The sequence below is a fragment of the Actinomycetospora corticicola genome, assembly GCF_013409505.1.
GTDB lineage: Bacteria > Actinomycetota > Actinomycetes > Mycobacteriales > Pseudonocardiaceae > Actinomycetospora > Actinomycetospora corticicola.
The window spans coordinates 5,044,809-5,156,043 of record NZ_JACCBN010000001.1; the positions used below are offsets into that span (position 1 = coordinate 5,044,809).

The 111,235-nt window shown below is 74.8% G+C and carries 111 protein-coding genes and 1 pseudogene (2 of these 112 only partly in view); 60 read left to right on the plus strand and 52 right to left on the minus strand.

Annotated elements, in window-relative coordinates:
• From BJ983_RS24510 to BJ983_RS24555, 10 genes are all read left to right on the plus strand, one after another.
• Positions 1 to 265, plus strand: the end of a protein-coding gene (locus BJ983_RS24510; RefSeq protein WP_179796196.1) for a helix-turn-helix domain-containing protein. Its footprint begins 734 nt before the window's first position; the window shows 265 of its 999 coding nt (coding positions 735-999); its start codon lies beyond the left edge, outside the window; its stop codon occupies positions 263 to 265.
• Between the two features lie 132 nt (positions 266 to 397).
• Positions 398 to 1,987, plus strand: a complete 1,590-nt coding sequence (locus BJ983_RS24515) for an AMP-binding protein (protein WP_179796197.1) — start codon at positions 398 to 400, stop codon at positions 1,985 to 1,987.
• 2 nt (positions 1,988 to 1,989) lie between these two features.
• A complete protein-coding gene (locus tag BJ983_RS24520) occupies positions 1,990 to 4,281 on the plus strand; it encodes a glycerol-3-phosphate 1-O-acyltransferase (RefSeq protein WP_179796198.1) in 2,292 nt (763 codons plus the stop codon).
• Entirely contained in the window at positions 4,278 to 5,684 is a 1,407-nt protein-coding gene (locus tag BJ983_RS24525; protein WP_179796199.1) for a 1-acylglycerol-3-phosphate O-acyltransferase, read from the plus strand. The genes BJ983_RS24520 and BJ983_RS24525 overlap by 4 nt, the downstream gene beginning before the upstream one ends.
• Complete coding sequence (locus tag BJ983_RS24530) at positions 5,681 to 7,105, plus strand: wax ester/triacylglycerol synthase family O-acyltransferase (protein ID WP_179796200.1); 1,425 nt, start codon at positions 5,681 to 5,683, stop codon at positions 7,103 to 7,105. The genes BJ983_RS24525 and BJ983_RS24530 overlap by 4 nt, the downstream gene beginning before the upstream one ends.
• Positions 7,106 to 7,303: 198 nt before the next feature.
• Positions 7,304 to 7,705, plus strand: coding sequence for an SCP2 sterol-binding domain-containing protein (locus tag BJ983_RS24535; RefSeq protein WP_179796201.1), 402 nt, complete (start codon positions 7,304 to 7,306; stop codon positions 7,703 to 7,705).
• A 43-nt stretch (positions 7,706 to 7,748) separates the two neighbouring features.
• Positions 7,749 to 8,804 carry an alcohol dehydrogenase catalytic domain-containing protein gene (locus tag BJ983_RS24540; protein WP_179796202.1) on the plus strand — a complete coding sequence of 352 codons (1,056 nt, stop codon included), beginning with the start codon at positions 7,749 to 7,751 and terminating at the stop codon, positions 8,802 to 8,804.
• A complete protein-coding gene (locus BJ983_RS24545) occupies positions 8,801 to 10,318 on the plus strand; it encodes an aldehyde dehydrogenase family protein (protein ID WP_179796203.1) in 1,518 nt (505 codons plus the stop codon). Before BJ983_RS24540 ends, BJ983_RS24545 begins: the two co-directional genes overlap by 4 nt.
• Before the next feature lie 11 nt (positions 10,319 to 10,329).
• Positions 10,330 to 11,691 carry a cytochrome P450 gene (locus tag BJ983_RS24550; protein WP_179796204.1) on the plus strand — a complete coding sequence of 454 codons (1,362 nt, stop codon included), beginning with the start codon at positions 10,330 to 10,332 and terminating at the stop codon, positions 11,689 to 11,691.
• Positions 11,688 to 11,882: a ferredoxin gene (locus BJ983_RS24555; RefSeq protein ID WP_179796205.1), complete on the plus strand. Its 195-nt coding sequence runs from the start codon at positions 11,688 to 11,690 to the stop codon at positions 11,880 to 11,882. Before BJ983_RS24550 ends, BJ983_RS24555 begins: the two co-directional genes overlap by 4 nt.
• Positions 11,883 to 11,964: 82 nt before the next feature.
• Here the strand turns inward: BJ983_RS24555 and BJ983_RS24560 are convergent, their stop codons facing one another.
• Complete coding sequence (locus BJ983_RS24560) at positions 11,965 to 13,182, minus strand: LuxR C-terminal-related transcriptional regulator (protein ID WP_179796206.1); 1,218 nt, start codon at positions 13,180 to 13,182, stop codon at positions 11,965 to 11,967.
• Between the two features lie 77 nt (positions 13,183 to 13,259).
• Here BJ983_RS24560 and BJ983_RS24565 point away from each other — a divergent pair, with 77 nt between their 5' ends.
• Positions 13,260 to 13,817 (plus strand): GNAT family N-acetyltransferase, encoded by a 558-nt coding sequence (locus tag BJ983_RS24565; protein ID WP_179796207.1) that lies wholly within the window; start codon positions 13,260 to 13,262, stop codon positions 13,815 to 13,817.
• A complete protein-coding gene (locus BJ983_RS24570; RefSeq protein WP_179796208.1) occupies positions 13,802 to 14,827 on the plus strand; it encodes an LLM class F420-dependent oxidoreductase in 1,026 nt (341 codons plus the stop codon). The genes BJ983_RS24565 and BJ983_RS24570 overlap by 16 nt, the downstream gene beginning before the upstream one ends.
• Before the next feature lie 17 nt (positions 14,828 to 14,844).
• Here the strand turns inward: BJ983_RS24570 and BJ983_RS31170 are convergent, their stop codons facing one another.
• From BJ983_RS31170 to BJ983_RS24590, 5 genes and pseudogenes are all read right to left on the minus strand, one after another.
• Positions 14,845 to 15,762 carry an FAD-dependent oxidoreductase gene (locus BJ983_RS31170; RefSeq protein WP_281376297.1) on the minus strand — a complete coding sequence of 306 codons (918 nt, stop codon included), beginning with the start codon at positions 15,760 to 15,762 and terminating at the stop codon, positions 14,845 to 14,847.
• 152 nt (positions 15,763 to 15,914) lie between these two features.
• Positions 15,915 to 16,145, minus strand: a pseudogene (locus BJ983_RS31855) (FAD-dependent oxidoreductase); the annotation flags it as partial.
• Between the two features lie 74 nt (positions 16,146 to 16,219).
• Complete coding sequence (locus tag BJ983_RS24580) at positions 16,220 to 16,477, minus strand: hypothetical protein (RefSeq protein ID WP_179796210.1); 258 nt, start codon at positions 16,475 to 16,477, stop codon at positions 16,220 to 16,222.
• Positions 16,477 to 16,719 carry a DUF397 domain-containing protein gene (locus tag BJ983_RS24585; RefSeq protein WP_179796211.1) on the minus strand — a complete coding sequence of 81 codons (243 nt, stop codon included), beginning with the start codon at positions 16,717 to 16,719 and terminating at the stop codon, positions 16,477 to 16,479. The genes BJ983_RS24580 and BJ983_RS24585 overlap by 1 nt, the downstream gene beginning before the upstream one ends.
• 94 nt (positions 16,720 to 16,813) lie before the next feature.
• Positions 16,814 to 17,707 carry a Scr1 family TA system antitoxin-like transcriptional regulator gene (locus BJ983_RS24590; RefSeq protein ID WP_179796212.1) on the minus strand — a complete coding sequence of 298 codons (894 nt, stop codon included), beginning with the start codon at positions 17,705 to 17,707 and terminating at the stop codon, positions 16,814 to 16,816.
• 122 nt (positions 17,708 to 17,829) lie between these two features.
• Here BJ983_RS24590 and BJ983_RS24595 point away from each other — a divergent pair, with 122 nt between their 5' ends.
• Positions 17,830 to 19,224 carry an MFS transporter gene (locus tag BJ983_RS24595; protein ID WP_179796213.1) on the plus strand — a complete coding sequence of 465 codons (1,395 nt, stop codon included), beginning with the start codon at positions 17,830 to 17,832 and terminating at the stop codon, positions 19,222 to 19,224.
• On the opposite strand, the gene BJ983_RS24600 is transcribed toward BJ983_RS24595, so the two are convergent.
• Complete coding sequence (locus BJ983_RS24600; RefSeq protein ID WP_179796214.1) at positions 19,221 to 19,652, minus strand: phosphatase domain-containing protein; 432 nt, start codon at positions 19,650 to 19,652, stop codon at positions 19,221 to 19,223. The two genes, BJ983_RS24595 and BJ983_RS24600, sit on opposite strands and share 4 nt — an antisense overlap.
• Positions 19,653 to 19,715: 63 nt before the next feature.
• Between BJ983_RS24600 and BJ983_RS24605 the strand changes: the two genes are divergently transcribed.
• Positions 19,716 to 20,516: an N-acetylmuramoyl-L-alanine amidase gene (locus tag BJ983_RS24605; RefSeq protein ID WP_179796215.1), complete on the plus strand. Its 801-nt coding sequence runs from the start codon at positions 19,716 to 19,718 to the stop codon at positions 20,514 to 20,516.
• 18 nt (positions 20,517 to 20,534) lie between these two features.
• Here the strand turns inward: BJ983_RS24605 and BJ983_RS24610 are convergent, their stop codons facing one another.
• The 3 genes from BJ983_RS24610 to BJ983_RS24620 all read right to left on the minus strand — a co-directional run bounded on the left by BJ983_RS24610 (position 20,535) and on the right by BJ983_RS24620 (position 22,323).
• Positions 20,535 to 21,251, minus strand: coding sequence for an HAD-IA family hydrolase (locus BJ983_RS24610; protein WP_179796216.1), 717 nt, complete (start codon positions 21,249 to 21,251; stop codon positions 20,535 to 20,537).
• Between the two features lie 53 nt (positions 21,252 to 21,304).
• Positions 21,305 to 22,033, minus strand: coding sequence for a serine/threonine protein phosphatase (locus BJ983_RS24615; RefSeq protein WP_179796217.1), 729 nt, complete (start codon positions 22,031 to 22,033; stop codon positions 21,305 to 21,307).
• Positions 22,034 to 22,110: 77 nt separating this feature from the next.
• Positions 22,111 to 22,323 (minus strand): hypothetical protein, encoded by a 213-nt coding sequence (locus BJ983_RS24620; protein ID WP_179796218.1) that lies wholly within the window; start codon positions 22,321 to 22,323, stop codon positions 22,111 to 22,113.
• Positions 22,324 to 22,436: 113 nt separating this feature from the next.
• Between BJ983_RS24620 and BJ983_RS24625 the strand changes: the two genes are divergently transcribed.
• The gene (locus BJ983_RS24625; protein ID WP_179796219.1) at positions 22,437 to 22,970 is read left to right on the plus strand and encodes an Hsp20/alpha crystallin family protein; all 534 of its coding nucleotides are present in this window, start codon (positions 22,437 to 22,439) and stop codon (positions 22,968 to 22,970) included.
• Between the two features lie 416 nt (positions 22,971 to 23,386).
• A complete protein-coding gene (locus BJ983_RS24630) occupies positions 23,387 to 23,881 on the plus strand; it encodes a DUF4333 domain-containing protein (protein WP_179796220.1) in 495 nt (164 codons plus the stop codon).
• 3 nt (positions 23,882 to 23,884) lie between these two features.
• On the opposite strand, the gene BJ983_RS24635 is transcribed toward BJ983_RS24630, so the two are convergent.
• Positions 23,885 to 24,508 (minus strand): L-threonylcarbamoyladenylate synthase, encoded by a 624-nt coding sequence (locus BJ983_RS24635; RefSeq protein WP_179796221.1) that lies wholly within the window; start codon positions 24,506 to 24,508, stop codon positions 23,885 to 23,887.
• A 71-nt stretch (positions 24,509 to 24,579) separates the two neighbouring features.
• On the opposite strand from BJ983_RS24635, the gene BJ983_RS24640 reads away from it, so the two are divergent.
• The gene (locus tag BJ983_RS24640) at positions 24,580 to 25,104 is read left to right on the plus strand and encodes a hypothetical protein (RefSeq protein ID WP_179796222.1); all 525 of its coding nucleotides are present in this window, start codon (positions 24,580 to 24,582) and stop codon (positions 25,102 to 25,104) included.
• Between the two features lie 96 nt (positions 25,105 to 25,200).
• Positions 25,201 to 26,241: a magnesium and cobalt transport protein CorA gene (locus BJ983_RS24645; protein WP_179796223.1), complete on the plus strand. Its 1,041-nt coding sequence runs from the start codon at positions 25,201 to 25,203 to the stop codon at positions 26,239 to 26,241.
• Positions 26,242 to 26,248: 7 nt separating this feature from the next.
• Here BJ983_RS24645 and BJ983_RS24650 read toward each other — a convergent pair whose 3' ends face one another.
• Positions 26,249 to 27,529 (minus strand): aminotransferase family protein, encoded by a 1,281-nt coding sequence (locus tag BJ983_RS24650; RefSeq protein ID WP_179796224.1) that lies wholly within the window; start codon positions 27,527 to 27,529, stop codon positions 26,249 to 26,251.
• A 58-nt stretch (positions 27,530 to 27,587) separates the two neighbouring features.
• On the opposite strand from BJ983_RS24650, the gene BJ983_RS31860 reads away from it, so the two are divergent.
• Positions 27,588 to 28,055 carry a GNAT family N-acetyltransferase gene (locus BJ983_RS31860; protein WP_179796225.1) on the plus strand — a complete coding sequence of 156 codons (468 nt, stop codon included), beginning with the start codon at positions 27,588 to 27,590 and terminating at the stop codon, positions 28,053 to 28,055.
• 123 nt (positions 28,056 to 28,178) lie between these two features.
• On the plus strand, positions 28,179 to 29,309 hold the full coding sequence (locus tag BJ983_RS24660; protein ID WP_179796226.1) for a flippase-like domain-containing protein: 1,131 nt from the start codon (positions 28,179 to 28,181) through the stop codon (positions 29,307 to 29,309).
• Between the two features lie 21 nt (positions 29,310 to 29,330).
• Here the strand turns inward: BJ983_RS24660 and BJ983_RS30290 are convergent, their stop codons facing one another.
• Positions 29,331 to 31,361 carry an Hsp70 family protein gene (locus BJ983_RS30290; RefSeq protein WP_218890457.1) on the minus strand — a complete coding sequence of 677 codons (2,031 nt, stop codon included), beginning with the start codon at positions 31,359 to 31,361 and terminating at the stop codon, positions 29,331 to 29,333.
• Positions 31,362 to 31,635: 274 nt separating this feature from the next.
• Here BJ983_RS30290 and BJ983_RS24670 point away from each other — a divergent pair, with 274 nt between their 5' ends.
• The 6 genes from BJ983_RS24670 to BJ983_RS24695 all read left to right on the plus strand — a co-directional run bounded on the left by BJ983_RS24670 (position 31,636) and on the right by BJ983_RS24695 (position 39,125).
• Positions 31,636 to 33,366 (plus strand): hypothetical protein, encoded by a 1,731-nt coding sequence (locus BJ983_RS24670; protein WP_179796227.1) that lies wholly within the window; start codon positions 31,636 to 31,638, stop codon positions 33,364 to 33,366.
• Between the two features lie 92 nt (positions 33,367 to 33,458).
• Positions 33,459 to 34,166, plus strand: coding sequence for a hypothetical protein (locus BJ983_RS24675; RefSeq protein ID WP_179796228.1), 708 nt, complete (start codon positions 33,459 to 33,461; stop codon positions 34,164 to 34,166).
• Positions 34,167 to 34,212: 46 nt separating this feature from the next.
• Entirely contained in the window at positions 34,213 to 34,746 is a 534-nt protein-coding gene (locus BJ983_RS31180) for a hypothetical protein (RefSeq protein ID WP_179796229.1), read from the plus strand.
• Positions 34,747 to 34,774: 28 nt separating this feature from the next.
• On the plus strand, positions 34,775 to 36,586 hold the full coding sequence (locus BJ983_RS24685) for a dynamin family protein (RefSeq protein WP_179796230.1): 1,812 nt from the start codon (positions 34,775 to 34,777) through the stop codon (positions 36,584 to 36,586).
• Positions 36,579 to 38,111, plus strand: a complete 1,533-nt coding sequence (locus BJ983_RS24690) for a dynamin family protein (protein ID WP_179796231.1) — start codon at positions 36,579 to 36,581, stop codon at positions 38,109 to 38,111. Before BJ983_RS24685 ends, BJ983_RS24690 begins: the two co-directional genes overlap by 8 nt.
• Positions 38,112 to 38,333: 222 nt before the next feature.
• On the plus strand, positions 38,334 to 39,125 hold the full coding sequence (locus BJ983_RS24695) for an endonuclease V (RefSeq protein WP_179796232.1): 792 nt from the start codon (positions 38,334 to 38,336) through the stop codon (positions 39,123 to 39,125).
• 48 nt (positions 39,126 to 39,173) lie between these two features.
• Here the strand turns inward: BJ983_RS24695 and BJ983_RS24700 are convergent, their stop codons facing one another.
• The 3 genes from BJ983_RS24700 to BJ983_RS24710 form a co-directional block, all read right to left on the minus strand.
• Complete coding sequence (locus BJ983_RS24700; RefSeq protein ID WP_179796233.1) at positions 39,174 to 39,908, minus strand: metallophosphoesterase; 735 nt, start codon at positions 39,906 to 39,908, stop codon at positions 39,174 to 39,176.
• Between the two features lie 33 nt (positions 39,909 to 39,941).
• Positions 39,942 to 42,290, minus strand: coding sequence for a DUF222 domain-containing protein (locus BJ983_RS31865; RefSeq protein WP_179796234.1), 2,349 nt, complete (start codon positions 42,288 to 42,290; stop codon positions 39,942 to 39,944).
• A 101-nt stretch (positions 42,291 to 42,391) separates the two neighbouring features.
• Positions 42,392 to 45,004 carry a helix-turn-helix transcriptional regulator gene (locus tag BJ983_RS24710; RefSeq protein ID WP_179796235.1) on the minus strand — a complete coding sequence of 871 codons (2,613 nt, stop codon included), beginning with the start codon at positions 45,002 to 45,004 and terminating at the stop codon, positions 42,392 to 42,394.
• 268 nt (positions 45,005 to 45,272) lie between these two features.
• Between BJ983_RS24710 and BJ983_RS24715 the strand changes: the two genes are divergently transcribed.
• From BJ983_RS24715 to BJ983_RS24725, 3 genes are read left to right on the plus strand one after another with little or no spacing between them, the layout of a single operon-like run.
• Entirely contained in the window at positions 45,273 to 46,124 is an 852-nt protein-coding gene (locus BJ983_RS24715) for a (Fe-S)-binding protein (protein WP_179796236.1), read from the plus strand.
• Positions 46,121 to 47,635, plus strand: a complete 1,515-nt coding sequence (locus BJ983_RS24720) for a LutB/LldF family L-lactate oxidation iron-sulfur protein (protein ID WP_179796237.1) — start codon at positions 46,121 to 46,123, stop codon at positions 47,633 to 47,635. Before BJ983_RS24715 ends, BJ983_RS24720 begins: the two co-directional genes overlap by 4 nt.
• On the plus strand, positions 47,632 to 48,267 hold the full coding sequence (locus BJ983_RS24725; protein ID WP_179791920.1) for an LUD domain-containing protein: 636 nt from the start codon (positions 47,632 to 47,634) through the stop codon (positions 48,265 to 48,267). The genes BJ983_RS24720 and BJ983_RS24725 overlap by 4 nt, the downstream gene beginning before the upstream one ends.
• Here BJ983_RS24725 and BJ983_RS24730 read toward each other — a convergent pair.
• From BJ983_RS24730 to BJ983_RS24745, 4 genes are all read right to left on the minus strand, one after another.
• Positions 48,264 to 49,298, minus strand: a complete 1,035-nt coding sequence (locus BJ983_RS24730; RefSeq protein WP_179796238.1) for an LLM class flavin-dependent oxidoreductase — start codon at positions 49,296 to 49,298, stop codon at positions 48,264 to 48,266. The genes BJ983_RS24725 and BJ983_RS24730 overlap by 4 nt on opposite strands.
• A complete protein-coding gene (locus tag BJ983_RS24735; RefSeq protein ID WP_179796239.1) occupies positions 49,295 to 49,810 on the minus strand; it encodes an SRPBCC family protein in 516 nt (171 codons plus the stop codon). The genes BJ983_RS24730 and BJ983_RS24735 overlap by 4 nt, the downstream gene beginning before the upstream one ends.
• Before the next feature lie 34 nt (positions 49,811 to 49,844).
• Positions 49,845 to 50,819, minus strand: coding sequence for a phosphotriesterase family protein (locus BJ983_RS24740; RefSeq protein ID WP_179796240.1), 975 nt, complete (start codon positions 50,817 to 50,819; stop codon positions 49,845 to 49,847).
• An 87-nt stretch (positions 50,820 to 50,906) separates the two neighbouring features.
• Complete coding sequence (locus tag BJ983_RS24745; RefSeq protein ID WP_179796241.1) at positions 50,907 to 51,833, minus strand: helix-turn-helix domain-containing protein; 927 nt, start codon at positions 51,831 to 51,833, stop codon at positions 50,907 to 50,909.
• A 376-nt stretch (positions 51,834 to 52,209) separates the two neighbouring features.
• Between BJ983_RS24745 and BJ983_RS24750 the strand changes: the two genes are divergently transcribed.
• Positions 52,210 to 52,962: a Clp protease N-terminal domain-containing protein gene (locus BJ983_RS24750; RefSeq protein WP_179796242.1), complete on the plus strand. Its 753-nt coding sequence runs from the start codon at positions 52,210 to 52,212 to the stop codon at positions 52,960 to 52,962.
• Between the two features lie 7 nt (positions 52,963 to 52,969).
• On the opposite strand, the gene BJ983_RS24755 is transcribed toward BJ983_RS24750, so the two are convergent.
• Both BJ983_RS24755 and BJ983_RS24760 read right to left on the minus strand, forming a co-directional pair.
• On the minus strand, positions 52,970 to 53,170 hold the full coding sequence (locus BJ983_RS24755) for a hypothetical protein (RefSeq protein WP_179796243.1): 201 nt from the start codon (positions 53,168 to 53,170) through the stop codon (positions 52,970 to 52,972).
• 77 nt (positions 53,171 to 53,247) lie between these two features.
• Entirely contained in the window at positions 53,248 to 53,724 is a 477-nt protein-coding gene (locus tag BJ983_RS24760; RefSeq protein WP_179796244.1) for an Lrp/AsnC family transcriptional regulator, read from the minus strand.
• 209 nt (positions 53,725 to 53,933) lie between these two features.
• Between BJ983_RS24760 and BJ983_RS24765 the strand changes: the two genes are divergently transcribed.
• Positions 53,934 to 57,455 (plus strand): indolepyruvate ferredoxin oxidoreductase family protein, encoded by a 3,522-nt coding sequence (locus BJ983_RS24765; RefSeq protein ID WP_179796245.1) that lies wholly within the window; start codon positions 53,934 to 53,936, stop codon positions 57,453 to 57,455.
• On the opposite strand, the gene BJ983_RS24770 is transcribed toward BJ983_RS24765, so the two are convergent.
• The 6 genes from BJ983_RS24770 to BJ983_RS24795 all read right to left on the minus strand — a co-directional run bounded on the left by BJ983_RS24770 (position 57,428) and on the right by BJ983_RS24795 (position 62,020).
• Positions 57,428 to 58,750 (minus strand): carboxylesterase family protein, encoded by a 1,323-nt coding sequence (locus BJ983_RS24770; RefSeq protein ID WP_179796246.1) that lies wholly within the window; start codon positions 58,748 to 58,750, stop codon positions 57,428 to 57,430. The genes BJ983_RS24765 and BJ983_RS24770 overlap by 28 nt on opposite strands.
• A complete protein-coding gene (locus BJ983_RS32545; protein WP_179796247.1) occupies positions 58,747 to 59,460 on the minus strand; it encodes a hypothetical protein in 714 nt (237 codons plus the stop codon). The genes BJ983_RS24770 and BJ983_RS32545 overlap by 4 nt, the downstream gene beginning before the upstream one ends.
• The gene (locus tag BJ983_RS24780) at positions 59,457 to 59,951 is read right to left on the minus strand and encodes an inorganic diphosphatase (protein ID WP_179796248.1); all 495 of its coding nucleotides are present in this window, start codon (positions 59,949 to 59,951) and stop codon (positions 59,457 to 59,459) included. The genes BJ983_RS32545 and BJ983_RS24780 overlap by 4 nt, the downstream gene beginning before the upstream one ends.
• Positions 59,952 to 60,026: 75 nt before the next feature.
• The gene (locus BJ983_RS24785) at positions 60,027 to 60,899 is read right to left on the minus strand and encodes a patatin-like phospholipase family protein (protein ID WP_179796249.1); all 873 of its coding nucleotides are present in this window, start codon (positions 60,897 to 60,899) and stop codon (positions 60,027 to 60,029) included.
• A gap of 13 nt (positions 60,900 to 60,912) precedes the next feature.
• Positions 60,913 to 61,473 (minus strand): YceI family protein, encoded by a 561-nt coding sequence (locus tag BJ983_RS24790; protein ID WP_179796250.1) that lies wholly within the window; start codon positions 61,471 to 61,473, stop codon positions 60,913 to 60,915.
• A gap of 109 nt (positions 61,474 to 61,582) precedes the next feature.
• On the minus strand, positions 61,583 to 62,020 hold the full coding sequence (locus BJ983_RS24795) for an LLM class flavin-dependent oxidoreductase (RefSeq protein WP_179796251.1): 438 nt from the start codon (positions 62,018 to 62,020) through the stop codon (positions 61,583 to 61,585).
• Positions 62,021 to 62,212: 192 nt separating this feature from the next.
• On the opposite strand from BJ983_RS24795, the gene BJ983_RS24800 reads away from it, so the two are divergent.
• From BJ983_RS24800 to BJ983_RS24810, 3 genes are all read left to right on the plus strand, one after another.
• A complete protein-coding gene (locus BJ983_RS24800) occupies positions 62,213 to 62,713 on the plus strand; it encodes a GNAT family N-acetyltransferase (RefSeq protein WP_343054340.1) in 501 nt (166 codons plus the stop codon).
• A complete protein-coding gene (locus BJ983_RS24805; protein WP_343054341.1) occupies positions 62,671 to 63,423 on the plus strand; it encodes a hypothetical protein in 753 nt (250 codons plus the stop codon). Before BJ983_RS24800 ends, BJ983_RS24805 begins: the two co-directional genes overlap by 43 nt.
• A gap of 152 nt (positions 63,424 to 63,575) precedes the next feature.
• Entirely contained in the window at positions 63,576 to 63,938 is a 363-nt protein-coding gene (locus BJ983_RS24810; protein ID WP_179796252.1) for a hypothetical protein, read from the plus strand.
• Between the two features lie 241 nt (positions 63,939 to 64,179).
• On the opposite strand, the gene BJ983_RS24815 is transcribed toward BJ983_RS24810, so the two are convergent.
• Genes BJ983_RS24815 through BJ983_RS24825 form a run of 3 tightly spaced genes read right to left on the minus strand, consistent with a single transcriptional unit; the run spans position 64,180 to position 66,097 of the window.
• Positions 64,180 to 64,722, minus strand: coding sequence for an SMI1/KNR4 family protein (locus tag BJ983_RS24815; protein WP_179796253.1), 543 nt, complete (start codon positions 64,720 to 64,722; stop codon positions 64,180 to 64,182).
• Positions 64,719 to 65,030 (minus strand): protealysin inhibitor emfourin, encoded by a 312-nt coding sequence (locus tag BJ983_RS24820; RefSeq protein WP_179796254.1) that lies wholly within the window; start codon positions 65,028 to 65,030, stop codon positions 64,719 to 64,721. Before BJ983_RS24820 ends, BJ983_RS24815 begins: the two co-directional genes overlap by 4 nt.
• A complete protein-coding gene (locus tag BJ983_RS24825) occupies positions 65,027 to 66,097 on the minus strand; it encodes a M4 family metallopeptidase (RefSeq protein WP_179796255.1) in 1,071 nt (356 codons plus the stop codon). Before BJ983_RS24825 ends, BJ983_RS24820 begins: the two co-directional genes overlap by 4 nt.
• A gap of 118 nt (positions 66,098 to 66,215) precedes the next feature.
• On the opposite strand from BJ983_RS24825, the gene BJ983_RS24830 reads away from it, so the two are divergent.
• From BJ983_RS24830 to BJ983_RS24860, 7 genes are all read left to right on the plus strand, one after another.
• On the plus strand, positions 66,216 to 66,965 hold the full coding sequence (locus BJ983_RS24830; protein ID WP_179796256.1) for a MerR family transcriptional regulator: 750 nt from the start codon (positions 66,216 to 66,218) through the stop codon (positions 66,963 to 66,965).
• A 129-nt stretch (positions 66,966 to 67,094) separates the two neighbouring features.
• Positions 67,095 to 68,207, plus strand: a complete 1,113-nt coding sequence (locus BJ983_RS24835; protein ID WP_179796257.1) for a 2Fe-2S iron-sulfur cluster-binding protein — start codon at positions 67,095 to 67,097, stop codon at positions 68,205 to 68,207.
• A 42-nt stretch (positions 68,208 to 68,249) separates the two neighbouring features.
• Positions 68,250 to 69,479 (plus strand): fatty acid desaturase, encoded by a 1,230-nt coding sequence (locus BJ983_RS24840; protein WP_179796258.1) that lies wholly within the window; start codon positions 68,250 to 68,252, stop codon positions 69,477 to 69,479.
• The gene (locus tag BJ983_RS24845) at positions 69,476 to 71,086 is read left to right on the plus strand and encodes an adenylate/guanylate cyclase domain-containing protein (protein WP_343054342.1); all 1,611 of its coding nucleotides are present in this window, start codon (positions 69,476 to 69,478) and stop codon (positions 71,084 to 71,086) included. Before BJ983_RS24840 ends, BJ983_RS24845 begins: the two co-directional genes overlap by 4 nt.
• Before the next feature lie 65 nt (positions 71,087 to 71,151).
• Entirely contained in the window at positions 71,152 to 72,762 is a 1,611-nt protein-coding gene (locus tag BJ983_RS24850; protein WP_179796259.1) for an adenylate/guanylate cyclase domain-containing protein, read from the plus strand.
• A gap of 11 nt (positions 72,763 to 72,773) precedes the next feature.
• Positions 72,774 to 74,513: an NAD-binding protein gene (locus BJ983_RS32550; RefSeq protein WP_179796260.1), complete on the plus strand. Its 1,740-nt coding sequence runs from the start codon at positions 72,774 to 72,776 to the stop codon at positions 74,511 to 74,513.
• Positions 74,514 to 74,517: 4 nt separating this feature from the next.
• The gene (locus tag BJ983_RS24860) at positions 74,518 to 74,820 is read left to right on the plus strand and encodes a Dabb family protein (protein ID WP_179796261.1); all 303 of its coding nucleotides are present in this window, start codon (positions 74,518 to 74,520) and stop codon (positions 74,818 to 74,820) included.
• 70 nt (positions 74,821 to 74,890) lie between these two features.
• Here the strand turns inward: BJ983_RS24860 and BJ983_RS24865 are convergent, their stop codons facing one another.
• On the minus strand, positions 74,891 to 75,865 hold the full coding sequence (locus BJ983_RS24865; RefSeq protein WP_179796262.1) for an aldo/keto reductase: 975 nt from the start codon (positions 75,863 to 75,865) through the stop codon (positions 74,891 to 74,893).
• A gap of 93 nt (positions 75,866 to 75,958) precedes the next feature.
• Between BJ983_RS24865 and BJ983_RS32555 the strand changes: the two genes are divergently transcribed.
• The gene (locus BJ983_RS32555) at positions 75,959 to 77,146 is read left to right on the plus strand and encodes a nucleotide disphospho-sugar-binding domain-containing protein (protein WP_179796263.1); all 1,188 of its coding nucleotides are present in this window, start codon (positions 75,959 to 75,961) and stop codon (positions 77,144 to 77,146) included.
• Here the strand turns inward: BJ983_RS32555 and BJ983_RS24875 are convergent.
• Complete coding sequence (locus tag BJ983_RS24875; RefSeq protein WP_179796264.1) at positions 77,131 to 77,559, minus strand: CBS domain-containing protein; 429 nt, start codon at positions 77,557 to 77,559, stop codon at positions 77,131 to 77,133. The genes BJ983_RS32555 and BJ983_RS24875 overlap by 16 nt on opposite strands.
• Positions 77,560 to 77,716: 157 nt before the next feature.
• Here BJ983_RS24875 and BJ983_RS24880 point away from each other — a divergent pair, with 157 nt between their 5' ends.
• On the plus strand, positions 77,717 to 78,604 hold the full coding sequence (locus tag BJ983_RS24880) for a hydroxymethylglutaryl-CoA lyase (protein WP_179796265.1): 888 nt from the start codon (positions 77,717 to 77,719) through the stop codon (positions 78,602 to 78,604).
• A gap of 30 nt (positions 78,605 to 78,634) precedes the next feature.
• The gene (locus BJ983_RS24885) at positions 78,635 to 79,309 is read left to right on the plus strand and encodes a class I SAM-dependent DNA methyltransferase (RefSeq protein ID WP_179796266.1); all 675 of its coding nucleotides are present in this window, start codon (positions 78,635 to 78,637) and stop codon (positions 79,307 to 79,309) included.
• A 79-nt stretch (positions 79,310 to 79,388) separates the two neighbouring features.
• On the opposite strand, the gene BJ983_RS24890 is transcribed toward BJ983_RS24885, so the two are convergent.
• From BJ983_RS24890 to BJ983_RS24930, 9 genes are all read right to left on the minus strand, one after another.
• A complete protein-coding gene (locus BJ983_RS24890) occupies positions 79,389 to 80,027 on the minus strand; it encodes a CoA transferase subunit B (RefSeq protein WP_179796267.1) in 639 nt (212 codons plus the stop codon).
• Positions 80,024 to 80,827, minus strand: coding sequence for a CoA transferase subunit A (locus BJ983_RS24895; protein WP_218890460.1), 804 nt, complete (start codon positions 80,825 to 80,827; stop codon positions 80,024 to 80,026). Before BJ983_RS24895 ends, BJ983_RS24890 begins: the two co-directional genes overlap by 4 nt.
• Positions 80,824 to 81,588, minus strand: coding sequence for a 3-oxoadipate enol-lactonase (gene pcaD / locus BJ983_RS24900; RefSeq protein WP_343054343.1), 765 nt, complete (start codon positions 81,586 to 81,588; stop codon positions 80,824 to 80,826). Before pcaD ends, BJ983_RS24895 begins: the two co-directional genes overlap by 4 nt.
• A gap of 67 nt (positions 81,589 to 81,655) precedes the next feature.
• Complete coding sequence (gene catC, locus BJ983_RS24905) at positions 81,656 to 81,937, minus strand: muconolactone Delta-isomerase (RefSeq protein WP_179796269.1); 282 nt, start codon at positions 81,935 to 81,937, stop codon at positions 81,656 to 81,658.
• 75 nt (positions 81,938 to 82,012) lie between these two features.
• Positions 82,013 to 83,113 (minus strand): mandelate racemase/muconate lactonizing enzyme family protein, encoded by a 1,101-nt coding sequence (locus BJ983_RS24910; RefSeq protein WP_179796270.1) that lies wholly within the window; start codon positions 83,111 to 83,113, stop codon positions 82,013 to 82,015.
• On the minus strand, positions 83,110 to 84,000 hold the full coding sequence (locus BJ983_RS24915) for a LysR family transcriptional regulator (protein ID WP_179796271.1): 891 nt from the start codon (positions 83,998 to 84,000) through the stop codon (positions 83,110 to 83,112). Before BJ983_RS24915 ends, BJ983_RS24910 begins: the two co-directional genes overlap by 4 nt.
• Before the next feature lie 8 nt (positions 84,001 to 84,008).
• Positions 84,009 to 84,875, minus strand: a complete 867-nt coding sequence (locus tag BJ983_RS24920) for a dioxygenase family protein (RefSeq protein WP_179796272.1) — start codon at positions 84,873 to 84,875, stop codon at positions 84,009 to 84,011.
• Positions 84,872 to 86,101: an FAD-dependent monooxygenase gene (locus BJ983_RS24925; protein WP_179796273.1), complete on the minus strand. Its 1,230-nt coding sequence runs from the start codon at positions 86,099 to 86,101 to the stop codon at positions 84,872 to 84,874. Before BJ983_RS24925 ends, BJ983_RS24920 begins: the two co-directional genes overlap by 4 nt.
• Positions 86,098 to 86,820 (minus strand): alpha/beta fold hydrolase, encoded by a 723-nt coding sequence (locus BJ983_RS24930; protein WP_179796274.1) that lies wholly within the window; start codon positions 86,818 to 86,820, stop codon positions 86,098 to 86,100. The genes BJ983_RS24925 and BJ983_RS24930 overlap by 4 nt, the downstream gene beginning before the upstream one ends.
• Before the next feature lie 180 nt (positions 86,821 to 87,000).
• Between BJ983_RS24930 and BJ983_RS24935 the strand changes: the two genes are divergently transcribed.
• Positions 87,001 to 88,128 carry a cobalamin-independent methionine synthase II family protein gene (locus BJ983_RS24935; protein WP_179796275.1) on the plus strand — a complete coding sequence of 376 codons (1,128 nt, stop codon included), beginning with the start codon at positions 87,001 to 87,003 and terminating at the stop codon, positions 88,126 to 88,128.
• Here BJ983_RS24935 and BJ983_RS24940 read toward each other — a convergent pair.
• Entirely contained in the window at positions 88,103 to 88,684 is a 582-nt protein-coding gene (locus tag BJ983_RS24940) for a TetR/AcrR family transcriptional regulator (RefSeq protein WP_179796276.1), read from the minus strand. The two genes, BJ983_RS24935 and BJ983_RS24940, sit on opposite strands and share 26 nt — an antisense overlap.
• A gap of 94 nt (positions 88,685 to 88,778) precedes the next feature.
• Here BJ983_RS24940 and BJ983_RS24945 point away from each other — a divergent pair, with 94 nt between their 5' ends.
• The gene (locus BJ983_RS24945) at positions 88,779 to 89,264 is read left to right on the plus strand and encodes a flavin reductase family protein (protein WP_179796277.1); all 486 of its coding nucleotides are present in this window, start codon (positions 88,779 to 88,781) and stop codon (positions 89,262 to 89,264) included.
• 52 nt (positions 89,265 to 89,316) lie between these two features.
• Positions 89,317 to 89,787 carry a VOC family protein gene (locus BJ983_RS24950; RefSeq protein ID WP_179796278.1) on the plus strand — a complete coding sequence of 157 codons (471 nt, stop codon included), beginning with the start codon at positions 89,317 to 89,319 and terminating at the stop codon, positions 89,785 to 89,787.
• Here the strand turns inward: BJ983_RS24950 and BJ983_RS24955 are convergent.
• Positions 89,720 to 90,079 carry a DUF3253 domain-containing protein gene (locus BJ983_RS24955; protein WP_179796279.1) on the minus strand — a complete coding sequence of 120 codons (360 nt, stop codon included), beginning with the start codon at positions 90,077 to 90,079 and terminating at the stop codon, positions 89,720 to 89,722. The genes BJ983_RS24950 and BJ983_RS24955 overlap by 68 nt on opposite strands.
• Positions 90,080 to 90,157: 78 nt before the next feature.
• Here BJ983_RS24955 and BJ983_RS24960 point away from each other — a divergent pair, with 78 nt between their 5' ends.
• On the plus strand, positions 90,158 to 90,991 hold the full coding sequence (locus BJ983_RS24960) for a PhzF family phenazine biosynthesis isomerase (protein WP_179796280.1): 834 nt from the start codon (positions 90,158 to 90,160) through the stop codon (positions 90,989 to 90,991).
• A gap of 55 nt (positions 90,992 to 91,046) precedes the next feature.
• Here BJ983_RS24960 and BJ983_RS24965 read toward each other — a convergent pair whose 3' ends face one another.
• Positions 91,047 to 91,565, minus strand: coding sequence for a GNAT family N-acetyltransferase (locus BJ983_RS24965; RefSeq protein WP_179796281.1), 519 nt, complete (start codon positions 91,563 to 91,565; stop codon positions 91,047 to 91,049).
• A gap of 17 nt (positions 91,566 to 91,582) precedes the next feature.
• Between BJ983_RS24965 and BJ983_RS24970 the strand changes: the two genes are divergently transcribed.
• The 3 genes from BJ983_RS24970 to BJ983_RS24980 are packed head-to-tail and all read left to right on the plus strand — an operon-like array spanning position 91,583 to position 93,590.
• Positions 91,583 to 92,029, plus strand: a complete 447-nt coding sequence (locus BJ983_RS24970) for a GNAT family acetyltransferase (RefSeq protein ID WP_179796282.1) — start codon at positions 91,583 to 91,585, stop codon at positions 92,027 to 92,029.
• A 5-nt stretch (positions 92,030 to 92,034) separates the two neighbouring features.
• On the plus strand, positions 92,035 to 93,153 hold the full coding sequence (locus BJ983_RS24975; RefSeq protein WP_179796283.1) for an alpha/beta hydrolase fold domain-containing protein: 1,119 nt from the start codon (positions 92,035 to 92,037) through the stop codon (positions 93,151 to 93,153).
• Between the two features lie 2 nt (positions 93,154 to 93,155).
• Positions 93,156 to 93,590 (plus strand): SRPBCC family protein, encoded by a 435-nt coding sequence (locus tag BJ983_RS24980; RefSeq protein WP_179796284.1) that lies wholly within the window; start codon positions 93,156 to 93,158, stop codon positions 93,588 to 93,590.
• Between the two features lie 5 nt (positions 93,591 to 93,595).
• On the opposite strand, the gene BJ983_RS24985 is transcribed toward BJ983_RS24980, so the two are convergent.
• The 3 genes from BJ983_RS24985 to BJ983_RS24995 form a co-directional block, all read right to left on the minus strand.
• The gene (locus BJ983_RS24985) at positions 93,596 to 94,594 is read right to left on the minus strand and encodes an aldo/keto reductase (RefSeq protein WP_179796285.1); all 999 of its coding nucleotides are present in this window, start codon (positions 94,592 to 94,594) and stop codon (positions 93,596 to 93,598) included.
• A gap of 78 nt (positions 94,595 to 94,672) precedes the next feature.
• Positions 94,673 to 95,080, minus strand: coding sequence for a transglycosylase family protein (locus BJ983_RS31880; protein WP_179796286.1), 408 nt, complete (start codon positions 95,078 to 95,080; stop codon positions 94,673 to 94,675).
• A gap of 201 nt (positions 95,081 to 95,281) precedes the next feature.
• Complete coding sequence (locus BJ983_RS24995; protein WP_179796287.1) at positions 95,282 to 96,220, minus strand: SAM-dependent methyltransferase; 939 nt, start codon at positions 96,218 to 96,220, stop codon at positions 95,282 to 95,284.
• 316 nt (positions 96,221 to 96,536) lie between these two features.
• Here BJ983_RS24995 and BJ983_RS25000 point away from each other — a divergent pair, with 316 nt between their 5' ends.
• Genes BJ983_RS25000 through BJ983_RS25015 form a run of 4 tightly spaced genes read left to right on the plus strand, consistent with a single transcriptional unit; the run spans position 96,537 to position 100,114 of the window.
• A complete protein-coding gene (locus BJ983_RS25000; RefSeq protein WP_179796288.1) occupies positions 96,537 to 97,742 on the plus strand; it encodes a glycosyltransferase in 1,206 nt (401 codons plus the stop codon).
• Positions 97,739 to 98,569, plus strand: coding sequence for a GNAT family N-acetyltransferase (locus tag BJ983_RS25005; protein ID WP_179796289.1), 831 nt, complete (start codon positions 97,739 to 97,741; stop codon positions 98,567 to 98,569). Before BJ983_RS25000 ends, BJ983_RS25005 begins: the two co-directional genes overlap by 4 nt.
• Complete coding sequence (locus BJ983_RS25010; protein ID WP_179796290.1) at positions 98,566 to 99,477, plus strand: lysophospholipid acyltransferase family protein; 912 nt, start codon at positions 98,566 to 98,568, stop codon at positions 99,475 to 99,477. Before BJ983_RS25005 ends, BJ983_RS25010 begins: the two co-directional genes overlap by 4 nt.
• The gene (locus BJ983_RS25015; RefSeq protein WP_179796291.1) at positions 99,467 to 100,114 is read left to right on the plus strand and encodes a methyltransferase domain-containing protein; all 648 of its coding nucleotides are present in this window, start codon (positions 99,467 to 99,469) and stop codon (positions 100,112 to 100,114) included. The genes BJ983_RS25010 and BJ983_RS25015 overlap by 11 nt, the downstream gene beginning before the upstream one ends.
• A gap of 63 nt (positions 100,115 to 100,177) precedes the next feature.
• Here BJ983_RS25015 and BJ983_RS25020 read toward each other — a convergent pair whose 3' ends face one another.
• Entirely contained in the window at positions 100,178 to 101,137 is a 960-nt protein-coding gene (locus BJ983_RS25020) for a DUF4190 domain-containing protein (RefSeq protein WP_179796292.1), read from the minus strand.
• 334 nt (positions 101,138 to 101,471) lie between these two features.
• Between BJ983_RS25020 and mihF the strand changes: the two genes are divergently transcribed.
• Positions 101,472 to 101,783: an integration host factor, actinobacterial type gene (gene mihF / locus BJ983_RS25025; RefSeq protein WP_026204617.1), complete on the plus strand. Its 312-nt coding sequence runs from the start codon at positions 101,472 to 101,474 to the stop codon at positions 101,781 to 101,783.
• A 79-nt stretch (positions 101,784 to 101,862) separates the two neighbouring features.
• On the opposite strand, the gene BJ983_RS25030 is transcribed toward mihF, so the two are convergent.
• Positions 101,863 to 103,062, minus strand: a complete 1,200-nt coding sequence (locus tag BJ983_RS25030; RefSeq protein WP_179796293.1) for a heparin lyase I family protein — start codon at positions 103,060 to 103,062, stop codon at positions 101,863 to 101,865.
• A gap of 450 nt (positions 103,063 to 103,512) precedes the next feature.
• Here BJ983_RS25030 and BJ983_RS25035 point away from each other — a divergent pair, with 450 nt between their 5' ends.
• The 4 genes from BJ983_RS25035 to BJ983_RS25050 all read left to right on the plus strand — a co-directional run bounded on the left by BJ983_RS25035 (position 103,513) and on the right by BJ983_RS25050 (position 109,643).
• Positions 103,513 to 104,232 carry a pyridoxamine 5'-phosphate oxidase family protein gene (locus BJ983_RS25035; protein WP_179796294.1) on the plus strand — a complete coding sequence of 240 codons (720 nt, stop codon included), beginning with the start codon at positions 103,513 to 103,515 and terminating at the stop codon, positions 104,230 to 104,232.
• A gap of 4 nt (positions 104,233 to 104,236) precedes the next feature.
• On the plus strand, positions 104,237 to 105,298 hold the full coding sequence (locus tag BJ983_RS25040; RefSeq protein ID WP_179796295.1) for an MBL fold metallo-hydrolase: 1,062 nt from the start codon (positions 104,237 to 104,239) through the stop codon (positions 105,296 to 105,298).
• 116 nt (positions 105,299 to 105,414) lie between these two features.
• Positions 105,415 to 107,868, plus strand: coding sequence for a UvrD-helicase domain-containing protein (locus BJ983_RS25045; protein ID WP_179798231.1), 2,454 nt, complete (start codon positions 105,415 to 105,417; stop codon positions 107,866 to 107,868).
• A gap of 203 nt (positions 107,869 to 108,071) precedes the next feature.
• Positions 108,072 to 109,643 (plus strand): protein kinase domain-containing protein, encoded by a 1,572-nt coding sequence (locus BJ983_RS25050; protein ID WP_179796296.1) that lies wholly within the window; start codon positions 108,072 to 108,074, stop codon positions 109,641 to 109,643.
• Here BJ983_RS25050 and eccB read toward each other — a convergent pair whose 3' ends face one another.
• Together eccB and BJ983_RS25060 are read right to left on the minus strand one after the other, a co-directional pair.
• Entirely contained in the window at positions 109,644 to 111,059 is a 1,416-nt protein-coding gene (gene eccB, locus BJ983_RS25055; protein WP_179796297.1) for a type VII secretion protein EccB, read from the minus strand.
• 105 nt (positions 111,060 to 111,164) lie between these two features.
• Positions 111,165 to 111,235, minus strand: the 3' end of a protein-coding gene (locus tag BJ983_RS25060) for a hotdog fold domain-containing protein (RefSeq protein WP_179796298.1). 400 nt of this gene lie beyond the right edge of the window; only the last 71 of its 471 coding nucleotides appear in the window; the start codon falls outside the window, past its right edge; it ends in the stop codon at positions 111,165 to 111,167.

Below are 111,235 nucleotides of genomic sequence, written 5' to 3' on the forward strand. Positions count from 1 at the left end.
CCGCGCCCACTTCCTCTCGGTCCGCGCCCTGCACCGGGTGTTCGCCGACAGCGACCTCTCCGTCGCGGCGCTGGTCCGCCTGCGCCGGCTCCAGCACGCCCGGCGCCGACTGCTCGACCCGCGCGACGCGGCCCTCAGCCTCACCGAGATCGCGCACGCGTGCGGCTTCGCCGACCTGGCGTCGTTCAGCCGTCGGTTCAAGCAGGAGTTCCACGAGGCGCCCGCCGCCTACCGTCGGCGCGGTGGGTTCACCATGCGGGGCTGAGCCGGGCGGTCCGGGGGAGGGGTAGCCCCGAAGAGGCAGGAACTCCCCGCCCGCGGCTGATGTGATCGACTGTGGCGTGGGTAACCATCCGGGGCGACCAACGACGGCCGACACTGCAGCGAGGACCCACCCGTGTACCCCGGAACGTTCGCGAGGACCAGCCCCGACAAGCCCGCCGTCGTCATGGCGGACACCGGGAAGTCGCTCACCTACGCCGAGCTCGAGGACCGCTCGATCCGCCTCGCCCACGTGCTGCGCGAGGCCGGCCTGCGGCCCGGCGGCCACGTCGCGCTCATCGCGACGAACAGCCCCGAGGTCTTCGTCGTCTACTGGGCCGCCGTGCGCTCCGGGCTCTACATCACCGCGGTGAACCACCACCTCTCCGTCGACGAGGCCGCCTACATCGTCGACGACTGCGGGGCGACCGCCCTGATCGTCTCCGCGGACCGGGCGGAGCTGGCCGCATCCGTCGTCGGGAGGACCCCGCAGGTCGCGGAGCGCCTGGCCTACGGCGGTGCCGTGGAGGGCTTCGAGGACTACGAGGCCGCGCTCGCGGCCGCGTCCGGCGAGGAGCCGGCCGACCAGCCGGCGGGCGTGGACATGCTCTACTCCAGCGGCACCACCGGCCGCCCCAAGGGCATCCAGCCCGCACGGCCCACCCGCGAGGTGCACGAGCCCGGCGAACCGTTCGTCTCGATCTTCGGCCCGCTGTTCGGCTTCGACGAGAGCGTCGTCTACTACTCGCCCGCGCCGACCTACCACGCCGCACCGCTGCGCTTCGGCGGGATGGTGCTCGCCACCGGCGGCACGCTGGTGATGACGCAGGGCTTCGAGGCGGAGCAGGCGCTGCGCGTCATCGCCGAGCACGGCGTCACGCACTCGCAGTGGGTCCCGACCATGTTCGTCCGGATGCTCAAGCTCGACGAGGCGGTCCGCGCGGGCTACGACTGCTCGACGGTCAGGGTCGCGATCCACGCCGCGGCGCCGTGCCCGGTCGACGTGAAGCAGTCGATGATGGACTGGTGGGGCCCGGTGCTCTGGGAGTACTTCTCCTCCACCGAGGCCAACGGGATCACGCTCATCTCGCCGCAACAGTGGCTCGACCACCCCGGCTCGGTCGGCCAGTCCGAGCTCGGCACCATCCGGATCTGCGACACCGAGGACCCGGACGCGCCGGAGCTGCCCGCCGGGCAGGTCGGCACGATCTTCTTCGAGCGCCCGCAGCGGCCCTTCGAGTACCACCACGACCCGGAGAAGACCCGCGAGGCGACGCACCCGCACCACGGGACGTGGACGACGACGGGCGACGTCGGCTACGTCGACGACGAGGGCTTCCTCTACCTGACCGACCGCAAGGCGTTCATGATCATCTCGGGCGGGGTCAACATCTACCCGCAGGAGATCGAGAACTGCCTGACGATGCACCCGGCGGTCTTCGACGTCGCGGTCATCGGCATCCCCGACCGGGAGATGGGCGAGCAGGTCAAGGCCGTGGTGCAGCTCGCGGCCGGGCACGAGGGCTCCGACGCGCTCGCGACGGAGCTGATCGAGCACGTGAAGGCGTCCATCGCCCGCTACAAGGCGCCGCGGTCGGTCGACTTCGTCGACGACCTGCCCCGCACGGCCACCGGCAAGTTGGTCAAGGGCGAACTCCGCAAGCAGTACCTCGAGGCAGGCGGAGACGAAGCGAAGCGGAGCTCGACCATGAAGGCAGGGGTGTAGCGATGGCCGTGGGCGTCCGGGAGGAAGTCCCGACGACGGGGAACGCCGGAGAGGTGATCGTGCTCGGCGCGGCACGCACCGCGCCGGAACGCGAGCTGATCGGCGAGTGGGCCGCGCAGCACCACCCGGGCGCCCCGGTCTGCCTGACCCCGCAGGACCTCGAGCGCGCGCTGGCCGACGCCACCCCGACGGCGGAGGTGGTGCCGATCCGCGTGACGTGGCTGCCGCCCACCCGCGCCGCGGAGTGGGCCGACGGCAGCGGCGCCCCGCCGAAGCGGCCGAAGGCGGTCGACCTGCTCGCCCTGATCGGTCATCGTCGGCCGCCCGCCTTCTGGCAGCGCCGGCTTGCGCGCAACGCCCCGGACCGGGTGCAGGTGGTCGAGGGGGAGCCGGCGACCGTCGCGGACCTCACCCGCCGGCACGCCGACCAGGCCGCCGAGGAGCCGCTGGAGGACTACGTCCACCGGGCGGGCGTGCTGTCCTGCGAGCGGGCCGAGCGCGCCGTGATCGGCGATCACTACACGGTGCCCCGGCTCGTGGTGGAGCAGATCGTGGCGTCCACCGCGGTGCGGGAGAAGGTGCGGGAGCTCGCCGAGAAGGAGGGCCGGGCCTTCGGCGAGGTGCTCGACGCGATGCGGGCCCGCCTCGCCGACCTCGCCGCCGTGCAGAACCCGCTCTCGATCGACGCCTTCCGGACCGCGCTCTCGCCCATGCACACGTCGGCGTGGCAGGTCGAGGTGGACGCCGAGACCGTGGAGCCGCTCCGCGCCCTCAACCGCACGGCGCCGCTGGTCTTCCTGCCCACGCACCGCTCCTACGCCGACCCGCTCGTGCTCGGCGAGGTGCTGCGCGACCACGACCTGCCGCGCAACACCGTGCTCGGCGGCAACAACATGTCGTTCTGGCCGATCGGCCCGCTCGGCAAGCGCGCGGGCGTCGTGTTCATCCGTCGCTCGAGCGGCGACGACAAGGTCTACCGGCTCGCGCTGCGCGAGTACATCGCCCACCTCGTGACGAAGCGGTTCAACCTCGAGTGGTACATCGAGGGCGGCCGGTCGCGGACGGGGAAGCTGCGGCGCCCCAGCATGGGTCTGCTCTCCTACCTCGTCGGCGCGCTCGACGACGGCCGCGTCCCGGACGTGCAGCTCGTCCCGACCTCGCTGGTCTACGACCGGCTCTACGAGCTCGACGCGATGGCCGCCGAGCAGGGCGGGGCGGACAAGTCGGCGGAGGGCCTCGGCTGGATGGCCCGCTACATCCGGGGCCAGGCCCGCAACGACGGCAACGCCCGCGTCCGGTTCGGGGAGCCGTTCTCGCTCGCCGAGGCGCTCGCGGAGGCCGGGGACGGCCCCAACCGGCTGGACAAGGTCGCGTTCGCGATCTGCGACGGCATCAACCGCGCGACCCCGGCCACGCCCACCGCCCTGGTCACGTTCGCGCTGCTCGGGACGGGTGGGCGCGCGCTCACCCACGAGCAGATCCGGGTGTCCACCGAGCCGCTGCTCGACCACCTCGACGCGCTCGGCCGCCCCGGCCCGCGCGAGGGTCTGCACGACGGCGGGCTCTCCCGCACCCTCGACCGGCTGGTCACGGGGGAGGTGGTCGAGCGCTACGACGGCGGGGACGAGCCGGTCTGGTCGATCCGCGAGGGCCGCCACCGGGTCGCAGCGTTCTACCGCAACGGCGCGATCCACCACTTCGTCGACCGGGCGATCGTCGAGATGGCCCTGTTGGCCGCCTCGCGGGCGCCCGCCGGGACCGACCCGGTCGAGGCCGCGTGGACCGACGCGCTCGCGCTGCGCGACCTGCTCAAGTTCGAGTTCTTCTTCCCGTCCAAGCGCCGGTTCTCCGACGCGATCAGCGCCGAGACCGACCTGATCGACGTCCGGTGGCGCGAACGGGTCGCGGAGGGCGACGGGGCCGCCGACCTGCTGGCCGACGCCCGATTCCTCGTCGCCCCCCGCACGTTGCGTTCCTTCGTCGACGCCCAGTGGGTGGTGGCCACGAAGCTCGCGGCCCTGGACCCCGCCCGGGAGGTCGACCGCAAGGCGTTCACCGCCGAGTGCCTCGGGCTGGGCCGCCAGATGCTGCGTCAGGGCCGGGTGGCCCGGCCCGACTCCGTCTCGACGGAGCTGTACGCCTCCGCGCTGGATCTGGCCGGCAACCGGGGCCTGCTGGAGGACTCGAGCCGGGAGGACCGCGCGGCCTTCCTCGCCGAGATCGACGAGGTGCGGGGCCGGCTCGTGGAGCTCGCCCGGCTCGAGGAACGACGGACCGAGGAGCTGCTGGCATGACCGCCGTCGTCAGGGCCGAGAGCTCCCTGGCCGCCCGCATCGACGCCGCCCCGCCCGGCGAGACGGTCACGGCGTTCGTCGCCGTCGACGGCGGCCTGCTCGCGGGCAGCCCGCTGGCCCCGTTCGCGACGCCGGACTCGCTCTGGGGCCGCTTCGTGGCCGACGTGGTGGCCGGCGTGGCCGGACCCGCCGTCGTGACCCCGGACGACGTCGTCCGCGTGGTCCGCGCGCGCCGCGGCCGGACCGTGGACGAGGTCGCCGACGAGTGCGCCGCCACCTTCCGCGGCACCACCGCCTCGTGGCTGCACCCCGAGGTGTGGCGGCTGGCCGTCCGGCACGCGGGATGGGGGCACCGCGTGGTGCTGGTGTCGGCGGCGACCCCGCTCGACGTGGCTCCGCTGGCCGAGGCGCTGGGCGCGGACGACGTGGTGGCGACGCGGCTCTCGTACGGCGGGCCCGACGGCGACGTCGTCGCGGGGCTCGGCTCCCCGGTCTGCACCGGGCCGGACGCCGCCGCGGCCGTCGTCGGCTGGGCCGACGACCACGACGTCGACCTCGGGCAGGCGTTCGTCTACGCCCCGGCCGACGACCGGGCGCTGCTCGACCTGGCCGCGCACCCCGTCGTCGTCGGGGGGCCCGACGGCGTGCACCCGGCCCTCCCGGTCGCCCCGCGCGGCGCGGTGCCGCCGGTCGAGGCGATCGGCGGCACCGTCGGCTTCTACGGCGGCTTCCTCTCGGCGACCCTGGCGGCGATGGGCTCCGGCGCCCTGCGGCTCTCCCGCCACCACGCGATCAACCTCGCGGGGTCGCTCGGCTCCGAGCTCGCCCTCGGGATCGCGGGGGTCGACGTGGAGGTCTCCGGCGCCGAGCACCTGTGGTCGCACCGCCCCGCGGTGTTCGTGTTCAACCACCAGAGCGCCCTGGACCCGATCGTCACCATGACGATGCTGCGGCACGACTTCACCGGCGTCGCCAAGGCGGAGGCGCGGTCCATGCCCCTGTTCGGGCAGCTGTTCGTGCTCGCCGACGTCGCGTTCGTCGAGCGCGGCAACACCCGCCAGGCCAAGGAGGCGCTGGAACCCGCCGTCGAGAAGATCCGCCGGGGGATGTCGCTGCTGATGGCGCCGGAGGGCACGCGGTCGCCCACCCCGCGGCCCGGGCGCTTCAAGAAGGGCGCCTTCCACATCGCGATGCAGGCCGGCGTGCCGATGGTGCCGATCGTCCTGGAGAACGCGGGCGAGCTGATGTGGCGCCACGACGCGACCGTCCGGCCGGGCACCGTGCGCGCGACCGTCCTGCCCCCGATCGACACCGCCGCCTGGAGCGTCGACACTCTCGACGACCACGTGGCGCACGTGCGGGGCCTGTTCCTGGAGACGCTCGGGTTGAGGGAGAAGCAGTGACCGAGGCGGGGTTGTCCTGGGCGGACTCCGACGAGATGTCGGCGTTCGAGACGATGATGTGGCGGGCGGAGGCCGACCCGGCGCTGCGCTCCACGATGGTGGCGGTCGCGGACCTCGACGCCACGCCGGACTGGGCACGCCTCGTCGCCGCGCACGACTGGGCGACGCGCATGGTGCCGCGGTTCCGCAAGCGCGTCGTGGAGCCGCCGCTCGGTCTCGGGGCGCCCGTCTGGTCGCCCGACCCGGACTTCGACCTGGACCGGCACGTCCGCCGCGTGTCGGTGCCCTCGGGGCAGGGGTGGGACGGCGTCCTCGCCATCGCCGAGCACCTCGCGCTGACCCCGTTCGACCGGGAGCGCCCGCCGTGGGAGGCGGTGCTCGTGGAGGGCCTGCCCGACGGCCGGGCCGCCTACCTGCTCAAGATGCACCACGCGACCACCGACGGGCTCGGTGGCGTGCAGCTGTTCAACGGACTGCTCAACCGCTCCCGCGAGACCGACCCCGGCAAGCCCCAGCCGGAGCCGCCGGTGGAGAACGGGCCCGGCCCGTGGGCCGCGCTCGGGCGCCAGGTGCGCCACGACGCGGAGTCGCTCGCGTCCGTCCCGGTCCACATGGTGCGGGCGGCCGGTGCCGCGCTGCGCGACCCGATCGCCAAGGCCCGCGAGGCGGTGGCCTTCGGGCTCTCCGCGATCCGGGTGATCGGCGACCCGGGCGCCACCCCGTCGCCGCTGCTCGCGACCCGCGGCCCGGACTGGCGGTTCGTCTCGATGGAGCTGCCCTTCGCCCCGTTCCGGGCGGCCGCGAAGGCGGGCGGGGGCACGATCAACGACGCCTACATCGCCGCCCTGCTCGGGGCGTTCCGGCTCTACCACGAGGCGCTCGGCAGCCCGACCGACACGATCCGGATGTCCATCCCGGTCTCGCTGCGCGGCGAGGGCGACGGGGCGGGCGGGAACAGGATCGCGTCCCTGCGGCTGGCCGGCCACCTCTCCGAGAAGGACCCGGCGGCCCGCATGGCGACCATCGCGGCCGACGTCGCCGCGGGGCGCGCCGAGCCCGCCGCCGACGACATCGGGCTGGTCTCCCCACTGCTCGCCCGGTTGCCCGGCAGCGTCATGGCCGCCGTCGCCGGCGGGGTGACGAAGGGCAACGACCTGCAGGCCTCCAACGTGCCCGGCATCCGCGAGGAGGTGTTCCTGGCCGGCGCGAAGGTCGAGCGGATGTTCCCCTACGCCCCGCGGCCGGGCTGCGCCGCCATGATCACGATGCTCACCCACGGCGACACCTGCTGCCTCGGGGCGAACATCGACCCCGCGGCCATCACCGACCGCGAGCTGTTCGGCCGCTGCCTCGTCGAGGGCTTCGTCGAGGTGCTCTCCCTCGGCCCGGACAACGCCCCGACGCCGGTGCTGCGCGGCTGATCCTCCCGCAGCTCCAGGCCGGGAAACCCCTCGGATCGAAGGGGGGAGCCGCCTCCCTCCCGGGGGAGGTTCGAGTGCCCTCTCGCCCCGTGACCATGAGTGACACGACGCACCGCACGGCGAGGGTGCGGACCGCGACCCCGAGCGCGGTCCGCCCGCCGGGTGCGCCCCTCACCCCACGATGCGAGGAGTGCCCGCATGGCTTTCTTCAACGACTCCGCCGAGGTCGACAAGTACATCGGTGGCGTCTTCCGCGCCGCCAACGACCACCCCGAGTCCGGCCCGAAGCTGCGGTCGTCGGGCATCTTCCTCAAGGTCTTCTACACCGACCCCGCCACCGAGATGAACATCGTGATGCACGAGCCCACGATGGAGGTGTCGCTCGGCTCCACCGACGAGAAGCCCGACATCACGCTGATGATGAAGGCCGACACCGGCGACAAGTTCTGGCGCGGCGAGTACAACCTCGCCGTCGGCCTGGCCAAGGGCGAGGTCAAGGCCAAGGGCCCGGTCAACAAGATCCTCAAGCTCGTCCCCCTCACCAAGCCGCTCTTCCCGATGTACCGGGAGCTCGTGGCCGAGAAGGACGCCTCGGCCTGACGCCGGGCGATCCCAGAGACGACGAGGAGGAGGACCCCCCGACATGGCGACCATGCGCGCCGTCCTGCTGCGCAAGGCCCACGACGTCCGCGTCGACGAGGTCGAGCGCCCCACCGTCACCGACCCCGGTGACGTGCTGCTCAAGGTCGAGAAGACCGCGATCTGCGGCACCGACCTGCACCCCTACGAGGGCCGGCTGGAGCTCGAGGAGGACGTCGTCCTCGGCCACGAGTTCCTCGGCACCGTCGTCGAGGTCGGCGCCGCGGTGACGCAGTTCGAGGAGGGGGACCGCGCGGTCGCCTCCTGCGTCGTCAGCTGCGGCGCCTGCTACAACTGCCGCCGGTCCCGGCCCGGCCAGTGCCTCGGCACCCGCATCTTCGGGCTCGGCATCGTCTTCGGGTCGCTCTCCGGCGGCCAGGCCGAGTACGTGGTCGTGCCGAACGCCGACCTCACGATGCGCAGGATCGACGACCAGGGCCGGGGCAACGACGAGGACAAGCTCTTCGTCGGCGACATCATGGCGACCGGCTACGAGGCCGTCCGCAAGGTGATGCGCCCCGGCGACACCGTCGCGATCGTCGGCGCCGGCCCGGTCGGCCTGTGCGCCGCGATGGCCGCGAACGTCCTCGGCGCCGGCCAGGTGGCCGTGGTCGACAAGGTGGCGGCCCGCCTCAAGGAGGCCGAGGCGATCGGCGCGATCGGCGTGAACGCCTCCGAGGTCGACCCGGCCGAGGCCGTGCAGGACATCACCGAGTGGCGCGGGGCCGACGTCGTCATCGACGCGGTCGGGCACCCGTCGGCGCTGCTCTCGGCGTGCTCCCTGGTCGCCTCCGGCGGCGCGATCTCCATCCCCGGCGTCTACACCGAGGACTCGATCGAGCTGCCGTTCGGCGAGCTGTACCTCAAGGGCGTCACGATCCACCAGGGCGTCGCGAACATCATCAACTACATGGACGAGACCCTCGCGCTGATCGCCGCGGGGAAGCTCGACCCGAGCCGGTTCGTCTCGCACCGCATGCCGATGAGCGAGGCGGCCGAGGCCTACCGGATGTTCGAGGCCCGCGAGGCCACCAAGATCGTCCTGGACCCGACCTCATGACGACGACCGAGCTCAAGCACTTCCCGCTGGTCATCGGCGGCGAGAAGGTCGACACCGAGACCGCGCTGGACATCGTCGACCCGTCGACCGGCGAGGTCGTCGCCACGGCGGCCTGCGGCACAGCTGAGCACATCGACCGGGCCGTCGAGGCGGCGCAGCGGGCCTTCGAGGCCGGCGACTGGTCGCGCGCCACGCCGGCCCACCGCGCCGACGTCCTGCGCCGCATGTCCACCATCCTCGGCGAGCGCCTCGACGAGATCGTCGAGCTCGAGCTGATGGGCAACGGGGCCACGGTCCGCCAGGCCACCGGCTTCCACGTCGGCTACTGCGCGCCGCACCTGGAGTACTTCGCCGACCTCGCGGCCCGCTACGAGTTCGAGCGACCCGGTCCGCGCGCGGCGTTCCCGACGCTCGGGCAGAGCTCGGTGCGCCGCGAGCCGATCGGCGTCGTCGGCGCCATCGCGCCGTGGAACTTCCCGCTGCTGCTGTCGCTGTGGAAGTGGGCGCCCGCGCTCGCCGTCGGGAACTCGGTGGTGCTCAAGCCGGACGAGAAGACCCCGCTCTCGGCGCTCGCCCTGGCCGAGATCGGCCTCGAGGCGGGCCTGCCGCCCGGCGTCTTCAACGTCGTCCCGGGCATCGGGGCCGACGCGGGCTCGCGGCTGGCGTCGCACCCCGGCGTCGGGAAGATCGGGTTCACCGGGTCGACCGCGATCGGCCGCGAGGTCATGCGGCTCGCCTCCGGCACCGTCAAGGCGGTCACGCTCGAGCTCGGTGGCAAGTCGCCGGCGGTCGTCCTCGACGACGCCGACCTGGAGACCACGGTCGACGGCGTGCTCTACGGCTGCATGCTCTACTCCGGCCAGGTCTGCGAGTCGATGACCCGCCTGCTGGTCCCGCGCGAGCGCGAGCAGGAGTTCGTCGACCGGCTGGTGGAGCGCGCCTCGACCATCCAGCTCGGCGACACCCGCGACTGGGAGACCGACATGGGTCCCCTGGTCAGCGCCAGGCAGCAGCAGCGCGTGCTCGAGTACATCGAGAGCGGCAAGGCGGAGGGCGCCACCGTGGCGCTCGGCGGCGGCGTCCCCGAGGGCGAGCGCTTCACGCGCGGCTTCTGGGTCGAGCCGACCATCTTCACCGGCGTCCGCAACGACATGCGGATCGCCCAGGAGGAGATCTTCGGCCCGGTGCTGTCGGTGATCGCCTACGACGACGAGGACGACGCGGTCGCGATCGCCAACGACACCGAGTACGGCCTCGCCGCCTCGGTGTGGAGCGCCGACAACTCGCGGGCGCTCGAGATCGCGGACCGCATCCAGGCCGGCTCGGTCTGGATCAACGACGCGCACCAGATCAACTGCGCGGTCCCGTTCGGCGGCTACAAGCAGAGTGGCACCGGACGCGAGCTGGGCCCGGACGCGCTCGACGCGTTCACCGAGGTCAAGGGCATCCACCTCGACCTCTCGGGCAGCCGGGACGCCCGGCCGTACGACGTCCTGCTGAGCCACGCCGACTAGAGGGGGAAGCCATGACCACCACCGAGACCGACGCCCCCGCCGAGTGGGACGCGTTCTTCGACGACGACGAGACCGAGGACGGCGTCGAGTTCATCCCCGCCTCCGGCGAGGGCAAGCCGCCGCACTCGGAGATCGACATCTCGTCCAAGGAGTTCTGGGCGCAGACCTCCGAGGAGCGGGACAAGCGGTTCTCCCAGCTCCGGGAGACCGACCCGGTGTCGTGGCAGCGCCCCGTCGAGGACGCCGTCACCCCCGACCCCGACGACCCGGGCTACTGGGCGCTGGTCAAGCACGCCGACATCGTGAAGGTCAGCCGGGACAACGAGACCTTCATCAGCGGCCAGGGCGTGCTGTTCGACATGCTGCCGGAGATCTTCCTGCAGATGACGCAGTCCTTCCTCGCGATGGACAACCCGAAGCACGACAAGCTGCGCAAGCTCGTCGCCTCGGCGTTCACCCCGAAGCAGGTCCGCCGCCTCGAGGCCCAGATCCAGCTCGCGGCCAAGGAGATCGTCGACTCGTTCGCGTCCGACCCCTCGGGCGAGATCGACTTCCCGGAGCGGTGCGGGGAAAGACTCCCCGAGCGGATCTTCTGCGACATGTTCGGCATCCCGGAGGACATGCGCAAGCGCACCGTCCGCGCCGCGGGTGACATCGTCGCCTGGGCCGACCCGGAGTACCTCGCCGGCCGTCCGGCGGACGAGGTGCAGGTCGAGGCCGCGGCCGCGCTGCACGAGATCGCCGAGGAGCTGATCAACGCCCGCAAGGAGAACCCCACCGAGGACCTGTTCTCCGCGCTGATGAACGCCGAGATCGACGGCGAGAAGCTCGACGACTTCGACATCGGCGCGTTCTTCGTGCTGATGTCGGTGGCCGGCACGGACACCACGAAGCACACCTCGGCGTTCACGGTCCGCGCCTTCACCCACTTCCGCGACCAGCAGGAGTGGCTGATGGAGGACTTCGACGGCCGCATCGACGGTGCGATCGAGGAGTTCGTCCGCTACGCGTCGCCGGTGATGACCTTCCGTCGCACCGCGGTGGTCGAGACCGAGCTCGGCGGCAAGACGATCGTGCCGGGCGACAAGGTCGTCATGTTCTACCCGTCCGGGAACCAGGACACCGAGGTGTTCACCGACCCTGACCGGTTCGACCTCTCCCGGTCGCCGAACCCGCATGTGGGCTTCGGGGGCGGCGGGGTGCACTTCTGCCTCGGCAACCAGCTCGCGAAGTCGGCGCTGCGGGAGCTGTTCCGCCAGCTCCTCACCCGGCTCCCCGACTTCGAGGCGGGCGAGCCGGAGCTGCTGGGCACGAACTTCATGCGCGGCGTCAAGCGCATGCCGTTCCGGTTCACCCCGGAGACGCAGGCATGAGGATCGTCGTGGACCACGACAAGTGCAGCGGTCTCGGGCTCTGCGAGGCCGAGGCCCCGGACCTGTTCGAGGTCCAGGACGACGGGTCGCTCGTCGTGCTGGACGACTCGCCGGGGTCGGAGCAGATCGAGATCGCGCGCGCCGCGTGCGAGGCCTGCCCGACGGAGGCCCTGACGCTCGTCGAGAGCTGACACCGCCCCGTCCCGAGCGAAGGGCCCCCTCGATCGACACGACCGAGGGGGCCCTTCGCTCCGTACCGGGCGGGGGAACCGCTCAGGAGGCGGCGCCCCCACCCTGCATCTGCCACCACAGCGACACGGCCTCGGCCCGGTTCGCGGCCCCGAGCTTGCGCAGGATGTGCTTGACGTGCGACTTGACCGTGCCCTCGGAGATCACGAGGCGCCGCGCCGTGCGGGCGTTGGTGTCGCCGGCGGCCATGTGCCGCAGGACCTCGAGCTCCCGGCGCGTGAGTTCGGCGCGGGCGACGGGGACGGTGCCCTGCTGCCGTCGGCCGAAGCCCGGGCCCTCGGTGCCGGTGGGAGCGGCCGGGCGCGGGGGCGTCGGCCCGGAGCCGGGCAGCCCGAAGGCACCCGTGAAGCTCCCGAGGCCCGGCGCCCCGAGCCGGCTCGCGATCTCGTCGAGACCCGCGCGCACCGACCCGACCTGATCGAGCACGAGGGTCCGGGCGAGCGCCTGCCCGAGGCCCTCGGCGAAGGTGGCGAGCACCTGGCGGTCGGTCTCGTCGAGGTCGCGCTGCTGGTAGTAGCAGTCGCCGTGCAGGAAGCCGACGACCTCGCCGCCGGCGATGATCGGGCTCGCGGCGTAGCTGGAGGACAGCGACGCGTCGGCGATGGGCTTGTTGATGCTCTCCCGCTGCTGGACGTTCTCGACGACGAGCGACACCCGGCGGCGCAGGATCTCGCTCTCCGGCAGGGCGGCGGTGAGCGGGAGCGGGTTGCCGCGTCCGATCTCGAGGATCTGGCCTGCCCACGTCGGATCGCGCTCGATCGCGACGTGCTCGGGGATCCACACCGAGTCCTCGACGCGGGAGACGATGGCCCGGTCGAAGCCGAGGGCGCACACCACCGACGGGACCTTCGTGACGAGCGCCGCGGTGGACTGGATGTCCGCGAGCGAGGCGAGACCCTCGCGGACGCGGTGGAAGAGCATGTTGCGGTTCTCGATGTCGCGCCGGAGCAGCGCGTCGTCCACCGTCTTGATGCGTCGCAGCAGGTCGACCGCCTCCGGCGTGACCCCCGCGTCGGTGGTCATCGCGGCGAGCGTGCGGTCCCATGCCGACTCGAGGGCCCGCCGGGCTCCGCAGTGGTCCCGCACGCGGTCCGCGGTGACGGAGGGAGCGCCGCCCGTCAGGGACGCCGCCGCTGCCACGAGATCCAGGACGTCGTCGCGGTCGGTGGGTCGCAGCGATCCGACGCGTTCGTCGTCCGCCACCACCCCGGGGGACGTGCGACCGGCCGTCGCGAGTGTCATGAGCGCCTCCTCGTTGAGCGCAGGCATAACTCGTGTAACGCCGAACACACCATAGCGATACTCCGAACGAGAGACGAATGGCCTCCAACAGCACCTTTCCCGACGGTGGCCGCGAGACGTCGACCGTCCGCGACCTGCGCGGGGAGGATCTCGCGGCCCTCCTCCCGCACTCCCCGACCGCGCGCATCCGGTTCCTCGTGGAGGCCGCCGACGCCCTGGCGCGGGCGGGCGACGGCGACGTCGTGGCCGTCGGGCAGGGCGGGCAGGTGTGCGCGGCCGCCGCGGCCGGGTACCGGACGCCGTTCGGCGACGCGACGGTGGTGCTGACCTCCGGCCGTGACGCCGTGGTCGACCTGCGGCGGTTGCTCGCCACGCTGGAGCTCCGCTCGATCGCCCGCCGGTGCCTCGGGCTGGTCGGCGCGGTGGACGCCCCGGACCTGCCGGGGCGTCGGCTGCTCGAGTCGCTCGGCTACGAGATCAGCGGCGCGGGGGTCGTGGCGTGGACCGAGGAGACCCGGGTCGGCCTGCCCGCGCACCACGTGGACGTCTGGCGGCTGCGCAAGACGATCTCCGGTCCGGGGGGCACCCTGCCCCCGGGGACACCCGACGAGGAGGACACATGCAGCTCGGACTGACGCTGGGGTACTGGGGTGCCGGCCCGCCGCCGGGCCTGGTGGAGCAGGTGCGCGCCGCCGAGGACCTCGGCTTCGACTCGATCTGGACCGCCGAGGCCTACGGCTCGGACGCCTTCACCCCGCTGGCGTGGCTCGGCGCGAGCACCTCGCGCGTGCGCCTGGGCACCTCCATCGTCCAGATGTCGGCGCGGACCCCGGCCGCGACCGCGATGGCCGCGATGACCCTGGACCACCTCTCCGACGGGCGGGTGGCGCTCGGCGTCGGGGCGTCCGGCCCGCAGGTCGTCGAGGGCTGGTACGGCGCGCCCTACCCGAAGCCGCTCGCGCGGACCCGGGAGTACGTGCGCATCCTGCGGGACGCCATCGCCCGCGAGAAGCTCCGCAGCGACGGCGAGCACTACCCCCTGCCGTACCCCGGCGGGACGGGCCTCGGCAAGCCGCTGCGTTCGACGTTGCACCCGCGCCGGACCGACCTGCCGATCCTCGTCGCGGCCGAGGGGCCGAAGAACGTCGCGCTCGCCGCCGAGATCGGCGACGGGTGGATCCCGCTCTTCTACTCCCCGTACGACGACGGGCACTACCGCGCGTCCCTCGAGGAGGGCTTCGCCCGCCGGGAGGGCGGCCGCCCCGAGGGCTACGAGGTCGTCTGCATGGTGCAGGTGGAGATCGACGACGACGTCGAGGCCGCCGCCGACCGCGTCCGGGACCACCTCGCGCTCTACATCGGCGGCATGGGCTCCAAGGAGGTGAACTTCCACTACCGGGTCTTCGCGCGGATGGGGTTCGACGACGAGTGCGCCGCGATCCAGGAGCACTACCTGGCGGGGCGCAAGGCGGACGCGGCGCGGACCGTGCCCACCGCCCTCGTCGAGAAGGTGGCGCTGGTCGGGCCTCGGGAGAAGATCGCCGAGGAGCTGACGGCGTGGCAGGACTCCCTGGTCACCACCATGGTGATCGGTGGGGACCGCACGACCCTGGAGACGATGGCCGACCTCGTCGGGACCCGCTGACCTCGCTTCCGGGACGCTCAGGCGCGCAGCGCCGCCCCCGTCCTGGCGGCGGCCTGCTCGCCGCTGCGGATGGCGCCCTCGACCCACGGGGCCGCCATGTGGTCCCCGGCGAGGTCGATCCGCCCGTGGGGCAGGTGGGCGCGGGCCTGCTCCAGTCGCAGGACGGACCCGGGCCGGAAGGTCGGCGTGTAGGGGTGGTGGCGCATGACCACCCGCTCGGTCACCTGTCCCACCACCTCCGGGTGGAGCTTCTCGACGTCGGTCTGCAGCCGGTCGGCCAGCTCGTCGTCGGACAGGTTCGCCGCCTGCGCCGCGCGGGCGGCGGTCACGAGCAGCAGTCCGCCCTCGTCGGCCCAGGCGTTCGCGACGTAGACACCGCCCAGCGTCGAACCCCCGACCTCGGGCGTGGTGACGACCTCCATGCCCACCGGCCGGCCCTCGGCCCGCAGCTCCAGCGGCGTGCGGGTGCGCAGGTACACGTAGTCGATCCGCGAGTGGTCCATCGACGCTAGGTGGGACCGGACGGGGAGCGGCGCCTCGGCCCAGAGTGCGGCGGCCCGGTCGGCGGGGCACGCCAGCACGGCGGCCCGGGCCGTCACCGGCAGCCCGGTCGACACCTCCACCGTGACCCCGTCGGCGCGCGGGTGGACCGCGGTGACCTCGACGTGGTGGCGGACCGGGGTGTCGCCGGCGACCGCGCCGACGAAGCGCCCGATCCCGCCCCGGACCTCCCGCAGCTCGCCGGTGAAGACGTGCAGCTGCAGGGCGAACATCGCCGCGGTCAGCTCTGCGGATCGCTCGCCCCAGAGGAACTCGTGCGGACCGGCGGTGAGGTAGTCGGCGCCGGCCGGGGTGAGCCCGGCGGCGGCGGACCGGCCGTCGAAGCGGCGCATCGAGACCAGGTCGCCGAGGTCGCGGGGACGGGCGAGCAGCATGGGGCCGCGACCCGGAGCAGCGCGGCCTTGTCCCGCCAGCCCAGCAACCGTGTCACCACCGGACCCGTCGGCGAGCCCAGGTCGACGTGCCGCCAGGTGCCGTCCCGCCGCACGCCGGCCCGGAATCCGGTGTCGGTTGCCCGTGCGGCGTCGCCGAGACCGAGCTCGCCGAGCATCCGCACCATGGAGGTGTAACCGGCGGTGTGGAAGATGCCGCCGTGCTCGAGCAGCAGGCCGGGCCGGTGCTCGGTCCGGATGCGGCCACCGACGTGGCCGTCGGCCTCGAGGACGACCGCGTCCAGACCGCGGCCACGGAGCTCCCGCGCGGCGGTGAGACCCGCGATCCCCGCTCCGACGACGACGACGTCCACCTCGGGCATCATGCGACGAGACGGTAGGAGGACCGCCGTCCGGCGCCACCTGCCGTCGGGAAGAGGACGTCCCCCCGAAGGAGGGGTCAGGCCGCGCGCAGTCCGCGCAACCGCGCGAGCAGGGACGGGCGGCGCTCCGCGTCCGTCTCCCCGGTCGCGTCGGCGCACTCGCCGCAGCGCGCGGCGGGCGGGCTCGCGAGGGAGGACGCCCAGACGGTCCGGGCGCAGGCGGCGCGGTGGGCCCCGGTGACCGGGTCGTGCTCCAGGACCGCGTGGTCGCGTCCGTCCAGGGCGCAGGTCAGCCAGTGCGCGCGATCGGCACCGTGATCGACGGGGGCGGCCATCACGCGTCCTCGAGCAGATCGTCGAACCGGCCGGCGCGGACGTCGGAGAGGAAGGCCCCGAGGTCGGCCCGGGTGACGAGCAGGGCCGCGTCGTCGGGGAAACGCGAGTTGCGGAGGGCGACGTGCCCGACCGGCCCGACCGCGTCGGTCACGGCGGCGAGCTCCACGCAGTTCCCCTGCTTGCCGCTGTACCGACTGCGGCGCCACGCTGCGCCCACGAGGTGCGAGGCCGTGGTGTGCATCGGTGGTCCGTCCGCCGTCGGTGCTTGAATCCGACACGACGGTAACACCGACCCGGGTCATCTGCATGTGCAGAAGCACGTAGCGCCTGCGACGTCAGCCCCGCTCGCGCAGCTTCGCCAGCAGGCTCCGGCTCTCGTCCGGGCTCAGCGCGTCGATCGTCAGCTCGTCCATCTGGCGCGAGTACTCCTCGACCTCCGCGCGGCGGTCGAGGTACAGCGCGCCGGTGAGGCCCTCGATGTAGGTGATGTCCGGGACGTCGGGCTCGGCGAAGCGCAGCATCGTGAACGCCGTCTCGCTGCCGTAGCCCGACAGCTCCGAGGGCAGGACCTGCAGCGTGATGTTCGGTCGGCGGGACAGCTCGGCGAGGTGGTCGAGCTGCGCGGCCAGCACCGCGTGCCCGCCGATCGGGCGGTGCAGCACCGCCTCCTCGACCACGGCCCACAGCCGCGGGGCCCCCGGGCGCTCGAGGACGCGCTGGCGCTTCATGCGGACCTCGACCCGCTCGTGCTCGGTGGGCGTCGCCTGCTCCGGGTGACCGCGGGTGACGATCGCGAGCGCGTACTCCGGCGTCTGCAGCAGCCCGGGCACGAAGAGGAGCTCGTAGGTCTGGATGCGGACCGCGGCCGACTCGAGCCCCACGTACTCGGAGAACCAGTCCGGCACCGCCTCGCCGGGGCGCTGCCACCAGCCGGGCTCGTTGGCCTGCGTCGCGAGCTCGAGCAACCGGGCGCGCCGTTCGGTGGCGCCCTCGCCGTAGAGCGTCAGCAGGTCGTCGACGTCCCGGTGCTTGAAGCCGACCTTGCCCGACTCCATCCGGCTGATCTTCGACTCGCTGCCGCGGATGTGGTAGCCCGCCGCGCCGCGGGTCACCGACGCCTCCTCGCGCAGCCGCTTGAGCTGGGCGCCGACGATGATCCGGCGCGCCGTGGGGCCGGGGTCGTCCGGTCCGTCGAAGCCGTCCGGGCCCTCGTGAGCGTTCTCGGCCACGCCGGCGTCCTCCGGGATCGGTGACTGGTCCGAAGGTCGGAGACTACAGGGCGGGAGCCTGTTTCCCGACGTGTCGCGGCCGGTCGGTCGGAGCATCCTCGTCCCGTGCGGGGACGGCGATCATGACGGCGGGATGGGCCTCGATGCTCGCGCCCGGGCGGCGCGGGGCCGTCGGGGTGCTCTGCGGCGGGGTCCTGCTCTTCGCGGTGGACACCTACGTCACGGCGAGCCTGTTGCCCTCCGCGGTCGCCGAGATCGGCGGGGAGCGCTTCTACTCGTGGGTGGTCACGGTCTACCTGCTGCCCGCCGTGGTGACCTCGGCGCTCACCGGCCGGGCCCTGGCGACCTGGTCGGCGCGGCGGGCCTACCTGCTCGCCCTGCTCGCGTTCGGCGTGGGCACCGCCATCGACGCGGTGGCGCCGTCGATGGCGGTCCTGCTCCTCGGGCGGGCCGTGCAGGGCACCGGCGGCGGGCTGCTGGCGGGGCTCGCCTACGCGCTCATCCGTACGGCGCTGCCCCGGGAGTTGTGGACCCGCGGCAGCGCGGCGATCTCCGCGATGTGGGGCGTCGGCCTGCTGGTCGGGCCGGTCCTCGGCGGGGTGTTCGCCGAGGCCGGCCTGTGGCGGGGGGCGTTCGTGACGATGGTCGTGGTCACCGTGGTGGTGGCCCTCGGCGTCCCGGCCGGGCTCCGACGCGCCGCGGCGCGGCCCCCGTCCGTACGGACCCCGTTCCCCCTGCTCTCGGTGCTGCTGGTCGGCGCGGCGGCGGCCGTGCTGTCGGTCTCCGGGCTCGCGGTCTCGGGCTCGGGGGCGGACACGCGTGGCCTCGTGGTCGCGGGCGGCGGGATCGTCGTCGCCCTCGCGCTGCTCGTCGCCCTGGTGGCGCACGAACGCCGGCCCGGGGCCGCGCGGGTGCTGCCCCTGGCCACGTTCACCCGGGGCGGCCCGCTCGCGGCCGTGTACGTGACCGCTGCCGTGCTCATCGGGGTGTCCGCCGTCGAGGCCTTCGTGCCGCTGTTCGGCCAGCGCCTGGGCGGGCTCTCGCCGGTGTGGGCCGGCTTCCTCGGCGTGGCCCTCGCCTGCGGCTGGGTGGTGGGGGAGATGACGAGCGCGTCGGTCGGCCGGGGACGGCTCGCCGTCGGGATCGGACCGGTGCTCGGGGTGGCGGGCTTCGCGCTGCTCACCCTCACCCAGTCCACCGGCGCGGTGCCCCTCTGGGCGTTCGGGCTGGTCCTGGCCGGGCTCGGCGTCGGGGTGGCGTGGCCGCACCTCGCGGCCGGGGCGATGGCGGGCGGCACGGCCGCGGACGGCACCGAGGACGACGGCGAGGGCGATCGCGCGTCGGCCGCGATCACGATGATCCAGATGCTCGCGGTGGCCCTCGGGGCCGCGTTCGCGGGCGTGGGGGTGGCCCTCGGACGCGACACCGCCGCCTCCGCGACGCTGCTCTACGGCGGGATGGGGATCGTCGCCGTGCTCGGGACGGTGACCGCGCTGCGCGCCCGCGAGGCGGCCTAGAAGTCGCCGTCGGCCACCTGGAGCACGGTCAGCCCGAGCCCGCGCCACATCCCGACGACGCGGTCGCGGTCGTCGAGGACCAGGCGCACCGTGTAGCGGCCCGCGACGTCCCTCTCGTAGAGCTCGCGCTTCACGACGTCGTCGGGACGCGTGTCGCCGACCGCGCGCAGCGACAGCTCCGGCCACTCCCGGCCGCCCAGCACGTGCGCGTGCAGCCACCACTCGGTGGGCACCCGCGCCGCCTCGGTGCGCCCGGACAGGAACACGACGTGCGGGGTGGAGCGGCGCAGGTCGTCGAGCACGCGGATCACCGGGAGGTTGGGACGGTCCTCGCCCGCCCGCAGCTCACCCTGCGGGCCGGGGAAGGGGGAGCGGTCCGCGCGCAGGGCCAGCGTGCCGTCGACGTCGCAGAGCAGGACCTCCTCCATGCGTGCGAATTCTGGCGCCGCGCTGCCGGGCCCGACGCACCCGGTGCGGCACCATCGGGCGCCGTGTCGCGCGCGCTTCTGGTCACCGCCCTGGTCGTCGTCCTGGCCTCGTGCGCGGCACCCGCGGCGCCCGCCGCCCCGGCTCCGCCTCCCACACCCGCCGCACCCGCCGCACCTCCTGCGCCGACCGCCACGACCCCCGCTCCGCGTCCCGGCGCCTTCGTCGTCCCGGCCGGCGCGACGATCGTCATCGACCCCGGACACAACGGGGGGAACGCCCGCGCCGCCGCCACGATCGCGCGCCCGGTGCCGGACGGGCGCGGCGGGGAGAAGCCGTGCAACACCACTGGCGCGTCGACGGCGGACGGCTACCCGGAGCACGCCTTCACCTGGGCGGTCTCCCAGCGGCTGGCCGAGCTGTTGCGCGCCCGCGGCTACCGCGTGGTGCTGACGCGGCCGGACGACGTCGGCGTCGGCCCCTGCGTCGACGACCGCGGGCGGGCGGGGGAGCGGGCCGGGGCGGCCGCCGTGTTCTCGGTGCACGCCGACGGCGCGCCGGCCGCCGGACACGGGTTCCACGTCCTCTACTCCGCGCCGCCGCTGAACCCGGCGCAACGCGGTCCGGCCCGCGCGCTCGCCGACGCCACGGTCGGGAGCCTGCGCGGTGCGGGCCTCACGCCGGCCACCTACATCGGGCGCGGCGGCCTCGACGCCCGCGACGACATCGCCGGGCTGAACCTCGCGACCGTCCCGACCGTGCTCGTCGAGTGCGCCAACCTGGGCAATCCCGCGGACGCCGCCCTCGCGCGGTCGCCCGAGGGGCAGCAGCGGTTCGCCGCGGCCCTGGCGTCGTCCGTCGGGTGAGCCGTCACGCCGGCAGCGTCATCCCAGCAGCGACAGCACGGCCCCGAGCCCGCGTTCACCGAGGCGGAACTCGCTCGGCAGCAGGAAGGCCCGGCACCCCGCCGCCACCGCCCCGCCGTCGCGGGCGGGGTTGTCGCCGACCATGAGCGTCGCCCGGGGGTCGACCCCGAGCGCGGTGCAGGCCGTGGTGAACATCGCGGGCTCCGGCTTCTCGACGCCGAGCTCGCAGGAGAGCACCCAGGTCCCGACGAGGTGCTCGACGCCGGCCGCGCGGGCGTGCACCCGGATGTCCCACCCGATGTCGGAGACCACGCCGACCCGCACCCCGCGGTCGGCCAGGGCCTGCAGGACCTCGGCGCTGTCGGGGTAGGGCACCCAGGCCTCGGGCGCCCGCAGCAGGTCGATCGCCGTGTCCTCGATCCCGCGGAGCGCTCCGACCTGCGCGAACCACATCCGCATGGCCGCGCGGTGGGCGTCGTCCGAGAGGTCGCGACCCCGCTGCGCGGCGGCGACGCCGGGTCGGGCGGCGGCCGTGGCGAGGTCGTCCAGCGTGGCCGCGCAAGGGATCTCGCGGGTCGCCGCGAGACCCACCGACCGCAACCAGGCGGGGGTGTCGATCATGTGGAAGAGCGTGTTGGAGAAGTCGAACAGCACGGCCTCGACCGGGGGCACCGGGTCGCGGCGCTGGGCGTCCGTGGGCTCGTAGGCGGCGGTCAGGTCGAACAGGGCACGCACGGCGCCCAGTGTGGGTCAGACGGGAGACGGAGCGCAGCGGAGCTCGACCCGGATCAGCGCGCGGTGGCGACCACGAGCGCGGTGGCGTTGTCCCGGGTCCCGGCGGCCCCTGCCGCGTCGACCACGGCCCGGGCCAGGTCGGGTGCGGGCACCCGGGCGCAGGTGGCCGCCAGGACGTCCGGGTCCAGGGCGCGGTGGACGCCGTCGGTGGCGAGGAGGAGAGCGGTCGGCTCCGCGATCGCGGCCAGCCCGACCTCGACGGCCCCGCGCACGGTGCGCACGCTCGTCGTCAGGACGTGGTCGAGGTGGTCGGCGACGGCGATGCCGGACGCGCGCATCTCGGCCCCGACGGTGTGCTCGCGGGTGAGCGCCTGCGGACCCCCGGGCCCGAGTGCGTACGCGCGGACGTCGCCGACCCAGGCGACGGTCCAGGTCGCCTCGGCGAGCCGGACGTCGGGGCCCAGGGCGACGGTGAGGGCCGCGTCGCCGGGGAGGCCCGCCCCGAGGAGCACGTCACGGGCGGCGAGCACGGCGAGGTCGGCCCGGCCGTCGAGGACGGCCGTCCGCACGGCGTGGTCGACCGCGATCCGTGCGGCGCGCGCCGCGGCCGGCGAGTCCCCGACCCCGTCGGCGACGGCGACGGCGTGGCGGTGTCCGCGTCCGGTGAAGCCGGCCGCCGCGTCCGCCTGGTGCCGGCGGGGACCGCGGGCGTCGGCCGCCCACCACGACAGCGCCGCCGCCGCACGCCGCCCCGTCCCCGCGCCCGCCGTCGTCACCGTCATGTCGGCCTCCTCGTCGTCCCCCGCCACCGTCCGCGCGGAGTCTGTGGGCCGGCTGAGGGTCCGGTGAGGGGCGGTGATCAGCCGCCGAGGCTGCGCCGGATCTCCTCGAGCTTCGCCCGGGCGGCCTCCGCGCGCTCGGCCTCCTGCCGGTCGAGGTCGTGCGCCTCCGGCGTCGCGGCGTCCAGCTCGCCGGCGCCGTCGGCCGTCGCCGCGCGCTGCTCGATCCGGTCGCGCACGAAGTCGAAGGTCGGGACGCCGTCGGCGGTGTAGTCGGGTCCGGGCTCGCTCATGGTCCCAGGCTCCCAGAATCCGGTCGGAGCGGGAATTGAGTCGGGTCGGCTCAGGTTGTAGGAGTCAGCAGCCCGCAAGGTCGGGCTCCCTTCCGAGTCCGAGGAGGACCACCATGAGTTCTGCACTGACCTTCCGGTACCCGCGCTTCGTCGGGCCGTTCGCGCCCTTCCGCGTGGCCGACGCGCTCGTCCGCAGCAGCGTCCGCACCGCCCGTCCGGCCGAGTCGGCCTGGTTCGTCCCGGCCGCCGACGTGGTCCGCGACGGCGACGACGCCGTCGTCCGCGTCGAGCTGCCCGGGGTGGACGTCGCCGCCGATGTCCGCGTCGAGGTCGTCGACCACCGACTCGTCGTCGCCGGTGAGCGTCGCGAGGAGCACGAGGGCGAGGGGTTCCGCGAGTCGCGGCGCGGCTCGTTCCGTCGCATCTTCGGCCTCCCGCGCCACGTGGACGCCGACGCCGTGAGCGCGTCGTACGACGCCGGGGTGCTCTCCGTCCGGATCGCGGGTGCGCACGTCGCCCCGCAGCCGGTCACCCCGGAGGCGCGCCGCATCGACATCGCCGGCGTGACGCCGTCCGCCACCGCGGACGGCACGACCGAGGGCGCGACCGACGGCGCGACCGAGGCTTCCGGCACCGCCGAGGCCTGATCCCCGTCCGACCCGGACCGACGCCCCGCCGGGCCCCCGCCCGGCGGGGCGTCGTCGTGTCCGGGCCCGCCGTGACCGGTGCCCGGTGTCGGGGGAGGTCGCTACCATCCGCTGGACCTCGCCACGTCCGTGATCGCCGGGAGACACCGATGCCTCCGCAGCCCCCGCCGCCCGGCCGTCCCGGTCCCGGGTGGCAGCAGGGCCGGTCCGGGCAGCAGGGTCAGTACGGGCAGCCGGGACCGTACGGGCAGCCGGGGCCCTACCCGGGCGGGCACGGGGCGCCGCCCCCGCCGCCGCGCCCGCCGACCGGCCCGTTCCCGGCCCGACCCGGAGGGCCGGGCGGAGCCGGGGGTCCCGCCGCGCCACCCCCGCGTCCGCCGGTGCAGTCCGTCTACGGTCCGGGCGGTCCGAACCGGATGGCCACCCCGCCGCCCTCCCGGGCCTCCCGGCTGGCCGTGGTGGCGCTGGTGCTCGCGGTGCTGGTGGCTCCGGTCGGTCTCGTCCTCGGGGTCGTCGCGCGCCGGCGCATCGCGGCCTCGGCCCGGCCGACCTTCGACACGGTGTTCGAGGAACCGCGCGAGCGGCTCACCGGGCGGGGGAAGGCCACCGCCGCGGTCGTCCTCGGCGTGGTGCTCACCCTGCTGCAGATCGCCCTCGTGGTCGCCCTGACCGTCGGCATCCCCACCAGCTGGCTGCCGTCCACCGACGTCACGGCCGCCGAGGTCCAGACCCAGATCGAGCAGGCCACCCGATTGCCTGCGGGCAGCGTCCGGTGCCCCGGGGCGCTCCCGGCCACGGTCGGCGCGACGATCATCTGCACCGGCACGCAGAACGGTCAGCCGCTGAACCTCAAGGCCACCGTCAGCAGCGTGCAGGGCCGCGACGTCCGCTTCGAGGTCACCCGCGGCTGAGCCTCACCACCGCCAGACGCGCTCCTCGCCCGCGCCCTGCCGGACGATCTCCGGCTCCGGCCCCGACAGGTCGACCACCGTCGTCGGCTCCTTGCCCTGGTCGCCGGAGTCGAGCACGGCGTCGACCTGGTGCTCCAGCCGCTCGGCGATCTCCCAGCCCTCGGTGGGCGGCTCGGACTCGCCGGGGAGGAGCAGCGTGCTCGACAGGAGCGGCTCGCCGAGCTCGTCGAGCAGGTCGCGGGTCACGGCGTTGTCCGGGATGCGCACCCCCACCGTGCGCTTCTTCGGGTGGGCCAGCCGCCGGGGGACCTCGCGCGAGGCGGGCAGGATGAAGGTGAACGGGCCCGGGGTCGCGGCCTTCACCGCCCGGAAGATCGGGTTGGAGACCTCGACGAACTGTCCGAGCTGGGCGAAGTCGCGGCACACCAGGGTGAAGTGGTGGCGGTCGTCGAGGTGCCGGATCGAGCGGATCCGGTCGACCGCGTCGCGGGCGTCGACCCGACAGCCCAGGGCGAACCCGGAGTCGGTCGGGTAGACGATCAACCCGCCGTCGCGGAGCAGCGCCACGACCTGCGCGATGGTCCGCCGCTGCGGATTCTGCGGGTGCACGTCGTAGAACCTGGCCACCTCCCGCAGCGTAGGCCCCGACGGAAGGACGTGTGGCCGTGCCCGGAACGGGATACGTTCGTGATGCCACCGTGACCCGGGAGCAGGAGATCACCACCATGGGAGCCCACGCGGCCCGCACGAGCGAGACGGGGCCGACCGCCACCACCACCGGCACCGCCGCGCGCCTCGCGACGACGACACTGGCGGTCGCCGTCACCGGGATCATCGGCAGCGGGACCGCGCTCGCCCACGACGACGGCGCCGGTCAGCACGGCGGACACGGTCACCACGCGACCTCGGCGACCTCCGGGGACCCGGCCGACGAGGCGCGGGCGGAGGCGCAGCGGACGGTGCGGGACACGCTGGCCGATCTCGGGCTCCCCTTCTCCGGGACGCCCGACGCCGACTCCTCCGACGACGAGGACTCCTCGTCCGACGACCACGACTCCCCGGGTCCGCAGGACTCCTGGTCGGACGCCCGGGCGGACGACGTCGCCACCGCGGCGCACCCGTCGTCGGGACCTCCGCAGCCGAGCGTCCAGCCGATCGCGGCGTCGTCCGGGACCTCGCAGCTCCCCCCGGTCGGGCAGACGCGCACCGTCCCCATCCGCTGAGCACCGTCCGGCGGCGTCCGATCGTTCGTGAGCCGGACGAACGATTTCCCGACGGCGGGGTCGTAGCGCGACCTGCCGTCGGGTACCTGCTCCCGCATGAGCGTCGTCGACAACGCGGTCTACCGGGCCGGCCGCCGGGAGGTCGAGCCGGACACCCTCGACGGCACGCTGAGCGTGCTGCGGGACGAGGAGTCCAGCGACGGGCGGTCGTCGGCGGACTTCGCGTGGATCGGGCTGCTGCGTCCCGACGACGAGGAGATCGCGGACATCGCGCGCGACTTCGCGCTCCCCGAGCTCGCCGTCGAGGACGCGGTGCACGCCCACCAGCGGCCCAAGATCGAGCGCTACGACGACGTCGAGTTCGTCGTGCTGCGTCCCGCCTGGTACGTCGACGCCGAGGAGGACGTCCAGGTCGGCGAGGTCCACCTCTTCCTCGGATCGGACTTCGTCGTCGCCCTGCGACACGCCGAGACCCCGGACCTCGCCGACGTCCGGCGGCGCCTCGAGGACGACCCCGGCCTGCTCCGGCTCGGCCCCCGGGCGGTGCTGTACGGCATCCTCGACCGGATCGTCGACGACTACCGGCCCGTGGTGCACGAGCTGCGCCGGGACATCGACCAGATCGAGACCGAGGTGTTCGGCGGCGACCCCGACGTCTCGCGGCGCATCTACCACCTCTCCCGCGAGGTGATCGAGTTCCAGCGGGCGACGGACCCGCTGCGCGCCATGCTGCGCACCCTGCTGGACGAGACCGCGGAGGACGAGGGCGCGGTGCAGCTCCACCGCGGGCTGCGCGACGTGGCCGACCACGTCGAGTCCTGCGTGGAGGCGGCCGACGGCTTCCGGCAGCTGCTCGAACGGCTGCTCACGGTGAACGCCTCGCTCGTCGGGCAGCGCCAGAACGAGGAGATGCGGCGGCTCTCCGAGACCAGCCTCGCGCAGGGCGACGAGGTGAAGAAGATCTCCAGCTGGGCGGCGATCATCTTCACCCCGTCGGTCATCGCCGGCGTCTACGGCATGAACTTCGACGAGATGCCGGAGCTGCACTGGGCCTTCGGCTACCCCTTCGCCGTAGGGCTGATGATCGTCGCCGCCGTCACGCTGTACCTGATCTTCAAGAGCCGCAACTGGCTGTGACCGCCCCTCAGGCCCCGGGCGCGCTCGGCACCGGCTGCTCGGCCGGCAGCGCGTCGAGCCCGGCCCGGATGCCCTCGCCGAGCAGCCGGATCTCCTCGTCGGTGACGATCAACGGCGGCGACACGGCCACGCCCTTCCCGAGCCCGCGCACCAGCAGGCCGGCCGCCCGCGCCCCGGCGAGGACCTTGTTGGGCGCGTCGGGCACGGAGGCGAGCACCTCGGGGGTCAGCTCGACCGCGGCCAGCAACCCGAACCCGGAGCGCACCTCGGCGACGTAGGGGTGGTCGACCAGCGGGGCCAGCGAGGCCTCCAGCGCCGTCTCCAGCTCCTGCCCCTTCGGGATCAGGTCCTCCCGCTCGTACACGTCGAGCGTGGCGAGCCCGGCGGCGCAGCAGGTGGGGTGCCCGGAGTACGTCGGCCCGTGGCGCAGCGTGCGCTCGCCCGGGGTCGTCCACCACGGGGCGGCGACGTCCGCGGAGACGAGCACGCCGCCGAGCGGCAGGTAGCCCGCCGTCACGCCCTTGGCGAAGGTGACCAGGTCGGGCTGCACGCCGAACCGCTCGATCCCGAACCAGGTGCCCAGGCGGCCGAACCCGCAGATGACGCTGTCGATCACGAGCAGCACGCCGTGGCGGCGGCAGAGCTCGGCGACGCCCTCGACGTAGCCCGGCGGCGGGATGTGCACGCCGCCCGCGCCCGTGACCGGCTCCATGACGAACGCGGCGATCCGCTCCGGCCCGACGTCGGCGAAGACCTTCTCGACCCCCTCGAGGTCCTGCGGGGCCACGGTGTTCTCGCCCGCGAGGACGCCCCAGCCCTCCCGGTTCGCGGGGATCCCGACGATCGACGTCCCGTAGCCGTGGGTGCCGTGGTAGCCCGTCTCGCGGGACACGACGTGCACCCGCTGGTGCTCGCCACGGGCCTGCCAGTAGGACCGGGCGATCTTCACGGCGGTGTCGATCGCGTCCGCGCCGCCCGAGCCGAGGAACACCTTCGAGTCCGGCCCGGTGGGTGCGAGGGCCGCGAGCCGGTCGGCGAGCTCCAGGGCGGGACGGTTCGCGATGTCGGCGAAGCACGAGTAGGCCTCGAGCCGGCTCATCTGGCGCATCGCCGCATCGACGATCTCCTGCCGGCCGTGGCCGACGTTCGCGTACCAGAGGCTCGCGCACCCGTCGAGGTACGCGCGCCCCGCCTCGTCGTACACCCACGCCCCCTCGGCGCGGTCGACGACGAACTCGTGCTCGCGCACGGCGGCCATGTCGGAGAAGGGGTGCCACAGGGATCCCATGGCCCCGATTCTCGTGACGGGCGCAACCCCCGGGCCGTCCCGTCCTACGGTGACGCGCGTGGACGTCCGGCCGGTCACCGTCGAGGAGGCGGTGACCCTCGCCTTCGAGCCCGAGGCCTTCGGTGAGCGGTTCGGGCTGGCCCTCGTCGCGGGCTGGGACGAACCCGGGACGCTCGAGCCGACGGTCGAGGCGCTGGAGGGCGGTGTCGACCCCCGGTGGCTGACGCACCTGCTCGTGGACGCCGGCGAGGTCGTCGGGATGGGTGGTTTCACGGGACCGCCGTGCGACGGCGAGGTGGAGGTCGGCTACCACGTCGCGCCCGACCGCCGGGGTCGCGGGCTCGCGACGGCGGCGGTGCGGACCTGGGTGGACCGCGCGCGGACGGCCGGTCTCACCCGGGTCCTCGCCCGCACCGCGCCCGGGCCGAACGCGTCGACGACCGTGCTCACGAGATGCGGATTCGTGCGGGACCGGGGGCGGGAGGAGGAGGCCGCGACGTGGTGGTGGGTGCGCCCGTTGCCGTGAGACGCACGCCCCACGGGACACGCCGGTCGGGGGGTGTGGCGGTGCCGCCGAACGGCTAATCCGATCGGCGATGCTGAACACCCCGCGTCCACCGGAAGCGGCCGATGGAGGACAGTGGAGGGCGTGACGGTGACGACGGGCGAGGTGATCGGTCGGGTCCGGCGCGTCGCGTCCGCCCGCAGCACCCGCGTCGTCCTGGGCGCCCTCGTGGTCACCGGCCTCGTCGTCGGCTGCGTCCTCATCTGGCCGACCATCGAGGCGGCCGCCTCGGCCCTCGCCGACGCCGACCCGATGTGGGTCACGCTGGCCGTCGCGTGCGAGGCGGGTTCGATCCTCGCCTTCTCCCTGCTGCACCACCGTCTGCTGCGCGCCGCGGCCGTGCGGGTCCGGTTCCGCGCGGTGGTGATGGTGACCCTCGCGGCGAACGCCCTGCACCTGACGGTGCCGGGCGGCGCGGCGCTGTCGACCGCCTACACCTTCCGCAAGCGCCGGGCCTGGGGGGCGACGGGTCCCGTCACCACCTGGACGATGGTCGCCGGCGGCGTCGCGGCGAGCCTCGCGCTGGCCGGGATCGCGGTCGGGTCGGCGCTCGTGGTGAACGGCCGCGCGACCACGCTCGGTCCCCAGCTCCTCCAGCTCGCCGGGGTGATCGCGCTCGGCGCGCTCATCGTCGTGGTGAGCCGGCGCCCCGGCCTCATCACCGCCGCCGCCTCGGCCGGTCTCCGGCTGGTCAACCGCGTCCGCCGGCGGCCGCGCGAGACCGGCGTGCCCGAGCTCGTCGCGCAGATCGAGAGCCTCGCGCTCATCGAGCTCGACGGCCGCGGCCGGGTCGTCGTCGGCCTCTCCGCCCTGTCGAACTGGCTGCTCGACATCTCCTGCCTCGCTGCCTGCTGCGTCGCGGTCGGCGCCAACGGGATGACGATCTCGCTCGTGCTGGTCGCCTACGCCGCCGCCACCGCGGCCTCCAGCCTCGCGTTCCTGCCGGGTGGGCTCGGCCTCGTCGACGGCGCGCTGCTCGCGGCCCTCGTCGCCGGCGGGGTCCCCTCGCACCCCGCGCTCGCGGCGGTCCTGCTCTACCGGCTGGTCAGCTTCGTCGGGGTCGCCGCCGCCGGGTGGGGCGCGTGGCTGTGGGTGCAGACCCGCGGGACCGTCGACGAGCGCCCGCTGGACGACCGGGTCAGCGCCGACGGCGAGGTGCACACGTTGCCGTTCCCGTCGGTGCGGGCCCGCGACGACGTGGTGGGCCCCCGCTAGTCCGGCGTCAGTTCGTCGGCGTCAGCTCGTCGGGGTCGGCTTCGGCTCCGGGGGCGTGTCCTCGGCCTCGCTCGTGGTGGGCCACGTGCTCGTCGTCCCGGAGCCGTGGTGCCCGGAGGACCCGCGCGACCCGCCGGAGGACCCGCCGCCGGAGCCGTTGGACGACCCGCCGCTGCCGCTACTGCTGCCGGACGAGCCTCCGCGCGACCCGCCGCCCGCGGCGCTGCCGGAGCCCGCGCCGACACCGGCCTGCGCGTCGACCGGGGCGACCGCCACCTGGGGCGCCGGAGGCGGCGGGGCGGGGACGGCCGAGGTCGGGGGGACCACCGTCGCCGAGACGGACGCGCTGCGCGCGTAGACCACCCCACCGGTGGTGAGCGCGGCGACCACCACCACCGCGGCGGCGGCCGTCACCAGCAGTCGGGTCCGCGACCGCGGCTCCGGTGCGGGCGGCTGCTCCTCGTCCGGACGGGCGCCCGGGGCGGCGACGGGAGGTCGGGGCGGGACGCGTCCACCCGCCGTCAGGGTGGTGCGATCGTCCGCCGGGGACGGCGGGACGCGTCCACCCGCCGTCAGGGTGGTGCGATCGTCCGCCGGGGACCGGAAGGCTCCCGACGCCGGACCGAGGCCGCGTTCCGGGGAGAGGAAGTAGCCCGAGCCCGGACCGGTCCGCAGGACGTCCGGCGCCGCGGGGAACCGGCCCGAGCCCGGACCGGTGGCGCGGCCGCGCACGGTCGTCGCGGGCGGGAAGCGCGACGGGGTGCCCGTCGTCGGGACGGGGCCGGCCGGGGGGCCGGAGCGCACCGGGCGGGCCGGCGCGGCCGCGGCGGCGGAGCGGAGGTCGAGCAGACCCGAGGACGGGCCGGTCCCCGTCCCGCCGGTCGCGAGCTTGGACGTGGCCGCCGCGGCTACCGCGGCGTTCGCCCCGCTCGCCCCGGCGGACGCGCGTCGCGCGGGGGCGGTCTGTCGCGGGGCGATCGCGAGGACCGCGCCGACCGCGATCGAGGTCTTCGGGTCGGCGTCCACCGCGACCGGGCGACCGAGTTCCTCCGAGACCATCTGCGCCACGAGGGGGATGCGGGACGAACCGCCGACCAGCAGGACGGCCTGCAGGTCGTCCGGCGACAGACCGGCGGAGGCGATCGTCCGGGCCAGGGCGGCGACGGTGTGGTCGAGCGAGGACCGGATCATCGCCTCGAACTCGTGCCGGGTCAGCCGGACGTTCTCCCGGATCGAGGGCAGCATGACCGGGATCGTGACCTCGGTGTCCGCGGACAGCGCCTCCTTCGCCTCGACGCACTCCAGGCGCAGGCGCCGCAGGGCGGAGAGCACGTCCGGGTCCTCGGGGTCGATCTCGTCGAACGCGGCGCCGATCCCGGCGCGCACGTGGTCGACGACGCGGTCGTCGAAGTCGACACCCCCGAGGGTCTCGATGCCCTCGGGACGCCCCGGCAGCTCGAAGCCCCGGGCGGTCCGGCGCACCACGGCCGCGTCGAAGGTGCCGCCGCCGAGGTCGTAGACCCCGACCACGGCGTCGGTGCCGGTCTGCTCCTTCGCCGCATACGCGACGGCCGCGGCCTGGGGTTCGGGCAGGAACGTCGTCCCGGGGACGCCGGCGTCCTGCAGCGCCGTGGCGAGCAGCCGCCGCTTGTGGTCCCCCCAGCTGGCGGGGTGGGTCAGCGCGATCGCCTCGGCGGGGCCGCCCTCGCGCTCGGCGACCCGGTCGACGACCCACCGCGCGAGGCGGGCGGCGAGCGCCTGCGCGGAGTGGACCTCGTCGCCCACGACGAGGGGCACGTCGTCCCCGATGCGCCGCTTGAACTGGCGGACGACCCGGTCGGGCTCGGTGTGGGCGCGCCGCTCCGCGGCCTCGCCGACCAGCAGCTCGCCCGTCGCGGCCAGGTGGAGCACGGACGGCACCGACGCCGTCCGGGTGCCCAGCGCGACGATCTCGGGCTCCGACCACTCCGCGCCCGACCGTCGGGACACGGCCGCCGCGGTGTACGTCGTGCCGAGGTCGATGCCCAGGCGGTAGGGGCGCGGCGAGGTCATGGTCCGCAGTATCGCGGCCGGACGTGACCATGTCGGCCGTCGTCGGCGGGACTAGGGCAAATCCCCTCCGCCGTTCGGGTGAGTATCCCCTGTCACCCCGCACGGTCGGTCACGACACTCCCCGACGTGCTCCCCCGGAGCCGTCGGTCTCGCCCCGATGGCCCCGGCCCCGCGGGTTCCTAGCGTTCCCGGTCATCCGCTGCTCCGGGCCCTGCCCCGGCACGACGGTCCGACGCCCGGCGAGCGCATCGCCCCGAGACCCCAGGAGTGTCCGATGTCCACCGAGTCCCTCCCGACGGAGACCTCCGCCGACCCGGCCGGGTCCGGCGCCCCCGACACGTCCACCGACGCGCCCTCGTCGTCCGGGGCCGCCGACACCGGCAGCGCGCCGGGCAGCACCTCGGGCAGCACCTCGGGCAGCACCTCGGGCAGCACTGACCCGACCGCGACGCTCGACGCGCCGGACACGCCGGACGGTTCGGCCGGCACTCCCACCCCCACGGAGGCGGGTGCCGTCGTCGACGACCTCCGGGAGGCCCTGCCGCCGGAGGCGACCGCGGAGCAGTCGGCGCACTTCGACTCGATGATGGAGTACCTCGGGGGGCTCTCCCCGGAGGACCAGGCGCTCGCCCTCGCCGACCGGCAGGCGCTCTTCGCGCGGTTCGGGATCGACGTGAGCTCCAGCGCGACCTTCTCGCTCGTGATCGAGCGGTCGCAGTGCTACCAGCGCGAGTCGCACCACTGGTCCGGTGGCCATCACGGCGGTGACCACTGGTCCGGCGGGTACTCGTCGGGTGGGTGGTCCGGTGACCACGGCGGGGGCTACGGCGGGGGCGAGCACTGGGGCGGTGGCTGGTCGGGCGGTGACCACTGGGACGGTCACGGGAGCCACGACGACCGCTGGGAGCACGAGAACTGCGACCGGATCTTCGCCCACCACTGCAACGAGACGTTCCGGGAGACCGTCCTGGTGCGGATCGAGATCCACGTCGACATCGACGGCCACGTGGTCGTGGGACGTCCGATCCCGATCGACGACTGGCCGCACCACCCGGACCCCGTCGGCACGCACGTCCCGCCGATCACGGAGACCGGGACGGAGGCCGGCGATCCGGCCGGCCACACGCCGACGGCCCCCGGCCAGCCCGGGACCACCACCACGCCGCCGACCACGGGGCAGACCGGCCAGCCGGGACAGCCGGCCCCGACCGGCTCGACGACCCCGTCGCCCGTGGTCGTCCCGGTCGACGCGAGCGCCCCCCTCGACCCGCTGGGCGGTCAGTCCGGCAGCACCCCACCTTCCACGGGCGACCCCACGGGCGGGGAGCACTCCGGTTCCCCGTCGTCCTCCACCGCGTCCACCTCGTCGACCCCGGTGGACCCCGCGCAGCCGGGCGACCCCGACCACCCCGCCGGGTCGACGACCACGCCCACCGACCCGTCGCAGCCGGGCGGTCCGGACGACCCCACGGGGTCGACGACGACGCCCACCGACCCGACCCACCCGGGTGGTCCCGACGGGACGACCGACCCGACGACGCCTCCGGTCGACCCGACACACCCGACGGGCACGGACCCCGGCCTGGACGACCTGCCCGCGGGCACCTCCTCGACCCCGCCGGCCGGAGGCGCGACGAGCACCCCGCCGACCTCCGGGGAGAACGGTCACCCGGGCGACCCGGACTTCGGATCTCCGGCGCCGACCACCCCGCCGGCGGGGGGCTCCGCGGAGGACCTCGACTTCGGCGCCCCCGCGCCGCGGACGACGACGGAGAACGGGTCGCACGGCGACGCGTCCACGCCGGAGCACACCCCGCAGGAGCCGACGCACGACAGCCCCTCCGACCTGGACCAGGAGCCCGTGCACGTCGGCGCCGAGGAGGTCGACCACGGCTCGTCGAGCAGCTCCCACTCCGGTGACTCCGGCTCCGACCACCACAGCGACCACGGTGGTGACCACGGTGGCGGCGACCACGGCGGGGGCGGCGACCACGCCTTCGGCTGAGGGCGCCCGCCGACGACTCCCGGTCCGCCACCCGTGGCGGGCCGGGCGTCGTGTCCCGTCCGACCCGAGGGCACGAGGAGGTGAGCCACGCCGTGAGCGACCTGGCCGACGAATCGCCGAGCCTGCTCGAGTGGGCGACCCGGCTCGCCGTCGACCCCCAGCTCCGGGCCCGGCTCGCCGCCGACCCGCGGGGCCTGCTCGACGAGCAGGGCTTCGCGCGCGTGCCACCCGCGGATCTCCACCACGCCCTGCCGCTCGTGACCGACTCGGTGGCCGCCCGGCTGGGCCGCGACGTCGACGGTGACCTGGTCGAGGGGGTCGACGCCCAACGGGCGGGCGAGCACCCGGTGGACGCGCTGGCCCGCCAGTTCGTGCACGTGTCGGAGGCGGTCCTCGCCGGACCGGTCGAGGAGCCGCACGACCTGGACGATCCCGGCGTCCCAGCAGCGACCGCCGGCCACGACCCGACGCACGCGGACCCGTCCCTCGACCCGACCGCGCTCCTCGACGACCTCCCGGGCCTGCACCACCCCGGGTTTCCCGACGTCGGGTCCGGCGCTGCCGCGCTCCTCCCCGACGAGCCCCGCGCGCCCGGTGACGGAGCCGGCTCCGGGCCCGCCGTCGCGACCGCCCCCGCGTCCGTGGAGGAGGTCGTCCTGCACACGGTGCCCGACCTCCCACCGGACGTCCCGGCGGACGTGGACCCACCCCCGACCGACCACCCGGACCACTCCGATCACCCGGATCACCCGGACCACCCGGACCACCCGGTCCCCGGGCACGACCTGCTCGACCTCTGACCACCTCCGACCACTCCCGACCTCCCCGAACGACCGGAGCGCACCGATGACCACCGCCGAACCCGGAAGCCCGCGCGACCCGTCGTGGACCGACCCGTCGTCGTGGTCGGCGGCCGTGGGAGCGGCGGGGTCTGCGATCCGGGAGGACGTGGACGCCCTGCTCGACCGCCTCGCGGGTCCGCGCGAGGTCACGGCGCAGTGGGTCGACGCCCCGGCCGCACCAGCCGACCACGACCTCGACGACGTGGCCGTGCCGACGCCGCCGAGCCCCATCGACGACGGGGAGCCCGACTTCGGTCGGGGGGCGACCGGCGACGCGGCGCCCGTCCCGGTCGATGTCCCGGGCCGCAGCTCCGGGGGCGGCGGATCGGGTGACGACGGCCGACCGGACGAGCGCGGCGCGACGAACGACAGCGACGACGACGCCGGTGACTCCGGCCATGACGGCGACGGCTCGTGGCCGCACGGGACGCAGGAGGACCGGCACGACGACGACGGGTCGGGTCACGACGGCGGTCACGACACCGCTCACGAGCACGATCCCGGTTCCGAGCACGACCTCGGCGACCACGCCGGCTGACCCGAGCCCCGTCCGGAAGGAGCACCCCGTGGCGTCGACGCCGGCCCTGGATCTGATCGACCTCGCGAAGAAGGCGACCACCGCCTATCACCGTCCCGACCTCACCGAACGCCTCGACGCGACGCGACGGCGGGTGGCCGACCCGGACGTGCGGGTGCTCGTCGTCGGGGAGTTCAAGCAGGGGAAGAGCGCCCTGGTCAACGCCCTGGTGTCCGCCGACATCTGCCCGGTGGACGACGACATCGCGACGGCGGTGACCACGGCGGTCCGCTACACCGACGGGAACCCGTCGGTGACGGTCGTCCGGGAGTCGGCCGGTCCGTCCGGCGAGGTCCGCGCCGAGCGCACCGACGTCCCCTTCACCGATCTCCAGCGCTACGTCTCCGAGGCGGGCAACCCCGGCAACCGGGAGCACGTGAGCCACGTCGAGGTGACGGTCCCGCGGAAGCTGCTCTCGACCGGGCTCGTCGTCGTCGACACCCCCGGTGTGGGCGGGCTCGGCTCTGCCCACGGCGCGATGACGATGGCGGCGCTCCCGACCGCCGACGCGGTGCTGCTCGTGTCGGACAGCGCGACCGAGTACACCGCTCCCGAGCTGCGGTTCCTCCAGCAGGCGACGGCGCTGTGCCCGACGGTCGCGTGCGTGGTCACGAAGACCGACCTCTATCCGGAGTGGCGCCGGATCGTGGAACTCGACCGGGGCCACCTGGACCGTCGGGGCGTCCGGGTCCCCCTGCTCCCGGTCTCCTCGGTGCTGCGGCGGGCCGCCGCGGCCTCCAACGACGCGGCGTTGAACGAGGAGTCCGGGTTCAAGGCGCTCGTGACCTACCTCCGCGAGCAGGTGCTCGCGCAGTCCGAACGGAACGACCGCCGGGCGGCCTCCGACGACGTCGTCGCGATCGTCGAGCAGATCTCCTACCGCATGCGGGCCGAGCTGCAGGCGCAGGCGGATCCCGTCGGGGCCGACCGGTTGATCGCGCAGCTGCAGCAGGCCAAGCAGCGGGCGGAGGACCTGAAGGCCCGCTCCGCGCGCTGGCAGACGACGCTCAACGACGGCTTCGGCGACCTCCAGTCCGACATCGACCACGACCTGCGGGACCGGATGCGGGCCCTGCAGAAGGAGGCCGAGGAACACCTGGAGACGGAGGACCCCGCCGAGGTCTGGGACCAGTTCGCCGAGTGGCTGCACGCCGCCGTCGCCCAGTCGGCCTCGACGAACTTCGTGTGGGCGAGCCAGCGGGCGCAGCACCTCTCCCTCCTCGTCGCCGACCACTTCGTCGCGGGCGGCCAGGTGGCCCTGCCCGACCTGTCGCGCCGCTCGCCGTCCGGGAACGGTCAGGTGCATCCGCTGGTCCGGCCGGAGATGGCGAAGCTGCACCTCGGGAGCGCCCTGATCACCGGGATGCGGGGCGGCCAGGGCGGCGTGATGATGTTCGGCCTGATCACGAGCCTCGCCGGGATGGCGATGCTGAACCCGATCACCGGTGCGGCCGCCCTGCTCCTCGGGGCGAAGGGCGTGCGGGACGAGCGCAAGCGGCTCCTCGAGCGGCGGCGGTCGGACGCGAAGCAGGCGGTGCGCCGGCACATCGACGACGTCACCTTCCAGGTCGGCAAGGACTCCCGCGACATGCTCCGGGGCGTCCAACGCGCACTGCGCGACCACTTCCAGGAGATCGCGCAGCAGGTGTCGACGTCCATGTCGGAGTCGGTGGCCTCCGCCCAGGCGGCGGTGAACACGGTGACCAGCGAGCGGGAGGAACGGGCCCGCAACCTCTCGGCGGAGCTGGACCGCCTCGCCACCCTGGAGAAGAAGGCGAGGGCCCTGGTCGCCCATGACTGAGTCCCCGACGTCCACGGCCTCCACCACGTCCACCGCCGGGCTCGGCGACCGGACCCGCACCCTGTTGCGGAACGCGCTCGAGGCCTACGGCGACAGCCCGCGGGCGGCGGGCTGGCTGCGGCACCACCTCGACCGTCTCGACGAGCCGTTGCGGCTCGCCATCGCCGGGAAGGTGAAGGCCGGCAAGTCGACGCTGCTCAACGCCCTGGTGGGGGAGGAGATCGCGGCGACCGACGCGGGGGAGTGCACCCGGGTGGTCACCTGGTACCAGGACGGCCCGAGCCCCCGCATCCTGCTGCACCCGATGCAGGGCCCGCCGCGCCAGCTCCGGACCCGGCGCTCGGAACGCGGTGGTCTCGTCGTGGACCTCGACGGTGCCGACCCCGCCACGGTGGACCGCCTCACCGTCGACTGGCCCTCCTCCGGCCTGCGGTCGACCTCGCTCATCGACACGCCGGGCATCGCCTCGACGAGCGTCGACACGTCGGCCCGCGCGAGCCGGTTCCTGTCCTCCGACGAGGCGCCCAGCGAGGCCGACGCCGTCCTCTACCTCATGCGACACCTGCACTCGGCGGACGCGCGCTTCCTCGAGTCCTTCCACGACCGGCACGTCGCGCGCGCGACCCCGGTGTCCACGATCGCCGTCCTGTCCCGGGCCGACGAGATCGGCGCCGGACGGCTCGACGCGTTGTCGTCCGCCCGCCGGATCGCCGGGCGCTACCGCACCGACGAGAAGATCGCCGCGCTCTGCCAGACGGTCGTCGCGGTCGCCGGTCTCGTCGCGCTGGCCGGCCGGACGATGCGCCAGGACGAGTACCTCGCGCTGCGGGCGCTCGCGGCGCTGCCCCCGGAGGTCACCGACGCCCTCCTGCTCTCGGCCGACCGCTTCGTCACCCCGCCGGACTCGCTGGTCGACCGGCTCGGCACCGGCGTCCCGGAGTCCGCGACCCGTCGTCTCCTCCTGACCCGGCTCGGCGTCTACGGCATCCGGACGGCGATCGCGGCCCTACGCGACCACGCCCCGGACGCCGCACGGCTGTCCGCCGAGCTGGTCGCCGCCAGCGGCCTGGACGACCTGCGCGAGGTGCTCGCGACGCAGTTCGGGGAGCGCCGGGAGCTGCTGAAGGCGCGCTCGGCCCTGCTCGCCGTGGAGCTGGTGGTCCAGCGCGAACCGCGGCCCGCGGGGGCACGCCTGGCCACCGAGGTCGAGCGCCTGGTGGCGAGCGCCCACGAGTTCGCAGAGCTGCGGCTGCTCGCCGCCCTCCGCTCCCGGTCCGTCCCCCTGCCCGCGGAGGCCCGCGAGGAGGCCGAGCGGCTGGTCGGCGGGAACGGGTCGCGGCTGCCGGCCCGCCTGGGGCTGCCCGACGACGTCGACGCCGCGACCCGACGGCAGGTGGTGGTCGAGGCGCTCGGACGGTGGCGGCGCCGGGCGGCCAACCCGGTGTCCGACCGCGCGACGGTGGACGCCTGCGCGGTCGTCGTCCGGAGCTGCGAGGGGATGCTGGCGACGATCGCGGCGACCTGACACTCGAACGAGTGGTGCTTACGGACGCAGAGTCAGTACACCAATCGGAGTATCAGGAAGGCCATACGGACGCGCCGTTGACGGTGGTGGACAGCGCCCGCCGTGATCGTCTCGCGGTGGGGCGGACCCCCGACGACGGAGGCGTGTGTGGGCTCGGCAGGCAGCGGGTTGGCGGATCCTGAGTTCGTGCGTCTCGGCGAGGCCTTGCAGCGCCGGCACCGGATGCAAGGTCGACTGCGGCGGACGGCGGCGACCGTCGCGTGCGCGGTCCCGGCGGTCCGGGAGCGGGTCCCGGCTCTGGCCGACCTCCCTCAGCTCACCGTGACCTGCTCGGACTCGGTCGGCGGCGACCGGATGGCGGCGAAGTACGACGGGGCACGCTCCGGGGTCCCGCGGCGCCTCGCGGTCTCCGTGCTTGCCCTGCCCGGCTCGCCCGAGGACTACCTGCGCGGCCGCTCGAAGCAGGCCCTGCGCACCAACAGCCGCCGGGCCCGCGAGGCCGGCGTCACCTGCCGTCGGATGGGCCGCGTCGAGGCCGAGGTCCGTATCGCGGCCCTGCTGCGGGCGCGGGACGAGGAGGAGCTGCTCCCCGGCGTCCGGACCGACCTCGTCGACGGCGTGGTGCAGGCCTGGGTGGCCCGCGACGCCGACGACGCGACCGAGGTCATCGCCCTCACCTCCGTCGACGGCACCTTCGCCCGGCTCGACCTCATGCTTTCGGCTCCCGACCGCGAGGCCGGCCCCGCCCGCTACCTGCTCTCGGCCCACCTGGTCGGCGAGCTCATCGAGCGCGGCGTCCGCCACCTCGCCGTCGACACGGCGCTCTGGCTCGACGCCGGACTGCGCCACTTCCAGCGGCTGCTCGGCTTCGAGCCGATGACGCTCGAGTTCCGGCGCGGACCCGCCGTCGGGACCCTTCCCGACGACGGGCCGTTCCCGGCCCCGCGCATCTCCTCCGGCCCGCTGCCGGTGCCCGCCGTCGTCGGTGCCGGGGCCGCAGGCACGGCCTCCTGATCCTCGCGTCCCGGACCCGACGGGGGTCGGGTCCGGGACGCGTCCCCCTCACGGCGCGAGCATGCGGACGTGGGTCGTGAGGTCCCCCGTGTGCTCGTCGAGCAGGTGCAGGGCGAACCCCGGGGGCGCGCTCCGGTCGAGGGTGTCCGGGTGCGGCTCGCAGGGCAGCCGGAGCGTCGACGCCACACCCGGGGCGATGCGCACCGCGATGCCGTCGACGCTGGTCGCGAGGGCCGTGTGGGCGTGGCCGCAGAGCACGATCGACGGGTCCGCGCGATCCCGGAGCGGCCCGAGCAGCGGCTCGGCGTCGAGCAGCCGGATGGGATTCAACAGCCCGCTCCCGACGGGCATCGGCGGGTGGTGCAGCGCGACCACCAGGACGCCGGGCCGCTCGGCCGCAGCGGCGATCCGAGCCCGGCTCTCGTCGGCGAGTTCCCCGTGGTCGTGCCCGGGGACGTGCGAGTCGGCGAGCACCACGGTGACGCTGCCGATGGCGAGTGTCGCCGTGATCGGCTCGTCGGTCCGTGTGTGGTCGAGCATCGCGCGCATGGCCGGCCGCCGGTCGTGGTTGCCCGGCACGAGGTGCGCGTCGAGCCCGTCGAGGAGCGCTGAAGCATGCGCGTACTCCTCGTCGGTGCCGTGATCGGCGACGTCCCCGGTCACCAGGACGAGATCCGGCTGCGGCTCGAGTGACCGCACGTGATCGACGACCCGCTCGGCGCGGTGGAGGGTCTCCGGGCGGTCGGGGTCCAGGTGCAGGTCCGACAGGTGCGCCACGAGCATGCGTGCACCGTGCTGCCCGGGAGGCCGTCCCGTCTAGAAGGGCGGGTCGTCGTCGAAGGGGTTCGGGGGTCGTCGTTCTTTGTGTCGTCGTCGGCGGTCGAGTTCGTCGAGGGTGTGGCGTTGGGCGTCGGTGATGTGCCCGTGGCGGTCGGTGCGGGGCCGCCAGGGGGTCTGGGGTCGGGGTTCGGTGCGGGTGTCGGTGATGCCGTGGTCGAACGGGGCGCGCGCGACCGGCCGGAGGGGCCGGTAGGAGTCGGGTTCGACGGTGTGGTGGGTGCCGGTGGGCGCGGTCCAGACGAAGCGGCCGGGGCGGGTCTGGCGGACGGTCCACCCGGAGAGCGGGTCGTGTTTGCGGAGGTGGTCGCCCACGGAGAGGGGGCCGAGGTTGTCGGCCTGGGTGGGGCCGCCGAGGGTGTGGTCGTGGGTGTGGTCGATGGGGCAGGCCACGGCGGGCACGGTGGACATGGGGAAGCGGCTGGTGTAGTCGCGGGCGTGGATCCAGCGGGTCAGCTCGGCTCCGGGGAACCGGTTCCCGGCGTCGCGGGTCGTGACCGCGGGGTGTTCCTCGGGTGGCCGGGCGCGGGCCGCAGCCAGCGCCTGCTTCGTGCGGCGGGCCAGCTCGGCCCAGATCCCCACCAGTGATCCATCGTCGTCAGGAGCGTCGAGGTCGAGGGCGTCGACCTCGCGCGTGTGGGCGGTGAGTTCGACGACCTGTCGGCGATATCGCGGGTCGGCGTCGGGTTGAAGCGGCGGCCGCACGAGCAGCACCCATTGCAGTGCACCGATGTCGTTGTAGAGCAGGACCCGCCACTGGGCACACGTTCGGGTCCAGGCGGCGCGGTAGGCGTCCCACCCGGTCAACGTGCCGGCGCGGAGGCGGCCGTGGGCGCGTTCGAGCCCGAGCACGGTCGCCCAGGTGGTGCGCAACGTGGCCGGGGAGAACACCAGCCCGCGTTCGGTCAGCCGCGCGGCCAGGGGCGGCGGCGGGTCGGTGGTCGGGATCCGCGGGTCGGGGGTGTCCGGTGGCGGTGGGTCGGGTTCGGGGTCCCCGGGCTGCCACCCGGCCGGTGAGGGCTGCGGCGACGGGGTCGCCGTCCAGCCCGGCCACGCGTCGTCCGGGGCGTCAGCGCTGCCCCGATCGACCGCCCGTCCGTCATCGCCCGATCCCTTGGACCCGTGAGCCGCGTCGTCGACGGACTCGTCAGGACCGGAGGGGGCGGGCTGTTCACCGCGGGAATCGGCAGCACCGGAGATGCCGTCGTTCGAGCCGCTGTCGTTCGAGCCGCTGTCGTTCGAGCCATCGCGGCGGTCGTCGGCGCGGTCCTCGTTCGAGCCAACCGGCTCGCCATGAGGCTCGCTGTTGTCGTTCAGGTCTTCGGAATCGCCGTCGTCGGCGCCGCCGCCGGAGCCGCCATCGTCGGGGCCATCGCCGTCGGGGCCATCGCCGTCGGGGCCATCGCCGTCGGGGCCAGCGCCGTCGTGACCATTGCTGTCGGGACCGCGATCGTCCGGCCCGTCATCGGGGAGGTCGTCGGGACCGTCGGGGAGGTCGTCGAGGTCGATCGGGTCCTGCGCCGGCGGGGTCGGGGTGAGGTCCAGGACGACCTGCGCGGCGACCGCGAGGTCGTCCGAGCCGTCGGGGCAGCCGTGCAGCAGCCGGAGATAGACCTGGGCCTGCACCTTCGCCGGCCCCACCGACGACCCCGCGGCCTTCAACTGCTCGAGGGCCACCTCGGCGACCGCGAGGATCCGCTCGAACGCCGGTATCGCCATCCCCGGGTCCAAGTCCAGGCCGTGGATCTCCGCCGCGCCCGACGGCGCGATCCGCGTCGACACCCGCGAGCGGGCCACCGCGGCGTTGCGCCGGTTCTCCGCGCCCAATGGGTCGACGTCGGCGACCGCCGCGGCGACCCGCTGCCCCAGCTCGAACATCCCCAGCTTCGGGGCGGCCCCGATCAACCGGTCCACCACCACCGCGGCCTGCTCATCGGTCACATCCCGCAGACCGGACACGAACACCGCGGCCTTGGCGTGCTCCAACCAGCCCTCACACATCGCCGCACCGAGCCGCGGCAGCCGTTCCAGAGCCCCGGCCGCGGTCTCAAGACGGGCGGCGGCCATCGTGACCGACCACCCCAACGCCGCCGCGATGACCCGCGCGTCCGGGTCGGGCCAGCGCTGCAGCGTGTCGGCCCGCGCGCGGGCGGTCTCGAGCATCCAGCACGCGCGGCGCCACTCGTCGTGGGTCAACCGGGCCTGCCAGGCCACCAACCCGGCCTCACACTCCTGACCGACGCTCTCCCGCGGGTCGGTCAGCGGGACGGCGGGCAGCGGGGTGTCGAACACCCCGTCCCCGACCGCGAACCCCGCCTCCACCGCCATAGTTCGAACACTAGGACGAACCCCCGACAGTCACGGCCGGGAAAGCCCAGCTCGGAGTACTCGCGAAGATCACGAACCGGTCACGATCCTGCTGCCCGCACTCACGACCCCGGGCCGCCCACCAGCTCCCGCAGTCGGGCGAACAGTTCCCCGCGGCTGGTCGAGCCGAGCCGCTGCCGGATCCGGGCGACGTGGTGCTCGACGGTCTTGGCGGAGATGTAGAGCTGCGCGCCGATCTGCTTGTGGGTCAACCCGGCGAGGACCAGGCGGGCGACCTCCCGCTCGCGCTCGGAGAGCGCGACGTCCCCGGCCTCGGGGACCGGACCCGGCGTCGGGATCGCCTCCGTGCCGTCGGCGGGGGAGCGGCCCGAGTCGGCCAGGGAACGGGCGCAGGCGAGCAGGGTCGCCATGTCGCGCCGGTCGCGGGTCCGGATGGCCGCCTCCCCGGCGAGGCGCGCGCCGTCCCACGTCCAGCCGAGCCGGTGGAGTCCGCGGGCAGCGTTCTCCACCGCCGCCGCGTCGACGACGCCCCCCAGCGCCGCCGACCACACCTCGGCGCACCGGGTGAGGGCGCCGGCCAGGACCGACGAGTGCTCCACCGCCCGCAACGCGGCCAGTTGACGCCCGACCTCCCCGGTGTCCTCCGCGGTGACGGCGGCGGCGAGGCCGTACCAGCTGGTGGTGGCCCGCCAGAGCGGCGGATCGCCCAGCGACGTCAGCAGCGCGTCGGCGGCGTCCCAGGCCACCCGCACCGCCGAGCGCTCCCGCAGCCGGGCCGCCCCGACGAGCAGTTCCCCGAGGGGGAGGAGCACGAACAGGTCGACCGGGTGCCGGACGAGGGCCTCCCGCGCCCGGCTCCACCCGGCCTTCAGGCCCGCCGAGTCGCCGGTCCGACGGGCCACGGCGACCTCGAGGGCGGCGGCGGACAACTCGTCGCGGGGCTCCAGCGGGCGGGCGGCGCGGGCGGCCGTCACGTGCGCGCGGATGCCGCCGACGTCGCCGCGCACCATCGCGACCCAGGCGAGCAGCAGCTGGTGCCGCGGCGCGAGGGCGGGTCCTCCGGGTGTGGTCGCGACGGCCCGGTTCAGCACGGACTCGGCGACGTCGACCTCACCGGCGTGCAGGGCGACCAGAGCGGCCAGGGCTGCCGGGGAGTCGGGCAGGAGCACGCCGGAGCCGAGCGGTTCGAGCAACGACGCGGCGCGGGTGAGCTCGGAGAGCGCCGCCGTCGCGGCCCCCGGGTCCGGACGCAGCGACGTCAGGACCCCCTCGGCGGTGAGGGCGACGGCCGAGCGCACGGTGGTGGACCCGAACGCCGACCCGCCCTCGGGGAGGGCGTCGGCCCGCGCGCGGTCCCCGGTCCCGACGAGGCCCGGTGCGGCCAGCGTCCGCAGCCCCGGCTCCGCCGCCAGCATCTCGGCGCCCCAGCGCCCGGTCCCGCGGTGGGCCATCACCGCGGCGACGACCGTGACGGCCCGCGCGCGTTCCCGGTCGTCGAGGTCGGCGGTGAGCGGGTCGGCGAGGCGCAGGGCGGTGTCGAGGTCACCCGCGAGCGCCGCCGCCTCCGCCCGGCGCAGGACGACCGACCCGGGCGGCGCCCCGGCGGCCACGGCGTCGGCGTACAGCGCGCCCGCGAGGTGCGGGGCGGACGCCAGCGCCTCGTCGCCGGCCGCGGTGAACACCCGCGCCAGGTCGTCCCCGCGCAGCCCGGAGCCGAGCAGCCGCCGGGCCGGGCCGAGCACCGAGGCGCCCCGGGCGAGCGCCTGCTCGGCGATGCGGCGTTCCAGGTCGAGGCGCTCGTCGGCGGCCGTGAAGCGGACGAGGCCCCGTCGGGCCAGTGGTGGGACGGCCTCCGTCGGGGCGCCGAGCTCCGTGGGAGCGTCCGGGGCGGGCAGCAGCAGACCGCTCGCGCGGGCCCGTTCGCGCTGGTCCTCGAGGGTCGTGCGGTCCACCTCGAGGACGTCCGCGAGCGCAGCAGGGACCCGCGGCGCCCCGACGGCGAGGGCCAGCAGCAGCCGCCGGGTCCCGTCGTCGAGCCCGCCGATCTCGTGGCGGAACAGGTCGAGGACGCCGGGCGGGATCTCCTGCGAGCCCCGCTCGGCCGCGGCCGACACCCCGCGCGGCCCGGCGTCGCGGATCTGGGTGACGAGACGGTCGACGACCGCGGGGGAGCCCCCGGAGAGCCGGCGCAGCGTGGCCGCGAGGGCGGGTGGGCACCGCGACCCGAGCACGGCCGATGCGCGGTCGGCGGTCCCGGCGACGGTCAGCGGTTCGAGGGTCACCGGGGCGCGCTCCCGGCCGAGCGCGAGCCACAACGTCGACAGCGCGCGGGGGCAGGGCCAGGGCCGTGCGGTGACCACGAGCCGGGCGTCCGGGTCGTCCGCGACGTCGGTGAGCTCGGCGAGGGTGGCCTCGTCGAGGGCATGGGCGTCGTCGACGAGCAGCAGGGCGTCCTCGTCGGAGGGGAACGGCACGGTGTCGCCGGAGCGGATCCGCCGGGTGCTCACCCCCCGTCGTCGGGCCGAGCGGACGAGCGCGGAGATCACCGCGCTCTTCCCCGCCCCACCCGGCCCGACGACCGCGGCCGCGAGCGGCGCGCGGGGGTCGGCGCGGTGGGCGCCCAGCAGCCCCACCGCCCCCGGCAGGCCCGCGACCATCGGGTCGCGCGCCGCCTCGACCTCCTCGCCCCCCGCCGCCCGCAGCCGGCCCGTCATCGTCAGCGTTCCCGACGATGGATCGCGCGGCCCCGCCTCGCCGCGGGGAGCGCGATGTCAGACATGTCGGGGATTGTCGACGACGGTCGGTGACGACGGAACGGTTCGCGGCGCAGTGCAGTAGTCGGAACGGCGACTACTGCATGCGGAGCGTGACACCATGGCTACACCTGCGGGCGACGGCGCGCGACGACCGTGACGCTGAGCGCCGTTCCGGCGGACCGGGCAGACTCGGAAGACCACCACCCGCCGTTGGGAAGGACCGCCCATGCGGATCGCCGTCGTCGCGACGTGCCTGGGGGACGCGATGTTCCCGCAGGCACCGATCGCGACGGTGCAGCTGCTCGAACGGCTCGGCCACGAGGTGGTCTTCCCGGCCGACCAGACCTGCTGCGGACAGATGCACGTCAACACCGGCTACCTGGACACGGCACTGCCGGTGGTGCGCCACCACGTCGAGGTGTTCGCTGGTGCCCTCGACGACGGGGTGGACGCGATCGTCGCGCCGTCGGGCTCGTGCGTGGGGTGTGTGCGCCACCAGCACGCGATGGTCGCGCGGCGGGCCGGCGACGAGGGGCTCGCGCAGGCGGCCGAGCACGGCGCGGCGCGGACCTACGAGCTCTCCGAGCTGCTGGTCGACGTGCTCGGGCTGACGGACGTCGGGGCCTACTACCCGCACCGCGTGACCTACCACCCGACGTGCCACTCGCTGCGGATGCTGCGGGTCGGGGACAAGCCGTTGCAGCTGCTGCGCCACGTGCGCGGCCTGCAGCTGGTGGAGCTGCCCGAGGCCGAGGTGTGCTGCGGCTTCGGGGGGACGTTCGCGGTGAAGAACGCCGAGACCTCGACGGCGATGCTGGCGGACAAGATGGCCAACGTGCTCTCGTCGCGGGCCGAGGTGTGCACCGCCGGCGACTCGTCGTGCCTCATGCACATCGGCGGGGGCCTGTCCCGGCTGCGCTCGGGCGTCCGGACGGTGCACCTGGCGGAGATCCTCGCCTCGACCGACGAGGGGGACGCCTCGGTGGACGCGGTGGTCGGCGGCGGGGCGGGGAGTCGTTCCACGCAGCGCACGGGCGAGGCCGCGGGAGCGGCCCACGGACACGGGGTGGCGCGATGACGACCGTCCAGCTGGGCATGCCGACCGTCGCGTCGGACCCGCACGGCCACCTGCGCGGCACCGAGTCGTTCCCGAAGGCCGCCCACAAGGCCCTCGCGGACACGCAGCTGCGCCGCAACCTCGGGCACGCGACGCGCACCATCCGGGCGAAGCGGGCCGCCGTCGTCGGCGAGGTCGACGACTGGGAGGAGCTGCGCCGGGCCGGGGAGTCGATCAAGGCCGACACCATGGCGCGCCTGCCCGAGCTGCTGGTCCAGCTCGAGGAGCAGGTCACCGCGCGCGGCGGGCACGTCCACTGGGCCCGGGACGCCGAGGAGGCCAACCGGATCGTCGTCGACCTCGTGCGCGGGACGGGCGCCGACGAGGTGGTCAAGGTCAAGTCGATGGCCACCCAGGAGACCGGGCTCAACGAGGCCCTCGAGGCGGCCGGGGTCGCGGCGTTCGAGACCGACCTGGCCGAGCTGATCGTGCAGCTCTCGCACGACCGACCGTCGCACTTCCTCGTCCCCGCGATCCACCGCAACCGCGCCGAGATCCGCGAGATCTTCCTGCGCGAGATGCCGGGCGTGGACCCGGCGCTCACCGACGAGCCCCGCCGGCTCGCGATGGCCGCCCGGGCGCACCTGCGGCGCAAGTTCCTGACGGCGAAGGTGGGCATCTCCGGCGTCAACTTCGCCGTCGCGGAGACCGGCACGTTGTCGGTGGTCGAGTCCGAGGGCAACGGCCGGATGTGCCTGACGCTGCCGGACACCCTCATCACGGTGATGGGCGTGGAGAAGGTCGTGCCCACGTGGTCCGACCTCGAGGTGTTCCTCCAGCTGCTCCCGCGGTCGTCCACCGGCGAGCGGATGAACCCCTACACGTCGACCTGGACCGGCGTGACCCCCGGCGACGGACCGCAGACCTTCCACCTCGTGCTGCTCGACAACGGCCGCTCGAACGTCCTCGCCTCGCCCGACGGACGGCAGGCCCTGCACTGCATCCGCTGCTCCGCGTGCCTGAACGTCTGCCCGGTCTACGAACGCACCGGCGGGCACGCCTACGGCTCGATCTACCCCGGGCCGATCGGGGCCGTGCTGTCCCCGCAGCTCACCGGCATCTCCGGTCCCGACGACGTCAACGCCTCGCTGCCGTACGCCTCCTCGCTGTGCGGGGCGTGCTTCGACGCCTGCCCGGTGCGCATCGACATCCCGCACCTGCTGGTGCAGCAGCGCGCGGAGGCGGTCGCGGCGCACACCCGACCGACCGCGCAGGACCTCACGATGCAGGCGATGGCGATCGCGATGACGACGCCCGCACGGTTCAAGTTCGCCGAGAAGGCCCTCGGGCTCGGCCGGGTCCTCGCCGGTCGGAAGGGTCGCATCACCGGCCTGCCGTGGCCGATGTCGGGATGGACGAACGCCCGCGACCTCCCGGCCCCGCCGCAGGAGACGTTCCGGCAGTGGTGGTCGCGCACCCACGGGGACACGCAGCGCAGCGGAGCCGGACCGTCGACCGGGGAGGACGCGTGACCGCCCGCGAGGAGGTGCTCGCCCGGCTCCGCGCCGCGCGGGAGGCCGGGAAGCCTGCGTCGCCCGTCGTCGTGACCCGGGAGTTCCGGACGACGGGCGCGCTCGCCCCGGGCAGCGCGGAGGTGCTCGCGCGGCTCGACGAGACGCTCACCGACTACAAGGCGACGGTGCACCGGGTCGACACCGAGGCCGGGGTGGCCGACGCCGTCGCGGGCGTGCTGAGCGAGGCGCGCAGCATCGTCGTGCCGCCGGGGCTGCCCGGTGAATGGCTCACCGGGTACGGCGGCGAGGTGCGCCGGGACGGCCCGCCGCTCGCGGTCGACGAGCTCGACGCGGTGGACGCCGTGATCACCGGAGCGGTCGTGGCGATCGCCGACACGGGGACGTTCGTCCTCGCCTCCGCCGCCTCCGACCAGGGTCGACGGGCGATCACGCTGGTCCCGGACCACCACGTGTGCGTGATCCGGGCGGCCGACGTCGTGTGCTCGGTGCCCGAGGCGATCGCCCGGCTGGACCCGTCGTCGCCGTTGACGTTCGTGTCCGGCCCGTCGGCGACGAGCGACATCGAGCTCGACCGCGTCGAGGGCGTGCACGGCCCACGGCGGCTCGACGTCGTGCTCGTCGGGCCCTAGAGACCGCGGACGAGGTCGATCGCGCGGCCGAGCGTGGTGAGGCGCTCGTCGAGGGTGTCGCCGGCGGGGTAGAGCCGCACGGTGTCGACCCCGGCGTCGGCCCACACCCGAAGACGGTCGCGGACCATGTCCTCGGTGCCGACCAGGGTCGTGGCCAGCACCATCTCGTCGGGCACCACGGCGGCCGCGCCGTCGCGGTCGCCCGCCTGCCAGCGTTCCCGGGCCGCCTCGGCCACCTCGGCGAAGCCCTGTCGGGCGTAGGCGTCGTGGTAGAAGTTCGTGCTCGCCGTGCCCATCCCGCCGAGGGAGAACGCGAGGCCCTTCTTCCGGGCCGCCACCATCGTCGTGAGCTCCTCGGGGGACTCGGCGAACGCGACCTCGGCGCCCTGGCAGACCGTGAGGTCCTTCCGCTCGCGCCCGGCCGTCGCGAGCCCGGCGTCGAGATGCTCGAGGTAGGCGGCCGCGCCCTCGGGGACGAAGCTGGTGCCCAGCCACCCGTCCGCGACCTCTCCGGTCAGGCGCAGCATCCGCGGGGAGAGCGACGCGACGTAGATCGGGATGTCGGGGTCCGCGCGCATCGAGAGGCGCATGGGTCGGCCCTCGCCGCCGGGGCGCGGGATCGCGATCGAGCGCCCGGTGAAGGACACCTTGTCGCCCGCGAACGCCTGGCGGATCACGGCGATCGTCTCGCGCATGCGGGTCAGCGGACGGGCGAACTCCGCGCCGTGCAGCCCCTCCACCACCTGCGGCCCGGAGGCGCCCAGCCCGAGCGAGAACCGCCCGCCGGAGAGCTCCGCGAGGGTCAGCGCGGCCTGGGCGATCGCCACCGGGGAGCGGGTCCCCAGCTGGATCACGCCGCTCCCGAGTCGCATCCGCTCCGTCCGCGCGGCGAGGAACCCGAGGACCGACGGCGCGTCGCTGCCCCACGCCTCGGCGACCCAGCACTCGTCGAGCCCGATCCGCTCGGCCTCGACGACGAAGGTGGCGAGGTCGGGATCCGACGCGGCCTCGACGGTGGTCGCGGTCCTCATGCGCGCTCGTCCGACGATTCGGCCTCCGCGCGGATGGCCTCGAGGGTGCGGGTGATCGCGGCCTCGAACTCGCGCAGCCGCACGAACACGATCTTCTGCTCCTTGTCCGGCATCGCGTCGATGGCCCGGCTCAGGCCCGACCGGCCCGGGCCCATGCGGGCGCGCTGGGTCAGCCGCGTGCCCCCGTCGTCGGGAACGAGGTCGAAGCTCCAGCGCGCGGACGGGGCGTCCTCGCCGTCCATCTCCCAGGCGAAGCGGCTCGGGGCGTCGCACTCGACGACCGTGCCCTCCACCGACCAGCGGCCGAGCGAGGGGTGCTCGTTGTGCCCGCGGAAGCGGGCGCCGGCGCCCGGCCCGTCACCCAGCCACGTCAGCGACTCGAGCTCGGTGCTGCGCGCCGGCATCCGCTCGAGCTCCGCGACGAGCGGCCAGACCCGCTCGGGCGGCGCGGCGATCCAGGTGTCCGCGGACACCTCGGGCTGGTCGGCGTAGCGCGCTCCGGTCCACTCCACGGACCGGAGCGTAGAGGGACTGAGTTGTCCCGTGCTACTCAGATGTGAAGTACCGCCGGGGGTTGTCGACCATCATCGTCGTGATCTGCGCGTCGGTGACCCCGGCGGCGCGCAGGGCGGGCAGGACGTCGCGGCTGATGTGCTCGTAGTGCCAGTTCGGCGCCGCCGCCCGGAGCGCCTGCTGCCCGTGGTCGCCCGCGTAGAAGTCGATGTAGCAGGACGCGTCGTGGGACAGCGCGATCCGGTCCGCGTAGCCCTCCGCGCACAGGGCGGCGACGGTGGCCACCCGGCGGTCGGTGGTGTTGAACTTGTCCAGCCCGAAGCGGTCGCAGCCCAGCGTGGCGCCGCGGTCGGCGAGCGAGCGCAGGTAGTCCAGGTCGTTCGAGTCGCCCGCGTGGCCGACCACGACCTTCGTCAGGTCGACGCCGTGGGCGGCGTAGAAGTCCAGGGCGAGCGTGCCGGTGCGGTGCGCCGAGTTGGTGTGGACCGTGATCGGGACACCGGTCTCGCGATGGGTGGCCGCGATCGCCCGGTGGATCCGGGCCTGGTCCGGCGTCAGACCGGCCTCCTCGACGACCCCCTTGAGCAGGGCCGCCCTGATGTCGGTCCCGCCGATGCCCTCGCGGACGTCACGCAGGAACATCGTGGTCAGGGGCTCCGGGCCGCCGAGCGGCGTCCCCGGTCCGAGGTTCTGCAGCTGCCGGGGGAGCTCGGCGAAGGTGTAGAGCCCCGTCGCCACCACGATGTTGAGGTCGACCCCGGCGTTCACCCGGGCCACGCGCGGCACGTAGCGGCCGAGCCCGACCACCGTCGGGTCCACGATCGTCTCCACCCCGAGGTCCCGCAGCCGGCGCAGCTTCGTGATCGCGTCCTCGACGCGCAGTTCCTCGTCCCAGTAGTCCGCCCCGTAGTTCGCGAGCAGGTCGGGGGTGAGGACGAAGACGTGCTCGTGCATGAGCGTCGTCCCGAGCTGCGAGGGATCCCGGTCTCCGCGCACGGTGGCCACCATCCGGCCATCGTCGCGCGGCCGGTGCGGAGCCGCTCGGCGGTGCGGAGCCGCTCGGCGGTGCCTAGCCGCTCGGCGGTGCGGAGCCGCTCAGCGGTGCCGGGCGGCGAGGGTGAGCAGGCGGCGCAGTCGTCCGGCGAGCGCGTCCTTGGACAGCGGCGGCTCGGCGCGGGCGGCGAGCTCGGGAAGGCCGAGGTCGGGGTGCGCGAGCCGCAGCCGGCCCGCCTCGGCGAGGGGGCCGGGGACCGCGATCCCGGCCCGCTCCAGCGTCGCGAAGGCCTCCGCCACCGCCGCTCCCGCGCGGGAGGCCGCGACGAGGGCCCGGGCGTCGTTCGGGGACTCCGGGGCCTCGGCGTCCTCCGCGTCGGCGAACCCCGCGACCTCGGCGGCGGCCCGCCCTCCGCAGGTGGTCAGCAGGAGGGCGGCCTCGGCCGGGTCGGTCACCACGAGTCGGGTGCCGGCCCCCGGGCGTCGGGCCCGGACGCCGAGCCGCAGGCCCAGCTCGGCGAGGGCCAGGGCGGCGCCGGGGGCGGGGCAGTCGAGGGTCACGGCGTGGTCGCCCACGGTGCCGCGGGCCAGGAGGGCGCCCCGCCAGGTCGCGATCGCGCCGGGCAGCGAGCCGCCGGTGAGCCACTCCGGGGGCGCGGCGAGCGCACGGCCCCGGTTGTCGACGACGCCCAGGCGCACGGCCAGCGGGTCGCCGGACCCCGTGTCCGGACCGACCTCCACCCGCCAGCGACCGCGCGCCGTGTCGCCCTGCACCGTGCCGTCGGCCGCGCCGAGCCGGGTGAGCAGGGAGACCAGGCGGGAGGCCGCTTGGGGGGTGTCGAGGTCCGTGGCCAGGGCGCCGTGGCGGTGGCGGGTCCCGGCCCAGCGCACGATCGCGGCCGCCTCGGCCCCGGCGTCGCGGTCCCGGGCCGGCGGGGCGACCGCGGCGAGGGCGGTGACGACGGCATGGGTGCGCGCCGAGCGGACGGGGGCGGGAGCGGGCGTGTCGTGCCGACCGACCGTGCTCATCCACCCGCCTCCTCGTCGGTCCGTCGCGCTGCAGGGGCTCACCGCAGCGTCACACACGAGAACGCGCGACGGTCGGGCGGGCTATGGCCCACGCGACGGCGTCGGGATCCACCCGATGGAGTCGTCAGGGCCCGGAGCGACACCCTGCGGGGTGATCCGCGGCGTCCCCGGGCGACGACGCTGGGCCGACCGTGCGGTGCGCCACGCGGGGCCGCATCGCCCGTTCCGGGCGTGGTCGTCACCCCGCGCCGCCGACCCACTCGATCGGTGGATCACCCTCCCGTGCCGGAGGCGCGACGGGTCCCCGATCCGCGTCCCCGGCGCGGCTATACCTGGACCGTCCGTGATCGACCGTCCCCGGAGAGGCCGCCGCCCGTTGACCGTCACGCCCATCTTCGACGACCTCGTGGCGAGCCGGGCCGCGGCCGTGGCGCCGTCGGCGCGGGGGACCACCGGGCAGCCCCGTCGGTCCTTACGGCCGGGCGCCGTGGTGGGGTCCGCCGCCTTCGGGCGCGGGTGCCTGGAGTCCGACGTCGTGGCCGAGGGCGGTCCCGACGACGAGGTCACGCGGCTGCTCGAGGGCGCGCGCCGGGAGGCCGTCGCGCTCGGTCGCCCCTGGGTGGACAGCGTGCACCTGCTGCTGGCGGCGGTGCGGGCCGGTGGCGACGTCGGGCGGGCCTTCGGGATGCGCGGGGTGGGCCCGGCGGTCCTGCTGGCGGCGCTGGACGACGCCGGGGCCGACACCGCCGACGACCTGGTCGGCGGGGACCCCGTGCGCCCCGCGCTGAGCTCGGTGGCCCGCACGGTGCTGCATCGGGCCGCCCACCGCGCGGCCCGGGCCGACCGGGCGGTCACCGCGGCCGAGCTGGCCGTGGCGGTGGCCCGCACCGGGCGCGTCGCCGACCTGCTGGGTCGGCTCGGCGTGGACTCCGACGACCTCGACGACCTCGCCGACGCCCTCGCGGCCACGGCGCCCCTCGCGACGCCGGAGGTGGGCACGCCGCCGCGGCGGGTGCCGGTCCCGGTGGGGGTCGTGGCGCCCGTGGGGGTGGTCGCCCCGGTGTCGGTGATGCGGCCGGTTCCCGCGGCCGTGGTCGGCGAGGACCACGTCGCGGGCGTCCCGGCGTGAGCGCCGTCTAGGGCCGGTAGGCGAGCAGCCGGACGCCGAGCGCGGTCTCGACGCGCCGGACCTCCGCGAGCTGGGCCTCCGACAGCTCGGCGAACGGGCTCTCGGGCTCGTAGGCCACGACGGGCGTCCCGAGGGACTCCTCGAGACGACGGACGTCCGCCAGGGCGGTCTCGTCGAGGGCGGCGGGGCGGAGTTCGGGGCTGGTCATGCGGTCCTCCTCGGGTGCACCTGGAGCTGCGATACCCCGGAACCGCACACGTGACGCGGATGACACGGACGGGTCGCTCACCGGCGGTCGGAGCGCGGCAACGAGCGCACCAGCGGCAGCACGCGCGCCGGCACCCGCTCGGTCAACGAGATCTCCGACTGCGTCCGTTCGACGCCGGGCGACGCCAGCACGCCCTGGATGACCTGCTCCAGGTGCGCGTTGTCGCGCGCGACCACCCGGACCCACAGGTCGCCGTCACCGGTGATCGAGTGCGCCTCGGTGACCTCCGGGATCGACGCCAGGTGCCCGGCCACGGCGTCGAGGCGGCCCTGCGCGATGTGCAGGGTGACGAAGGCGAGGACGCCGTAGCCGAGCGCCTCCGGGGCGATCCGGGGGGCGAAGCCGGTGATGACACCGGCCTCCTGCAGCCGTTCGAACCGTGCCTGCACGGTGCCGCGCGCGACCCCGAGGGTGCGGGCGTGCTCCCGCAGGCCCACGCGGGGCCGTTCGAGCAGCGCGAGGAGCAGGGCGCGGTCGAGGTCGTCCAGGGTCATCGAGGTCCCCCCGCTGGTCCAACGGTCCGCTCGTGGCCGGGTTCGATCACGGTCTGCTGGACCACTGGCCCAGTACAGCAGAGATGGCTTGGACCACTGGCGAGTAGGTGGCTAACTTCATCGACCATCCGAGCACGAACGCTCGGGCGGTCCGGCGTCGGTCACCCCGACGGCGGGTCCGCCCCGGTCCCCGATCGGAGGTCGCCACCATGACCCTCGACCTTCCGGCCCGCCCCGCACCCCGCGTGGCGCCCCCGGCCCCCGCCGCCCGGCCGTTCTCGCTGCGCGACCGCTACACCGAGACCGACGGCACCGTGGCGCTCACCGGGGTCCAGGCCCTGGTGCGGCTGCCGATGGACCAGCGGCGCGCCGACGCCGCGGCCGGCCTGCGCACCGGGGGTTACGTCTCGGGCTACGAGGGCTCGCCGCTCGCGGGCTACGACCTCGAGCTCGCCCGGCAGCGGGACCTGCTCGACGCGCTCGGCGTCGTCTTCGCCCCCGGGCTGAACGAGGAGATCGCGCTGACCGCCGTCCAGGGCGGGCAGCTCGCCCCGTCCACCGGTGCGCTGCGCGCGGACGTGGCGGACGGCGTCACCGGCTACTGGTACGGCAAGGCGCCCGGCCTCGACCGCGCCACCGACGCGCTGCGGCACGCCAACCTCTCCGGGACCTCGCGGTACGGCGGCGCCCTGGCGATCGTCGGTGACGACCCGGCCGCGAAGTCCTCGTCGGTCCCCTGCGCCTCGGAGGCCGCCCTCGCCGACATGGCGCTGCCGGTGCTCTACCCGGCCGACGTGCAGGACGTCCTCGACCTCGGCCGGCACGCGGTGGAGCTCTCCCGCGTCTCGGGGCTCTGGGTCGGCGTCAAGATGGTGACCGCGGTGGCCGACGGCTCCGGGACCGCGGTCGTCGCGCCGGACCGGCTCCTCCCGGTGATCCCGGACCTCACCTTCGACGGCCGGGAGTTCCGCCACGAGCCGCACGCGAAGCTCCTCGGCCCGCGCCTCGCGCCGCTCGAGCGCGACCTGCACGCGAAGCGCCTCGTCATCGCCCGCCGGTACGCGGCGGCGAACGGGCTGAACACCATCGTCGGCTCCGGCCCCGCGCGGATCGGGATCGTCGCGGCCGGCAAGTCCTGGCTCGACCTGCGGCAGGCCCTCACCACCCTCGGGCTCGACGACCGCGAGCTCGCCCGCCGCGGGGTCCGGCTGCTGCGCGTCGGCATGCCCTGGCCGCTCGAGGGCGGGATCGTCGACCGCTTCGCCGACGGGCTCGACGAGATCGTGGTCGTCGAGGAGAAGCGGGCCTTCCTCGAGACCCAGATCAAGGACCGCCTCTACGGCCGGACCGGGGCGCCCGCGGTGCACGGCAAGCGCACCCCCGACGGGCGTCCGCTGTTCGCCGAGCACGGCGACCTCGACCCGGACGCGGTCGCGAAGGGCCTGGCGACGCGACTCGTCGGCATCCCGGGCGTCGAGGCCTGGGCCGAGACCCGTCGTCGGGAACGGACCCGGATCGACCTCCCGCTCGCGGGGGCGACCCGCAACCCGTACTTCTGCTCCGGCTGCCCGCACAACACCTCGACGACGACCGCGCCCGAGGGCTCGCTGGTCGGCGCCGGCATCGGCTGCCACACGATGGTCATGCTGATGCCGGAGGCCCAGGTCGGCGAGGTCACCGGCATCACGCAGATGGGCGGCGAGGGCGCGCACTGGCTCGGCACGGAGCCGTTCGCCGACCCGGCGAAGGCCTCGCACTGGGTGCAGAACATGGGCGACGGCACGTTCCACCACTCCGGCAGCCTCATGGTCCGTGCGGCCGTCGCGGCGGGCGCGCACGTGACGTTCCGCCTGCTGCGCAACGGCGCCGCGGCGATGACCGGCGGGCAGGACGCCGTCGGTGAGCTCTCGATGCCGCAGCTCGTACGGGTGCTGCTCGACGAGGGCGTCGCGCGGGTGATCGTGACGACGGAGGACGTGTCCCGCTACCGCCGGGTGCGGCTGGCGAAGGGTGTCGTCGTCTGGGACCGCTCGCGCATCGACGAGGCGCAGGAGCTGCTCGCGGCCACGCCCGGCGTCACGGTGCTGATCCACGACCAGGAGTGCGCGGCGCAGAAGCGGCGCAAGCGCAAGCGCGGGACGCTGGCCGACCCGACCACCCGCGTCGTCATCAACGAGCGCGTGTGCGAGGGCTGCGGCGACTGCGGACAGACCTCGAACTGCCTGTCGGTGACGCCGGTCGACACCGAGTTCGGGCGCAAGACCCGCATCCACCAGGCGTCGTGCAACAAGGACTACTCCTGCCTCGACGGCGACTGCCCGGCCTTCACGGTCGTCGAGCCCGGCGGGGACCGGGACACCGCGACCGTCGGGCCGCTGGCCGCCGAGGTGCTGGGAGAGCCGGCGCGGACCGTGCCCGACGACGCCGTGGTGCGGCTGGCCGGGATCGGCGGCACCGGGGTCACGACGATCGCGCAGGTGCTCGCGGCCGCGGCGCGGATCGCGGGGCGCCCGACGCGCGGGCTCGACCAGACCGGGCTCGCCCAGAAGGGCGGCGCGGTCGTCTCCGACGTCAAGATCGGCGACGGCGAGCTGGCCGGGCGCGCGGCGGAGGGGGAGTGCGACCTCTACCTCGGCGCCGACCTGCTCGTCGCGGCCGACCCGACGTACCTGAAGGCCGCCTCGTCGTCCCGCACGGTCGGCGTCGTCTCGAGCGCGAAGATCCCGACGGGCGACCAGGTGGTCGACCCGACGGTGACCTACCCGCCGGTGGACGCGGTGCTGGGCCGAATCCGGTCCGCGGTGCGTGCCGACGTGGGCGCGGTGCTCGACGCCCGGGCGCTCGCCGAGGCGCTGTTCGGCGACGACCAGTTCGCGCTGTCGATGCTCCTCGGCGCCGCGTACCAGCTCGGGGCGCTGCCGCTCCCGGCGTCCGCGGTCGAGGCGGCGTTCGAGCTCAACGGGGCCGCGGTGGAGAAGAACCTGCAGGCGTTCCGGCGGGGCCGGCAGTCGGTGGCGGACCCGACCGCATTCGCCGCGGTGGTCGAGGCGGTGACCCGTCCGGCGTCGGACGGTGTCCCCGGGCTCACGACGGCGGGTGCGGCGGCCGCGGCGGAGATCGTCGCGTCGATCGGTGCGCCGGCCGGGTCCGAGCTGGAGCGGCTCGTCGGGATCCGGGTGCCGGAGCTGGTGGCCTACCAGGACGCGGCGTACGCCCGGTCCTACGCCGAGGTGGTCGGGGGGCTGGTCGACGGTCCTCCCGCGCTCGCCGAGGCGGTGGCCGTCGGGCTGCACAAGCTGATGGCCTACAAGGACGAGTACGAGGTCGCACGGCTGTCCCTGGACCCCGCGTTCGGGGTCTCGGTCCGGGCGGAGTTCGGGGCCGACAGCCGTATCTCGTGGAAGCTGCACCCGCCGTCGCTGCGGGCGATGGGGCTGCGCCGGAAGCTGACGCTCGGCCCGTGGTTCCGGCCGGGCTACGTGTCGCTGCGCGCGATGCGTCGTCTCCGGGGCACGCCGCTCGACCCGTTCGGGCGCGCCGAGGTCCGGCGGGTGGAGCGGGAACTCGTGGCCGAGTACCGGGCGCTCGTGCCGCGGCTGGTGGAGCTCGCCGCGACCGGTGCGGTGGACCGGGCGGTGGCGATCGCGTCGCTGCCCGACATGGTCCGCGGCTACGAGGACGTCAAGCTCGCGAACGTCGCGCGCTACCGGGAGGCGCTCGCGGCCTCGTGAGCGAGGCCGCACCACCGGGCCCGCAGGGCCCGGCCCAGCGGCTCGACGTCGTCGTCCCAGGACGCCCCGGCCAGCATCGGGGCGTCCTGCCAGGCCGCCCGGCCGCCGAACAGGAACGGCAGTTCGATCGCGTGGCAGGCGCCGAGCCCGGAGTCCGGGGCGCCCCAGGTGAAGCGGTAGGTGCTCACGGTGGTGCCGGCCGCGGCGGCGCGGGTCGCCAGGCGTTGGGCGGGCGCACCGAACACGCGGTGCGTGGCGAGGCGGGAGCCCAGCCCGACCGCCGTCGGGAATCGGCGTTCGAGACGCCGGAGCCCGGGGGCGATGCGGATGAAGGTGTTCGCCTCGTCGGCGGTCGACCCGATGATCATCGGGTGCCCGGAGTGCGCGGCGGCCACCCACGGGTCGCGCGCGGCCACCCCGACCAGCGGTGCGACACCCGCGACCGGCGTGAACGCGGGCGCGGAGTTGATCCCGCCGGGGCCGGCGTGGCGCACCATCGCCCGCCGTTGGGCCTCGAGCAGGTCGTCGATCGGCACGGTCCGGGGGTCGGCGCCGGCGAGGGCGTCGCGCACGTACCCGGCGACCCGCGCGGCGGTGCGCCCGGTGCCGAGACCCAGCCCGAGCTGCCCGGACTGCAGGATCACCCGGTGGAACAGCGGCCGCAGCTCCGGGGCGCCCATGAGACAGGCGATGGCGTGCGCGCCGGCGGACTCGCCGACGAGCGTGACCGCGTCCGGGTCGCCGCCGAAGGCCCCGACGTGCTCACGGATCCACCGCAGCGCCGCCGCGAGGTCGGCGAGGCCGAGGTTGCCGGGCGCGACGCCCGACATCCGCAGCCACCCCAGGATGCCGAGCCGGTAGCCGACGCTCACCGCGACGACGCGGCCCTCCCGCACGAGGCGGGCCGTGTCGTACCAGGCGAGGTCCACCCCGCCGATCACGTAGGCGCCGCCGTGGATCCACACCAACACCGGCAGCCGCTCGTCCGGCCGGAGATCCGCCGGGGCGCGCACCGTCAGCCGCAGGCAGTCCTCGTCCTGGCCGAGGTCGTCGGCGTTCGACGGGCCGGCGATCGCGTCCATGCGCGACGCGAGCTGCGGGCACTGCGGTCCGGGCGTGCGCGCGTCCCGGGTCCCGCTCCACGCGGGCTCCGGCTCGGGCGCGCCGAAGCGCTCGGCGCGGGCGAAGCGCAGCCCGAGGAACTCCACGACCCCGCCGTCGGGATGCAGGCGCCCCCGGACCGCCCCGGACGGCGTCACGACGACGGGTGCCTCGGCCCCGGTCGTGACGGTCACGGCTGCGCGTCCCGCGTCGAACGCGAGCCGTGGTCGGTGCGGTCGGTGCGGCCGGTGCCGTCGGTGCGGTCGGTGCCGTCGCGGTCGGTCCCGTCGTCCGGGTGGTCCCCGTTCGAGCGGCCGGAACCGCCGGTCCCGTGGTCGCCGGCGCCCTCGAACCGGTCGTCCTCGTCGTCGGCCTCGATCACCTGGGGCTCGTCCTCCCGGGCGCGGGTCTCCCGCTCCCACTCCTCCTCCCGGCGTCGCCGGAAGGCGGTCTCCTCGTCGTCGTAGCCCGTCCCGTCGTCCTGCTCGGACGGTGAGGGCTCGTAGTACTCGGTGTACTCGGCGTCGACGATGTCGTCGTGGTCGCGCGAGGCGGTCGACATGACGCGGGTGTCGTGCTGCCCGTCGTCGTCCGGGGCCACGTCGTCGACGGCGTCGGGATCGTCGTCGGGCTCGGGGTCCAGGTCGTCGTCGAACCCGCCCGGGTCGGAGCGCCAGGAGCGTTCGTCCTCCTCCAGGCGCTCCCGGGCCCGCTGTCCCAGGTACAGCCCGCCGCCGGCGAGGGCGCACAGCAGGCCGAACACGGCGATGCCCACGGACTTCATGAGCACGGCCGTGATCAGCGCGACGACCCCGAAGGCCGCCCAGGCGATCCCGATGACGACGAGCTTCGGGGTCGGGCCCTCGCGGCGCGGGGACCCGAACAGCCCGCCGTCGGTCGTCACGTGTGGAAACCCTCCCGGGTCGCCCGGTCGACCGAGGCCTGGACCTCCTTCTCGGCCGCGGCGCGGCCCACCCACTCGTGGCCCTCGACCTTCTTGTCGGGCTCGAGCGCCTTGTAGACCTCGAAGAAGTGCTGGATCTCCATGCGGTGGTACTGGTCGAGGTGGTGAATGTCGCGCAGGTGCTCCAGGCGCGGGTCGTCCACCGGCACGCACAGGACCTTGTCGTCGCCGCCGGCCTCGTCGGTCATGCGGAACATGCCGATGGCGCGGCTGCGCACCAGGCAGCCCGGGAAGGTCGGCTCCTGGACGAGGACGAGCGCGTCGAGCGGATCGCCGTCCTGCCCGAGGGTGTCCTCGATGAAGCCGTAGTCCGCCGGGTACTGCGTGGCGGTGAACAGCGTCCGGTCGAGCCGGAGCTTGCCGGACTCGTGGTCCAGCTCGTACTTGTTGCGGCTGCCCCGAGGTACCTCGACGAAGACGTCGAAATCCACGACCTACCCCTCTCGGTCACCGACGGTGGGTGGTCAGTGTGGCGGGTGTGACCCCACCGGGCCACCCCGGGCGGGTCAGGTGCGGTCCTCCCCGATCGACCGGCCCAGCCGATACCCCAGATCGGCCGCGGCGGGCCGGCCGGCGGGGTCGAGGGCCGCACGGCCGGGACCGGCGAGGTAGTCCGGGTCGGGGCCGATCACGACGAGCTCGGCGCCGGTCTCCCGCAGGTGCGCGAGCTCGTCGTCGAGCGGGCGCGTCCCGGCGCCCCCGGCCGCGGGGAAGGGGACGAGCACCACGACGCGGTCGTGGCCGGCGGCCAGGGTGGCGTGGCAGAGCGACGCGATCCCGCCGTCCATGAACAGCCGGTCGCCGATCGGGACGACCGGCCACACGCCGGGCACCGCGCAGCTCGCGGCCACGGCGTCGTCGAGCGCGACGCCCGCGGCGGCGTCGAACACGACGAGCTCGCCGGAGTGCGCGTCGACGGCGGTGACCCGCAGGGGCGTCGCGGGCCAGTCGTGCACGGGCAGCCGGGCGGCCACGGCGGCACGGCGCTCGTCCGAGACCGAACGGTCCACGCCGAGGGCCAGCTCGCCCACGCCGCGGCGGGCCTCGAGCGGATCGTCCGACGACGCGGCCGCCATCCGCTCGACGAGCGCGTCGAGGTCGACGTCGCGGGGCATTTCGGTGGTCGAGGGCGCGTGCTGGGCGGCGAGGGCGTCGGCGAGGTCCCAGCCCGGGCCGGTGTCGGCGGCCGCGGCCACGAGGGTGCCGACGACCGAGCCGGCCGAGGTCCCGACGACGAGGGCGGGCGCGTCGAGTGCGGCGGCCGACGGGCCCCCGGCAGCACGCAGCCCGGCCAGGACGCCGATCTCCCAGGCGATGCCGGTGACTCCACCGCCGCCGAGGACCAGGGCCGTCCGACCGGGCTGCTGTGCCGCACTCATGCGGGCGTGTCTATCAGGCCTGCTTGATCGCGGAGATGTCGAACTCGAGGCCGACCTTGTCGCTCACCAGCACGCCACCGGTCTCCAGCGCGGCGTTGAAGGTGATGCCGTAGTCCTTGCGGTTGATCGTGGTCGAGCCCTCGAAGCCAGCGCGCTCGTTGCCGAACGGGTCCTTCGCGACGCCGTTCTGCTCGAAGTCGATGGTGATCGAGTTGGTGACGTCGCGGATCGTGAGGTCACCGGTGATGCGCCAGACGTCGTCGCCGGCCTTCTCGACGGCGGTCGAGCGGAAGGTGATCTCCGGGTAGACCTCGACGTTGAGGAAGTCGCCGCTCTTGACGTGGCCGTCGCGCTGCTCCTGGCTGGAGTCGAAGCTCGCGGCGGCGATGATGATCTCGGTGGAGGACGCGGCCGGGTTCGCCTCGTCGATCACGGCGGTGCCGCGGAACTCCCCGAACGAACCCCGCACCTTCGTCACCATCGCGTGGCGGGCGGTGAAGCCGATCCGGCTGTGCGCCGGGTCGATCTGGTACGAGCCGGCCAGGGTCAGCTGCGGGGCGGTGGTCTCGGTCATGGTGTTCTCCAGACGCTTGAAGCATCAACTGATAGGTCTGAGCCTAGCACTCACGCTTCAAGCTTCAAGTGTTGGGGGTGTGTCGTGGGCCTCGTGGCCCACGACGGGATCAGGCGGCGACGGTCTCGGAGGCCGCGACCTCGACCGGGCCGGCCCAGCGGGCTCGCAGCCGGGTCGCGAACGCCGTCGCGCCGACGCCGAGCACGCGGACGACGAGCCGGTCGCCGGCCAGGCCGGTGGCGCTGGCGGCGAAGCGGGCGACCGCCTCGACGTCCCAGGCGCGGGCCCGGATCGGCACGACCACCTGGACGGAGGTCGTCGCGAGCAGCACGGCGAGGGCCTGCGCGGTGGCCGGCCAGTGCCGTGGCGCCGGGGCGCCCGCACTGGCGGCGGGCACGAGGACGGCGTCGGCGCCGGCCCGCTCGGCCGCCCGCGCCTCGTCGAGCATCGCGTCGAGGTCACGGCTCCCGCCGACGGGGTCGACCAGTCCGTGGTGGACCGGGTCGAGGGCGACGACGACGGGGGTGGGCACGCTGACAGCGGTCATGGCGGGGTGAGGTCCTTCGAGGGAGTGGTCGCGGAGCGGACGTCAGGTGACGTCGACGGGGACGTCAGGCGCTCGGGCGACAGAACTCGTCGAAGGCGTCGAGGCGGCGGCTCGGCCAGAACCGCTCGAGATCGACGATGCCCACACGCAGTTCCTACACCGACGACCGCCTCCGGTGCCAGTCTTGGTGCGGTGATCCACCACGCGCCCCTCGACGACATGACCCCGCGCGACCTCCACGACGTGCTCGCCCTGCGCGTCGCGGTCTTCGTGGTCGAACAGGAGTGCGCCTACCCCGAGATCGACGGCCGGGACCCCGAGGCCGAGCACTGGTGGTCGCGGGCGGCCGACGGCGCGCTGACCGCCTGCCTGCGGGTCCTGGCCGAGCCCGACGGCACGACCCGCATCGGCCGGGTCGTCTCGGCGCCGGCGGTGCGCGGGACCGGGGCGGGTGCGGCGCTGTTCGCGGCCGCGCTGGCGACGCTGCCCGGACCGGTGGTGCTCGGGGCCCAGGTCCGCTCGCAGGGGTTCTACGAGCGGTTCGGGTTCGCGGTGTCGGGGCCGGGCTACGACGAGGACGGCATCCCGCACGTGCCGATGCTCAGGAGGGCCACAGCCGACGCTCAGTCGCCGGGCGGATCGTCGGGGACGTGCTCACCGTCCTGCTCTTCCTCCTCGTCGTCGGCGGACTGATCGCCCTCGCGATCGGCCGCCGGTCCGGGCGGCCCACCGGAGCCGGCCCCGTCGACCCCGTCGGTGCGGCGGACGCCGAGGCCGAGGCCCGCCGCTGGTACGACCGCCTCGGCGGCCAGGTCCTCGCCCTGTCCGGCACCGACGAGCCGTCCCGCCAGGCCCTCGCCGACGCCTCCGAGCGGTACACCGCGGCCGGCTCCCAGCTCGCGACCGCCTCGACGCCGGCGCAGTGGCGACTGGTGGGCGACACCGCGCTCGAAGGCCTGCACTTCGTGCGCGCCGCGCGGACGGCCCTGGGCATGGACCCGGGCCCGGACCTGCCGTCGGGCGCCGACCGCGCGCGGGCCGGGGAGCTCACGGGCGACCGGTCCGTCGACGTCGGGGGTCGCACCGTCACCGGCTCGCCCGACCCGTCGGCCCGCAACGCGCACTACTACCCGGGTGGCACCGTCGCGGGTCGTCCGGTCGCGGCCGGGTGGTACTCCGAGCCGTGGTGGAAGCCGATGCTGCTCGGCGGGGTAGGTGCGGTCGGCGGTGTACTGCTCGCCGACGCCCTCGTCTCCGGCTTCGGGGGTGGCTTCGGGGGTGTTCCCGACGGCGGGTGGGGCGGCCCGGGTTGGGACAACGGCGGCTGGGACGGTGGCGGTCTGGACGGCGGCTGGGCCGGTGGCGGCTGGGCCGGTGGCGGCTGGGACACCGGGGGCTGGTGAACCCGCCGCTGACGTGCGGCTGACCTGCGCTTGACCCGCTCCGGGGCGCCTGCGGAGGCTTCGGGTGGGCGACTTCGCAGAGTGATTACGGGGCTACTTTTCGCGACCGTCCGGGCGGGTTGGCCGCCCGGCGTCGGGGAGAGGAGCTCGTCATGACGAGCACGTTCCGCAGGATCACCGTCGCGGCCGGACTCGTGGCTGCCGCCTCCGTGGGAGCCGTCGGGGTCGCGAACGCCGCACCGGTGGCGCCCGCGCCGCACGGCGGCACCACGACCACGACCGCACCCGTGGCGCCGGCCGGCCACCACGCCGCCCACGCCACGAAGGGGCACGCGACGCAGGCTCCGGCCACGCAGGCTCCGGCCACGAAGGCTCCGGCGACCAAGGCTCCGGCCACCAAGGCTCCGGCCACGAAGGTCCCGGCCGCGACGGGGCACGTCACGAAGGCGCACGCCACGAAGCTCGGCGCGCAGCACCTGCCGGCGGCGCACCACGGGGTCACCACCCACCGCTGAGCCGGGACGCTCCACCCGCCCGGTGCCTTGTCACCGTGATACACAGCGACAAGGCATCGGGCGAGGGCCGGGTTCGTGCGGCCGGCGCGTGGGTGCGTGGCCCCGTCGACGCACCCAGTGACATCGACGGGCCATTCCTGTCCGCGAGGCGGCCCGTGGCGTGCGGCCGGCGCCTGGGTGGGTGGCTCCTCCGGCGCACCCCGTGACATCGACGGGCGATTCCTGTCGACGGGGAGGGCCGCTACCGCAGGGCCGGGGCGTCCCAGAGCACGGCGCCGACCGCCTCGGTCCGGGACGGCCCGTCGAGCTCGGCGACCGACAGCAGCGCGAGGTAGTCGACGATCCCGGCCGCGAGCTCCCGGGCGTCCGACCCCACCACCCGGCCGGCCTCGTCGAGGAGCAGGAGCCCGCCGTCGGTGCCCTCGCCCAGCGGCCACCGGTCGTCCTGCTCGCGGCCGCGCCAGAGGGCGACGGCGTGGTCGAGCCGGCAGAACGTGCGGGCGGGGAAGAGGACCGGGCCGCCCGTGTCGGCCGGGGACTCCTGGCCGTCGGTGATCGCGTAGAGCGCGCGCACCGGGTCGGGCAGCGCGTACCCGACGGTCTGTTCGGCCGCCGCGATCGACGAGGGTGCGGCTCCGGGACGCAGGACCGGCGTCGGGTCCCAGCCCCGTGTGCGCAGGATGCCGAGCCAGCGGGTCCAGGCCACGCGCAGCTCGTCGTCGGGAACACCCCCGCGCGCGCTGCCGCGCGGGAAGGAGCTGAGGGGCTGCCGTCCGTTCGTCACCGGTCGCCCTCCTCCCGGCCCGCCGACTCGTCGTCGACGAACCGCAGCAGCTCGCCCATGCCGTCCGGCGCGGTGCCCTGCACGAAGCGGACGCCCTGCGACGAGCCGTCGTCGGCGTCGACGGTCACCTCGTAGGAGAAGCCGTCGCGCACCGCCGGAGCGACCGGACCGGAGCGCTCCCGGAACGAGCACCTCGCCACGACCGAACGGAGCCGTTCGGTGCGGGCGTCGTCGAGCTCGGCGTCGTCGACGACCGTCGTCACCACCCGCCCGGCGATCCCGCCCCCGCGCACCACGGTGACCCTCATCGTGGGTCCGGGGTGGGGACGACCTTGACCGCGTCCCAGCCGCCGCGCACCGCGTCCTGCTCGCGCGAGCCGTCGCCGTACCGCTCCCCGGCGACCGCGATGGTGGCGGCCGCCGCGTCCGCGAACTGCGCGTTCGCGCGCAGCCGCTCGGTGAGCACGGTGTACCAGACCGGGCCGACCGTCTCCCAGGCGTTGCCCCCGAGGGTGCGGGCGGCCTCGGCGAAGGCGCGGTTCGGGATGCCGGAGTTGATGTGCACCCCGCCGTTGTCGTTGCGGGGGTCGTCGTCGACGGGGAGCTCCCGGTAGGCGTCCATGTCGGCGGGCTGGTCGTCGCCGGAGTACGCGGTGCCGGGGGCGAGCATGCTGCGCAGCGCCTTCCCGAGCGACGGCTCCAGTGCGCCCTCGCCGATCAGCCAGTCCGACGTGGCGGCGTCGATCCCGCCCGCGCGCTGTTTGACGAGGATCCCGAAGACGTCGGAGAACGACTCGTTGAGCGCGCCGCTCTGCGCCTCGTAGACGAGGTTCGCCGTGTACTGGGTGACCCCGTGCGTCAGCTCGTGGGCGATGACGTCGAGCGAGCGGGTGAGGGCGCCCGCGACGAAGGTGCCGCCCCCGCCGTCGCCGTAGACCATCTGCTCGCCGGTCCAGAACGCGTTGTCGTAACGCTGCCCGAAGTGCACCGAGGACACGAGGTCCAGCCCGCGCCCGTCGACCGACTCGCGCGCGAACACGTCGCGGTAGAAGGCGACCGTGGTCGCGGCGTTGTCGTACGCCTCGTTGACCGCGATGTCCGCCGACGGCGGGTCGCCGTCCGTCCGCACCTGACGGCCGGGCAGCGCCGACTCCTCGCCGCCCTCGACGTCGAACACCGTGTTGGCCGTGACGCCGGGCCGGTCCGGCGGCACCGCCCCGCCCTGCTCGCGCAGGGCCCGCGCCACCGCGATCCGGCGGCTCCGGAGGCGCTCGGTGACCCGGACCGTCTCCAGCGCCGCCTCGCGGGCGGACTCCGACCCGGCGTCCGCGAGCCGCAGCAGGAGGGACGGGGGTGCGATCGCGCACAGGTGCATGGCCCGCAATGTTCCACAGCCCCCCGACACCGGGGCACCGCTGTTCGGGAGGCCGCTAGGCGGTACCGGCCGTAACACGAACCGATCTCCCCGTTCCGGTTCCGTAGCGTGGGGAAACGTGGTGGGCTCTCCGGCCGACTGGACGATCGACCGTCTGGCGGCGCACGCCGGCATGACGGTGCGGAACGTCCGCGCGCACGCGGCCCGCGGCCTGCTCCCCCCGCCGCGCATGCAGGGCCGGACCGGGTTCTACGGCTCGGACCACCTCGCCCGGCTCGACCTCATCACCCACCTGCAGGGCGAGGGCTTCTCGCTCGCCGCCATCGAGCGGCTCGTCGAGGCCACCCCCAGCCAGTCCGCCGAGCGCGCGCTCTCCCAGTACCTGGAGATGCTGACGCCGTGGCGCGCCGAGCCGCCGGTGGAGCTCACCCGCGAGGAGTTCACCTCCTGGGTCGGCGGCGAGCCCGCGTCGTTCACCGCGCTCGTCGAGGCCGGCATGGTCGAGGAGCTCGACGGCGACCGGGTCCGGGTGCACAGCCCCGAGATGGTGCGCGCGGGCGTCGAGGCGGCGGGTCTCGGGCTCCCGGTCGAGGCGCTCCTGCGGACCCGCCAGGCCGTGCTCGCCCACCTCGACGACGTCGCCGACGGCTTCGTCGACCTCTTCCGTCGCACCGTGTGGCAGGAGTTCGTCGGCGCCGGCCTCCCGCCGGAACGGCTGGACGACGTGCGGCACGCCGTGACCAACCTGCAGCCGATCGCCGCCCGCACGGTGATGTCGGCGTTCCGCGAGACCATGCCGCGCGCCGTCGGCGAGCTGGTCCGCGAGGCCTCGCAGGTGCTCGAGGACGGCGGCGGGGAACCCATGTGACATCTCGTGATGTCATATGACACGCGAGCATGTTTTGATCTGTCTCACAGGGGACATCCCCGCGCCACACTCCCGGTTCACCCGCCGGGACGCAGCGCGCGGTCGGTCAGTGGCGATACGGAGGCGGTCGTGAACGAGACGTCGGCAAAGCTCCCCCGACCGGTCCAACGGTTGCGGAACGCGGCCGCCCGCTTCACCACCCCGCTGTTACCGGACGACTACCTGACCCTGCTCAACCCGCTGTGGTCCGCCCGCGAGCTCCGGGGCAGGGTCGTCAAGGTCGTGCAGGAGACCGACGACGCCGCCACGTTGGTCATCAAGCCGGGCTGGGGCTGGTCGTTCGACCACCAGGCCGGGCAGTACGTCGGCATCGCCGTGCAGGTCGACGGGCGCTTCCACTGGCGGTCGTACTCGCTCACCTCGCCGCCCAAGCGCGACGCGGGGCACCTGTCGGTGACGGTCAAGGCGCAGCCCGAGGGCTTCCTGTCCCAGCACCTGGTGCGCGGCGTCGCCCCCGGCACGATCGTCCGGCTCGCGCCCCCGCAGGGCGACTTCGTCCTCCCCGACCCGCCGCCCAAGAAGATCCTCTTCCTGACGGCGGGCTCCGGTATCACGCCGATCATGGCCTTCCTCCGCACGCTGGACCGGCGGTCGTCCATGCCGGACGTCGTCGTGGTCCACTCCGCGCCCGACCCGGAGCACTTCCTGTTCTCCGACGAGCTCGACGACCTCGACCGGCGCTACGACTCGGTGACGGTGGTCCGCCGCCACACCCAGGAGGAGGGCCACCTCGACCTGGACGCGCTGCACGAGGTGTGCGCGGACTGGAAGGAACGCGCCGCCTGGGTGTGCGGACCGAACGAGATGCTCGACGACGCCGAGCGGGTGTGGTCCGAGGCCGGACTCGACGACAACCTGCACGTCGAGCGGTTCTCCGCGAACCTCGCGGGCGGCGAGGCCGAGGGTGGCACGGTGACCTTCTCGGCCTCCGACACCGAGATCGAGATCGACGGTGCGACGACGCTGCTCGAGGCCGGCGAGCAGGGCGGTCTGCAACTGCCCTTCGGGTGCCGCATGGGCATCTGTCACACCTGCGTCGTCCCGCTGCGTGACGGCGTGGTGCGCGACCTGCGTGACGGCACCGAGCACCGGGCCGACGGCTCCGGTGGTCAGAGCTGGGACGCCGTGAAGATCCAGACCTGTGTCACGGCTGCGGCCGGCGACTGCGTCATCGACGCGTGAGAAGTACGACCGCACGACCGATCAGCACCGAGGAGGACCGTCGTGGCCATCCGTGACGTCAAGGAGTTCGCCCACCTCACCGAGGCCGACGTGGAGGCGCTGGGTCGGGAGTTCGACCAGATCCGCGCCGACATCGAGGAGTCGCGCAACGACAAGGACGCCGCCTACATCCGTCGGTTGATCACCATCCAGCGGCGGCTCAACGTGGCCGCCCGCGTGATGATGTTCGGCAGCAACCGCCGTGAGCTGTGGTGGGCGGGTGCCCTGACCCTCGGCGTGGCCAAGATCCTCGAGAACATGGAGATCGGCCACAACGTCATGCACGGCGAGTGGGACTGGATGAACGATCCGGAGATCCACTCGTCGACGTGGGAGTGGGACAACGTCTGCCCCGCCGACCAGTGGAAGCACTCCCACAACTACCTGCACCACACGTACACGAACGTGATCGGCAAGGACAAGGACGTGGGGTACGAGATCCTCCGCGTCCGCTCCGACCAGCCGTGGCACCCGTACTACCTGACGCAGCCCGTGGTGAACGCGCTGCTCATGACGTTCTTCGAGTACGGCGTCTCGCTGCACGACCTCGACATCGACGGCCTCGTCAAGATGCGCCTCGAGAACCCCGAGGAGTTCAAGCAGAAGTTCCTGGACATCCTGCGCAAGCAGGCCCGCCAGGCCGGCAAGGACTACGTGCTGTTCCCGGCGCTCACCGGCCCGAACTTCGCGTCGACGGTGTCCGCGAACTTCACCGCGAACATCATCCGCAACGTGTGGTCCTACGCGATCATCTTCTGCGGGCACTTCCCCGACGGCGCCGAGGTCTTCACCGAGGAGGAGCTGGAGAACGAGACGCAGGGCGAGTGGTACCTGCGCCAGCTGCTCGGCTCGGCCAACTTCACCGGCAACCGCCTGATGCACATCATGTCGGGGTCGCTCGGCTACCAGATCGAGCACCACCTGTTCCCCGACCTGCCCTCGAACCGCTACCCCGAGATCGCCGAGCGGGTCACGGCGCTGTGCGAGAAGTACGAGCTGCCCTACACCACCGGGTCGTTCCCGAAGCAGTTCTGGCAGGCCACGCGGTCGATCTGGCGGCTGTCGCTGCCGGCCAGGAAGATCCGTGAGGCCAACCAGAAGCGTCTCGAGGCCGGGCTGCCGCGCCAGCGGGGCAAGATCACGCCGCAGGGTGCGGAGAACTCCTCGGTCGCTCCGGCGCCGTCGTCGACGCCCGGCCACCCGACCTCGGTCTCGCCGGCCAGCCAGACGTGAGCACCGCCGGGCCGAGCCCGGCACACCGCGACCTGCAACGACGCACCAAGGTCGTCCTCGGTGCGTTCGTGGTGGTCGCCAACGTGGTGGGAGCGGCGGTGGTGCTCGCCCTCGCGGGGTGGGTGCTGCCGACGCGCTCGCTGGTCACCGACGTCGCGGGGGCCGTCACGACCAACGTGGCGGTCTTCGCGGCGTACCTCGTCGTCGCGGTCGTCGTCGGCGTGGTCTGGGGCATCTCCTGGGTCCGCGTCCCCCGCCCTCCCGACGGCGGGGCGTCCCCGTCCCGCTGGCAGCGGCACCGACGGGCGACCCGCCGGGTCGTCCTCCGGGTGCCGACCCGGCTCGCCGTCGTACAGGCCGTGTCGTGGCTGCTGGCCGTCCCGCTGTTCGCGGGCATGAACGCGCTCTGGTCGCTCCGGCTCGCCCTCGTCGTCGCGTGCGTGGTGGCGCTCGGCGGTCTCGCCACGGTCGCCGTCGCCTACCGGCTCTCCGAGCTCGCCCTGCGTCGCGAGGTCGCCCGCGTGCTCGCCCACGAGCCGCCCAGCGGCTACCGGCTCTCCGGCGTGGGCGTGCGCTCCGTCGGCGGTTGGGTCCTGGGCACCGGCGTCCCGGCGCTCGGCGTCGCCCTGGTCGCCGCGACGAGCCTGCTCGTCCCGGAGCAGTACACGGTGCGCTCGCTCGGGCTCGCCGTGCTCGTGCTGACGCTCATCGCCCTGGTCGTGGGGTTCGGGCTCAACGCCCTGACCGCCGCGTCGATCGCCGGGCCGGTGGTGGCGGTCCGCCGGGCCCTCGGCCGGGTGGAGGACGGCGACCTCGACGTGACCGTGGCGGTCACGGACGCCACGGAGCTGGGGCTGCTGCAGGCCGGGTTCAACACCATGGCGGGCGGCCTGCGCGAGCGCGACCGCATCCGGGCGCTCTTCGGCCGGCACGTCGGCGAGGAGGTCGCCCGGGCCGCGCTGGAGGGCGAGCTCGAGCTCGGCGGGGAGGTGCGCGAGGTCGCGGTGCTGTTCGTCGACCTCGTCGGCTCCACGCGGATGGCCGTCGACCGGCCGCCGACCGAGGTCGTGGAACTGCTCAACACGTTCTTCGCCGAGGTGGTCGACGCCGTCGAGGCCCACCACGGCTGGATCAACAAGTTCGAGGGCGACGCGGCGCTCGCCGTGTTCGGCACGCCGAGCGACCTGGCCGACCCGGCCGGGTGCGCCCTCGCCGCCGCCCGGGACCTCGCCGCCCGCCTGGACGCCCTGGACGCGGTGTCGGCCGGCATCGGGGTGTCCGCGGGGCAGGCCGTCGCGGGCAACATCGGCGACGCCCGGCGCTACGAGTACACCGTCATCGGCGACCCGGTGAACGAGGCCGCGCGGCTCACCGACCTGGCCAAGACGGTGCCCGGCTGCGTCGCGGCCTCCGGTGCCGCGCTGACCCGGGCCGGGGCGCAGGAGCGGGCCCGCTGGCAGGTCGTCGGCCTGGCGGCGCTGCGCGGCCGGCACGAGGAGACCGAGTACTCGGCCCCTGCGGACCGCCTCGCCGCGCACGAGGCCTGCGAGCCCGACGCGGCCCGACCCGGCGTCGGGAAGGGGCAGGATCTCGCGGCGCAGGCGTGACCCGGTCGGGTCGATCCCGCCACAGATCGTCCTCGGGTGGCCCCGTGGTGCTTACGCTCGGTGACATGCCGGACGAGACGCGGGAAGCCCCGCACCAGGTCGCGTGGTCGACCAAGGTGTGGGTCGGCGCGCTCATCGTCATCTCGAACGTCGTCGGCGCCGCGATTCTCGTCGGTCTGGCGGGGTGGGTGCTGCCCTTCCGGGCCCTGGTGGCCGACGAGACGACCGCGCTGCGCGCCAACCTCGTCCTGCTCGCCGTCTACGCGCCGGCGGCCGGCCTCGCCGCCTTCGCGTTCGGCTGGGCCTGGTTGCGCGTCCCCGACCCGCCCGGCCCGCACCCGAGCGAGGCGGACCTGGCCTGCCACCGGCAACGCGCGCGCCGCGTCGTGCTCCGGGCGCCGATCCGGCTCGCGGTGGTGCAGGCCGTGCCGTGGACGATCGGCGTGGCGCTGTTCGCGGTGGTCGACGCGACCTGGTCGCGGACGCTCGCCGTCGCGGTCGCCTGCATGATCGCGCTCGGCGGCATCGCGACCGTCACCGTCGCCTACCGCTTCTCCGAGCTGCTGCTGCGGCGTGAGGTCGCCCGCGTCTTCGTCCACGAGCCGCCGACCGAGAAGGGCCTGCCCGGGGTGGCGGTGCGCTCGCTCGGGGCGTGGGTGATGGGGACCGGGGTGCCCCTGCTCGGCGTCCTGATCACCGCGGGGACGTCGCTCGTCTACGCCGACTACTTCACCGTGCAGCGGCTCGGCCTCGTCGTCCTCGTGCTCGCGCTCGTCGCGCTCGGCGTCGGCTTCCTCGTGACCGTGCTGTCGTCCACCTCGATCGTCGCCTCGGTGACCGCCGTCCGCCGCGCGCTGCGCCGCGTCGAGCGGGGCGACCTGCAGACGCGGGTCGAGGTCTCCGACACGACCGAGCTCGGGCTCCTCCAGTCCGGCTTCAACACGATGGTCGCGGGCCTGCGCGAACGGGACCGGGTGCGGGAGCTGTTCGGCCGCCAGGTCGGCGAGGCCGTGGCGGAGGCCGCGGTGGCGGGGGACGTGGAGCTCGGCGGGGAGGTGCGCGAGGTCGCCGTGCTGTTCGTCGACCTCGTGGGCTCCACGGCGCTCGCCGCGACCCGGCCCCCGACGGAGGTCGTCGCCCGGCTCAACGTCTTCTTCTCCGAGGTCGTCGAGGGCGTGGAGCGCCACGGCGGCTGGGTGAACAAGTTCGAGGGCGACGCCGCGCTCGCGGTGTTCGGGGCCCCGCAGGAGCTCGACGACCCGGCCGCTCGGGCCCTGGCGGCGGCCCGGGAACTGGCCGACCGGCTCGAGCGCACCGGCGCCCACGCGGGCATCGGGGTGTCGGCCGGGGAGGCGGTCGCGGGCCACGTCGGGGACGCGCGGCGCTACGAGTACACCGTGATCGGCGACCCGGTGAACGAGGCCTCCCGGCTGTGCGACCTCGCCAAGCGCAGCCGCCGCTGGGGCGAGAGCGGGGACGCGGCGTGGCGCGGGGTCGTCGCGTCCGGGGCGGCGCTGGCGCGGGCCGGCGACGACGAGGCCCGGCGCTGGCTGGTGATCGGGGCCGAACGGCTGCGCGGCCGGACCGCCGACACCGACGTCGCCGTGCCCCGCGACCGATACGTCACGCCGTCCTTCGACGTCGTTCCCGCCACGAACGAGGTCACGCGCGGTTAAGGTCCCCGCTCGTGACGACGGCGGGGGCGGCACCGTCCGGGGGAACGCGGCCCGGCAGTCGGACGGAGCGCTTCGTCATCTGTGGGGAGAACCTGCTGACGCTCCGGATCGTGGAGGCGCTGCGGCGTCAGCGGGGTGACGGCACCGAGATCGTCGTCGTGGTCGCCGACCGCACCGGGCGCTACGTCGACCGGATCGAGGCCGCGCCCGGCGTGCGGGTGGTCGAGGGCGGACCCTCCGACGACGACCGCACCCTGCTCGCGGCCGGCGTCCGCGGCGCGACCGCGGTCGCCCTGGTCGACCGCGAGGACGTCACCAACATCCACCGGGCGCTGCGGGTGCAGGAGATCGACCCGTCGGTCCGGCTCGTGCTGCGGCTGTTCGACACCGGCCTGGCCGCCCGCATCGAGTCCATCCTCCCGACGGCGACGGTGCTCTCGGTCTCCGAGACCGCCGCGCCCGCGTTCGTCGCCCAGGCGATCGGGCGGTACACCCGCCAGCACGTCCGGGTCGGCGGTCGCGCCTTCGTGGTCGCGGGCCGGCACGAGGTGCGGGAGGCGGCCGTCGTCTGCGGGCTCGCCGCGAACTCCCAGACCGGGGCGGCCGGCGGTCCGCGACTCCTGCCCGACGACACCGACGACCGGGCCGACTACGTGCTCGCCCTCGCCGAGTCGCGGGCGCAGCGCCGGGACCAGCTGCGGCGACGGCGCTGGCGACAGGCGCTCGCGGACGTCGTCGGGCGGGCGATGACCCGGGTGCGGGGCACGCTGACGCGCCGGCTCGCGCGTGCGACGCTCGGGCTCGTCGTGCTGTTCCTGCTCGGCACCGCGGCCTTCGCGACCGTCGGCGGCTACTCCCTGGGCGACGCGATCTACCTCGCGGTCCTCGACTCCGCCGGCGCCGCGCAGCCCGACACCCAGGCGAGCCTCCCGGTCCGGGTGATCCAGGCCTGCGTCACCGTCGTCGGCATCGCGATCATCCCGCTGGTCACCGCCGTGGTGGTGGAGAGCGCGGTCAGCTCGCGGGCGGTGGAGCGCGGCGGGCGCCTGCCGCGCCGCGACCACGTCGTCGTGGTGGGGCTGGGCGACGTGGGGCAGCGCATCGTCACCGCCCTGCGCGACCGCGGCGTGCCGGTGGTGGCCGTGGACCGCGACGCCGACTCGCCGGGTGCGGCCGCCGCGGGCCGGTCGCGGGTGCCCGTGGTGCACGGCGACGCGAGCAGCGAGCAGGTGCTGCGGGCCGCGGGGGTGGAGCAGGCGCGGGCGCTGGTCGCGGTGACCACCGACGACGCCACCAACCTGCAGGCGGCCCTCGTGGCCCGCTCGGTGCAGCGGACGGTGCGGGTGGTGCTGCGGCTGCGCGACGACGACCTCGCGGCGCGGGTGGAGCGGAGCATGGACGCGATCTCGCGCAGCGTCTCCTACGTCGCGGCGCCGGTCTTCGCGGCGGCCCTGCGGGACGGCCAGGTGCTGGCCACCATCCCGGTCGGCCGCCGGATCCTGCTCATGGCGGAGGTGACCGTGGAGCGGGCGTCGCTGGTCACCGGGCTGCCGGTCGGGGTGCTCACCGACGTGGGCCAGGTCCGGGTGGTGGGCGTGTTCCGGGGCGCCGGTCCGGACGCGGTGCTGGAGATGCCGCCGCGGCCGCAGCGGGGGCTCAAGGTCGGCGACCGGCTCCTCGTCGTCGCCACCCGCGCCGGACTGGGCGCGGTGCTCGAGCGCTGCGCGTCCCGGTCCGCCGTCGCAGGATGACGCCATGATCCGCAACGTCGTGGTGGGTGTGGCGAAGGACGGCGTGACCGCCGAGCAGGTCGAGGAGGCGCTGCAGGCCCTGCGCGACCTGCGGGTCGAGGGCCTGGAGTTCGACCTGCTCGCCGGGCAGGACCGCGGGCTGCGTCCGGGCAACGCGTCCTACTGCCTCACCGTCGACTTCCCCGACGACGAGGCCTACCGCGTCTACGACGCGGACCCGGAGCACAACCGCATCCGGCAGGAACTGTTCGCGCCGATCTCGACGGAGATCCGGCGCATCCAGTTCGCGCTGCCGGACCACCACTGACGCGTGAGGGGAGCCCCCGAGCGCTCGTGTGGCTCGAAGGGTCCCCTCACGCGGGGCCGGGGCGGGAGCGTCAGGCGACGCCCTCGGGCGAGGCACCCGAGACCTGCACGCCGTCGGCGGTGATCTTCTCGATCTCGGCGACGTCCTCGGCGGACAGCTCGACGTCGACGGCCGCGAGGGAGCGCTCGATGTTGCGGTCGGAGCGGGCGCCGACGATCGCCACGTCGATGCCCTCCTGCGCGAGCACCCAGGCGATCGCGAGCTGCGAGACCTCGACGCCCTTGTCGGCGGCGAACGACTTGAGACGCTCGATCACGGCGAGGTTCTTCTCGAACTTCTCGCCCTGGAACGCCGAGGCCTGCGAGCGCCAGTCGGAGTCCTCGAACGTGGTCGAGGAGTCCATGGTGCCGGTCAGCAGCCCGGACCCGAGCGGGGAGTAGACCAGCGTGCCGATGTCGTTCTCGCGCACGTAGGGGAGGATCTTCTCCTCGATGCCACGGCGGAAGAGGTGGTACGGTGGCTGGAGCGTCTCGACGGGCCGGCGCCGGTCGAAGGCCGCCAACTGCTGCTCGTCGTAGTTCGACACGCCGACGTGGCGGATCTTGCCCTCGTCGACGAGTTCCTGCAGGTAGCCGGCGGTGTCCTCGAACGGCGTGTCGGTGTCCGGCCAGTGGATCTGGTAGAGGTCGATGTGGTCGATCTTCATCGCCTTCAGGCTCGACTCGACGCCGGAGCGGAGGTACTCGCGGCTGGAGTCGCGGGGCCGGTCGGTGCCGGGGTTGATCCCGCCCTTGGTCGCGATGACCACGGAGTCGCGGTTCGAGTCGAGCTCGCTGCGCAGGGCGTTCGCGAGGACCTCCTCGGACTCGCCGAACCCGTAGGCCTGGGCGGTGTCGAAGAAGTTCACCCCGAGGTCGAGGGCGTGGCGGATCGCGCGCTGGGCCTGGTCCGCGTCGTAGGAGCCCCACTCGCCCGACACCTGCCACGTCCCGAACGCGATCCGGGACACCTCGAGCTCCGTCTTGCCGAGCCTCGTCGTCTTCATGCTCCTCGGCTACCCCGGGGCCCGTGGCGCGATACGGGGACGTATCGGGCAGGGGCGCCCCGGCACCGGCGATCTTCGGCACAGTACGACGACGTGCGCATCCTCGTGGCCGCCCTCGGTTCGCCCGGGCACGCCTTCCCCCTCGTGCCGCTGACGGCCGCCCTGCAGGACGCCGGGCACGAGGTCACCTTCGCCACCGGGCCGGACGTCGCGCCGACGATCGCGACGGCGGGCGTGCCCACCCTCGCCGTCGGGCGGCCGTTGTTCGACGTGTTCCGCGAGGTCATGGTGGCGCGGGGGATGACCGGACCGCCCACCTCGACGCAGGGCACCCGGGAGATCGCGGGCGAGGTGTTCGGCGCGGCGATGCCGCGGCAGTACGCCCCGGCGCTGCGCGACCACCTGGCCGAGCACCCCGTGGACCTGGTGATCGCCGAGACCGGCGCGCCCGGGGCGGCCCTCGCCGCGCACGCCACCGGCACCCCGTGCGTGCTGCACTCCTTCGGGCGCCGCCCGGTCCCCGTCGCCCCCTTCGCCGTGCGGGCGCGGGAACCGCTGGCGCGGGTCGCGGCGGAGGTCGGGATCGAGGTCGCCGTCGACGCCCCGCTCGGCCACGCCTACCTCGACGTGTGCCCGCCGTCGATGCAGGACCCGGAGACCGCGGGGACCCTGACGGGCCTCGCCGAGCTGCCGCTGCGGCCCACCGGGTGGAACCCGCCGACCCCCGACTTCGTCCTCCGCCGCCGACCGGGGACCCGCTGGGTGCTGCTCACCCTCGGGACGGCGTTCGGCGATGCGGGTGTGCTCCGCGCGGCGGTCGAGGGCCTCGCGGCGCCGGACCTCGACGTGCTCGTCGCCACCGGCTCGGTGGACGCGGGCGAGCTCGCCGACCTCGACCGCGACGGCGTCCAGGTCGAGCCGTTCGTGCCGCAGGCCGAGCTGCTCCGGTCCGACGACCGGCCCGCCGTCGTGGTCCACCACGGCGGCAGCGGCACCACGCTCTCCTGCGCCGGAGCGGGGGTGCCCCAGCTGTTCCTGCCGCAGGGCGCGGACCAGTTCTTCAACGCCGCCGCCGTCGTGGCGACGGGCGCGGGCCGGCAGCTCCTCGGGCCCGAGGCGACCCCACCCGGCGTCCGGAAGGCCGTGCGGGAGCTGCTCGACGACGGGCCGGAGCGGGCCTCCGCCCGCGCGCTGGCGGCGGAGGTCGCCGCGATCCCCTCGCCGGCCGACGTGGCCGCGGAGGTGGAGGCCTGGGGCCGGCCGGCTCAGCCGGCGATGTAGGCCTCGAGCTGGGTGCGGTGCGCCTCGAGCATGTCGAGCCGGGTCGCGACCACGTCGCCGATGCTGACGATCCCCGTCAGCTTCCCGTCCTCGAGCACGGGGAGGTGGCGGATGCGGCGCTCGGTCATGATCGCGCCGAGGGAGTCCACCTCGTCGTCGGGACCGCAGGTGGTGACGGGGGCGGTCATGATCGAGGCGACGGTGTCGGTGAGCACGGCCCGGCCCCGGTGGTGGAGGTGCCGGACGACGTCGCGCTCGGACACCATCCCGACGACGCCGCCCGCGTCGTCGACGACGACGGCGGCCCCGACGCCGCGGGCGGCCAGCGCCGCGAGCAGGCTCGGCACGGGCGTGGTCGGCTCCACCGTCAGCACCCCGGCGGGCTTGGCCTTCAGGACGTCCCGGATGCGCATCGTCGACTCCCTCGTCCGGCGAATGGTGTGACGACGATCGCATGTCCGCTTCGGTGCGGAAAGGCTCCCGACGGGCGTTCCTGCACGGTCACGGCGCGTGCGGGCGGCGGTTAGGGTCGGTCCTCCGGGCCGGCACGATCAGGAGGACTTGCAGGCGATGGTCGGGATCGTGGAGGTCAGCCCGCGCGACGGGCTGCAGAACGAGAAGACGCTGCTCGAGACCGACGCCAAGGTCGACCTGATCACCCAGGCGATCGCCGCGGGCGTCACGCGCATCGAGTCGTGCTCGTTCGTGCACCCGAAGCTCGTCCCGGCCATGGCCGACGCGGAGGCCGTGATGGAGCGGGTGCCGCGGCCCGCGGGCGTCTCGCACATCGGTCTCGTGCTGAACCGGCGCGGCTTCGACCGGGCGGTCTCGGCGGGCGTCGACGAGGTCAACGTGGTGGTGCCGGCCTCCGACACGTTCTCGGAGCGCAACCAGAACTCCACCACCGACGCACTCACCGCGGTCGCCGAGGAGGTCTGCGCCGAGGCGGCGTCGACCGGCCTGCCGGCGACCGTCACGATTGCCACGTCGTTCGGCTGCCCCTTCGAGGGGGAGGTCGACCCGGACCGTGTGGTGGAGGTCGCGCGCCGGTCCGCGGCGGCGGGGGCGAAGGAGATCGCGATCGCCGACACCATCGGGGTCGGGGTGCCCACGCAGGTGCGGACGCTGCTCGACGGGGTGCGGTCGGTGGCGCCCGACGTCGTCCTGCGGGCGCACTTCCACAACACCCGGAACACCGGGTTCGCCAACGCCGTCGCCGCGTACGAGGCGGGCGTGGCCTGGCTCGACTCGTCCAACGGCGGCATCGGCGGCTGCCCGTTCGCCCCGGCCGCGACCGGCAACATCGCCACCGAGGACCTCGTGTACCTGCTGGAGCGGATGGGCGTGCCGACGGGGCTCGACCTGGAGAAGCTGATCCCGATCGCGGGCTTCCTGTCCGACCAGCTCGGCTACCGGGTGCCCGCACTGCTGCCGCGCGCGGGGACGTTCCCCGGGTAGGACCGCGGTCCGTCGGGAAGGATGGGCGGCATGTCCGAGACCCCGGCCGACACCGCCGCCGCGCCCGACCCGCTCGACACGAACACCGCCGGAAGCGCCTGGCTGCAGCGGGCCTACACCCTCACCGGGCCCGACGACGCCCGCGAGCTCTACGACGAGTGGGCCGCGACCTACGACGACGAGCTGACGGGCGAGGCGCAGGGCTACGTCGGCCCGGAGCTGGCCGCCCGCACGGTGGTCGAGGCGGCCGGGGTCGAGGGCGAGATCCTCGACGCCGGGTGCGGCACCGGCCTCGTGGGCGTGGCGCTGGCCGACGCGGGTGCGCGTCGGATCGACGGCGTCGACCTGTCCCCGGGGATGCTCGCCCGGGCGAAGGCCACCGGGGCGTACCGGCGGCTCGCCCCGGCCGACCTGTCGCGGCCCCTGCCGAGCCCGGCCGACGCCTACGACGTGGTGGTCTGCGTCGGCACCCTCACCCACGGCCACGTGGGCCCGGGCGCGTTCGGCGAGTTCGTCCGGCTGACCCGGCCGGGCGGGACGATCGTCGCGACGGTGCTCGACGACATCTGGGACGCCGGCGGCTACCGCGCCGAGGTGGACCGGCTGGCCCAGATGGCGCTGGTCGAGATCGTGTCCACCGACGTCGTCGACTACCGGCGGGCCGCCGACGTCGGCGCGCGCATGGTGGTGCTCCGGGTGGCGTAGTCCCCGGAACGAACGAGCGGCACTTTCGCGCACATAGATGCTGCGAACGTGCCGCTCGTTCGGGACGGCGGTGTGGCGATCAGCCCAGGGCGCTGGTCAGGTCGGCGCCGGTCTTCTCGCGCACCTCGTCCTCGGTGACGCCGTCGGCGAGCTCGCGGAGCACGAGGCCGGAGTCGGTGACGTCGATGACCGCGATGTCGGTGATGATCCGCTGGACGACGCCCTCACCGGTCAGGGGCAGGTCGCACTTCTCCACGATCTTGTGCGAGCCGTCCTTGGCGACGTGCTCCATGAGCACGATGACGGTCTTGGCGCCGTGGACCAGGTCCATCGCGCCGCCCATGCCCTTGACCATCTTGCCGGGGATCATCCAGTTGGCGATGTCGCCGGTCTGGGAGACCTGCATGGCGCCGAGGATCGCGGTGTCGACCTTGCCGCCGCGGATCATCCCGAACGAGAGCGCCGAGTCGAAGAAGCTCGCCCCGGGCAACGTCGTGACGGTCTCCTTGCCGGCGTTGATGAGGTCCGGGTCGACGTCGGCGTCGTAGGGGTACGGACCGACGCCGAGCAGGCCGTTCTCGGAGTGCAGCGAGATGCCGACGCCGTCGGGGACGTAGTTCGGCACGAGGGTGGGCAGGCCGATGCCGAGGTTGACGTAGGAGCCGTCGTGGAGCTCCTGCGCCGCCCGGGCGGCCATCTGCTCGCGGGTGAGGCTCATCGGTTCATCGTCTCCTGCGTCGTGCGCTTCTCGATGTGCTTGCGGCCGACCTCGTCGGGCGTCAGCTCGACGACGCGGTGGACGAAGATGCCGGGCAGGTGGACCTCGTCGGGGTCGATCTCGCCGGGCTCGACGAGCTGCTCGACCTCGGCGATCGCGACCCGGCCCGCCATCGCGCACAGCGGGTTGAAGTTCCGCGCGGACTTGTTGAACACGAGGTTGCCGTGCCGGTCGCCCTTGGCGGCGCGCACGATGCCGTAGTCGATGTCCAGCGCCGTCTCGAGCACGTGGGCCTTGCGCCGGCGGGTGCCGTCGGCGTCGGTGACCTCGAACTCGCGGACCTCCTTGGCCGGGGAGGTGATGGTGATGTTGCCGTCGGCGTCGTAGCGCCACGGCAGGCCGCCCTCGGCGATCATCGTGCCGACCCCGGCGGGGGTGTAGAAGGCCGGGACGCCGGTGCCCGCGGCGCGCAGCCGCTCGGCCAGCGTGCCCTGCGGGTTGAGCTCGACCTCGATCTCCCCGCCGAGGTACTGGCGGGCGAACTCCTTGTTCTCGCCGATGTAGGAGGCCACCACGCGGGAGATGCGGTGCTGCTCGAGCAGCACGCCCAGGCCCCAGCCGTCGACGCCGCAGTTGTTCGAGGCGACCTTGAGGTCGGTCGCGTCGGTGCGGTTGAGCGCGTCGATCAGCACGATCGGCACCCCGGACAGGCCGAAGCCGCCGACGGCGAGCGAGGAGCCGGAGCCGATGTCGGCCACCGCCTCGTCGGCGCTCGCGACCACCTTGTCGATCTCGCTCATACAGAACCTTTCAGATGCTCGGCCAGCAGGGGGGTGACGATCTCGGGCCGCTGGTAGGACGCCAGGTGAGCGGCGTCCGCGACGACCTCGAAGCGGGCGCCGGGGATGCCGTCGGCGAGGACCTGCCCGTGCTCGGGCGGGGTCGCGGGGTCCTGCTCCCCGGAGATCACCAGGGTCGGCGCGGCGATGTCCGCGAGGCGCGCCCGCGAGTCCCAGGCGGCGATCGCGTCGCAGCAGGACGCGTAGCCCTCGGCCGGCGTCGCGGCGATCATCTCGCGCATCGCGTTCCGGACGGCGGGTGCGGCCGCGGCGTAGTCCTCGGTGAACCACCGCGCGACCACAGCATCGGCGATCGCCCCCGCGCCGCCGGCGCGCACCGTCGCCGCGCGCTCCTGCCACGGGTCGGGGTCGCCGAAGCGGGCGGAGGTGCAGACCAGGGCGAGGCTCGCGACCCGCTCGGGGGCCCGCAGCGCGACCGCCTGGCTGATCGCGCCGCCGAGGGACACCCCGGCGAAGGACGCGCGGGAGACCTCGAACCCGTCGAGGGTCTCGAGGACGTCGCCCGCGAGCTCGTCCACGGTGTAGGGCCCGTCCGGGACCGGCGAGCCGCCGTGGCCCCGGGTGTCCATCGTGATCACCCGCAGGTCGGCGGCCAGGTCCCGCCGCTGCGGCGCCCACATGTCGACGGTGGAGCCGAGCGAGCACAGCAGGACGAGGACCGGGGCCTCCCGGGGGCCCTCGTCGGTCACGTGGAGACGCACGCCGCCACCCTTCCGTACCGGGCGATGTGTGCCCATGGGACTTCCGGCCACCGGCAGTGTGCGCTCCTCACAGGTCCAGCTTGGAGGGGTGCCGGGTCAGGGCCGTCACCTCGATGTCCATGTAGGGGAACAGGGGGAGGCTGGAGAGCAGCTCGTGGAGCTCGTCGCCGGACTCCACGTCGAACCGGCTGTAGTTGGCGTAGCGGCCGACCACGCGCCACAGCTCGGGCCACTTCCCGGCCTGCTGGATCTCGTGGGCCCGCGCGCGCTCCCGCGCCCGCAGGTCGTCGGCCACGTCCTGCGGCATGTCGTGGGGCAGGCGGACGTCCATCCGGACGAGGAACTGCACGGTGACTCCCAGGTCGACGGTGTGGCTTTCCTGCCACTGGATGACAGCAACGACGCGTCGCTGCCAGGAGGGGGGCTAGTGGTCGATGCGGTAGTGGGCGAGCTTGTCGGGGTCGATCGTGGCGCCCAGGCCGGGGACCTGCCGGGCGGCGAGCCGGCCGTCGGTGATCACCGGCGGTTCGGCGAGGACGTCGTCGGTCATGAGCAGGAAGTTGGTGACCTCGACGGGGTGGCGGGCGAGCGCGGCGAGGCCGCAGCCCAGGGCCGCCGACGCCACGGTGTTGACCATGCCGTCGATCTGGTTGCCGATCATCGTGGTGACGCCCAGGCCCTCGCAGAGCCCGACGATCTTCGCCGACTCGGTGAAGCCCGTGCGGGCGACCTTGACGCTGATCGACTGCGAGTCGCCGTCGAGCAGCGAGCGGGCGACGCCGCCGAGGGTGATCGTGGACTCGTCGCCGACGACGGGGATGGGCGAGGCGGCCACGATGCGGCGGCGGCCGAGGACGTCGTCGGCGGGGTTCGGCTCCTCGAGCATCGTCACGCCGTGGTCGGCGAGGCGGCGGGCCGCGATGACGGCGGTGTCGGCGTCCCACCCGCGGTTGGCGTCGGCGTAGAGCTCGACGTGGTCGCCGAGCTCGGCCCGCAGCGCGCGCACGGCGGCCAGGTCCACGCCCAGCTCCCGGCCCACCTTGACCTTGAACGCCTCGACGCCGTGCTCGTCGCGCATCTCCGCGGCGTCGGCGACCATCTCCTTCGGCGTGCCCAGGCCGATCATGTGGGCGACGCGGACCTCGTCGGCGGCGTGGCCGAGCAGCACGTGCACCGGCTGGCCGCAGGCCTGGCCCACGAGGTCCCAGAGTGCGGTGTCGACCGCGCCCTTCGCGGCGTTGTTCGCGACCGTGCGGTTCAGGTCCGCGCGGATGCGCTCGCGGGCGAACGGGTCGGCGCCGACGAGGACGGGCGCGAACAGGTCCCGGACGGTGGCGACGACGGAGGCGGCGGTCTCGCCGTAGGTGTAGGGCCGCGGCGGGGCCTCGCCGACCCCGACGAGCCCGTCGTCGGTGGTGAGCCGCACCAGCACGTGGTCGGCGGCGGTCACCCGGCCGCTGGCGAAGGCGAAGGGCCGGCGGTACGGGACCGCGAGGGGGATGGCCTCGACGGAGGTGATCTTCATGGTCGGTGCTCCTCCAGGAGGACGGTGAGCGCCCGCGCGAGGGCGGGGGAGGGGTCGTCGGAGCGCCAGGCGAGGGCGACGTCGGTGGTCACGCCGGTGTGGGCGAGGGGCCGGAACCGCACGCCCTCGACGGTCACGGCGAGCACGGACTCCGGCAGGAGCGCGACCCCGAGGCCGGCCGCGACGAGCGCGAGCACGGTCGAGGTCTGGCCGGCCTCGTGGGTGTGCCGCGGGACGAAGCCGGCGGCGCGGCAGGCCCGGTCGGCCGCCGCGCCGACCACCGAGCCCGGGGCGGCGTAGACGACGAAGTCGGCGTCGGCGAGGTCCGCGAGGTCCACCGGACCGTCGTCGGCCGCACCACCCGACGTCGGGACGGGTTCGGCCAGGACGAGGCCCTCGCGGGCCAGGAGGTGCGTCCGCAGGCTCTCGTCGCGGACCGGGGGCCGGAGGACGGCGAGGTCGATGCGGTGGTCGGCGAGGGCCGCCTCGAGATCCGGCGTCAGGAGTTCGGTGCGGAAGGTCAGGGCGAGCCCGGGCAGGTGCTCCGAGAGGCGCCGGACCAGCCCGGGGACGTGCCGGTAGGTCGCGAGACCGGTGGCGCCGACCCGCAGCGAGCCGAGGTCGCCCGCGGCCACCCGCGACACCTGGTCGCGGGCGGCCGAGACGGACTCGAGGATGCGCACGGCCTCCGGCAGCAGCGCCTCGCCGGCGGGCGTGAGGTCGACCCGGCGCGTGGTCCGCTCGAAGAGCGGGGCGCCGAGGTGCGACTCCAGCTGCCGGATGGCCTGCGAGAGCGGCGACTGGGCGATGTGCAGCTGCTCGGCCGCCCGCCCGAAGTGCCGCGTCCGCGCCACCGTGACGAAGTAGCGCAGCTGCCGGAGGTCCAAGGTCGGCGCTACTCCGGCGCCAGCACGAAGTCCCGGTCGGACCGGATCTCGTCGCCGTTCCCGGTCGGCTGTGGGTCGAGCGTCAGCTCCGGCTTGTCGGCGGAGGCGACGTCGTTGCCGAGGTAGGGGTCGCCGGTGAAGAACAGCTGGGTGGTGAGCGTCCGGTGGCCGGGCGCGGTGACCAGCAGGTGGATGTGGGCGGGACGCCAGGGGCTCCAGCCGGCCGCGAGGGTCATCTGCCCGGTCGGCCCGTCGAGCGGGATCGTGTAGGGCGCCGGCTTGCGGGTGTGGATCTCGTAGCGGCCCTGGTCGTCGGCGGTGACCACGCCGCGCAGGTTCCCGGCCGGCGGCTTCGAGGCGAAGCCGGAGTACCAGCCCTCCTCGTCGGTGTGCCAGATGTCGACCTTCGCGCCGGCCAGCGGCGTGCCGTCGGTGCTGGTCACCTGGCCCGCGAGGATCATCGGGGTGCCGGGCTCGTCGTCGCGCATGGGCAGGGTGGCGGGCGAGTCGAGCTGGGCCTGCCCGTCGAGCCAGAACGGGCCGAGGATGGTGCCGACCGAGCCGTCCTGGGTCTCGGCCGCGACCTTCTCGACCTCGAACTCGAGGTAGACGTCGAGGAACAGCGGCCACTCGCCGGTGTCGGAGACGCTGATCAGCCAGCGCTTGAAGGCGTCGAACTCCTCGTAGGTGACCTTCTGCTCGCGGATCGCGGCGCGGATGCCCTCGAGGGCGGCGCCGACGACGGCGGAGACGCGGGCGGGGTCGGCCTGGCCGCCGCCGGTGCGGAAGGTGGCCGCGCCGGAGCGGGCGATGTCGGTGGCGTGCGACCCGGCGGTGACGGCGTCGGAGACGGACTGGTCCTCGGTGGTGGTCATGCGGCGTCCTTCGTGGTGGGTGCGGCGGTGCCGGAGGTGGCGGAGTACTCGTGGACCCAGGCGTTGGCGTCGAGGTAGCCCTCGAAGCGCGCGTCGCGCGCCTTCAGGCCGTCGACGTCGTCGTCGGGCAGGTGCAGCAGCGTCCCGGTGTCCCAGGCGCTCGTGGAGACGGCGCGGGTGCGGGCCCGGCGCCGTCGGGGGTAGTCGGCGAGGGCCCCGTCGACGTCACCGTCGGCGTCGCCCGCGGCGAGCAGGTCGGCGAGCACGACCGCGTCCTCGATCGACTGGTTCGCGCCCTGGCCGTGGTGGGGGAGCATCGCGTGGCAGGCGTCGCCGATCAGGGCGACCCGGTCCCGGGTCCACCGGGTCAGGTGCGGCTGGGAGAGCAGCGGCCAGCGCGGGCTCTGCGGCACCGCGGCCAGCATCTCGACGACGGCGGGGTGCCAGCCGGCGAAGGCGGCGAGGAGCTCGCCGTCGGGAACCTCCTGGTTGCCCCCGTCCCAGCGCTCCGGCCCGCAGAGCACGGCGAAGAAGTTGACGGTGTCGTCGTCGCGCTCGACGCCGCCGAGGGCGTAGTGCAGCAGGTGGGCGTCGGGGCCGGCCCAGAACTGGATGGCCAGGGGATCGGGCAGCGACGGCAGCGCCGAGCGGGGCACGAGCCCACGGAAGGCGCTGGTGCCGGAGTAGACCGGTCCGGACCCGGGGGCGACGTACTCGCGGACGACCGAGTGCACGCCGTCGGCGCCGACGACGACGTCCGCGGTGACGGTGGAGCCGTCCGCGAACGTGATCGAGCGCCCGTCGTCGCCGATGCCGGAGACCGACCGCGAGAGGTGCAGGTGCTCGTGGCCGAACGCCCCGGCCAGGGTCTGCTGCAGGTCGACGCGGTGGATGCCCCAGTAGGGCGCCCCGAAGCGGCGCCGGTAGTCCTCGCCACCGGGGTGGGCGGCGATCCGCTCCCCCGAGCGGCCGTCGCGGTAGATCAGCGCGGTCGGCATCGTCGAGACGCGGTCGAGGGCGTCCCCGAGGCGCCGACCCCCCGTCGCTCCGCTCGCCTCGCCGAGCCGGTACAGCTCGCGGCTCCCGTTCGCCGACAGCGCCACGGCGGCGCCGACCTCGCGCAGCTCGTCGGCGCGCTCGTAGAGGTCGACCTCGATCCCCCGCGCCCGCAGCGCGAGCCCGAGGGTCAGGCCGCCGATGCCGGCGCCGACGACGGCAACTCTCATGAGACCGCCTTCAGGAACGCGTCGGTCAGCTCGCCGGGGCGGGTGAAGTTGGCCTCGTGGCTGCCCGGGGCCTCGATCGCGGTGACGCCGAGCCGCTCCGGGAAGCGGGTCCAGCCGTACTCGCCGGGCGGCAGGGCGACGTCGTCGACGGACAGCACGTAGCTGCTCGGCACGTCGAGGTCGAAGAAGGGCTTCTGGTTCGGCGCCTCCGAGAAGGTGCCCATCGGCTGCGGGGCGAGCAGGCCGAACACGGCGCGCTGGGCGTCCTCGGTCGCGTCCTGCATGAAGGCGCCCTGCCAGACCTCGAAGGGCAGCGAGACGGTGTTCGCGTCGCCGCTGGCGGCGGCCTGGGCGGTGAACAGCTCGGCGTAGTGCGGGGGTACCGCGTCCATGAGCGACTCGCCGTCGTGCGGGACGAAGGCGCTCCAGAAGACGTTCCGCTTCAGACGCGGGGCGATCCGGGGCGCGGTGCTGCAGACCACGTAGCCGCCCCAGCTGTGCCCGAGCAGCGTCACGTCCTGCAGGTCCTCGCGCTCGACGAGGTCGACCACGGCGTCGGCGCAGTCGGTGAGCGTGATGCCGCGGGGGTCGTCGCCGAGGTCGAGCCCCGGCAGCGTCGGGGTGTACACCCGGTGCCCGGCCGCTCGCAGCTTCGTGGCCACGGGCCGCCAGCTCCAGCCGCCGTGCCAGGCCCCGGTGATCAGGACGAAGGTCTCCACGCTGAAACGCCTCCCGTCGTCGGACTCTCCGTGTCAGCGTGACACGCATCATCCCGGAGGAGAAAGCACTGAATAGCGCACGATTGAGATACCGAGCATCTGAGTAGGGGAACGGTTGACCCGCCGTCGGAAATCCGTCTAGCTTCACCTGAACTACTCGGTACAGGAAAAGAGGACGTCGTGGTCCGCATCCGCACGACCCACGTCGGGAGCCTGCCCCGCCCGACCGCCCTGCTCGACCTGCTCGCCGACCCGCAGGCCGATCCGGCCGCGCGGGAGGCCGCGACCCGCGACGCCGTCGCCGGGATCGTCGCGGTGCAGCGGGAGCACGGGATCGACGTCGTCACCGACGGCGAGATGGGCAAGCTCGGTTTCTTCAGCTACGTCACCGAGCGGCTCGGCGGACTGGAGCGCCGGCCGGGCGCGGAGACGGTGTACAGCTTCGCGGCCGAGCAGGAGGCCTTCCCGGAGTACTACGAGCGGTACTTCGACCAGGCGATGATGGGCGGCACGGTCGGGACGATCGAGCCGGTCGTGTGCACCGGGCCGCTGGTCTACCGCGGCGAGGACGCCTTGCGGCGGGACCTGGACAACCTCGCCGCCGTGGTCGACCCGGCGGAGGCCTTCGTCCCGTCCATCGCCCCGAGCGGTGTCGGCGTGAACGAGTACTACGACACCGAGGAGGCCTACTACTTCGCGGTCGCGGACGCGCTGCACACCGAGTACCGGGCGATCGTCGACGCCGGCTTCACGCTCCAGGTGGACGATCCGTTCCTCACCGAGATCTTCAGCTTCCACGGGTACGACGAGGCCGAGCGCGACCGGCGCGGCCGCATGTACGTGGAGGCGGTCAACCACGCGCTGCGCGGCATCCCACCGGAGCGGGTCCGCTTCCACACCTGCTATTCGATCAACGAGGGGCCGCGGGTGTTCGACGTCCCGCTGGCCGACGTGATCGACCTCGTGCTCGCGGTGAACGCCCGCTACGTGTCGTTCGAGGCCGCGAACCCGCGCCACGAGCACGAGTACCACCTGTGGGAGACCGTGGCCCTGCCCGAGGACAAGGTGCTCGTACCCGGCGTGATCACGCACGCCTCGAATATCGTCGAGCACCCCGAGCTGATCGCCGAGAGACTCGAGCGCTTCGCCCGTCTCGTCGGCCCCGAGCGGGTCATGGCCGGGGCAGACTGCGGGTTCTCCTCCCAGGCCACCTACCGCCCGGAGGTCGACCCGCGCGTGATGTGGGCGAAGTTCGACGCGATGGCGGAAGGCGCCCGGCTGGTCAGCGCGCGGCTCGGAGTCCGGTGAGCGCGAGGTCGACCACGGTCGTGGTCGGTGTGGAGCGCCCGGCCAGGTGGTCGGCGTAGAGGGTCCCGACGACGAGGCTGGTCGCGGCCTCGACGTCGAGATCGGGCCGGAGGTCGCCCCGCTCGACCCCGGCGGAGAGGACCGCGGCGAACAGCGCGCGGCGCGGGAGCAGGGTGTTCTCCCGCACGATGTCGAGCAGGGCCCCGTCGCTGTCGGTGAGGCAGGTGCCCAGGATGCCCATCGCGTTCACCGCCTCGTACTGCGCGCGCATCGCCTCCAGCAGGGCGACCAGATCGGTGCGGACGTCGCCGGTGGGCTCAGGGACGTCCCCGAGCCGCAGGTGGGCCAGCGCCGCCCCGACCAGCGCGTTCTTGGTTCGCCAGCGCGTGTAGACGGTGACCTTCGAGACGCCCGCGGTCGCGGCCACCCGGTCCATCGAGGTCCCCGCGACGCCGTGTGCCGCGAGCAGGCGCACCGTCGCGTCGAGCACGGCCGCGTCCTTGCTGCGGTCCTTCGGACGGCCGCGGCGGGACGGCGCGGGCGACACGGGCTCCATGGGCCCGGAGCGTACGGAGGCGGACATGGCCAGCCCTGCCGAGAACGCCTAGCGTGATCTCCGCACGTGGGACACGGCGAGACCTGGAGGACGCATGCCGAGCACGGACCCGACGACGATGCGGTCGGTCCTGGGGCACTTCCCGTCCGGCGTGACGATCGTGACCGGGATCGTGGACGGCGAGCCCGCCGGCTTCACCTGCCAGTCCTTCTCGTCCCTGTCGCTCGACCCGCCGCTCGTGCTGATCCTCCCGGGGCGCAACTCGTCGTCCTGGCCGAAGATCGAGGGGACGGGGCAGTTCTGCGTGAACGTGCTCGCCGAGGACCAGGGCGGACTGTCGACGCAGTTCGCGAAGTCGGGCACCGACAAGTTCGCAGGCGTCGAGTGGACCCCCGCCCCCGTGTCCGGCTCCCCGGTCCTCGCCGGGGCGACGGCCTGGATCGACTGCACCCTGGACGCCTCGCACGACGGCGGCGACCACCTCATCGTCGTCGGGGCCGTGCTGGCGCTGGAGACGGCGGAACTGCCGCCGCTGGTGTTCCACCGCGGCGCCTACGCGCGGACCCACGCGGCGCTGTAGACCCCGTCGGCCCCTTGACGGTCCTCCGGGCGTTCGCTCGGATGGCCCGACCATGACCGTCCGCCTCGACCACCTCGCCCTCGCCGCGCACGACGCGCAGGAGTCCGCCCGCTTCCTCGCCGAGATCCTCGATCTCCCGGAGCCGCGGTCGGCGCCGCCCTTCATCGCCGTCGACGTCGACGACACGCTGACCATCGACTTCGCGGTGCCGCCGGTCGAGTTCCCCGGCCAGCACGTCGCCTTCCACCTCTCCGACGACGAGTTCGACGCCGTCCGGGCGCGCCTCGAGGCGCGGGGCATCACCTACTGGCCCGGGCCCGGCTACCGGGAGCCGAACACGATCAACGAGAACCACGGCGGGCGCGGGCTCTACTTCGACGACCCGGGCGGGCACCACTTCGAGATCCTCACGGCCCGGTACGAGGGCAGCCCGGGGCGTGAGACCTTCCTGGCCGTCAGACCCTGCGCAGCCGGATCGGCCCCTTCGCGGTCGAGGGGTCGACGACGTGGCCCTGCTGCGTGATCTCGATGGTCCCGGCGTCGACCAGCCGTCGGGCCGCGCGACGGGCGGGTTCCATGAGGTCGCGCCAGGCGTCGCCGCCCACCTGCTTCGCCGCCTCGGACGGGCAGATCGTCTTCCCGGCTGCGCGCCGGTCCAGCAGCTCGACGATCGAGGTCTCCAGGGCGCGGTCGGTGTCGTTCGGCTTGTGCCGACGGCAGGCGTCGGAGCAGTAGCGCACGTTCTCCCAGTCGCGGGCCCACTTCTTGCGCCACTCGATGCGCCGTCCACAGGTCGCGCAGGTCTTGTCCTCCACGCTCTCCGGTGTACCCGCTGCCACCCGGTGCCAGGTGGCTCTGCCGGGAACGACCCGGCGTCGGGAAGGGTCTCCGCCGTGCACCGCTTCACCCAGGTCGACGTCTTCACCGACGAGCTCTTCACCGGCAACCCGGTCGCGGTCGTCCACGACGCCGACGACCTCACCGACGCGCAGATGGCTGCGATCGCCTCGTGGACGAACCTGTCGGAGACGACGTTCCTGCTGCGCCCCACGCAGCCCGGCGCGGACTACCGGCTGCGCATCTTCACGCCGCGCCGCGAGCTGCCGTTCGCGGGTCACCCGACGCTGGGCTCCGCCCGCGCGTGGCTGGAGGCGGGAGGCGTCCCCCACGACGGGGCCGGTCCGGTCCAGGAGTGCGGCGCGGGTCTCGTACGGGTGCGGGCCGCGCAGCGGTTGTCCTTCGAGGCGCCGCCGCTGGTGCGGTCGGGCCCGGTCGACGCCGCGGACCTCACCGTGCTGACGGCGGGTCTCGGCGTGGACGACGTGGTCGACGCGGCGTGGGTGGACAACGGTCCCGGCTGGGTCGCGGTGCTGCTGCGGGACGCCGCGACGGTCCTGTCCCTGGAACCCGACCTGCGGGCTCTCGGCGCGAGCGACGTCAGCCGGGCGGTCGGGGTGGTCGGCCCGCACCCGGCGGGATCCGACGTGATGTTCGAGGTGCGGGCGTTCGTGCCGGCGTTGGGGGTCGGCGAGGACCCGGTGACGGGCTCGCTCAACGCCGGACTCGCGCAGTGGCTGGTGCCGGCCGGGCACGCCCCGTCGTCGTACGTGGCGGCGCAGGGCACGGTGCTCGGGCGGAAGGGGCGGATCCACGTCGAGCACCGCGGCGAGCAGGTGCTGGTCGGCGGCGACACCGTCGTCGGGGTGGCCGGGACGATCGCGGTCTGAGGCGGCGAGTGCGGCGCAGTGCGCCACCGCTGACGCACTCCGCCGCACTCGCGCGTCACCGCTCCAGCGCGAGGACCACCACCCTGCGCACCGACCCGTCCCGGAGCTCCTTCGCCGGGTCGACCCGGTCCGCCACGAACCCCGCCCGCCGCGCGACCGCGAGCGATGCGAGGTTGGCGGGCTCGACCGTCAGCTCCAGGCGCCCGCAATCGCGCTCCGCGAAGCTCCACGCCGCCATCGTCGCGAGCGCGTCCGAGGTCCACCCCCGCCCGCGGGCCGCCGGCGCACACCAGTAGCCGATCTCGCCGACCCCCTCGCGCACGAACAGCAGCGCCATGCTCCCGGCCACCCGACCGGGCTCGGCGAGGCCCTCCACGCAGAACGACGCCCCGCCGTCGGCCTCGACGTCGTGCACGTAGTGGGCCAGGAACCAGTCGGCGTCCTCCCGGCGGTAGGGGGAGGGCACCGTCGTGAAGCGCTGCACGTCGACGTCCTGGCACGCGCGGAAGATGGCCTCGGCGTCGTCGTCGCGCCACGGCCGGAGTCGGGTCAGCACGCCCAGCAGCACGGTCACGGGTCCATCATCGCCGCGTGCGCATCCGAGACCTGGCGCCCGCGGAGCACGATGCCGCCATCGCCCTGTGGCACGCGGCCGGGCTCACGCGTCCCTGGAACGACCCGCGCTCCGACCTCGACCGCGCCCTCGCCGGCCCGTCGTCGACGGTGCTCGTCGCCCTTCCCGACGGCGGGGCGGGTCTGCTCGGGACGGTGATGGTCGGCCACGACGGGCACCGCGGCTGGGTGTACTACCTGGCGGCGGTCGAGCGCGGCCGCGGCGTCGGACGGGCCCTGGTGGCGGCCGCCGAGACCTGGCTCGCTGCCCACGTCCCGAAGGTGCAGCTGATGGTGCGCGCCGGGAACGAGGGGGCGGCGGCCTTCTACGCGCGGCTCGGGTACGAGCGCTCGGAAGTCACCGTGTGGCAGCGGGTGATCCGCGACGACCCCACGTGCCCGCCGCCGACGACGCTCCTAGGGTGACGCGCGTGAAGTTCCCGATCCTGCGGCGTGTCCTGCGCGGTCTGGTCGGGCTGCCGCGTCCGTTCAAGCGTGCGATCGCCGGGCGACGTGTCGAGCTCGACGGCCAGGTCCTCGACCTCGACGTCCAGATGATCATCAAGCTCATCTCCCTCGCCGCGAACCCGGGCGAGGATCCACCGCTGTCCGACCAGCGCCGGCTCACCGACGAGGCCGCGACCGGCCTCGCCGAGATCACGCGCGGGGTGGTCAGCCGGTCGGTGACGATCCCGGTGCCGACCGGACCCTCCCGGGACGCTCCGGGCACGCTCGACGCCCGCCTCTACGAACCGGTCGACGTCGCCGGTGCCACGGCGGGTCTGCTCGTCTTCTTCCACGGCGGCGGGTTCGCGCTCGGCAGCATCGTCTCCGGTGATCCGCTCTGCCGCGCCCTCGCGCAGCAGGCCGGTGCCCGCGTGCTGTCCGTCGAGTACCGCCTGGCCCCGGAACACCCGTTCCCGGCCGGGCTCGCCGACGCCGTCGCGGCCCTGCGGTACGTCCTCGCGCACCGCACGGAGTTCCGGGCGGGAGCGGTCGCGGTCGGCGGCGACTCGGCGGGCGCCAACCTCGCCCTCACCGCCGCCCACCAGCTCGCGCGCCGCGGGGAGACCTCGGCGGAGTTCGTCCTCGCGCTCTACCCCGTCACCGACGCGGGACGGCAGGGCGGCTCCCGCGAGCTGTTCAGCGTCGGCTTCGGGCTGCGGACCCAGGACGTGGAGTGGTTCGAGGGCCTCTACCTCCCCGAGGGGCTCGACCCGATCCGGCCGACCGCGCTGCTCGAGGCCGACGACCTCGCCCTCATGCCCCCGAGCTACGTCGCCACCGCGGGCTTCGATCCCCTCCGCGACGAGGGCGAGGAGCTCGTGACGGCGTTGCGGGCGGTCGGCGTCCCCGTCGTCGCCCGCCGCTTCCCCGGACTCGTGCACGGCTACGCGGGCTTCGCGGGGCTCATCCCGGCCGCCCGGGACGCGGTGCTCGACGCCGCTTCGGCCCTGCGCGCGGGCATCGCCCTGACCGGACCCCACGCGTCGTCGGGAATGGCCCTGGACACGCCGGGCGTGGCGGACCGTGGCGCGGGTATCTCCTGAACATGGCGGGCCCCGTGAAGGAAACGATCTCCATCGCCGCGCCGGTGTCGACGGTCGTCGGCATCGTCGCCGACCTCGAGAACCCCGATCGCTGGGCGAACGAGGCCAAGGGCGCGGAGGTGCAGGCCCGCGGCGACGACGGGCGGCCGACCCGCATCCAGGTGACGCTCGGGGCCATCGGCTTCAGCACGGCGGCGATCTACGACGTCGCCTACACCGACTCCTCGGTGACGCTGACCTGCTCCGGTGACGGCGGGCGGCTCATCCGGGAGAGCACGATCAGCTACGAGGCGGCCGAATCCGGAGACGGCACCGAGCTGACGATGACCTCCACGATGGAGGTCACCGTCCCGGTGCCCGAGTGGGGCCTCGAGCGGGCGATGGGCCGCTCGGCCCGCAAGAACCTGGCGTCCGTGAAGAAGGACGCCGAGGGCTAGCCGTACTAGCGGCGCAGGGCACCCATCATCGCCGTCGGGTAGCGGTCGCCGGTCGCGACGCCGAGCGGGGCCGCCTCGTCGAGGGTGGCCAGCTCGTCGGCGGTGAGTGTCACGTCCGTCGCCGAGACGTTCTCCTCGAGGTACCCGCGGCGCTTGGTGCCCGGGATCGGCACCACGCCGGACGGGATCTGCTGCGCGAGCACCCAGGCCAGCGCGAGCACCGTCGTCGGGACGCCCTTCGACGCGGCGATCTCCTCGACGCGCTCGAGGACCCGGAGGTTGGCCTGCAGGGCGTCCCCGGAGAACCGCGGTGCGTTGCGCCGCCAGTCGCCCTCGGGCAGGTCGTCGACGCTGCGGATGGCCCCGGACAGGAACCCGCGCCCAAGCGGGCTGTAGGGCACGAACCCGATGCCGAGCTCTCGGCAGACATCGAGCACGCCGTCGTCCTCGACCTCGCGGGTGAACAGCGAGTACTCGGTCTGGACGGCACTGAGCGGCGCGACGGCGTGGGCGCGCCGGATCGTGTCCGGTGCCGCCTCGGAGATGCCGAGGTAGCGGACCTTCCCGGCGTCGACGAGCTCGCCGAGCGCTCCCCAGGTGTCCTCGATCGGCACGGTCGGGTCGACACGGTGCTGGTAGTAGAGGTCGACGTGGTCGGTCCCCAGCCGCTGCAGCGAGGCGTCGATCGCCTGCCGCAGGTACTCCGGGGACCCGTCGACGCGCCCGGCGGGCTTCCCGTCCGGGGCGACGGCGTTGCCGAACTTGGTGGCGATCTGCACCTCGTCGCGGTGGGCCCGCAGCTCGCGCCCGAGGAGTTCCTCGTTGGTGCGGGGGCCGTAGATGTCCGCGGTGTCGAAGAAGGTGACACCGAGCTCGAGCGCCCGGGCGATCGTCGCGCGGGACTCGGCGTCGTCCCGGCCGCCGTAGGCGTAGGTCATGCCCATGCACCCGAGCCCGAGTGCGGAGACGGTGAGGCCCTGGGATCCGAGTGGTCGTTGCTCCATGCCCGCAGGGTGCCTTCGGCCCGTGAGTACTAATCCGTGTCCTGGCACGGAGAAGTACTCACGGGGCGCAGCCCCCTCCTAGCGCATCCCGAGCTTCTTGGTGCAGGTCGGCCAGGCTTTCCAGCCCTGCTCGTCCTGGACCTTCTTCGCGACGGCGATCTGCTCCTCGCGGCTGGCCTGGTCGGCGCTGTCGGCGTACTTCTTGCCGCCGAACGCCTTCCACGTCGAGTCGGTGAACTGCAGGCCGCCCTTGAAACCGTTGCCGGTGTCGGCGTCCCAGTTGTTGGTCGACTCGCACTTGGCGAGGCGGTCCCAGGTCGCGTTGCTCTCCGGCGAGGCCGACGCGCTCGGCGCGGCCATCGCGGTGCCGGCGAGGGCGACCGGAGCGGTCACGGAGGCGGCGACCACCCCGACCTTGAGCGAGGCGAGGGCGATGCTGCCCGTGGTCTCGGACAGGGTGGAGGGCTTGCGGTGGCGACCAGACATACGTCGGCTCCAAGTCGAGTCGGGGACGCTCGGGCCGGAGTGCGTGGGGAGCGGACCGGCGGGACGGGACCGTAATCGAACCGAGACCTTCCGTCACCTCGCGTGACCGGATGGCTGCCGAGTGTCGCGGTGAGTGGTGCACCGCAGGCGGTGGGCGGCGAACGGAGCAACCCCGAACGGCTGAATCGGCCGAATGGGCGCTCAGCGCACGAAGCCGACCGCCGCCCAGTGACCACGCGGGTCGGTGGCGGCCGGCGGCCGGCCCGCCTCGGGACGCCACTCGCCGGCCCAGGCGAGCCCCGGATCGACGAGGTCGGTGCCCGCGACGATCGCGGCCACCTCGTCGCGCGTGCGGGGCCGCGGCCGGCCGTGGGCGTAGCGGGCGGTGAGCCGCTCGACGTGGTCCGTGACGCGCCGGTCGTCGGCGGTGAAGTGCGACAGCGCCACCGCGCTCCCGGGCGCCAGCCGCGCCACGTAGCGCCCGACGAGGCCCGCGGCGTCGTCCCGGACGTGCTGCAGCACGGAGAAGGCGAGCAGGCCCACGGGACGGTCCAGCTCGAGCAGACCGGCGACCCCGGGGGCGGCCAGCACGGCGTCGACGTCGGTCACGTCGACGGTGGAGTAGCTCGCGGTGGGGACGCCGGCGAGCAGCGTCTGCCCGTGGGTCGCCGCGATCGAGTCGACGTCGGTGTAGGCCACCCGCGCCGTCGAGCGGCTGCGGGCGACCACCTCGTGGACGTTGCCCATCGTGGGGACGCCGGAGCCGAGGTCGAGGAACTGGTCGACGCCGGCGGCCAGCAGGAAGCGGACGGCCCGACGGAGGAAGGCGCGGTTCTCGCGGGCGAGCGTCACGACGTCGCCCGCGACCCGGGTCAGCTCCTCGCCGAGCCTGCGGTCGACGGCGCCGTGGGCCGCCCCGCCGAGCAGGTAGTCGTAGACCCGCGCCGAGCTGGGGCGCTCGAACTCCTCCGGCAGCGCGGGCGGTCGGGTGGCCTCGTCGGTGGGCGGGCCGGCCTGTCCCGGCACCGCGCCCGGCGGCAGCCCGAGGGTCGTCCGGGGCTGCACCCCGCGTTCCGCGAGCCCGCCCGGGGTGGCGGGGGCGGGCGCGTCGGGACGGTGCCGGCGCGGCGGTTCCAGCACGCGGCCACCTCCGACGGGGCGCCTCCGGACGGGGGCGGTCGTCGGTCAGTAGGCGGGGGCGGCGCGCCCCTGTCAAACGCGTCGACACGGCCGGAGCAGTCCCGACCGGCGTCGACGACCCCGTTCGGTGAGGACCTCGTGCGGAAAACCCTGTTCCGTGACGAGCCGGGTCGGGCTCCGTGGACATTTTCGTCACGGTCGGTCAGTCATCACGACTGGGTCACACCGCCGCCGCTCCGAGCTGTTGGGAGAGGGTTCGGCGGGAGGTCACGTCGACGTCGCTCACCCGGACCTCACGGCGGCGAACGTCCACCCCGTGCGCGTCGCGGTCGTGACCGAGTCCTTCCTGCCCCAGGTCAACGGGGTCACGAACTCGGTCCTGCAGGTCATCGCCCATCTCCGTCGACAGGGCCACGAGGCCCTCGTCCTGGCCCCCGGGGTCGGCCCCGGCGAGGTGGAGGGCACGCCCGTCATCCGGGTCCCGGCGCTCGACCTCGCCGTGGTCGACTCCCTCCCCGTCGGCGTCCCGACGCCCGCGGTCCGCGCGACGCTCGAGGAGTTCCGCCCCGACGTCGTCCACCTCGCCTCGCCCTTCGTCCTGGGCGCCCGCGCGATCACCGCGGCCCGGCGGCTGCGGGTGCCGACCGTCGCGGTCTACCAGACGGACGTCGCCGGGTTCGCCGCCTCGTACGGGGTCGGGCTGACCGCGCGCGCCGCGTGGCGCTGGACCCGACGGCTGCACGCCCGCGCCGACCGCACGCTCGCCCCGTCGGCGTGGGCGGTCGACGCGCTCCGCGAGCACGGGGTGCCCCGGGTGCACCGCTGGGGACGGGGGGTCGACACCGCGCGCTTCCGGCCCGCCGCCGAGCACGCCGATCACGGGGCGGCCGTCGCGGCGCTGCGCCGCGAACTCGCCCCGCGGGGGGAGATGCTGGTCGGCTACGTCGGGCGCCTCGCCCACGAGAAGCAGGTGGAGCGGCTCGCCGCGCTCGCCGGGCTGCCGGGCGTGCGCACGGTCGTCGTCGGGGACGGTCCGTCCCGGCCGCGGCTCGCCGAGCTCCTCCCCGACGCCGCCTTCCTCGGCTTCCGGGGCGGCGCCGAGCTCGCCACCGCCTACGCCGCCGTCGACGCGTTCGTCCACACCGGGCCGTTCGAGACGTTCTGCCAGACCCTGCAGGAGGCCAAGGCGAGCGGGCTGCCCGTGATCGCACCCGACGCAGGGGGTGCGCGCGACCTCGTCGACCCCGGGGTGACCGGCTGGCTCTTCGACGTCGACGACCCCGCGGGTGGCGGCCTCCGCGAGCGGGTACGGGGCTGGCGGGACGATCCGGCGACGCGGCGGCGGATGGGCCTCGCGGCCCGGGCCTCCACCACCGGTCGCACGTGGCCCGCCGTGTGCGAGGAACTGCTGGGCCACTACGCGGAGCTGACGACCTCCGCCGACGATTCACGCGGAGCACACCGCGACGTCACGCGCGGGTCGGCGCAGCGGCGCTCGGGCACCGTAGACACCGCGGCATGACCAGCACCGAGGTCCTGCTCACGACCGCGAGCGCCCCGGCCGGCCCGACGCCCGTCCGGAACGACGGCCAGCGGCCCGGCGCCGGGGACTCCACGCGCTACAGCCTGCTCGTCTCCCGCGACACCGACGCCGTCCGCGCCGCACAACGCCTGCGCCACGACGTCTTCGCCGTCGAGCAGGGCGCACGCCTCGCTCCGGGCGTCGCCACCGACGAGGGGCGCGACGAGGACCGGTTCGACGCGTTCTGCGACCACCTCATGGTGCGCGACGACACCGACGGCTCGATCGTCGGCACGTACCGGATGCTGACGCCCGAGGGCGCCGTCGAGGCGGGCGGGCTGTACTCCGACACCGAGTTCGACCTGCGTCGACTCGACCCGCTGCGCCCGGGCCTCGTCGAGGTCGGCCGCTCCTGCGTGCACCCCGATCACCGCACCGGCACCGTGCTCTCCCTGGTCTGGGCCGGGATGTGGCGCTACCTCGTCCTCTCCGGCCACCGCTGGCTCGTCGGGTGCGCCAGCGTGCCCCTGACCGCCGACGGCGAGCTGCCCGGCGCGGTCTGGTCCCTCGTCCGGGAGAAGCACTACGCCCCCGCCGAGCGCCGGGTGGTCCCGCACCGGCCCGCCCCCATCGGTCCCGACGACGGGCGACGCGCAGCCCGCGCGCAGACCCCTCCGCTGCTCCGGGGCTACCTGCGCCTCGGCGCCGAGATCGGCGGCGCCCCCGCGATCGACCCCGACTTCGGCGTCGCCGACCTGCTCGTGCTGCTCGACCACACCGCGATCGACCCGCGCTGGCGCCGCCACCTGCTGGGGGAGGACGGATGAGCGCCTGGCTGCCGGCCTCGCCGTGCACCCCGGCGTGCCTGCCGGTCGCCCGTCCCGACGACGGGTGGGTGCGGTTCCGGCGCCGCGTGCGCACGGTCGTGCGGATGACCGCGCTGGTCGTGGTCGTGCTCGCGGGCGTGCCGCTCGCGGTGGTCGCGCCGCTGCTCGGACCGCGGGCGGTCGGCCGGATGCAGGCCGCCTGGTGCGGCCGGCTGCTGGCGGCGGCCGGCGTGCGGGTGGTGGTGACCGGGCCGCGCCCGGCCGCGGGGTCGCTCGTCGTCGCGAACCACGTCTCCTGGCTGGACGTGCTCGCACTCAACCGGATCACCCCGGTCCGCATGCTGGCGAAGGTCGAGGTGCGGTCCTGGCCGCTGATCGGCGCGATGGCCGCCCGGGTCGGCACCGTCTTCCTCGAGCGTGACCGCCTGCGCGCCCTGCCCGCCGCGGTGGCCGCGGTCGCCGACACCCTGCGGGCCGGCGGGTGCGTCGGGGTGTTCGCGGAGGGCACCACCCGCTGCGGGCGCGACCTCGGTCCGTTCCGCCCGGCCGCCTTCCAGGCCGCCCTCGACGCGGGCGTTCCGGTGGTCCCGGTGGCGCTGTCCTACGCCGACGCCGACGGGACGGTGGACGCCACCGCCGCGTTCGTCGGCGACGACGACCTCCTCTCCTCCCTGCTCCGGGTCGCCGCGGCGCGACGCACCGTGCTCACCGTCCGGGTGCTGCCCGCGTGGACCGGTGCGGTCGAGCCCGGTGGGCGTGGGCCCGCCCGCCGCAGCAGCGCCCGGGCCGCCGCGGCCGCGATCGGCGCGGCCCTGCCGCTGCCCGCCGCCGACCCGCGCCCCGTCCCGCCGGTCCACGTCCCGGCGCGCCCGGTCGTGCGCCACCCGGAGGTCTCCCGTGCCGCCTGAACCCCTCCCGACCCGCGACTGGCGCGACGACGCCCGCTTCGCCGCCCAGTTCGTCCGCGCGCCCGTGGCGACGGCCTCGGTCTGGCCCAGCTCGACGGCGCTGGCCCGCACCGTGGCCGACGCGGCGCTGCGCCCGGACGGGCCCCGCCGTCCGGGCGGGCCCGTCGTGGTGGAGCTCGGCGCCGGGTCGGGCGCCTTCACCGTGGAGCTCGCCCGGCGGCTCGGTGGCCGTGGCCGGCACCTGGCGGTCGAGCTGAACCCCGCGTTGGCCCACCACCTGGCCGAGCGGCTCCCGACCGTCGAGGTGGTGCCGGCCGACGTCGCCGAGCTGCCGACCCTGCTCGCGGTGCGCGGCCTGCCCGCCGTCGGGAGTGTCGACGTCGTGGTGAGCGGCCTCGGGTGGTCCGCGACCCGGCCCGGCCGCGACGACTCCCTGCTGCCGGTCGTGGCCTCGACCCTCGCGTCGGGTGGGGTGTTCGTGCAGTTCGGGTACACCTTCACCCGCTGGGCGGGCCCGGCGCGAGCCCTCGAGCAGGAGCTCCGCGAGCTCTACGGCGAGGTGACGACCAGCCCGACGGTGTGGCGCAACCTGCCGCCCGCCGTCGTGCACCGTGCCGCCGGCCCGGTCCGGACATGACACCGGCCCGGCGTCGGGAGCCGCGTGGCTCCCGACGCCGGGCCGTCCTCTCCCCCCGGTGGATCAGCTGCTGATGGCGTCCGCGGCGGTCTGGACCATCGCCGGGTTGTCGGCGTCGAAGGCCTTCGCCGCCGCCTTGACCTTGGCGTCGGTCTGGGCGTTCAGCATGCCGTCGCAGTCGGCCAGGACCTTGTCGATCGCGGGCAGGAGCTGGCTGTCGAGCCGGGCCCGCTGCTCGGCGGGCACGTCCGCCGCGGCGACCGCGTCGCGGAACGTCGAGACCGCGTTCCGGTACTCCGAGATGTCGGCCCGGAGCTCCGCCGCCGTGTCGTGCGCCTGCCAATTGGTGTCGAAGGTCTGGTTGGCGCCGATCAGGTCGAGGTAGGCCGTGAGCAGGTCGGCCTGCCCGGTGGCGGACCCGGTCGAGCTCCCGGCCGAGGAACCCGCCGACGAGCCGGTCGCCCCGGCGTCGGTCGCGGCCGGCGCCGCGGCGGCCGGGGACGGTGCGCCGGCGGGGACCGGGGCCGGCGCGGGGGTGTACGTCACGGTGGTGACCATCGAGAGCACCAGGATCGTCGACAGGATCCCCATGAGCGTGAAGACGATGCCGAGGGCGATGCCGGTCGTGGCGAGCACCCGGCCGCGCTCCCCGGTGCGGGCGATCTGCCGGCGCGAGATCGCGCCGAGGACGATCGCGACCGGCGAGACGACGAACGCCGCGACCACGGAGAGCCACGACAGTGTGTTCAGCGGCGGCTCGACGGCCACGGCACCCGGGGCGACGGTGCCGGCGGGGGTCCCGTATCCGGTGGGGGTCCCGTATCCGGTGGGGGTCCCGTATCCGGTGGGGGTCCCGTATCCGGTGGGGGTCCCGTATCCGGTCGGGGTCCCGTATCCGGCGGGGCCGGGCGGCGGCCACCCCGGGTTCTGGACCTGGGGTGTGCCCTCGACCGGCGTGGTCGCGGCGGGGGCGACGGCGGTGTCGATCATCGGGGTGACGGGGCGGTCGAGGTGCTGGGTCATGGCGTTCTCCCTGGTCGGCCGGCGGTGCCGGCGGGTCCGGACACTGCCGGGCTACGCCGCATACCGTCACTCTTCGTAGAGCTCTTTGCCAAGCAACTCGGACATCAGCCACTCGAATGGCGTAGTTAACGTGACGTTGTGCGATAACAGCAGGTCAGCCCGTGGTGGCATCGCGGCCCCGTGTAGCGTCCGGCCACCGTCACCGGCATCGGGGCTACCACCTGCCCCCGACGTCGACCACCGATACGCGGTGCGCGATGGTGGCACCGGCCGGCCCGTCCGGGGCGCGGTCGCAGTTGACCCAGACCTGCGCAGGTGAGGAGAGAGGGAGACCATGCCACTCCCCACGTTGACCCCCGAGCAGCGCGAGGCCGCCCAGGCCAAGTCCCGCGAGGCGCGTCAGGCCCGCTCGGCGCTGCTCGCCGGGATCAAGAGCGGCGACGAGACCATCCCGGCCGTGCTGGACCGCGGCAAGGAGGACCCGATCGCGGGCAAGACCAAGGTGTCGCAGCTCGTGCGCGCCCTGCCGGGCTACGGCCCGGCCAAGGCGGCGGCGGTGCTCGAGCAGGCCGGCATCCCCGAGGACCGGCGCGTCGCCGGCCTCGGCGCCCGCCAGAAGGAGGCGCTGGTCTCGGCCCTTGGCTGAGTCCACCCATCACGACGACGGGCCCGGTCACCTCGCGAGGTGACCGGGCCCGTCGTCGTCGTGCGGGATGTCGCGGCGCTCAGTCGGTGCCGGCGGGCAGGTCCTTGCTCACCGAGCCGAGGCTCGTGCCGATCGCCCAGCTGCCGAACGAGAGCTTGCCGGCCTGTCCGATCGAGGTGTCGCGGTAGATGCCGGTCTTCACGTAGCTGTCCTTGCCGGGGTACAGCGTCCCGGACGGCGGGGCGAAGTCGGCGAAGCGCTGGACGCCGTCCTGCCAGGCGCTGACGGTGCCGTCGGAGGACGAGAACTTCACCTTGAGCACGAGGTGGGTCCACTGGCCCGGCGTGGCGTCGCCGACGACCTTCGAGAACCCGCCGCCGTCACCGTCGATCAGGAACTTGCCGTCCTGCACCTTCAGCTCGAGCGGCGGCGTCCCGGTGCCGTCGTTCTTGAACTGCGTGATCACCTGCCAGTCGGAGGTGTTCACCGGGAAATCGGGCGCGAGCCGGACCGAGAAGCCGAAGTAGTACTCGTCGCCCTCCGACAGGCTCTTGAAGTCCGGCTCCACCTCGGAGCGCTTGCCGCCGCCGGGCATGAGGAAGTTCAGCAGGCCGCCGGCCAGCGTCGGCGACTTCGCGCCCTGGTTGTTCCACGGCGTCGACTTGAAGTTGGCGAGGCCGGCCTCGCGGAAGTCCGCCGACCACAGCGTGCGGCCGCCGTCGTCGCGCGGGGCGGGCTTCGTGGTCGTGGCGGGCGCCGCGGTCGTCGTGGCGGTGGGGGCGGGCGCCGTGGTGTGCGGGCTGACGCGCGGTGCCACGGCCTCCGAGACCCCGGCGGGGGCGACGGCCTGGGTGTCCGGGCGGACGAACTCGCCGGTGTCGGCGGGCGGATCGGCCAGGAAGGTCGGGCCCGTGCTCGCCGCGGCGACGCTCGCTCCGGCGAGGGCGCCGAAGAGGGCCAGGGCGCCGGCGGCGCGGGTCGTGGTGAGGGCCCGCACCCGCGGGGCGCGGTGGGCCCGCGGCGGCGTCGGCAGGGGGCCGGTCCGCGGCGCGGCGGTCGGCGGGCCCGACGGAGCCGCGGCCGGGGTGGCGGGCCCGTCCACGCCGCCCCGGGCCTCGGCGGCGGCGCGGGCGATGGCGGCGAGGTCGAGCGGGGTGGTCGCCGGGTCGCCGCGGTGCCGACCACCGCCGTACGGGCGGGGTCCGGTCGCCGGGGCGTCCAGCGCTGCGGGCCAGGACCCCGTGCGGGGGGTCGGGGACCCGGAGCGATGTCGAGCCATGGGTCGGTCCTCGGTCGTGGCGCACGGGACCCGGTCGAGGGGGAGCGAGCCGGTGTCGCGACGGGTCGCGACGTGTCCGCCTGTCCCGCACCGGTTTCGGGGGGCCGGGCTCGCCGGGACAGGCGGGCGCGTCGAGTCCGGGACCGGAACCGCAGTGGGAACCGGTCGATCACCACCGTAGGGACTCCCCGGTGATCCCGTCGTGCGGGCGTGGGCCCCGCGCGCGAGGCCTTCATCACGAATCGGTCACGTTCTTCCTGCTCACGGCCGGATCTCCCGAACGGGACGTGCAGGTCACGTCGACGGCCGCGGTCGGAGCGTGACGCAGTTCACTCTCAAGTTGCTCCGAACGGCCTCCGACCTGCGCGTCCGCCGGTTGGGGGCCGATCGTCGGCGTCCGTACCATCGTCGGCCGAGGCCCCCCGCGACCCCCGACGCGAGACGAGGACCATGACCGACGCTGCCCTGGATCCGCGTGACCTGCTGCCCGGTTCGCGCGGCGAACACCGGTTGCAGGAACGACTCGGCACCACCGCCCGCGCCGAACGCTTCTACGGCGACCAGGTGCGCGACCGGCTGCTCCCGTCGATGGTGGATTTCGTCCACCGGATGAGCATGCTGTTCGTGGCGACCTCGGACGGCCACGGCGAGTGCGACTCGTCGTTGCGCGCCGGGCCCGAGGGGTTCGTCGAGGTCCTCGACGACCGCCACGTGGCCTACCCCGAGTACCGCGGCAACGGGGTGATGGCGAGCCTCGGCAACATCGCCGAGAACCCGCACGTCGGCCTCATGATGATCGACTTCGTCGAGGACCTGATCGGGCTGCACGTCAACGGGACCGCGCGCGTGGTGGAGGACGCCGAGCTGCGCGACGAGTACCCCGACCTGCCGTCCGACCCGGTGCCCGGCCGGAAGGCCGAGCTGTGGGTGGTCGTGGAGGTCGAGGAGGCCTACATCCACTGCCGCAAGCACATCCCGCGGATGCTCCCGGCCGATCGCCGCCGGCGCTGGGGCACCGACGCCACGGCGCCGAAGGGCGGCGACTTCTTCGGTTCGGCGGCGACCCGCCGGGCCGAGGACGCGGCCGACGCCGCGGAGGCCGCGCGGGCCGCGGAGGAACGTGAGATGTCCCCGTCCGACGAGCGGGAGGGCGCGGGGGCGGCATCCTGAGCGGATGACTGCCGCCGGAGACCGCCACGCCTGGAGCCGACCCGAGCCGGAACCCGTGGCGCCCGGGGTGCTGCGCGTCCCCCTGCCGCTGCCCTTCGACGCCCTGCGTGCGGTCAACGTCTACGTGCTGTCCGGGCCCGACGGGCTGACCCTGGTCGACGGCGGGTGGACCCTCACCACCGCGCGCGAGGTGCTCGACGCCGCCCTCGCCGGATCGGGCGCGGCGGTCGGGGACATCACCCGCTTCCTCGTCACGCACATGCACCGTGACCACTACACGCAGGCCGTGGCGCTGAGCCGCGAGACCGGCGCCGAGGTCGCGCTCGGGGCGGGGGAGCGGGACTCGCTGGAGCTGATGGCGACGCGCCCGACCCCGATGGGCGCCCAGCTCGCCGGGCTCCGGGTCGCCGGGGCGGCGGCGCTCGCCGACGAGGTCGCGGGCACGATCCCCCCGCCCTCCGACGAGGAGATGGCCGACTACGCCCTGCCCGACCGCTGGCTCGCCGACGGGGAGCGCATCGCGGTCGCCGACCGGACCCTGACGGCGCTCGAGACCCCCGGCCACACCCGCGGCCATCTCGTCTTCGAGGCCGAGGGGACGGCGGGGGCGGACGCCGCCTCCGAGCGGCTGCTCTTCGCCGGGGACCACGTGCTGCCCCACATCACCCCGTCGATCGGCTTCGAGCCCGACGCCCGGCCGGGGGCGCTGCAGCGCTTCCTCACCTCGCTCGCCCGGCTGCGCGAGCGTCCCGACCGGCGGCTGCTGCCCGCCCACGGGCCGGTGGCGCCCAGCGTGCACGCCCGGATCGACGAGCTCCTCGACCACCACGACGCCCGGCTGACCGAGATCGAGCGGCGGGTGGTGGCGGGCGACGCGACGGCGGCCGAGGTGGCGGCGGCGATGACGTGGACCCGCCGGGAGTCCAAGCTCGACGACCTCGAGGGCTTCCACCGGGTGCTCGCGGTCCTCGAGACCGACGCCCACCTCGAGGTGCTCGCCGCGCAGGGCCGGGTGGTCCGGGAGCAGGGCGACGACGGGACCGCCCGCCACACGGTCGGGGCCTGACCCGGCCCCGCCCGTCGTCTCCGGACGGGGACCCCACGGCGGGGCGGTTACGCTGGAGTGCCGTCGCAGGAGCAGGCACGCACGAGCGCGAACGAAGGTCGTCCTTGTCCCACCCCGTGTCCCCCGCCGCACCGGAGATCGAGCCGGCGCCCGGAGATCCGGTCGCCGCCGAGCAGCCGTACGTCTCGATGCTCTACGGGCGTCTCGACGTGCGCCGCAAGGAGACCGCCGAGCTGCTCGCCCGCGTGCTGCGCGACGAGACGACCGGCACCCCGCAGGCGGTCTCGGAGCGCGACGCGGCCGCCGCGATGTACTCCGAGCAGCTGGCGACGCTGTCGGCGGTGGAGGAGGGGCTCTGCTTCGGCCGCCTCGACGTCGAGCCCGAGGCGCTCACCGGCGACGCCGACCCCGAGGTGCCGGGCTTCGACCAGGAGACGGTCTACATCGGCCGGCTCGGGCTGCTCGACGAGGACCACGACTACGAGCCGCTGCTGATCGACTGGCGCGCGCCGGTCGCCCGGCCCTACTACACGGCGACGGCGGCGAACCCGGACGGCATCCGCCGCCGCCGCCACCTGCGGACGCGCAGCCGCAGGGTGCTCGCCGTCGACGACGAGATCCTCGACCTGGCCGAGGCCGCCGCGGCGTCCGGCGCGCAGCGCGGGGGACTGACCGGCGAGGCGACGTTGCTCGCCGCGCTGACGGCGGGGCGCACCGGCCGCATGGGCGACATCGTCGCCACCATCCAGTCCGAGCAGGACCGGATCATCCGCGCCGGGGTCAACGGCGTCCTCGTCGTGGAGGGCGGCCCGGGGACCGGCAAGACCGCGGTCGCGCTGCACCGCGCGGCGTACCTGCTCTACACCCACCGGCGGCAGCTGGCGAAGCGCGGAGTGCTCGTCGTGGGGCCGAACCCGACCTTCCTGCGCTACATCGAGCAGGTGCTCCCGTCCCTGGGCGAGACGTCGGTGCTCCTGCAGACGGTCGGCGAGCTGTACCCCGGCCTGGCCGCCCAGGGCCACGAGACGTCCGCGCGCTCGGCCCGCAAGGGCGACCTCGACATGGCGAAGGTGCTCGCCGCCGCGGTGCGGGACCGGCAGGAGCTGCCGCGCCGGCCGGTCCGCCTCGTCGTCGACGGCGAGCCGGTGGAGATCGACCGCGACCTCGTGGCGCAGGCCCGGACGCGGGCGCGGCGCACGCGCCGACCGCACAACGACGCCAAGCGCACCTTCCTGCGCGAGGCGGTCGACCTGCTCGCGCGCCGGGAGCGCGACCGGATCGCCACGCAGGGCTCGCACCCCGAGGTGCCGAACTCCGACCGGCGCCTGCTCGACCGCGGCGACCTCGCCGACATCCGCCAGGCGATGCGCGACGACCCCGACCTCATGGCCGCGCTCGACGCGTTCTGGCCGACGCTGACCCCGCCGCAGCTACTGGTCGACCTGTTCACCGACCCGAAGCGGATCACCGCGGCGACCCGCGGCTGGTCGGAGGCCGACCGGGCCCTCCTCGCGCGGGAGAGCCGGCCCCGGCACCCGCTCGACCCGCAGTGGTGGACCCCGGCCGACGCCGTGCTCCTCGACGAGGCCGCCGAGCTGCTCGGTGAGGACGACACCGCCGAGCGGGAGCGGGCGGAGCGCAAGCGCGAGGCCGACGAGGCCTACGCCGCCGGGGTGCTGGAGATCCTCGCGATGGAGGAGGACTGGGACCCGGAGCTGCTGCGTCCGACCGACGTCGTCGACGCCTCGGTGCTCGCCGACCGCAGCAGCGAGGTGTCCTACGCCAGCGCCGCCGAGCGGGCGGCCGAGGACCGCACCTGGACCTTCGGGCACGTCATCGTCGACGAGGCGCAGGAGCTCTCGCCGATGGCGTGGCGGGTGCTCATGCGCCGCTGCCCGAGCCGCTCGATGACGCTGGTCGGTGACGTCGCCCAGACCGGTGCCCGCGACGGCGCCTCTTCCTGGCACTCCGTGCTCTCGCCCTATGTGGCGGCCCGCTGGCGCCGCGAGTCGCTGACGGTCAACTACCGCACGCCCGCCGAGATCGCCGCCGTGGCCGCGGACGTCCTCGCCGTGATCGACCCGGGGCAGAAGCCGCCGGAGTCGGTGCGTGAGTCGGGCGTGCCGCCGCGCGCGGTCGCCACCGAGCCCGAGGGGCTGGACCACCAGGTGGCCACCACGGCCCGGGCCGCGGCCGACGAGGTCGTCGACGCCGAGGGCAACGGCCGCGTCGCGGTGCTCGCGCCGGAGAGCCGGGTGGAGGGCCTGCGGGCCCGGCTGGTGGCCGACGGCGTGGTCACCGAGGGCGCCGCCACCCCCGACGACGGGCGCGGCGGCTCCGACCTCGAGGTGGCCGTCATCGTCTCCACGGTGTCCGACGCGAAGGGCCTCGAGTTCGACGCCGTCGTCGTGGTGGACCCGGCGGCGATGGTCGAGGAGTCCCCGCGCGGGCTGAACGACCTCTACGTCGCCCTCACCCGGGCCACGCGGTCGCTCGACGTCGTGCATCCCGGGCCGCTGCCGCCGGTCCTCGCCGCGCTCGCGACCGCGGCCGACACGCCCGTCGGCTGAGCCGTACCGGGCGGTCGGTGGAGTGCCGGCCTCCCGTTCGTCACGATCGGGACAACCCTGCTCACAGGAGCGTAACGACGCGCGTCCGACGCCCGACGTCGTCGTTGACCAGGGATGAACCCCGGGCCCGTCCGCGCGGATCGCGGACGCCGGGCCGGGTTCCGGGGGATGATGGCCCGGGTGGAGCTCGAGGAGGTGGCGCGGTGAGCACGACCGAGGCCGGGCCGCCTGCCGTCGTGGGCGGGCGCTACTCCGTGGGCGACCTCATCGGTCGCGGCGGTGCCGCCGACGTCTACCGCGCCCGCGACGAGCTGCTCGGCCGCGACGTGGCCATCAAGATGTTCGGCGCCGGCGGCGAGGTGGTCGCCGCGGCCAACGCCGAGGCCGCCGTCGACGGTGCCGACGCCCCCGCGCCCGACGCGGCGGGCGAGGGCGAGGGCGAGGGCGCGCGCTACGGCCCGGGCGACGGCGGCTCCGCGCCGCGGCCGTCCTCGCCGCCCGCCGAGCTGGTCGGGGACCTCGAGGAGGGCTCCGACGCCCGCAACCGGCGCGAGGTCCTCACGCTCGCGGCGCTGTCGCACCCCGGGCTGGTCACGGTCTACGACGTCGGGGACGACCGGGGCCGCGCCTACTTCGTCATGCAGCTCATCGAGGGGGACACCCTCGCCCAGCGGATCCGGCGCGGGCCGCTGCCGCTCGGGGACGTCGTCGCGCTCGGGGCCGCCCTCGCGGACGCGCTCGGCTACGTGCACCGCCGTGGCGTGGTCCACCGCGACGTCAAGCCCGGCAACGTCCTGCTCGACGCCGAGGGCCGGGCCCACCTCTCCGACTTCGGGATCGCCGCCGTGCGGGACGCGGCGCCGGTCACGGCGGCCGGCATGGTCATCGGTACGGCGTCCTACCTGAGCCCGGAACAGGTCCGGGGCGAGGCGGTGACGCCGGCGGTGGACGTCTACGCGCTCGGCCTGGTCCTCATCGAGTGCCTCACCGGCCGGCGCGAGTACCCGGGCAACGCCCTCGAGGCCGCGGTCGCCCGCCTGCACCGCCGTCCCGCGGTCCCCACCGGACTCCCGGACTCGCTGCGCACGCTGCTCGTCGCGATGACCGCCGACGAGCCGGCCGCCCGCCCCGAGGCCGACGAGGTGCTCGCGGCGATGCGGGCGGTGTCCCGCGAGATCGGGCTCGACGCCGAGACGGTGCTCTCGCCGGCCCTCATGGCCGCGCCGACCCACGCGGTGCCCCTCTCCCCGGGGCCGGCGGTCCACGCATCCGGTCCCCTGGTCGCCGCCGGCGCGCCGACCGGCCCGTACGTCGCCGAGTCGCCCACCGGGCCCACGCCGGGCTCCGGCCGTCGCCGCGGCGTGCTCGTGGCCGTGGGGATCGCCCTGGCGGCCGTCCTCGTCGCGGGATCGGCGCTGGCCTACACGCTCGTCGCCGGCGCGCGGGCCACGCCGCTGCCCGCCGTGCCCACCCAGATCCCGGCCCCGCCGGTCCCCTCCGTCGTGGTGCCGACCACCACCGAGGCACCCGAGCGGGTGGAGTCGACCCGGGTCCGGGTCACCACCACGCGGGCCCGCGCCCGCACCACGACCACGACGCCGGCGCCGGTCGCCCCCGTCGTGCCGGCGGCGCCGCCCGTCGTCACCACGCAGCCCGCGCCGCCGGTCACCACCGAGCCGACGGGGCGGTCGACGTCGTCCGCGCCGGTGCCGGACCCGAACCCCGACCCGAACCCGCAGCCCCAGCCGAACCAGGTCGTCGCCGCCGGACGCTGATCACCCCAGCGGACGGGTGGCCGCCTCGACCGAGAGCGGCGGGCCGGTGGGCAGCAGCCCGATGACGGCCTGCGGCGCCGGCGCGAGGGCCCGGCCGAGCCCGAGGGCCTCGGCGGTGGCGGCGTCGGGCACCCCGTGCACGGAGCCGGTCGCCCCGACGACGACGAGGGCGCCGTCCTCCTCCCGGACCGCCACGCCGGTGCCGGGCAGCACCGCGCGGTCGACGCGGTCACCCGAGCCGTCCGCCTGGCGCAGCGTGACCCCGGGCGGCAACGGGTCGGAGGCGACCGTCACGCCCGCACCCGGCGCCGACCCGGCCGTGCGGTCCGCGCAGGCGGTCGGGGCGCGGTCGGGCGGCAGCGGGACGGGCGCGGGGTCGGGGAAGGCGCCGACGTCGATCGCCCGCGAGATCGGCGTGTTCGCGACCTGGGCGGGCGACACCGTGGGGATCGGGACCCCGGCGAGCGCGGGGTCGTCGAGCCGGATCAGGCGCGCGAGCAGCTCCGGCACCACCTCCACCCCGTCGGTGAGCACGAGCAGGTAGGTGTCGGTGCTGCCCGCCCCGACCAGCCGGACGATGCCGCCGGCCCGTTCCCCGGCGAGGTCGGCCGGCACGGGCGCCCCGCGGCGCGGGATCACCGGGGGCGTGATGGGCGGCGCCTCCGGCAGCGCGGCGAGGAACCCGCTGCTCGCGGGTCGGGGCAGCAGGCCGCCGAGTCCGAGGGCCTCGACGACGGCGGGCCGCGCGACGTCGAGCCGGGCGCGGGTACCGCCGAGGACCAGCCAGTTCTGCCCCGCCCGGTCCACCACGACGAGTCCCTCGCCGGGTGCGAGCGGACGGCCGGGCGGCCGGGCCCCGGCGAGCACCGTCGTCGCGGTGCGGGGGCGGGCCCGGTCGGCGGCGGGGTCGGTGGTGTCGCAGACCGACCACACGGCGGGTCCGGGGAGGTCCGGAGGCGGCAGGACGGGGGCGTCCACGATCCCCACCGGGCGCGCCCGCGGTGCCGCCGCGAGCACGTCGTCGTCGATCTCCACCGGGTCGACCGGCGTCGGCGCACCGGCCACCGCGGCCGCCGCCAGCCGGGCCGAGGCGAGGTTCGGGACGCCGATCAGCGCGGGCGGGTCGGCGCGGGAGACCACGGCGAGCGCGCCGCTGCGCTCCCCGACGACGATGGCCGCGGCCCGCCAGTCGGCGGGCCGGTGCACGGCCCCGAGCACGGCCGCCACCCCGAGCCCGAGCGCGGCGAGCAGGGCCCCGGCGATCGTGGCGCGGGCGTGCGAGCGCAGCGGGTCGACCGTCGGCGCGGGGTCACGCCGGACGAGCGCCGAGGTCATCCGCCGTGCGGAGAACCGCGCCGCGACCACCTGGCCAGTCGTGGCGCCACGACGACCGGGGGACTCGGGCGGAGCGGTCATGGTGCGCCCGAGCCTGGCACACGCACCGGGGCGCGCACGGCCCGTTCGCCGGATCTCCCGGCGCGAGCAGGCCGTTCGGGCGTCGAGGGGGAGCCGTGGGACGGGCTAGCGGGGCGGGCGGGGCGAGATCCGGAGCCGGATGGAGGCGTGCACGGCCTCGGTGCCGCGGTCGTCGC

Bases quoted from the DNA above. Each gene is read 5' to 3' on its own strand.
- BJ983_RS24520 (WP_179796198.1), top strand. From the start codon at position 1,990: ATGGCCGTGGGCGTCCGGGAGGAAGTCCCGACGACGGGGAACGCCGGA.
- BJ983_RS24525 (WP_179796199.1), top strand. From the start codon at position 4,278: ATGACCGCCGTCGTCAGGGCCGAGAGCTCCCTGGCCGCCCGCATCGAC.
- BJ983_RS24535 (WP_179796201.1), top strand. From the start codon at position 7,304: ATGGCTTTCTTCAACGACTCCGCCGAGGTCGACAAGTACATCGGTGGC.
- BJ983_RS24540 (WP_179796202.1), top strand. From the start codon at position 7,749: ATGGCGACCATGCGCGCCGTCCTGCTGCGCAAGGCCCACGACGTCCGC.
- BJ983_RS24545 (WP_179796203.1), top strand. From the start codon at position 8,801: ATGACGACGACCGAGCTCAAGCACTTCCCGCTGGTCATCGGCGGCGAG.
- BJ983_RS24550 (WP_179796204.1), top strand. From the start codon at position 10,330: ATGACCACCACCGAGACCGACGCCCCCGCCGAGTGGGACGCGTTCTTC.
- BJ983_RS24555 (WP_179796205.1), top strand. From the start codon at position 11,688: ATGAGGATCGTCGTGGACCACGACAAGTGCAGCGGTCTCGGGCTCTGC.
- BJ983_RS24560 (WP_179796206.1), bottom strand. From the start codon at position 13,182: ATGACACTCGCGACGGCCGGTCGCACGTCCCCCGGGGTGGTGGCGGAC.
- BJ983_RS24565 (WP_179796207.1), top strand. From the start codon at position 13,260: ATGGCCTCCAACAGCACCTTTCCCGACGGTGGCCGCGAGACGTCGACC.
- BJ983_RS24570 (WP_179796208.1), top strand. From the start codon at position 13,802: ATGCAGCTCGGACTGACGCTGGGGTACTGGGGTGCCGGCCCGCCGCCG.
- BJ983_RS31170 (WP_281376297.1), bottom strand. From the start codon at position 15,762: ATGCTGCTCGCCCGTCCCCGCGACCTCGGCGACCTGGTCTCGATGCGC.
- BJ983_RS24580 (WP_179796210.1), bottom strand. From the start codon at position 16,477: ATGGCCGCCCCCGTCGATCACGGTGCCGATCGCGCGCACTGGCTGACC.
- BJ983_RS24585 (WP_179796211.1), bottom strand. From the start codon at position 16,719: ATGCACACCACGGCCTCGCACCTCGTGGGCGCAGCGTGGCGCCGCAGT.
- BJ983_RS24595 (WP_179796213.1), top strand. From the start codon at position 17,830: ATGACGGCGGGATGGGCCTCGATGCTCGCGCCCGGGCGGCGCGGGGCC.
- BJ983_RS24600 (WP_179796214.1), bottom strand. From the start codon at position 19,652: ATGGAGGAGGTCCTGCTCTGCGACGTCGACGGCACGCTGGCCCTGCGC.
- BJ983_RS24615 (WP_179796217.1), bottom strand. From the start codon at position 22,033: ATGACGGTGACGACGGCGGGCGCGGGGACGGGGCGGCGTGCGGCGGCG.
- BJ983_RS24620 (WP_179796218.1), bottom strand. From the start codon at position 22,323: ATGAGCGAGCCCGGACCCGACTACACCGCCGACGGCGTCCCGACCTTC.
- BJ983_RS24625 (WP_179796219.1), top strand. From the start codon at position 22,437: ATGAGTTCTGCACTGACCTTCCGGTACCCGCGCTTCGTCGGGCCGTTC.
- BJ983_RS24630 (WP_179796220.1), top strand. From the start codon at position 23,387: ATGGCCACCCCGCCGCCCTCCCGGGCCTCCCGGCTGGCCGTGGTGGCG.
- BJ983_RS24645 (WP_179796223.1), top strand. From the start codon at position 25,201: ATGAGCGTCGTCGACAACGCGGTCTACCGGGCCGGCCGCCGGGAGGTC.
- BJ983_RS24650 (WP_179796224.1), bottom strand. From the start codon at position 27,529: ATGGGATCCCTGTGGCACCCCTTCTCCGACATGGCCGCCGTGCGCGAG.
- BJ983_RS30290 (WP_218890457.1), bottom strand. From the start codon at position 31,361: ATGACCTCGCCGCGCCCCTACCGCCTGGGCATCGACCTCGGCACGACG.
- BJ983_RS24670 (WP_179796227.1), top strand. From the start codon at position 31,636: ATGTCCACCGAGTCCCTCCCGACGGAGACCTCCGCCGACCCGGCCGGG.
- BJ983_RS31180 (WP_179796229.1), top strand. From the start codon at position 34,213: ATGACCACCGCCGAACCCGGAAGCCCGCGCGACCCGTCGTGGACCGAC.
- BJ983_RS24690 (WP_179796231.1), top strand. From the start codon at position 36,579: ATGACTGAGTCCCCGACGTCCACGGCCTCCACCACGTCCACCGCCGGG.
- BJ983_RS24695 (WP_179796232.1), top strand. From the start codon at position 38,334: ATGCAAGGTCGACTGCGGCGGACGGCGGCGACCGTCGCGTGCGCGGTC.
- BJ983_RS24700 (WP_179796233.1), bottom strand. From the start codon at position 39,908: ATGCTCGTGGCGCACCTGTCGGACCTGCACCTGGACCCCGACCGCCCG.
- BJ983_RS31865 (WP_179796234.1), bottom strand. From the start codon at position 42,290: ATGGCGGTGGAGGCGGGGTTCGCGGTCGGGGACGGGGTGTTCGACACC.
- BJ983_RS24710 (WP_179796235.1), bottom strand. From the start codon at position 45,004: ATGACGGGCCGGCTGCGGGCGGCGGGGGGCGAGGAGGTCGAGGCGGCG.
- BJ983_RS24715 (WP_179796236.1), top strand. From the start codon at position 45,273: ATGCGGATCGCCGTCGTCGCGACGTGCCTGGGGGACGCGATGTTCCCG.
- BJ983_RS24720 (WP_179796237.1), top strand. From the start codon at position 46,121: ATGACGACCGTCCAGCTGGGCATGCCGACCGTCGCGTCGGACCCGCAC.
- BJ983_RS24730 (WP_179796238.1), bottom strand. From the start codon at position 49,298: ATGAGGACCGCGACCACCGTCGAGGCCGCGTCGGATCCCGACCTCGCC.
- BJ983_RS24740 (WP_179796240.1), bottom strand. From the start codon at position 50,819: ATGGTGGCCACCGTGCGCGGAGACCGGGATCCCTCGCAGCTCGGGACG.
- BJ983_RS24745 (WP_179796241.1), bottom strand. From the start codon at position 51,833: ATGAGCACGGTCGGTCGGCACGACACGCCCGCTCCCGCCCCCGTCCGC.
- BJ983_RS24755 (WP_179796243.1), bottom strand. From the start codon at position 53,170: ATGACCAGCCCCGAACTCCGCCCCGCCGCCCTCGACGAGACCGCCCTG.
- BJ983_RS24760 (WP_179796244.1), bottom strand. From the start codon at position 53,724: ATGACCCTGGACGACCTCGACCGCGCCCTGCTCCTCGCGCTGCTCGAA.
- BJ983_RS24765 (WP_179796245.1), top strand. From the start codon at position 53,934: ATGACCCTCGACCTTCCGGCCCGCCCCGCACCCCGCGTGGCGCCCCCG.
- BJ983_RS24785 (WP_179796249.1), bottom strand. From the start codon at position 60,899: ATGAGTGCGGCACAGCAGCCCGGTCGGACGGCCCTGGTCCTCGGCGGC.
- BJ983_RS24790 (WP_179796250.1), bottom strand. From the start codon at position 61,473: ATGACCGAGACCACCGCCCCGCAGCTGACCCTGGCCGGCTCGTACCAG.
- BJ983_RS24795 (WP_179796251.1), bottom strand. From the start codon at position 62,020: ATGACCGCTGTCAGCGTGCCCACCCCCGTCGTCGTCGCCCTCGACCCG.
- BJ983_RS24810 (WP_179796252.1), top strand. From the start codon at position 63,576: ATGACGAGCACGTTCCGCAGGATCACCGTCGCGGCCGGACTCGTGGCT.
- BJ983_RS24820 (WP_179796254.1), bottom strand. From the start codon at position 65,030: ATGAGGGTCACCGTGGTGCGCGGGGGCGGGATCGCCGGGCGGGTGGTG.
- BJ983_RS24825 (WP_179796255.1), bottom strand. From the start codon at position 66,097: ATGCACCTGTGCGCGATCGCACCCCCGTCCCTCCTGCTGCGGCTCGCG.
- BJ983_RS24850 (WP_179796259.1), top strand. From the start codon at position 71,152: ATGCCGGACGAGACGCGGGAAGCCCCGCACCAGGTCGCGTGGTCGACC.
- BJ983_RS24860 (WP_179796261.1), top strand. From the start codon at position 74,518: ATGATCCGCAACGTCGTGGTGGGTGTGGCGAAGGACGGCGTGACCGCC.
- BJ983_RS24865 (WP_179796262.1), bottom strand. From the start codon at position 75,865: ATGAAGACGACGAGGCTCGGCAAGACGGAGCTCGAGGTGTCCCGGATC.
- BJ983_RS24875 (WP_179796264.1), bottom strand. From the start codon at position 77,559: ATGCGCATCCGGGACGTCCTGAAGGCCAAGCCCGCCGGGGTGCTGACG.
- BJ983_RS24880 (WP_179796265.1), top strand. From the start codon at position 77,717: ATGGTCGGGATCGTGGAGGTCAGCCCGCGCGACGGGCTGCAGAACGAG.
- BJ983_RS24885 (WP_179796266.1), top strand. From the start codon at position 78,635: ATGTCCGAGACCCCGGCCGACACCGCCGCCGCGCCCGACCCGCTCGAC.
- BJ983_RS24890 (WP_179796267.1), bottom strand. From the start codon at position 80,027: ATGAGCCTCACCCGCGAGCAGATGGCCGCCCGGGCGGCGCAGGAGCTC.
- BJ983_RS24895 (WP_218890460.1), bottom strand. From the start codon at position 80,827: ATGAGCGAGATCGACAAGGTGGTCGCGAGCGCCGACGAGGCGGTGGCC.
- BJ983_RS24910 (WP_179796270.1), bottom strand. From the start codon at position 83,113: ATGAAGATCACCTCCGTCGAGGCCATCCCCCTCGCGGTCCCGTACCGC.
- BJ983_RS24920 (WP_179796272.1), bottom strand. From the start codon at position 84,875: ATGACCACCACCGAGGACCAGTCCGTCTCCGACGCCGTCACCGCCGGG.
- BJ983_RS24925 (WP_179796273.1), bottom strand. From the start codon at position 86,101: ATGAGAGTTGCCGTCGTCGGCGCCGGCATCGGCGGCCTGACCCTCGGG.
- BJ983_RS24940 (WP_179796276.1), bottom strand. From the start codon at position 88,684: ATGGAGCCCGTGTCGCCCGCGCCGTCCCGCCGCGGCCGTCCGAAGGAC.
- BJ983_RS24945 (WP_179796277.1), top strand. From the start codon at position 88,779: ATGCCGAGCACGGACCCGACGACGATGCGGTCGGTCCTGGGGCACTTC.
- BJ983_RS24950 (WP_179796278.1), top strand. From the start codon at position 89,317: ATGACCGTCCGCCTCGACCACCTCGCCCTCGCCGCGCACGACGCGCAG.
- BJ983_RS24980 (WP_179796284.1), top strand. From the start codon at position 93,156: ATGGCGGGCCCCGTGAAGGAAACGATCTCCATCGCCGCGCCGGTGTCG.
- BJ983_RS24985 (WP_179796285.1), bottom strand. From the start codon at position 94,594: ATGGAGCAACGACCACTCGGATCCCAGGGCCTCACCGTCTCCGCACTC.
- BJ983_RS31880 (WP_179796286.1), bottom strand. From the start codon at position 95,080: ATGTCTGGTCGCCACCGCAAGCCCTCCACCCTGTCCGAGACCACGGGC.
- BJ983_RS25005 (WP_179796289.1), top strand. From the start codon at position 97,739: ATGACCAGCACCGAGGTCCTGCTCACGACCGCGAGCGCCCCGGCCGGC.
- BJ983_RS25010 (WP_179796290.1), top strand. From the start codon at position 98,566: ATGAGCGCCTGGCTGCCGGCCTCGCCGTGCACCCCGGCGTGCCTGCCG.
- BJ983_RS25020 (WP_179796292.1), bottom strand. From the start codon at position 101,137: ATGACCCAGCACCTCGACCGCCCCGTCACCCCGATGATCGACACCGCC.
- mihF (WP_026204617.1), top strand. From the start codon at position 101,472: ATGCCACTCCCCACGTTGACCCCCGAGCAGCGCGAGGCCGCCCAGGCC.
- BJ983_RS25030 (WP_179796293.1), bottom strand. From the start codon at position 103,062: ATGGCTCGACATCGCTCCGGGTCCCCGACCCCCCGCACGGGGTCCTGG.
- BJ983_RS25035 (WP_179796294.1), top strand. From the start codon at position 103,513: ATGACCGACGCTGCCCTGGATCCGCGTGACCTGCTGCCCGGTTCGCGC.
- BJ983_RS25040 (WP_179796295.1), top strand. From the start codon at position 104,237: ATGACTGCCGCCGGAGACCGCCACGCCTGGAGCCGACCCGAGCCGGAA.
- eccB (WP_179796297.1), bottom strand. From the start codon at position 111,059: ATGACCGCTCCGCCCGAGTCCCCCGGTCGTCGTGGCGCCACGACTGGC.